Origin of the sequence: Dermacoccus sp. GAS27A (genome assembly GCF_044909235.1) — a bacterium.
Taxonomy (GTDB): Bacteria; Actinomycetota; Actinomycetes; order Actinomycetales; family Dermatophilaceae; genus Dermacoccus; species Dermacoccus nishinomiyaensis.
In genome coordinates this window covers 1-114,204 of record NZ_JBIYDW010000010.1, presented here as the reverse complement: position 1 = coordinate 114,204, position 114,204 = coordinate 1, and the positions used below count along the sequence as shown (strand labels likewise).

Here is a 114,204-nt window from a genome sequence, read left to right as displayed (position 1 = left end):
TGACGCGACGCGCGTCGCCCCACGCTCGAATGCGCCGGCTCAGCCGGCATGGGCCCCGTCGAGTCAGGGTGGGCAGCAGAACGCCCCGTCGCAGGCATACCCGAGTGCGCCGGGGGTCGGCTATGCCGGGCCGCAGGGCGGTGGCCAGCCTGGGTACGGCCAGGGCGGGTACGACCAGGGCGGATACGGGCAATACCCCGGGGGCCAGAACCCGGCGGGTCCGTCGTACGGCCAGGGCGGTTACCCGGCCGCTCCGCAGAGCGGTTATCCGTCGGCGCCGCAGGGCGGCTACCCGTCGTCCCCGCAGGGCGGCTACCCGTCCGCGCCCCAGGGCGGCTACCCCTCGTCCCCGCCCCAGGGCGGCTACCCGTCCGCGCCCCAGGGCGGCTACCCGTCGTCTCCGCAAGGCGGTTACCCGTCGAACAACCCGCAGGGCGGTTACCCGTCGAACAACCCGCAGGGCGGCTATCCGTCGAACAACCCGCAGGGCGGCTATCCGTCGAACAACCCGCAGGGCGGCTATCCGTCGAACAACCCGCAGGGCGGCTATGCGTCGTCACCGCAGGGCGGTTACCCGTCCTCGCAGAGTGCGGCGGTGTCGAACCAGCAGCACTACACGTCGGCGCCGTACGGTCAGTCGTTCGCACCGGGCGTCGGGCAGACGGGCGCGGCGACGGCGACCGGCGTCGGCGCGTCGCACGCAACGTCGACCGCCTCGCCTGTCGCGAAGTTCGGGCCGTTCGTGCCCGCGCTGCTCGGGCTGATCGCGCCGTTCGTGGCGTGGGTGACGTTCAAGGCCGGCAGCGAGTCGGTGGCACTCAACGGCATCGGCGGCAACAGCAACACCGCGAACTCCGCGCTCGGTGGGTCGAAGAACACGGCGGGCATCTTCGTCGCGATCCTCGCCCTCGGCCTCGTCGCCGCCGGGGTGCTCGCCTTGCTGGGCAAGCTCAACGCCAAGGTGGCGGGCCTCGTGACCGCGGCGATCGGACTCGTCATCCTCATCCTCGGCATCGTCCAGTTCCCGTCCGCGTCGAGCGCCGTGAGTTCGAATGGTGCGGCCGCCGGATACACCGCGACGATCGGTGCCGGCGTCTGGTTGACGCTGCTCTCCGGCCTCATCGCGATCGCCGTCGGCGTCGTCGCGTTTCTGCAATCGCGCAAGGCGGACGCGACGAACCCGTCGGCGCACAACACGTCGAACGTGCAGAACAACGGGCAGGGCCCGCAGCAGCCGTGGGGTCAGCAGACCTACTGACACGCTCAACGGCACGCACCTGACGAGGCCGGCTCGCCCAAGACGGGGTGGGCCGGCCTCGTCGACGCGGTGGTGACGCTGCGTCGACTCCCTGTCGGACGCGGCTGGACCCCGGCCGTGTACGTCCCGCGACGGATGGTCGCCGCGAGGAGGGCCGTTGCGCCTAGGGTGGGTACGTGACTGTCTCTGACACCTGCGCGCCGCCCCCGTCGACCGGTTCGGCGGTTTCGTCGCAGCCGGATGGCAAGGAGTGGCCGCCGCTCATGGTGTGCCTCGACATCGATGGCACCCTGCTGCAGTACGACGGCACGATGCACGACGTCACGCGCGACGCCGTGCGCGCCTGTGTCGAGGCGGGGCATCAGGTCGTGCTGTCGACAGGGCGTGCGGTGATCGCGACGAAGCCGATCATCGACATGCTCGGCCTCTCGTCCGGCTACGCGGTGTGCTCTAACGGCGCGATCACGCTGCGTCTCGACAGCTCACTACCCGACGGGTTCGAGACGATCGAACGCGTCACGTTCGACCCGACGCCGGCGCTGCAGATGCTGCGCGGACAGTGGGAGGACGCCGTCATCGCCGTCGAATCGGGTGACGTGTTCAAGGTGACGGCGCCGTTCCCCGACGGTGAACTCGACGGCGAACAGGTCGTCGTGCCGTGGGAGGAGCTGATGACGGAGCCCGTCACGCGCGTGACGTTCCGCTCGCCGACCGGCACGAGCGAGGACTTCCTCGACCTCGCCGAACGCGTCGGCCTGCACCAGGTCAACTACGCCGTCGGGTTCACGGCCTGGATGGACATCAACCCCGAGGGCGTGACGAAGGCGTCCGCGCTCGAGCAGGTGCGGCGCAAACTGTGCGTGGAACCAGCGAACACGGTGGCCGTCGGCGACCAGCGCAACGACGTCGAGATGCTCGAATGGGCCGCGCGCGGCGTCGCCATGGGCCAGGCGCCCGACGAGGTGAAGGCCGCCGCCGACGAGGTCACCGCTCCCATCGACGACGACGGCGCCGCCCTCGTCCTGCGCTCGCTCATCTGACCCCCTTCTGCGATTGACGTCCACATTCGCGATTCCCGTACCCATCTGCGCACGGCGTCCACCTTCGCGTGAGGCGCGTCGATTTGGGATGATGGGGCGTGCCTGATCTTCACCTGACGTCCGCGACGAACCCGCGCCTCAAGGGCCTCGTCGGCCTGCGCAAGCGCCGCACGCGCGAGACCGAGGGCCTGACGCTCGTCGAGGGGTACGACGAACTGGGTCTGGCGCTCGACGTCGGCGTCCGCCCACAGACGCTCTACGTCTGTGACGAGTTGATGCTCGACGCGGCGCGGCAGCACGACGTCATCGACGCGGCGCGCACTGCGGGCGCGGAGATCGTCACCGTCGCGCGTCAGGCTTTCGAACGCGTCGCGTATCGCGAGGGGCCGGACGGGTTCCTCGCCGTCGTGCCGAGCGTCAACGCCCATCCGCGCATGCTCGACCTGCCCGCCAACCCGCTGCTGCTCGTCGCCGAGGGCGTCGAGAAGCCCGGAAACCTGGGCGCGATGCTGCGCACGGCTGACGCGGTGGGCGTCGACGGTGTCATCGCGGCCGACCCTGTCACCGACTGGGGCAACCCCAACGTCGTCCGCGGCTCGAAGGGCACCGTCTTCAGCGTGCCGGTTGCGGCGGCACCCACGTCAGAGACGCTGGAATGGTTGCGCGACAACGACATCCCCCTCATCGCGACGACACCCGACACCGACGTCATGCACACCGACATCGACCTGTCCGGGCCCGTCGCCGTCGCTGTCGGCACCGAGAAGTACGGCCTCACCGACGAGATGCTGGGCGCCGCGACGTCCCGCGTCCGCATCCCGATGGTCGGGCAGGTCAACTCGCTCAACGTCGCGACGAGCGCCGCCATCGTGCTCTACGAAGCCATGCGACAGCGCGGCGTGCGGGGCTGACGAGCGGCCACCCGACGCACTCAGGTGACCCGGCGCCGCGAGCGAGGTGCCCCCCGCCACCCGTCCGCACCGGGGCGCCAGCCGGTGACGCGGCCCCGCGTCGCCGAGACGTGACCCTGATTACAAGCTGTGTTGGGTGACGTGGCACAGTGTCTCCATGCGGATTGACCACGTGATGTATGCGGCCGAGAATGACGGCCTGCAGGCCACAGCCGAGCGCCTCTCGCAGCAGCTCGGCATTGAAGTGCGTGACGGCGGCGTGCACCCGCGCTTCGGGACGCGCAACATGATCCTGCCGCTGAGGCAGGGGCGTTTCGTCGAGGTCGTCGAAGCGCTGGAGCACCCGAGCGTCGACAAGATGCCGTTCGGTCAGGCCGTCAAGGCTCGCTCCGCCAACGGCGGCGGTTGGGTCGGCTGGGTCGTCGAACTCGACGACATGAGCGGCCCCGTCGCCAAGCTCGGCCGCCCCACCACGGAAGGTCGCCGTCACCGCCCCGACGGTGCGGAGATCACGTGGCAGCAGATCGGCGTCAGCGACCTCGTCGTCGACCCGCAGCTGCCGTACTTCATCCACTGGGACGACCCCGCACAGCACCCGTCGAAGGACGGCGCCACGGACGTCGCGCTCAAGGGCATAATGCTCGCCGGCGCGCCCGAGCGAGTGCGCGAATGGCTCGGCCTGACGGGCGAACCCGGCGTCGACCGCGAGGACTGGGAGCCCGACATCGACTTCCGGTTCGTCGCGCCGCACGGCACCCCGTCGGTGCTGTCGGTGACGTTCGCGACCGCCAAGGGCGACGTCACGATCTGATGATCTGAGGGGCGGCGTCCCGTCCTGACGTCGAGGGCCGAAACTCTGCAGTCCAGAGTTTCGGCCCTCAACGCATCTGGTGGGGTCTGAAACTCCGCATTGCGAGATTTCGGCTCTGAGGGCGGCTCCGGGGGCCTCGCTCAGCCGGGCGCCGAGTCGCCGATGGAGACGAGGCTGCGAGTGCTTCTCGTGCTCGCCGGGCTGCCAACGCCCGAGGTTCAGGTGACCGTGTCGGCAGATGGTCGCACGTTCCGCTTCGACCCCGCCTACCCCAAGAGCGCATCGCCATCGAGTACGACGGTGCGCACCACTTCGACTCCGAGGCGCAGAAGCAAGCGGCTGTCCGACGCAACGACCCGCTGCGGCGCGAGGGTTGGACGATCGTCAGCGTCGTGTCCCGAGGCATCCTGCGCGACCCGGCCGGGACGATCGACCAGATCGCATGGCTGCTCACCGACCGGGGTCGACGTGTGCGGCGGAGCGCGGAATGGACGGTGCACTTCCCGCAGCGGGAGATCGCCGGGGGCTACCGGGCGGGATGAGTCCGGCGCCGGCTGAGAGCTGTGATTCGGCGATGCGGGATTTCAGCCCCCAACAGCCGCGTTGAGAGCTGAGACCCCACCATGCAGGATGTCAGCTCTCAGCGAGGCAGCCGCGGGCTTCAGCAGATCGCCAAGGGCGCACGAGCGTTCATCGCAGGCCAGTGCACGTCAGGCGTCGAAATGATCCGCTGGGCGTCAGACCTCGAGGAAGTCGACCAGCTGCGGAGCGATACCGACGTACGTCGCGGGCGTCATCTCGACGAAGCGTGCTTCGACGTCGGCGGGCAGGCCGAGGCCGCGCACGAACTCGCGCAGGTCGTCGCCGGTGATGCGGCGTCCGCGCGTCAGTTCCTTGAGGCGCTCGTAGGGCTGCTCCATCCCGGGCACGCCCTGGGCGCCGAGCGCGCGCATCGCCGTCTGGATCGGCTCGCCGAGCACCTCCCAGTTGGCTTCGAGGTCCTTGGCCATGGCGCCCGGCACGGGGTCGAGACCGCCGAGGCCCCGCGCGACGTTGTCCATGGCCAGCACCGAGTGCCCGAATGCGGTGCCGATGTTGCGCTGCATCGAGGAATCCGTGAGGTCGCGCTGCAGACGCGACGTGACGAGGGTCGAGCCGAGGACGTCGAGCAGCGCCGAGCTGACCTCGAGGTTCGCCTCCGCGTTCTCGAAGCGGATCGGGTTCACCTTGTGCGGCATCGTCGACGATCCGACGGTGCCCTGGCCGCGCACCTGCGCGAAGTAGCCCATCGAGATGTAGGTCCACACGTCGGTGCACAGGTTGTGCAGGATGCGGTTGAAGCGCGCCATGTCGGCGTACAGCTCGGCCTGCCAGTCGTGGCTCTCGATCTGCGTCGTGAGCGGGTTCCACGTGAGGCCCAGGCCCTCGACGAAGCTCTGGCTCAGCGCCGGCCAGTCGGCGCTCGGCACGGCGGCGGTGTGCGCGCCGAACGTGCCGGTGGCGCCGTTGAGCTTGCCGAGGAACTCCTGGGCCTCGATGCGGCGCAGCTGCCGGCCGAGGCGGTGCGCGAGCACGGCGAATTCCTTGCCCATGGTCGTCGGCGTCGCCGGCTGGCCGTGCGTGTGCGCGAGCAGCGGCACGTCCCGCATGTCGCGGGCCATCGTCGCGACCTGCTCGGCCAGCGTCGTCGCCTTCGGCAGCCACACCTGCCGCGTCGCACGCTGCACCATGAGGGCGTAGCTGAGGTTGTTGATGTCCTCGCTCGTGCAGCAGAAGTGGATGAGTTCCGAGAGCTGCTCGGCGTCGTCGTGGCCCGCGTCGGCCACGATCTGCGTGAGGCGGCGCTTGAGGTAGTACTCGACTGCCTTGACGTCGTGCACCGTCTCGCGCTCGATCTCGGCGAGTTCGGCGATGTCGTCACCGTCGAACTCCTCGACGACGTCGCGCAGCGCCTCCTTCTCGCCGTCGTCCAGCGCGCGCACGCCGTCGAGGATGCCGGCGTCGGTGAGGTGGATGAGCCACTCGACCTCGACGTGGACGCGCATCCGGTTGAGCGCGGCCTCCGACAGGTGGTCGACGAGCGGGGCGACGGCGCCGCGGTAGCGGCCGTCGAGGGCTCCGAGGGCGATGGCGGGCTGGGTGTCGGCGAGGCTGTGCATGCACCCATTGTTCCAAACGACGAGCCCCGGACGCGTGTCGCATCCGAGGCTCGTCCTCACGGTGGAGTCAGCGCTTTCGGGCCCGCAGCGGGAGCCACACCGCCAGGCCCATGAGCGCCATCGCCAGCGGGACATGGACGGCGGCCATGACGTCCTTGCCCTCGTCCACGATGAGCCCCCCGAGATAGGCCTCGAGGATCAACAGCACCGTCAACGCCAGCGCACCGAAGGTCAGGTCGGTGCGTTCACGCAGCTTCAGGAAGGCCCACACCGTGGCGAGGAGCGCGAACCCGATGGCGGCCTTCCCGCACCACGAATGGACCTCGAGCCAGGGCGTCTTCTCAGGGTCGGTGTCGGGCGTCGACATGAACAATCCGGCCCACAGGCCCTGCAGCAGCACGGCGAGCGACGCGACGCCGACGAGTGCTGCGAACGTACGAGTGGGTGCCGTCGCGGCTGAGGAATTCGCGGGCGTGGAGCTCGTCATGATGGTCCTTCGCGTGGAATGAAGCAGTGTCCCCACAGCTAACCGCTTCCACTTAGGAGAAGGCTCTCGTCCGGAACCGGCAGACCTGACAAGTACCCGGGATTTTCCTGGGTCAGGACCGGCTCACCTCACCTGCTCGTCACTCGGCGTCTCGATCGTTCTCGGCTTCGTTCTCCGCCTCGGTGTCGAAGGCGATGACGTTGAACGTCTCACCCTCGGGCCCGCGAATCGTCGCCTCCGGCCCGAACGGGGTGTCGAAGCTCATGAGCACCTCGCCGTCGAGCTCTTCGACGATGGCGACGGTGGAGTCGCGGTCGGCGACGACGAAGTGCGTCAACCAGTTCGCGGGCACGTCGTCGGGCAGCTGCGTCGCGAGGTGCATGCCCGCGACGACCTCGCCGTCGCTCGCGCGCTTGATCGTGACGTAGTCGGTGCCCATCTCCTCGTAGGAGAAGCCGAAAACCTTGCCGTAGAACGACTTCGCGCCCTCGAGGTCGCGCGTCATGAGGTCGTTCCAGCCCACGGAACCAGGCTCGTTGAAGATGCCGAACCCGGGGTGCTCGCCGCCCTGCCAGACACCGAACGCGGCCCCCTCGGGATCCAGGAAGAACGCCATACGTCCCGTGTTCGGCACGTCCATCGGCTCGACGAGCGTGCGGCCGCCGGCGTCGCGGATGGCGCCAGCGGTCGCGTCGACGTCGTCGCTCGCGAAGAACGTGGACCACACGCTCGGAACGTCGGGCTGCATGCGCGGCGCCAGCCCGGCAGCAGCGTGGTGATGCTTGAGCGCGACGGCATAGCCGCCCATGTCGTCACCGCCCTCGCGGATCTCCCAGCCGAACAGCTTGGCGTAGAAATCCTTCGCTCGGTGCATGTGGTCGAAGCTGCAGTCGACCCAGTTGGGCGTGCCGGCGGGCCAGTTCGTGGTGCGGGTTGGCATGACGACTCCTTCGGTCGCGGTGAGGCCGTCCGGCCTCGCTCGGTGACGTTCCCAGCCAATCACGTGACGCTGACCACCGCGCGGTTCCGGGCCGGCCGGGAATCGCATCTTGTCCGCGGTGCTTCGGCGCCTCGCGCATGAGGCGCCGACAGGCCTCGCCTACGCCGGCCCCGAGATGCCTCAGGATTCGGTGGACGGGCTCGACACCATCGCTCAGCACACCGCCGGTTGACGCCGCGAGGCTGGCACCCACCGTTCGGTGTGCGCCGAGCCTGGAGAACTGCGTTCGAGACGGGCGCGACCGGTAGCACCTGTGACACCCGTCGATCAGCCCGGACCGCCGATCGTCGAGTCACTGCGACCAGGTCGCTCAGACGAGCCGATGCGCCCCCGCGCTCGCAAGCGCGACGAAGGGCTCCGGCTCGGGGAAGCCGCCGTCGTGCGCCGCGCGTCGAGCGGCCGCGACGGCATCATCGACGCCTTCGACGTCGACGAGCGCGATGACGCACCCGCCGAAACCCCCGCCCGTCATGCGTGCGCCGTACGCGCCACCGGCGACGAGTGCGGCGGCGAGCGTGTCGACGGCCGGGACGGTGATCTCGAAATCGTCGCGCATGCTGACGTGTGACGCCGTGAGCAGCGCCCCGACGTCAGGCGCTTTGTCCCGCGTCACGCCACCGGTCAGGAGAGCGTCGACGGCGAGGACCCGCGCGGAGTCGGTGATGACGTGGCGCGCGCGGCGGCGCGGCACGTCGGGCAGCCCGGCGAGACGCGCATCGACGGCGTCGACGTCGCGTCCGTCGATCTCGGCGCACAGTCGCCCGCGGGCGATGCCCAGGGCGTCGGCGGCCTCCTCACACGCGCGGCGGCGCTCGCCGTACGCACCGTCGACGAGCTCGTGCGGCGCGTGCGAGTTGACGACGAGCAGCGCGAGGCCCGCGTCGGCGAGGTCGAACGGCACCTGCATCGTCTCGTTCGTCAGCGTGTCGAGTCGCAGCGCGTTCCCCGGTTCGCAGAGCACGGACGCGAGCTGATCCATCGTTCCGGTCGGTGCTCCCGCGATCTCGTTCTCGGCGAGGCGCCCGAGCCTGGCGATGCCCGACCCGTCGAGCCCCCAGCCGGCGAGGTCGTTCCACGCCGACGCCGTCGCACAACTCAAGGACGCCGACGACGACAACCCGGCGCCGCGCGGTACGTCGGCCGCGAACGCGATGTCGAGCCCCGGCACGTCGAGGCCGTCGCGACGGGCGGCCCATCCCACGCCGGCGGCGTAGGACGCCCATCCGAGGCCCGCCTCCCGCGACACCTCGCCGAGACGCACCTCGACACGCTTGCCTTCAGAGGCGAGGCGCACGAGATCGTCGTCGCGCCGACGTGCGACGGCAACCGTACCCGTCGGCAGGGCGATGGGTAGGACGTAACCACCGTTGTAATCGGTGTGCTCACCGATGATGTTGACGCGGCCCGGCGCCCACCACGCACCGTCGGGTTCGCCTGCGTCCGAGCCGAACTCGCGATCGAACAGGGAGCTCGCGTCGTCGAGCAGGCGACGCTGCGTCGAGGTCGGCGTCGTCATGACGACTCACCCACTTCGCGGCCTGAGCCGCCGTCGAACGCGTCTGCCACCTCACGCAGGCGCTGTGCGACAGCTTCGGGGGAGACGTCGTTGCTAAACGTACCCTGCCCCGACTCGGTGCCGGCGAGGTACTTCAGCTTGTCGGCGCTGCGACGAATAGAGAACAGCTCGACGTGCAGCCACGCGAGCTCGCGGTCCGGGTGATCGGCCTTGGCCGGCGCCTGCTGCCACGCCGAGATGTACGGCAGCGGCGCGTCGTAGAGGGCATCGAAGCGGGTGAGGACGTCGCGGTACAGCGCCGCGAGCCCGTCGCGCTGGGCGTCGTCGAGGGCCGCAAGGTCGGCCACCTGCGTCCGCGGATACAGGTGCACCTCGACGGGCCAGCGCGCCGCGAACGGCACGAACGCCACCCAGGTGTCGTTCTCGGCGACGATGCGGGCGCCGTCGGCGAGTTCGCGGGCGATGACGTCGCCGAACAGGTTGCGCCCCGTCGCGTCATGGTGGGCGCGGGCGCGCGCCAACTCCGTCGCCGCGCGTGGCGGCACGAACCCGAACGCGTAGATCTGCCCGTGCGGGTGTGGCAGCGTCACCCCGATCTCGACGCCGCGGTTCTCGAACGGATAGACGTACTCGACGCTGTCGCGCGCGGACAGTTCGCGCGTGCGGTCGGCCCACGCGTCGACGACGAGGCGCGCCTGCTCGAGGCCGAGATCCTTGAACGACGCGTCGTGTCGTTCGCTGAAGCACACCACCTCGCACGCGCCGTGCGCGGGAGCCGAGGCGAACAGCGGGTCGTCCTCGGTCGGGACGTCGACGACCGCGTCCGACAGTGCCGGGAAGCGGTTGTCGAACACGACGACCTCGTACGAGTCGGACGGCACCTCGCTCGCGTATCCGTCGCGACTGGGGCACAGGGGGCACTCGTCGGCGGGCGGCATGAACGTGCGGTTCTGCCGGTGCGCGGCGAGCACGATCCGTTCGCCGGTCAGGGGATCGCGACGGATCTGCGACATCGGGGTCGTCGTCGGCAGGTCGCGGGTGTCGGGGCTCGGCTCACGGCCCGCGGTGCGGTCGTACCAGCGGATCGTGCGGCCGTCAGCGAGACGGCCGTCGGTTCGGAACATCACAGATGCACCCATTCTGTTGCGTGCGTGCGGAATTCGGCAGGCTCCAGGCTAGCCGCGCCGGTCGGGATGCGGCCGAGGGGCTGGGCGCCGGCCGCGGTGGGCAGGTCGTCGATGTTGGTGCGCTCGGCGAGATCGGGCTCGCTCGGGTAGCTGCCGACGACGTACCCGATGAGGTCGAGCTCGCGGCGAGCGAGGGCCTCGGCGGTCAGCGCCGTGACGTTGAGGGTGCCCAGGCGCGAGGCGACGACGAGGACGAAACCGGCGCGAGCGCCGGCGTCGCGCAACGCGATTCCAAGGTCGGCCAGGGTGTTGCCCTCGCCGTCGAGGTGCACGAGCAGCCCCCCGGCACCTTCGACGATGACGGTGTCGACGTCGTCCCTCTCGGCGATCTCGAGGACGCGACGAGCGTGCTCGGCGACCGTCGGCAGCGTCACCTGGGCCAGCCGAGCTGCGGAATCGGGGGCGAGCGGGTCGGGCAGCCGGACGAACTCGTGCGTCGTGAGCGAGCCCGTGGCCGCGTCGTCGCCACCCAGATCACCGACAAGACGCGCCACCTCGTCGACGTCGCCGGCCTCGCCCGGCGCGAGACCCGTCTGCGTGGGTTTGACGACGGCCACGTGCATGCCCTGAGCGATGAGAGCCGCGGCGATGGCGGCCGTCGTCACCGTCTTGCCGACCTCGGTGTCGGTGCCGGTGACGAGCAGGATGGGCGCGGTCATGCGATCTCCTCGAGAGGTGGGGAAGCGGGCGGGCCGGCAGCAGGTCGCGGCGACTCCGAGCTGCCGGCTCGTTCGTGCGACGTCTCGCGAAGCACGCCGTGCATGATGCGTTCGACGTCTGCGAGGTCGTCGTCAGTGATACCGGCGTTGGCCGTCAGGCGTAGGCGCGAGATGCCGTCGGGTGTGCTCGGTGGGCGGAAGCAGCCGATGCGCAGGCCCTCTCGTCGGGCAGCGTCGACGGCGGACACGGCACTGCGCGGTGACGGCATGGGAACGCTGAGGACGGCGCCCGCAGGCGCCTCGACGCCGACGATGTCGGCCAGTCGTGCTGCGACCTCTCGGGTGCGTGCGGCGAGTTCGGGTCGCGCGACGAGCTGGCGCAGAGCACCCAGCGCGGCTCCGGCTGACGCGGGAGCCAGGCCGGTGTCGAAGATGAACGGGCGTGCCGTGTTGACGAGATGCTCGCGCAGCGCGGCCGAGCCGAGGACCGCGCCGCCCTGGGCGGCGAGGGATTTCGACAACGTCACAGTCGTGATGATGCGCTCGCGGCCCGGGCGATCGAGCAGACCGAGCGCCCGCACAAGGCCTTCGCCCCGCTCGCCGATGACTCCGAGGCCGTGTGCCTCGTCGACGACCAGGAGCGCATCGTGCTCGATCGCGAGGTCGAGCAGTTCGCGCAGCGGGGCAGCATCCCCGAGCACCGAGAAGATCGACTCGACGACGATGACGGCGCGCGGCTCGGTGCGTTCGACGAGCTCGTCGCGGACCGCGGCCACGTCGAGGTGCGGAGTGACGGCGACGCGCGCCTTCGCGAGCCTCATCCCGTCGATGAGGCTCGCGTGGTTGTGCGCGTCGCTGATGATGACCGTGTCAGCCGTGCCGAGGGCCGTCATGAGGGAGAGATTGGCGTGGTAGCCCGTGGAGAACACGAGTGCGGCCTCATGCCCCAGGTGCGCGGCGAGTTCGCGTTCGAGTGTGACGTGCGAGGCATGCGTGCCCGTCACGAGGCGGCTCGCACCGGCGCCCGCACCGTCGTCCTGGAGCGCGGCGACGGCTGCGGCGATGACGTCAGGGTGTCGCCGCAGCGCGAGGTAGTCGTTGCCGGCGAGGTCGATGCGGACGCCGTCGAGCTGGTCGTCGACGGCCGTGCGGGTGAGGCCCAGCTCTTCGCGGCGCTGTGCGGCGTCGCGCAGGAAGACGGCGTATTGATCGACCTGACCGCCGCGGACGGTCGCATCCGCTGGGGCTGAGGCGCCCGCGTCAAGGCCCCCGCGTGGCACGGCTGCGCCGTCCGTCGAGGCTTCGGGCTCCATTCCGTCAGGCCTGCTCATCGCGACTCCTCGCTAGCTCGGCAGCCGGCGTCGACGCTCGCCCGCACTGCGGCCGTGACGCCGCGCATGATCGTCGCGAGATCATCGTCGGTGCACACGTACGGCGGCATCGTGTAGATGAGCCCACGGAACGGGCGGATCCAGACGCCTTCGGCCAGTGCCGCCTCAGTAGCGCGCGTCATGTCGACGTCGCCCTCCAACTCGACGACGCCGACCGCACCGATGACGCGGACGTCCTTCACACCCGCGATGCTGCGCAGCGGGCCGAGCCCGGCCTCGAGGGCGCCCTCGAACTGTGCTGCGCGCGTGAGGCGTTCGGCGTCGAGCAGGTCGAGGCTCGCAAGTGCGACGGCGCACGCGAGGGGGTTACCCATGAATGTCGGGCCGTGCATGACAGCGCCCGTGCGATCGCTGATGCGCTGGGCCACCTCGTCGCTGCACAGTGTTGCGGCGAGGGTCAGGTACCCACCGGTCAACGCCTTGCCGACGCACATGATGTCGGGTGTGACGCCGACGCGTTCGGCCGCCCAGAGGGTGCCGGTGCGTCCGAAACCGGTGGCGATCTCGTCGAAGATGACGAGCGCCCCGTGCTCACGGGCGAGTTCGGCGAGGAATCGCACGCACTCCGGGTCGTGGATCCGCATGCCGCCGGCGCCCTGCAGCAGGGGTTCGAGGATGACGGCGGCGATGTCGTCGGCGTGCTCGGCGAACAAGCGCGCGGTCTCGTCCTTCCACGCGGCCATCTCGCCCGCGTCAGCGTCGAGACCGGACGACGGGTCCGCGGGCGCGGGCGGCAGCGGAGCGAAGATCTGCTCGGGCAGTGTGCCGCGCCAGAGCGTGTGCATACCGCCGTCGGGGTCGCAGACGCTCATCGGGTGCAACGTGTCGCCGTGGTAGCCGCCGCGGACGGTGAGGATGCGACGCCGTGGCCGGTCGTCGGCGGCGAAGCACTGCAGCGCCATCTTCATTGCCACCTCGACGCTGACGGAGCCCGAATCGGCGAGGAACACTCGGTTCAACGCCGCACGTTCCGGCTGTGGGTGCGGCGCCATCGCGACGAGGCGCTCGGCGAGTCGGATCGCGGGTTCGTGCGTCAAACCGCCGAACATGACGTGCGACATGCGCTGTAGCTGCCCCGTGGCAGCCGCATCGAGCTCCGGCACGCCGTAGCCGTGCACGGCGCACCACCACGAGCTCATCGCGTCGATGACGTCGCGGCGCGTTCCGTCGGCCTCGACGAGACGCAGCCGCACGCCGGAGGCGGACTCGACGACGTGGGGCGGTACTCCTGCCGTGGCACTCGCGTAGGGGTGCCACACGTGGGCGGCGTCGAGGGTGAGCAGCGCGTCGACGTCCGTGGTCATGGCCGCATCCTCTCATCCCACGCCCGGTTACCCGCGAGTCCGGAAGGCGGCCTCGAGCACGGGCGGCGTGATGCGTCTCACCCTAGGATCGAGCGCCGACAACCGCGTCCTTCCGCGGTTGTCGGCCGTTCTCGCTACTGTGAGGCCATGATCACGGATCTCGCGGTGACCGCCATGATCGGCGCCTGCGTCCTCGCCGCCATCGCAGCAATGACGGCGTGGCTCGCACGCTCGATCACGTCGGGCACGCTGCCCTTCGGCGGTAGGCTCGCGCTGCGCCCGCGCGGCGTTGCACGCACCCCTGAGGCGTTGCTCGACGCCAACCGCGCCGCCGCGCCCTTCATGATGCGTTACGCGCTCATCGTGGGGGTGCTCGCCGTTCTCGTCATCCTGGTCGCGCCGTTCAGCGACATCGCCGCCGTGATCGTGCACCTCGTCGCCATCGTCATGGTGTGCCTCGGCGCATGGGTGTGCTGGGCGAAGGCGCGACGAGCCGCCGCGTCTTCGTCCGTCGTGGATCCCACCGTCGGGACGAAGGATGCCGCGCGGCCCGAGTAGCGCAGATCAGATGCCGTAGCGAAGAAGGAAACTGCTGAGATCCTTGCCCGCGGCCTTCTGCGCCTCGGCCTTGAACTGGGTGCGGGTGATGCTCGAGTGGGCGTGGCCCGTGGCCAACGTGCGCAGGAATGCCGTGAAGCGCGGTGCGCGCGCCTGCTCGATCGAGCCGTCCATCTCACGGCGCAGCTCCCGCATGAGGCCACCCGCGTACTGATACGTCAGCTTCTCCACCTTCATGTGGGTCGGCACGCGCCAGGTCGTGGGCGGCGTCAGCAGGGGAGCCCACATCGCGGCGGAGGTGCCTGACGTGGCACGCAACATCTGCACATAGTCCCATTCCAGGAGCTGCGCCAGGCCCTCCTGGATCAACACGACGTCCGCCCAACTCGCCGCGGTCACGCTGTTGCCGAACCACATGTGCGCATTCTCGTGGGCGACGAACGCGGCTGTGTTGCAGGACGCGTCGTAGGTCGGCCCGCCGACGGTCTCCTGAGCGCCCACACCAATGTCTTTGACCAAGACCCCGCCCGCGTGCGAGAAGGGGAAGCTGCCGTAGCGCGCCGCGAAGTACGACAAGGCCCGCGGGGTGTGATCGAGCAGGGTCGACTTCGTGAGCCCCGGCTGTGCCGCCACGCCGTAGGGAACGTCACGCCCGCCGATCGACCACGTACCCGAGGTGACGCTGAACGGCCCGACGGCGAGGCCGAGTTGGTAGGTGGCGCTGGGTTCGGCGACAGCGAAGCGAATGTTCGTCATCGCGGTGCGGCCCGAGGTGTAGAACGTCTGTGAGGTCGGCCTCGCCAGCATGACCCGGTTGGCCCGCTGGGTCGAGATGCTGACGCCGTAGGTCGATTTCACGTCGAGCCGGTCGTTGCACGGGAACCAGTGCGTGGCGGCGATCGGCTCGCCGGCGACGACGAAGTACGCCCCGGCGCTCAACAGCGAGGCGGTGCGGTTCGCGTCGGCGGAGACGTTGTAGCCGACCTTGAGCGTGAATCGCGCTCCCGCCGGCAGCGAGAAGCCGCTGACGGTGAATCGGCGATGCCCGCCCTGGTCGCCGTACGTCGTGGCGACGCTGGACGTCCTGGAGAATCGCACGGCCTTGCCGTTGATCGACACGACGTTCGGTGTGTGCTGGAAGTCGACGAAGAGGTTCGTCATAGATCGCGCAGCGACGCACGTCATCGTCGTCGAACCGAAGAGCCGCGGCGAGCTGCCGGTGAGGATCGTGTCACCGATCTGGTAGTGCAGCACGCGGTAGCGGCTGTCGCCGAAGCGCGGGTACGAGGGGTCTGTGGTGTCGGCCAGTGCTGACGTCGTCGAAGTGGCGACACAGCCCAGGGCCGCGGCGCCCGCACCGCCCAGGAGGGCATTCCGGCGGCTGACGTGTGAACAGGTGAATTCGGGCATCGTTCCCCCTCGCGACATCGGCCTCGACCCCTGTCGGTGCCTGAACCCTCAGGATACGTTCAGATGTGACTCGGGTCACCCCCGGCGTCGCTCACGACGTAGCGTCTGCCGGCCGCGCGCGGTCAGACGCCGGCGCCGCCACTGATCGCGCCGTGACGGGAGCACTCGGCCGACCATCCAGTCGGGAAGATCTGCACCTTCATGCGCCGCGCGCACTGCGCGCAGAAGCGCGGCGGCTCTTCCGAGGCGAGCCACCGAGCGCACGTCGCGTGGTCGGCCGCCTCGGGCGCCAACCCGCACCGCGTGCAGAACGCGGGCTCATCACCCGAGTTGCCCGCCGCCGCGACCTGCGAACCCCGCCCACGCACAGCCGGGCCCCCCACGACCGCACCCTGGTCGCGGCCCGGCAGCGTCGCGTCACTCATCGTCGTCATCTCTCGTGCAGGGCGCGTCAGAGTGTCGCGTTGAGGGCCTTGATCGGCATGTTGAGCTCGCCGAGCAACGACAGGTCTTCCTCCGGGTCGCGCCCGAGCGTCGTCAGGTAGTTGCCGACGATGACGGCGTTGATGCCGCCCATGAGCCCGTCACGCGTGCCGAGGTCACCGAGCGTCAGCTCGCGGCCGCCCGCGTAGCGCAGGATCGTGCGCGGCAGTGCGAGACGGAACGCGGCGATCGTGCGCAGCGCGTCGTTCGACTCCATCGGCTCGATGTCGCCGAACGGCGTGCCGGGGCGCGGGTTGAGGAAGTTGAGCGGCACCTCGTGCGGCTCGAGCTCGGCGAGCTGCGACGCGAGTTCTGCGCGCTGCTCGAGCGTCTCACCCATGCCGACGAGACCACCGCAGCACAGTTCCATGCCGCTGGCCTTGACCATCGTGCACGTCTCCCAGCGCTCCTCGTACGTGTGCGTCGTGACGACGTCGGGGAAGTACGACTTCGCGGCCTCGAGGTTGTGGTTGTAGCGGTGCACACCCATGTCGCGCAGGTCGTCGACCTGCTCCTGCGTCAACATGCCGAGAGACGCGGCGACCTGGATGTCGACCTCGTCGTGGATCGCCTTGACGCCCTCGCGCATCTGCTCCATGAGCTTCGCGTCCGGCCCGCGCACGGCGGCGACGATGCAGAACTCCGACGCGCCCGTCTCGCGCGTCTGCTTCGCGGCGCGCACGAGCTGCGGAATGTTGAGCCACACCGAACGCACCGGCGACGTGAACTGCCCCGACTGCGAGCAGAAGTGGCAGTCCTCGGGGCAGCCGCCCGTCTTGAGGGAGACGATGCCCTCGACCTCGACCTCGTCACCGTTGTACTTCAGGCGCACCTCATGGGCGAGCTGCAGCAGCTCCTCGAGGCGATCGTCACCTGTGCGCAGCACCTCGACGAGGTCGTCGTAGCCGAGCGGCTTGCCCTCCTCGAGCACGATGCGGCGAGCGCGCGCCAGTACGTCCTCGTCGGACGTGGGAGCCTGCGTGAGCGGTGCGTCGGTGATAGTCATGCGGCCTAGGTTAACGACCATTAACCGAGAATTGGGGGCCGGTCCCGAACCGGCGAGTAGGTGTTGAATGCCTTGCCCCGTCAGGAGCAGGGCGCGCGGGCCCGCCGCGCCTCCCGCATCCCGGGCGGCCGTGGGCATACCCACCCGAGCGGGTGGGGTTTCACCACGCGACGAAGCGCCGCCTCGACGTTTCGGCCCACGCCCTCGCCGACGAGATCCGCAGCGACGGCAAGGGGCTCGACGTCCTCGTCAACAACGCCGGCGTCATGACGCCCCCGGAGCGCATGCTGACGAAGGACGGCCACGAACTGCAGTGGGGCAGCAACTTCCTCGGCCCGTTCGTCCTGACGACCCTGCTCCTGCCGACGCTGCTGGAGGGGCGCGCCGCGTGTCACGACGATGTCGAGCATCGCCGCGCAGGCGGCGTCGATCAACTTCGCCGACGTCGAGTGGGAGAAGAAGTACTCCTCGTGGCGCGCGTACGGCCAGTCGAAGCTCGCCGACCTGCTCATGGGCCTGCATCTCGCCCGCGTGTCGCAGGAGCGCGGCTGGAGGCTCCTTTCCACCATCGCGCACCCCGGCTACACGAAGACCAACCTGCAGAGCGCCGGCGCCGCCGCGCTCGGTTCCGGACGCACGACGATGATGATGCGCATCATGGACCTCGACGTGCTGCCGAGCATGGACGCCGTCCAGGGCGCCGGCCCCGAACTCATGGCCACCACCGACCCGGCGGCCCGGAACGGCGCGTTCTACGGCCCGAAGCGCCGCACCGGCATGACCGGAGAGGCCGCCGAGGTGCCGGTGTACCGCAGCGCCAAGGGCCCGACCCTCGCCGCATCCGTGTGGGCGCTCGCGGCTGCGACGACGGGCGTCGACCTGCCGCGCGCCTGAACCGCTGGCGGGCGAAACCCCTGACGGACGCAGCGCCCAACGGACCAGGCACCTCACGGACGAAAGCTCCTGACACGACGAAGCGGGCTTTGAGACCAGATGGTCGCGGAGCCCGCTTCGTCGGTCAGCGCTCAGCCGGCCGGGTGTCTGACGCTCAGCTCGTACGCGGGCGGTCCTCGTCGTCGCGGGCGAGGTGCTTCGGCGTCGAGTGGCTCTCACCGGCGAAAAGTTCCTCGACGATGCTCGCAGGCGTTGCGCCGTGCAGACCGGGCGTCGTGGCCGCGTGCTCCGAGGCGTCCGCGTCCGTCGCCGTGCCCGCCGTCTCCGTCCCCGCAGCGTCGGACAAGGCGGCCGAGCCGGCAGCCGCACCGGCGACCCCATCGGTCGTGCCGGCGGCTGCGCGCTCCGCAGCGTGCTCGGGCGAGCCGGGGCGCGCACCGTGCTGGTTGAGGCTCTCACCTTCGACGTCGACGTTGGGCATGATCTTGTCGAGCCACTTCGGGATCCACCAGGCGTGCTTGCCCAGCATGAGCATGACGGCCGGGATGAGGATCATGCGCACGAGGAACGCGTCGAGGAAGACGGCCGTCGCGAGCGACACACCGATCGTCTTGATGAGCGCGTTGTCCTGCGAGGCGAACGCGGCGAACACCGAGATCATGATGAGCGCGGCGGCGACGACGACGCGGCCCGAGTGGCGGAAACCGTCGATGACGGCGTCGCGTGCGTCCATGCCGTGGGCGTACGCCTCACGCATGCGCGTGGTGAGGAAGACCTGGTAGTCCATCGCGAGGCCGAACACGATGCCGATGAGCAGCGTCGGCATGAAGCTCATGATGGGCTGCGGGTCGAACCAGCCGAACGTGCCGTCCTGGACGAGCTTCACCGTCACGCCGAGCGTCGCGAGGATCGAGGCGAGGAAGCCCAGCGTCGCGAGGAGCGGCACGACGATCGAACGGAACACGAGCACGAGCAGGACGAACGCGAGCCCGACGACGATGGCGAGGTACGGCGCGAGCGCGTCGTTGAGCTTCTCCGACACGTCTGCGGCGATCGCCGTCTGGCCGGTGATGCCGACCTTGACGTTGCTCGACTTCTCGATGTCGGCCTGACCGTCGCGCAGGCGCGTCAGCAGGTCGTCGGTCTTCTTGTCGGCGGGGCCCGTCTTCGGCGTGATCATGACGACGGCGCCGTCACCCTTCTTCGCCATCTGGACGATCTGCGCGTTGGCGACGTCGTCCTCCTTCGACGCCCACTGCACGACCTTGCCGTACGCCTGCATCTGCTTGCCGGCGAGTTCCTTCTGCGCCGCGGCGTCCGTGCCGGAGACCTTGATGTCACGTCCGTCGAGTACGGCGATCATCGGGGCGTTCTTGCCCGGGCCGAAGCCCTCGGCGAGCAGGTCGGCGCTCTGACGCGCCTCGGTGTTCTTCTCCGCCGTGGCGTCGGAGGGCAGGCCGAGGTGCAGGTTGCTCACGGGTGCCGCGAGCACGCCCAGAAGGGCGACGACGCCGAGCGCGACGGCCCACGGAGCCTTGCGGATGCCGCGACCGAGTCGGACCGAACCGTTGACGAAGTCGTGGTCGGAGTCGTCGGCGGTCGTGTCCTTGCGCACCCGCCCACCGAACGCCTTGCCCTTGAGCATGCCCATGAGAGCGGGCAGCAGCGTCAGGCTGACCATGACGGCGACGAAGACGGTGCCCGCGGCGCCGAGACCCATCGCCGTCAGCATGCCGATGCCGAGCACCGAGAATGCGGACAGCGCGATGAGGACGGTGAGACCGGCGAACACGACGGCCGAGCCGGCCGTCCCGAGGGCACGACCCATCGCGTGGGCACGCTCGTCGTTCTTCGTCCGGTCGACGTGCCGCAGCTCGCTGCGGTAACGCGACAGGATGAACAGCGCGTAGTCGATGCCGACGGCGAGACCGATCATCGACGCGAGCGCCGTCGTCGTCTCCGGCAGGTCGAAGAAGTACGTCGCACCCGTGATGCCGAGCGTGCCCAGCAGCAGCCCGATGACGGCGTTGAGGATCGGCATGCCCGCCGCGACGAACGAACCGAACGTGATGACGAGGACGACGAGCGCAACGGCGATGCCGATGAGCTCCGAGGTGCCGCCGGGCTGCATCATCTCCTGCATGCCCTGACCGCCGGCGACGATCGTCAGACCGTTCTTCGCCTCGGCCGCGGCGTCCGAACGGATCTGCTTCTGCGTGTCCTGCTTGATGTCCATGACGTTCTCGACATCGAAGTTCCACGAGATCGTGCCGATGCGCCCGTCCTTCGACAGCGGCGACAGGGCCTGGGCGTTCGCCTCGGCCTGCTCCTTCGTCATGCCCTGCTTCATCGACTGCGCGACGAGCTGCTTGCTCTGCATCTGCGCGGCGACGACGGGGTTCGCGATGGTCTGCGCCTCAGCGCCCTTCGGCATCTGCGGTGCGCTCTGCAGCTTCTTGACGAGCGCGTCGATCTGGCCCTTGTACGGCTGCTCGGAGAGCGTGTGACCCGCCGGCGCCTTCAGGACGATCTGGCCGTTGACCTGCTTGTCGGCAGCCTTGGCGTCGGGGAAGAGCTCCTTCTGCATCTCGGCCGCCTTGAGCGACGGGATGCCGGGGATGGTGAACTCGCTGGACATCGGCTTGCTCTTGGCGGCGGCGAAACCACCGACCGCGAGGATCGCGATGAGCCAGCCGACGAGGAAGAACGGCCACTTCTTGTAAGCCGTCCGCCCGAGGCGGTAGAGGATGTTTGCCACGAAGATCTCCTTGCGAGTGGCGGGTGGACGAAGGATGCGCGACGCAGTGCGTCGAGACGGTGGTGATGAGACGGTGGTGCGAGACGGGTGGTGAACGTGGGCCGATCGGGCGGGCTCGCGGACAAGGGCTGATGGGGGTCTGAGAGGGCGGGCGTCGCTGCCTCAGTGCTCTTCGTGCACCTCGACGGCGGCTGCGAGCACCTCGTGGAATCGGGTCGTGAAGTCGATCGGCGGAGCATCCTGGCCGCCCGCGAAATCCTCCAGCGTCAGCTTGAGCATGCTCAGCATCGTCGTGGCGAGGACGCGGGCCCGCAGATCTGACGGCTCCCACCCCTCCCGCTGGGCGATGGCGTCACGCAGCATGGCGGCGACGACCTCGAAGCGGTGGGCGACGAGTTGCATCACCTTCGCGTCGGACATGATCGCCCGATTGACGAGGGCGCGGTGTCCGGGGCTCGTGGCGTCCAGGTCGTCGGCGGAGGCGATGACGGTGTCGATGGCGTGGACGAGATCGTCGACGAGTCGGCCGTGGGGCTGCTTCTCGAGGAACAGTTCGAGCGCCCCGGGGCGCGGGTTGTTCTCGTCGAACGGGCCGAGAACGGCCGAGGCCTTGTCCGGGACGTGATTGAACAGGGTGCGGCGGCTGACGCCGACGCGTTCGGCCAATTCGTCCATCGTGAAACCGTCATAACCCCGTTCGATGACGAGGGTCGCGGCAGCCTCCTGGATCTCGACGAGACGCCGCATCGCGCGCGCCGTGCGAGACGCGGGCTGGGTGCAGGCTGTGATGTGCACGGGCCCCCTTCGACTGTTGGACTGAAATCTTCAGCAGTGCAATGTTGCACTTTCGTCGCGCTAGGTGCAACTACGGCGGGGGTGACCTGCCTCACGGCGGGTGCTGCTCGCTGCGATGGCGCGACGGGGCGTGGCAGCGGACGTCAGGGCAGGGAGCCTGGGGCGGACATCGGTCGTCACGGTGAAGGGGCTGCAGCGGCGGCCGCGTCCGGCGTCATCGAACGACTCGGCGCGGTGCATGGGCGAACGCGCCGCCGGTGGCTAGGCTCGGTCGAGAACAGCGCCGTTCGACGGCGCACGTCACGACGAAGGGGATTGGCCATGATCACCGCTCGCGAGGTGCACGACGCCGAGTTTCGCCGCGCCGCGGCCGGCACGCCGGGATACGACGAGGTGGCTGTGGACGACTTCCTCGACCGTGTCATCGCGACGCTGACGGCGCTCGAGCAGGGCCACGGCAGCGTCACCGACGCCGTGACGTCCCACGAGGTCGTGGAGGCGGAGTTTCCCGAGCGAGCCGCCGACGTCAACGGCGGCTACGACATGGACGACGTCGACGACCTGCTCGACCGCGTCGCTCAGCGCCTGTTCGCCGCCGAGACCTCCGGTTCGAACGGCGGCGAGACGCTCCACGCCGACGATGAGTGGGAGCCCGCGAGTGGGTTGAGCGACGACGATCTCGTCGACCCCCGGCGCGACGACGGTGGTGTCCGTGACGCCGCGGCGCTCGCCGTCGCGTCAGGCGCGCCGCGCGGCGCGGTTCAGAGTGACACCAGGGCCGACGACGAGTGGCAGAGCGCCGCGGTGACCGACGGCGTTCGTTCTGGCGCCGACAATCAGCGTGGTGGCGCGGAGCCCACCCCCGAGCGTGGCTACGACCAGGTCGACGACTCGCTTGGGGGCTCGTTCGGCGAGCCCGGGGTGCGCGTGCCGCAGGTTCGCCCCGACGGCACGTGGGACGAGGAGCCGACCGACGAGACCCGTCACGAGAGGCTCGGCGAGCCCGGGGTGCGCGTGCCGCGGGTGCGTCCCGATGGATCGTGGGATGACGCCGACGAGCACGCTGACCACGAGGCGCCTGCGCTCGCGACTGGCGACGCCAAGTCTGAGGGCGACCCGGCGAGGGGATTCCTCGGTGCGCATGATGACGCGGGCGCTCAGGACGATCACCGCACCCAGCGTGTGGTCGATGCAGAAGATGTCGCGGGCGACTCAGAGCGGCGCGGCCCCAGTGGCGAGCACGTCGTCGAGGCAGGTGCGGGCGGCCGCGTCGTCGATGACGCCGTCGAGGGTGACGGGCACGCCGTCGATGACGAAAGGACCGTCCAGCAGGGCATCAACCCCGTCGGTGGGGAGCCGCTCGACGAAGCTGGCGACGCGCGCGACGAGGCCCGACGCGAGGCGTCGCAGGCGTCGGCGCAGGTGCACCCTGTTGGTGGCGGACTCGCCGCTACCGGCGACGAGCTGATCGACGACGAGGGCGCTGACGACGATTCTGGCCGCGACGCGGTCGCGTCGGCCGACGAGGGCGACGACAGGAGCGACGAGGCGTCGCGAGGCGTGACGATCGAACACATCGAGCGATCGGCCGAGTCGGGCGATCAGCGCGCGGCGACCATCCGTCCTTCGATGGGCCAGTCGTGGACGGGCGGCGCTGCCGGCGACGCGTCCACCGAGTCGGCCGCGGACGCGAACGACGTCGATGAGCAGGGCGCAGAGGCCCAGAGCGCAGGTGAGGTGCCCGTCGTACACGAGCCTGTCAGCGAAGAATCGATCATCTCCTACCCTGCGACGGATCATCGGGTTCCGTTGCCTCGCGGCGATGTTCGCCGTGCGATGTCCGACGCTGACCGCCAGGCGGAGGGGCACTACCACCCCGAGTTCAGCGCCTACGCCACGCCCGAGGTCTTCGCCGAGCCCGCCGGCTCCGAGATCCCGCCGGTCGAGCCGGCGGCGCCCCGCAGCGACGTGGTTGCCGAGCACCAGAGCGAACCGCGTCACCTCGATGAGACCCGCGTCGGCTCGGCCGCCGACCCCGCAGCCGCGGATTCCGTCCTCGATCACGCTGGCATGGACGGGGGTGCGTTCGACCGCACGCCGTCCGACGCTACTCCCGCTTCGACGCAGACCGGTGCCACGACCGAGTCGTCGCCGTGGGACGAGCCGATCGTGTCGCGTGACCCGGCCGTCGCGTCTCATCCCTCCGACGTAGCCGCGGACGACCCGTTTGCCGACGAGGCGCCGGTCGCCGCGTTCGACCCGCACGCTGGAAACGATTTCGATCCCTTCGCCCAGCCGAGCGGTCCGACCGCGATGACGCCGCGCCTGCCGTCGCCCGAGGCGGATGGCACGTCGCGTGCTCAGGTGGACGACGCCGGCGCACGCCACGACGAGACCCCCACGTCGCATGATGCGGTGCCCGGCTCGCGTCGCGAAGCGTCGGCGCACGTGGGTGAGGCGTTCGAGTCGCGTGACGAGACCTCCGCGTCCGACGCCCACACTGCTGCGCCCGATGACGAGTCGTCAGTAACAGGTAACGCAGCCGCCGGGGGAGACGACGAGGCGCCCGCGCCAGCATTTGCGGCGCTTCGCAGAGTCGCACCCGCCAAGGAGGAGGTCGCTCGCGTGCGTGAGCCCCACGACGATCGCGACGCGATGGGCGCCCCGGCGCCCGTCGCCGCCGAACTCGCCCGCCGCGCGGCCGAGCGCGAACGCCTCGCGGCTGCAGGCCACGCTGCAGAGGGAGAGTCTGCCGAGACGGCCCGGACGGTGGGTGACTCGTCAGACGCGTCCTCCAGCGTCCCCGCGCCCCAGGTGGACGGATCGGGCAGTGACGCAGCGGCCAGTTCGTCGCCGCAACGTGCCTCCGACGACACGCGGGCCGCGAACGGCGGTCAGGCCCCGTCGAGTGATGATGAAGACGACGCCTGGAGTGTCGGACGTCCGGAGCCCATCGACGCAGCCGAGCCGATCGACGCCGTGAAGCAGCCAGAGACGATCGAGGCGCCCAAGCCGTTGCCGGCGCGGGACGACACGTCCCGCAAGGGCATTCTGCGTCGCATCTTCAGGGGCTGATTCAAGGGCTGGGCGAGGCCACTGACGCGCCGCCCCCGGCGCGTCCATCCTGGTGGGCAACGTGTGACGGGCTGAGGAACCGATGGGCGTTCCCTGACTCGCTGGGCGTTGCCCATCGGCGCGTCGCCACCCTGAGACCACGGTGCTCGGCGCACCGACGACCCCGCGCCGGCGGTGCGTTCTTGCCCCAGGGGCAGCGATGCTCGCCGTCCTGGTCCATCGACGCATCGAACGCCGACCGGCCCGAGGTGATCAGGCTCGCGCGAACTCCAACTCGACGACGCGGTCGAGCGCGTCGAAGGCGACGGGGTGGTGGCTCACCATGACAACGGTGCGCCCGCCACTGGCTTCGAGCAGGTCGCGGATGACGGCGTCGGCGGTCGGGCCGTCGAGGTGAGCGACGGGTTCGTCGAGCGCGATCACGGGGCGTTCGCTCAGCAGCGCACGCGCAATGCCGAGGCGGGCGCGTTCGCCGCCGGAGAGGGAGCGCTCGGTGGCCGTGCCAGCCGTCGCGGCGCCGTCACGACCGGCGCCGACGAGGTACTCGCCGAGATGGGTGTCGAGGCCCTCGGTGAGCTCGTCGAGCCACCCACCGAGGCCGGCGCGACGCAGTGCCGCGCGCACCTCGTCGTCACTCGCACCCGGCTGCGCGAGAAGCAGATTGGCGCCAAGCGTCCCGGCGAACAGGTGCGGGTCGTCGTCGACGAACGCGATGCGCGAGCGCACGGCGTCGGCGTCGAGATCACGCACGTCGACGCCGTCCCAGCGGCAGGTGCCGCCGCTGGGGTCGAGGTGACGGGCGAGGACGGCGAGCAGCGTCGACTTGCCGCACCCGTTCGGGCCGGTGATGGCGAGATGCTCGCCCGGCGCGATCGTCAGCGTGTGCGGGCCGGTGTCGGTGCGCGCGCCCGTCCACGACGCGGTGACGTCGTCGAGTTCGATCGTCGGCGCGCCGTCGGCGACGCCGTGCGTGCCGCGGGCGGCGACGGCGGGGTCCTGCGTCAGCAGCGCCTGCAGACGATCCCGGGCCGCGGCCGAGCGCGCGAACGAACCGACCGCGTCCGGGATGAGCCCGACGACGTCGCCGAGCGCCAGCGGCGTCAGCAGCAGCAGCGCGGCGAACGGCCCGTCGATGGCGCCCGACCTGACCTCGCCGTCGAGCGTCCACGCCATGAGCAGGGTGGCGGCGCCCGTCGCGAGGAGCGTGAGCGCAACACCTGCGGCACGGCCGCGTGCCTGCGCCGTCGCGGCCTTCTCGACGTTCTTCTGCGCGTGCGCGAGCCACGCCATCGGCGCGTCCGTCGCGCCGATCGCCGCGAGTTCGGTGGCGCCGGAGCTCACGAGGTGCGCGACGCGATCGACCTGGCCGCGCGCCTTGAGGGACGCCGCCTGCCCGTGCCGCTCGAGGGCGAGATCCAGCCACCCGACGAGCGCCGCGACGACGATGAACCCGAGCATGACGAACCCGGCCGGCGGATGGATGAGGAACGTCGCGACGAGCGCCACCGCGGCAGCACCGACCGTCGTGATGAGGGGGACGATGACGCGCACCTGGATGTCGACCTCGTCGTCGAGATCGCGCACGACACCGGAGAGCAGATCGGCGCGTCGGCGAGTGCCCAACCGCGCGGGCGTGAGCGGCAGCAGCTGACGGTAGGCCGCCGTGCGCCGCTCGGTGAGGTCGGCCAGCGCCGCGTTGTGCGAGACGAGCCGCTCGACGTACCGGAAGACGGGGCGTCCGATGCCGAACGTGCGCACCGCGACGATCGCCGTCAGCAGCGTGAGGACGATGGGGCGCTGGCTCGCGCGCACGATGAGCCAGCCGGATGTCGCCGTCAGCGCCACGCCGCAGGCGAACGCGAGAGCGCCGATGAGGCCCGCGATGATGACGCCGCGCACCGGCACGAGCAGCGGGCGGCGCTGATCCGGGCGCGATCCGCGCTCGCGCGCGAAGCCGCCTCGCGCGTCGTCGGCGGGTGCCACATCGTCGGGTGTCACATCGGCATGTGTCACGCCCTGGCGTGACGCACTGTTCGAATCGGCTCGTGAGGCAACGCTGCTCATGCCGTCACCTCCTGGTCGTAACGCTGGGGTGAGCGGGCAGAGACGCGCCACTGATGGTCGGCTGCGGCGGCAAGGGCGTCGTCGTGGGTGACGACGACGACCGGCTTGCGCTTGCTCAGCGCGACGATGGCCGAGCGGATGTCGGCGGCGCTCGCCGGGTCGAGGTGGGCGGTCGGTTCGTCGAGCAGGACCATGGCCGCGTCGGAGAGCCAGGCGCGCGTCAGCACGAGACGCGCGCGTTGCCCGGCGGACAAGCCGAAGCCGTTGTCGCCGAGCGATGTTCGCACCCCGTCGGGCATCGACAGGACGACGTCGTCGAACCCCGTGGCCGCCATCGCGGTGCGCATCTCGTCGACGCTCGCGTCGTTGCCGAGCTCGAGGTTGGCACGCACCGACATCGGCGCGATGAACGCACGTTGGCTGACGAGGTGCGTGCTGGGCACCTCGAGGCGCCCCGAATCGGGCCTGCGCGCGCCGGCGAGGATCTCGAGCAGCGTCGACTTGCCGGAGCCGCTCGGTCCGGTGAGGGCCGTGAGGCCGTCGCGGACGACTCCCGTCGTGTGCGTGATCGCGGGCGCGCTCTGGCCCGGGTAGGTGTAGGTGACGCCGCTCATCATGGCGCGCGCGAGGCCGCTCGACGTCTCGGGTGCGGGGGCGTGCCAGGGGCGTTCACGCTCGTCGGCGAGCAGCGAGTCGATGGCCTCGACGCCGTCGGCCGCCGCGTGGAACTCCTGTCCGACGCGACGGATCGGCCAGTAGGCCTCCGGGGCGATGAGGATCGCCATGAGGCCGGTCAGCAGGGAGACGTGGCCGTTCGCGAGGCGCAGGCCGACGGCGACAGCGACCATAGCGACGGAGATCGTCGCGAGCAGGTCGAGGGCTGCGGAGGAGAGGAATGCGATGCGGAGCGTCCGCATCGTCGCGCTGCGGTGGCGATCACCGACCTTGCGCACCTGCTCGACCTGATGGTTGCCGCGCCCGTACGCGACGAGCGTCGGCAACCCGGCAACGACGTCGGCGAAGTGACCGGCGAGCATCGTCGTCTCGACCCAGCGTTCCGCCGTGGCGCGCTGCGTGTACTTGCCGATGAGCGCGGCGAACAGCGGCAGCAACGGCAGGGTGACGATGACGATGAGCGCGCTGCGCCAGTCGACCCACAGCATCGCGACGACGGCGAGCACCGGCACGACGCCCGCGGTGACGAGCGCCGGCAGATAGCGCGCGACGTACGGCTCGACGGCGGCGGCACCCTTCGTCGCCATCGTCAGCATCGCGCTCGGTGCGGGGCGTTCGTCCGCCGTCTGCGTCATCCAGCGGCGCATCGCGGCTTCGCGCAGTGCGCCGGAGACGCGTGCACCCGCGTGGGCTGCCGCGAGTTCGGTTGCGCCGGAGAGCATTCCGCGGGCTGCGAACAGCGCCAGCACCCACAGGCCCGGCGTCAGCAGCGCGTGCCCCTCGACGACGGCGACGACGAGGTGCGCCACCGCCACGGCCTGTGCGATCGCCACGATGCCGCCGAGGCCGCCCAGCAGGGCCAGCACGGCGACCGGGAGGCGGGTGGCGGGCGCGGCGCGCAGCAGGTGGGGGTCGAACGGACGCATGGCCCCATTCTCGCAGCCGACGGTGACAGCCCTCGCAACGGGCGAAACGGGATTTATGAGAGAGCCCTCGGGGAACCTTGTGACCCAACTCACTGCGGCGTGTCCGTGCTGGGTAGGGTGAGCGCGGGAGGGCTTCTCATGGCTGCCGGCACCTGTCGGCGTGCGGTTCGGGAGGCTCGCGCACTCTGCGCCTGCGTCGATCGATCCCGGGCGGCGCGCGCGGACGAAACCAGGACCAGCAGATTCTCAGGAGAACCCATGAGCCGCTCGATTCGTGTCACCAAGGCCGTCGCCGTCGCGTCGTTGTTCGGCGCCGCGACGATCGTGGCGCCCGCCGCCAACGCCGCCCAGGAACCGTCGATGACGATCACTCTCGGTGCGACCGTCACGGGCAAGACGGTCGACGTCGCCTACAAGGACAGCGGCGTCCAGTACTACGCCAACGACGGCCGGAAGGCGATGAGCCGCTACGGCGCGATGGCGTTCTTCGTCGACTACGGCGACGACAGCGACCCCGACGGCTACGACGGTCGCCCCGGCCTCACCTGCGAGACGACCGGCCCGACCTCGCCGTTCCGTGACTCGGTCTCCTCGGGCTACTCGCACACCTACCGCAAGGCGGGCACGTACACGATCACGGCCACCGGCTACTACTGCGGTGAGGGCGGCCTGCAGACGGTCGAGAAGACGACGACGGTCAACATCGCCAAGCCGGCGCCCGCGCCGAAGGTGAGAGCCGCCGCGCACATCGAGTACACGGTGGACGGCCTGACCGCGACCCTCGTGCCCTCCGTCACCGGCACGCAGCACGAGATGAAGTACGGCCGCAACAAGCACGCCAAGTACGGTGTGCCGCTCGTGTACACGATGTCGTTCCCGGAAGGTGCCGAGGTCTCCGGCGGCGCCACGAAGGGTGGCATCAAGCGTGCCACCTGCACGAAGCACGGCTCGGTCGAGTTCGACCCGGTGATGCTGAGCGGCGATCCTGTCGTTGTCACCTTCCCGAAGCCGGGCACCTACGAGGTGACGCTGAGCGCCGATGTCTGCACGAGCCAGCGCATCGTGTCGAAGACTGTGACGATCGTCGTCCCGCCGACGGACCCGACGCCGACGGACCCGACCCCGGAGCCCACGACGCCGACGCCGAAGCCGACCGAGCCGACCCCCACCCCGACGACGCCGGTCCCGACCACGCCTGCTCCGACCACCCCGGTTCCGACGACGCCGGTCCCGACCACCCCGGCTCCGACGACGCCGGTCCCGACCACCCCGGCTCCGACGACGCCGGCTCCGACGACGCCGGCTCCGACCACCCCGGTTCCGACGACGCCGACGACCAACACGACCGTCCCGACGACGACGACGTCGACGACGGCTGCGACCACGCCCGGCACGGGCCCCAAGGTCGAGACCGACCGCATGGGTGACGACACCAACGCCCTTTCGCTCGGCGTCGCGGGTCTCGTCGGTGCGGGTGCGCTCGGCGGCATCGTCGTCGCTCGCCGTCGCCTTCAGCAGTGACGCCGCGGTCCTGAACCGCTGACCACGCCCCACCCTGGCCCTCGCCCGGTGGGGGTGTGGTGCGTCCGGCTGGCCTTCGAATCGGCGCGGATCCCAGGTGCCACGCGGGCTGGACACGACGCGGAGCGCAGGGCCGACGGGGTGTGCGCTCGGACGCCGACGTGCGGCGGGTGCGCTCATCGCCTACTGTCGCGAGCGAATCCCTCCCCCTGAGTTCCCACTGAATCGAAGGCGTCTCGTGGCCATTGACCTCGTCTGGATCGTGCTCGGCTTCGCGCTGCTGCTCGCGGTCTTCCTCCCGACCGCCGTCGAGCGCTTCCCGTTGTCGACGCCGATGGTGCTGCTCGGCGTCGGGGCGCTCGTCGGCCTCGCGCCGATGCCGAAGGGGTTCACGTTCTCGCCGCAGGAGCACGAGGCGTTCGTCCTGCATGCCTCCGAGGCGACGGTGCTCGTCGCGCTCATGGGTGTCGGTCTCGCGCTCGATCGGCCGATGCGCGTTCGCAGCCTGACGTCGTGGCGCGCGTGGGCGCCGACGTGGCGTCTGCTCGCCATCGCGATGCCGCTCGGCATCGTGGGCGTCTCACTGCTCGGCTGGACGCTCGGTCTGGCCGCGCCGACGGCGTTGCTGCTCGCCGCGGCGCTCGCCCCGACGGACCCGGTGCTTGCCTCCGACGTCCAGGTCGATGGGCCGCAGACCGAGGCCACGCAGGAGATGACGCAGGACACCGAGATCGACGAGTCGGACGAGGTGCGGTTCGCGCTGACGTCGGAGGCCGGTCTCAACGACGGTCTCGCGTTCCCGTTCGTCTACGCCGCGATCCTGTGGGCGAGCGAGGGCTCGCCGTCGCACTGGGGGTGGAAGTGGCTCGGTTGGGAACTCGTCGGCAAGGTCGCGCTCGGCGTGGCCGTCGGCCTCGTCGTCGGGTGGGTGCTCGGCAAGCTGTTCTTCCGGCTGCCGGCGAAGAAGTATCGCCTCGCCGACGCCGGTGAGCCGCTCGCCGCGCTCGCGGCGATCATGTGCTCGTACGGGCTGACGGAGCTCGCCGGCGGGTACGGGTTCCTCGCCGTGTTCGTCACGGCGATGGCGATGCGTCAGGCCGAGCGCGGCCACCGTTACTACGCGGACATGCACGCGTTCATCGAACGTCTCGAGCAGATCCTCACCCTCGTCATGCTCCTGCTGCTCGGCGCGGCGGCGACGAACGGTGTTCTCGCGCACGCTGATTGGCGCAGTGCCGTCATCGTCGCGGCCCTCATCCTCGTCATCAGGCCCGGCGGGGCGTGGCTGTCGCTGCTCGGGCGGCGCGACGACACGGCGAAGGCCGTCGGCCTGACGACGGGGGAGCGCTGGATCACGTCGTTCTACGGCGTGCGCGGCATCGGCTCGATCTTCTACATCGCGTACGCGACGGGGCACGCCGACTTCGCGGGCAGCGACTGGCTGTGGTCGACGATCGCCCTCGCCATCATCGTCAGCGTCGTCGTGCACGGCTCCACCGTCACGCCCGCGATGAACTGGCTCGAACGTCACCGCACGAACCACCGTCGGGCGCTCGCGGACGCTTGATCCACCTGCGCCCCGAGGGCGCCTGCGCTGCACCCCGGCGCCGGGCTGGCAGGGCCGCACACGCGGGCGCGTTTCTTCACCCCTCGAGGTGAAAAACTGCGTGCAGGAATGCTTCTGGGGGCCGGTGGTGTTGTGATCGATGAGAGAGCTCATCGATCTGAAGGAGAGACCTCATGGCCTACCGCACCGAGAACCCCGCCACCGGCGTCGTCGAGAAGGAGTACAACTCCGCGACGGATGCTGACGTCACCCGCGCCATCGAGCGCGCCGACGCCGCGTTCGGCACGTGGCGCACGACGGACGCGTCCGAGCGCGCCTCCGTCCTCGCCAAGGTCGCCGACATCTACGACGAGCGCGCCGACGAGCTCGCCCGCGTCATCGGCGCCGAGATGGGCAAGCCGCTCGCGCAGGCGCAGGGTGAGGTCGCGCTCGCGTCGTCGATCTTCCGCTGGTACTCCGAGCACGGTGAGGAGCTGCTCGTCGAGGAGCAGCTGAACATCGGCGACGACGCGAAGTCGCTCGTCGTCACCGACCCGATCGGTGTTCTCATGGGCGTCATGCCCTGGAACTTCCCGCACTACCAGGTCGCGCGGTTCGTCGCGCCGAACCTCATGCTCGGCAACACGATCCTGCTCAAGCACGCCTCGATCTGCGCGCGCACGGCCGAACTGATCGAGGAGATCCTCCACGCCGCGGGTGTGCCGCGGGATGCCTACATCAACCTGTTCGTCAGCAACGAGCAGATCACGTCGATCATCGAGGACCCGCGCGTGCGCGGCGTCTCGCTGACCGGTAGCGAGGGCGCCGGCAAGGCCGTCGCCGAGACCGCGTCGCAGAACCTCAAGAAGAGCGTCCTCGAACTCGGTGGCTCGGACGCGCTCATCGTCCTCGACGACGTCGACGTCGCCGAGACGGCGAAGGCCGTCGCCACCGCGCGCATGAGCAACGCCGGGCAAGCCTGCAACTCCCCGAAGCGCATCTTCGTTCCGTCGACGATGTTCGACGACTTCGTCAACGGCGTTGTCGCCACCGTCGAGGGCATGAAGGTCGGCAACCCGGACGACGAGGGCACGGACATGGGCCCGCTTTCGTCGGTCGAGGCTCGCGACGACGCGATCGCCCAGGTCGAGCGCGCCGTCGAGCAGGGTGCGACCCTGCGCACGGGTGGCACGGCGCTCGAGCAGGACGGCGCCTGGATGGCCCCCGCCGTGCTCACCGGTGTCACGCGTGAGATGGACGCCTTCAAGGAGGAGATCTTCGGCCCCGTCGCCGTCGTCTACTCCTACGACTCGATCGACGAAGCCGTCGAGCTCGCCAACGACTCCTCCTTCGGCCTGTCCGGCTCCGTCTGGGGCAAGGACACCGACAAGGCGGAGCAGATCGCCCGACGCCTCGAGGTCGGCATGGCCTATGTCAACGAGCACGGCACGACGAAGGCCGGCCTGCCATTCGGTGGTGTGCGCCGCTCCGGTTACGGGCGTGAGCTCGGACGCTGGGGCTTCGGCGAATTCGCCAACACGAAGCTCGTCCGCGTCGCCAAGTGATCGATGCGTCGTGACCCGCGACGCGAGGAGGAAATAACCATGACTCGTTTCACCCGACTGATCGAGTCCGTCCGGTCACTCGCCGAGCCGGCCCCGCCTGCGACCCGTGGGCAGGAGGTGGCCCGTCTCGGCCTCGGAGCCTTCATGTCGTTCGCCGGTGTCTCGCACCTGACGTTCGCCCGCAAGGACTTCCAGGCGCAGGTGCCGGACTGGTTCCCGATGGACAAGGACGTCGTCGTCCTCGCCTCCGGTGTCGTCGAGGTCGCGTTCGGTGCGGCGATGCTCACCCTGCCGCAGCGTCGCGCTGCGGTGGGGGTGGCGCTCGCCGCCTTCTACGCCGCGATCTTCCCCGGCAACATCAGCCAGTACGCGGAGCGGCACGACGCCTTCGGTCTCGACACCGACACCAAGCGCCTCGTCCGCCTGTTCGGCCAGCCCGCCCTCATCGCTGCTGCGCTGTCGGCGGCCGGCTTCCCCCGACGAGGCTCGCGTCGCTGATCTCAGCGTTTCGCACCCAAGCGAAGGAGACCCCAATGTCGGACACCACGCAGCTCACGTAGACCGAGAAGGCCAACCTCGACCTCGCACACGGTACACATGCACCCTGTTCCGCGTCGAAGACGGCAAGCTCGTCGAATTCGTCAAGGAGTGGAACAAGCTGCCGATGTGGCAGCAGCTCGGCTGGCCGATCGAGAGTGCCTCAGCTACCACGAGTGACGACTCGCCCCGATGCGAACGCCGCTCACTGAATCACCAAGGAGATTGACATGTCCAACGTTCTCTTCGTCGTCACCGGCGCCCGCTCCTGGACCCTGGCCGACGGCTCGAGCGTCCCGACGGGTTACTGGGCGGAAGAACTTCTCACCCCCTACCGTCTGATCACCGGGGCAGGTCACTCGGTCACGTTCGCCACGCCCGGCGGTGTGACGCCGGTGGCCGATGAGGTCAGCCTCGCCCCCGACGCGAACGGCGGCGCTGACGTGCGTCCTGACCTCGACGCGATCGACGGCCTGCAGCACCCCATGAAGCTCGAGGACGTCGTGCTCGGCGACTATGACGCGGTGTTCTACCCGGGTGGGCACGGCCCGATGGAAGACCTTGCGCAGGACGCCACGTCCGGCAAGCTCATCGCGGACGCGCTCGAGGGCAGCAAGCCTGTCGCGATCGTGTGCCACGGCCCGGCAGCGCTGCTTCCGGCGCGGACGTCGGCGGGCGAGCCCGTCGTCGCCGGACGCAAGATCACCGGCTTCTCCAATGAGGAGGAGAAGGCCGCCGGCAAGGCTGACAAGGCCAAGTGGTTGCTGGAGGACCGGCTGCGCGAACTCGGCGCCGACGTCTCGACCGGCCCCGCCTGGCAGCCGTTCACCGTCGTCGACGGTGACCTGCTGACGGGTCAGAACCCGGCATCGTCCGAGGCGCTCGCCAAGAAGCTGCTCGAGCGCCTGAGCTGAGCCTGCCTGCGCCACGCGCGAACATGCTGAAGGCGCCTGGATCCCCATGGGGTCCAGGCGCCTTCGGTGTTCACGGGCGGCCGGCGAACGGGGGCCGATTGGGCTCGGCTCTCACGTGGCGTGGCGCCTCGTCGTGCGAGATGATCGGGCTCAGTCCGATGCCCCGCGCATCATGGGGATGCTCGCGACGAGGACGACCAGCGAGGTGAGCGCGCAGAAGAGAGCCAGGCTCGCGCTGATGGACAGGCGTGTCGTGAGCAACCCCGCCAGCACGACGGGGATCGTGATGCCGATGTAGGCGGCCAGGAAGACACCAGCCACGCTTCCCCCGGTGTGTCCGGCCTCGCTGACCGCGGAACCGACGGCGACAGCACTTTGGAAGAGCAGGCCGATCCCGGCCCCCGCCATGACCGCGCCGCCTGCGTACAGGACGAAGGGGTGGGTGAGTGCGGACGCCGCGACGCACCCGAGGCCGGCGACGGTGAACAGGACGCCGCACACGATCTTCGTTCGCGGGTTGGGGATCGGAAGGGCGACCTGGGCCAGGGCAGATGCCCCCATGGCGAGGAAGACGACCACGCCGCACACGAGCGGAGACGAGCGATGTGCGACGTGCGCCAGGAACGTCCCCGTCATCGACGTCAGGATGCCCAGTGCAGCGAAGGCCGCGCCGGCCACGACCTGCGCTGAGCGAAAACGAGCTTCATGACCTGGTCGGACGACGGCGCGCTGCGGTCGATACCTCGGGCGCTCGTTCGCCGGTGTTGCCGGGTTGGTCTCGGGGATTAACGCGAGCGCGAGGCCCACCCCGGCGAGCAGGACGAAGAAGACCACGTAGGGCGTCCTCAAGGGGGCCGGGGCCCACTGCACGAGGACTCCACCGACGAGGGGGCCGAGGGCCAGCCCGCCAGTGTTCACGCTCGACGCCACCGTCGAGGCGAAACTGCTCGGCTCGTGCGGGCGATGAACGCGCCGCAATTCACCGAGCATCGCTGTTGCTGCCGGAGTCAGTATGCCGATCCCCACACCACACAGCAGCCGGGCGACCAACAGCGCCGGCACGGATGGCGAACCGATGAAGATCGCCGCGCTCACCAGAGAGACTGCGGTGGCGATCGCGATCATGCGGCGTCGCCCGAACTGGTCACTCAGGTGGCCCGCGAGGTAGAGGCTTGCCATGACGCCCAGCCCGTAGGCCGCGAAGATGGCGGTGATCATCACGGTGGGGAAGTGATCGTGGCGTTGGTAGAGCGGATAGATCGGCGTCGGGACGGTCGAGTAGGCCATGAGCATGGGAAACGCCGCCGCAAGCAGCCAGAAACCGCGTCCGTGGAGTGCGGCATCGGCGTCATGCAGGACGGGTGTCGTGGTCATGGAGGACATGATGGGGGTGAGTCGGCCCCGACACCAATTGGCCCCTGATAGATCGCTGTCCCGAGGAATGGGCCGAGCGTCACGATCCGGCGCCAGAGGGCGTGCGAAGCGCGCGGGTACCCGACACGCGTCGCAGCCCGTCAAACGTTTGAACCCGCAGGAAGCTGAAGCTGCCAGGGTTCATGGAGCGAGAAGATCGTCCCCAGGGGTATGGTCACCTTGACTTGCTGTGAGACGCTTCACGATGTACTGCACATCATCCCGACACTGGCACCCGATCCGAGGACACCATGACAGACATCACCCGTCGCAGTATCACCTCCGGTGCGGCGTGGAGCTTGCCCGCCATCACCGTGGCCGCGGCAGCACCGTCCAGCGCGGGCTCTCCCCCTCCGCCCAGCATCAGGCGCGCCTTCTCCGTCACACGTTCGTCGAACGTGCTCACCGTGCAGAGCAACAACGACAGCACGAGCTACTATCAGGTCCTCAACGTGACGTCGAACACCAAGCTGACGAATGTCAGGGCCTCGGTGCTCGTCAACGTGTCGGGCCTGCAGTTCACCGGGTCGACAGGCTGGTCGCAGGTGACTCAGGATAAGCAGACGTACGTCGACAACGGCATCACGTATTACCGCTACTTCGCCACCCTCACGGCGCCCGTGCCCGCGCCTGTCAATGGAACCGTCACGATTCCCAGTTTTAGGTGGACGAGCGCTACGTCGTCCGCGCTCACGAGGTCGGTCTACGTCAATGGCCGTGGCACCATCGCGATCGACGGCACGGACGTGATCCAGATCGGGGCCTACCGCGTCGTGTGACCCATCCGCGACGTCACCCGCAATGGCAGGCGCCACCATTCCTCTGGAATGGTGGCGCCTGCTGTTGCACCTTCGCTCACAGCGAAGTCATGAGGCGATCGTGGGCCAGGACGTGAGTCGTCAGTGGACCTTGATCGGGTCGGGGCGGCTCGGGTCGACCGCCTTGGGGATGTGACGCGTCGTGATGCGCTTGCGGAACACCCAGTACGTCCAGCTCTGGTAGATGAGGACGATCGGGGTGAAGATCAGCGCGACCCACGTCATGATGACGAGCGTGTGGTGCGAGCTCGCCGCGTTCGTCGTCGTCAGCGACCACGCCGGGTTCGTCGAGCTCGGCATGACGTTCGGGAACAGCATGAGGAAGTACGTCAGAACGAACAGGGCGATCGCGACGAACGTGCACAGGAACGCCAGGCCCTCCTTGCCGCGCATGTTGAAGAACAGCCCGGTGAGGAAGATGACGGCGAGTGCGACGGTCGTGATCCACGACCACACCGAGCCGCCTTCGATGCCCAGCCACAGCAGCAGGACGACGGCGGCGACGGCGGCCGCGAGGCCGATCTTCGTGCCGAGCGCGCGAGCGTCGTGACGGATGGCGCCGTCGGTCTTGAGCGCGACGAAGAAGCAGCCGTGCGTCATGAACACGAGCATCGTCGTGACGCCGCCGAGCAGCGACACCGGGTTGAGCATGGTGAGCAGGTTGCCCGTGTACTCCATGTCCTGGTTGATCGGCAGGCCGTGGACGATGTTCGTCAGCGCGACGCCCCAGAGGATCGCCGGCAGGAACGAACCGAACACGATGGCGGCGTCCCAGCCGCGGCGCCAGCCGTCCGAGTCACGCTTGTGGCGGTACTCGAAGCCCATGTTGCGCACGATGAGTGCGACGAGGATGAGCAGCAGCGGCAGGTAGGCGCCCGAGAACAGCGTCGCGTACCAGTTCGGGAACGCGGCGAAGGTCGCGCCACCAGCAGTGAGCACCCACACCTCGTTGCCGTCCCAGACCGGGCCGATCGTATTGAGCATGACGCGGCGGCGTCGCTCGTTCTCGCCGATGTGGTCGGTGACCGGGTCGGTGACGCCCGTCGCCTCCGCCTTGCCCTTGCCGAGCACGGGAAGCAGCATGCCAACACCGAAGTCGAAGCCCTCGAGGACGAAGTAACCCGTCCAGAGCACGCCGATGATGATGAACCAGAAAGTGGTGAGTTCCATCGTTCAACCTCGCCTATCAGTACGCGAACGCGAGTTCGTCATCGTCGGAACCGGCGGAGCCGTGGCCATCGTCGTGACCACCGGGCAGATCCTCACCGTCGGAGGCGACGGGCTCGGCGCCCTTCTTCATGTAGTCCATGAACAGCTTCACCTCGACGACGGCGAGTGCGCCGTACAGCAGCGTGAAGACGATCATCGACGTCAGCACCTCACCCGAGGTGACGCTCGGGCTGACGCCCTGCTTCGTCGTCATGAGGCCGTTGACGATCCACGGCTGGCGGCCGATCTCGGTGAAGATCCAGCCGATGCTCATCGCCGCGACCGGCGACAGCGCGCCGACGAGGGCGGCCGGGCCCATCCAGCGGTTCGTCGCGTTGCGGCCCTTGCGGGTCAGCCACAGCACCCAGCAGGCGATGAGCATGGAGATCGCGCCCCAACCCATCATCCAGCGGAAGCTCCAGTACGACCACATGATGTTAGGCGCGTACGTGTCCGCCGCCGTCAGCTCGTTGCCGCTGTACTTGGCCTTCTGGGATTCCTCGAGGTTGTTGATGCCCTCGACCTTGCCGTGGAAGTCACCCGTCGCGAGGAACGACAGCAGGTTGGGCACGGTGACCGCGAACTTCTCCTGCTTGCCGTCACGCGTACCGACGGTGAAGATCGAGAACGGCGCGTCCTTCTCCTGCGTCTCGTACAACGCCTCCGCGGCAGCCATCTTCATCGGCTGCACCTCGGTCATGACCTTGCCCTGCAGGTCGCCGGTGATGACGACGAACAGGCTCGAGACGAGCAGGACGATCGCGCCGACGCGCGAGCCCTTGCGGTACATCGTGAGGTCGTCGGAGGTCGACGCCAACTTCGTCGCGCCCGTCGAACCGTCGGAACGGCCTTCGAGAGCCTCACCCTTGATGGCTTCGGCAGCAAGAGTGCGCTTGCGCAGATTCCACAGCATGACGCCCATGACGACGGCGCCACCGACCATGTACGAGCTCGCGATGACGTGCGGGAACGTGACGAGCTGGACCTTGTTCGTCAGGACGGCGACGAAGTCGGTGAGCTCCGCGCGGTGAGTCGTCGGGTTGTACTTGTAACCGACGGGGTTCTGCATGAACGAGTTCGCGGCGAGGATGAAGTACGCCGACAGCACCGTGCCGATGTGGACGATCCAGATCGTCGCGGCGTGCAGCTTCTTGGGCAGTCGGCCCCAGCCGAAGATCCACAGACCGAGGAACGTCGACTCGAGGAAGAACGCGAGCAGCGCCTCGATCGCGAGCGGCGCGCCGAAGATGTCGCCGACGAAACGCGAGTAGTCGCTCCAGTTCATGCCGAACTGGAACTCCTGCACGATGCCGGTGACGAGACCGAGCGCGAAGTTGATCGTGAACAGCTTGCCGAGGAACTTCGCGACCCTCAGATGCTGCGTGTTACCCGTGCGCAACCATGCGGTGTGGTAACCGGCGACGACGGCAGACAAGCCGATCGTGATCGGCACGAACAGGAAGTGGTAGACCGTCGTGATGGCGAACTGCCATCTCGCCAGCTCCAAGGCATCCATGAGTGACCCCTCGACGAGATGAATGTGAAGACTTTCACAACCACGCTACGGGGTGAGTTCCGCAATCCGTGGGGACCATGGTCCTGACGTAGGCGTGTCGTGCCTCACGCGGCGCCCGAACCGGCCGCCTGCCACGCGTCAGGTCGTGGCCTCGCCGGACGGTGACGGGTCCGGCGCCATCTCCCCACCGTCGAGAGCGCCGACGGGGCGCGGCACCGCGATCTTCTCGTTCCAGCGTGAGAACATCGCCGTGCCCAGGTCGTCCGTGCCCGCGGCCTCGTCGACGACCTTGAGGAGGTCGTGCGTGTCGTCGGTGGTCACCCAGGCGCGAGTGTCTCCGTCAGCGCTGACGATCTTGTACGCCGGCCTGCCGTCGAGCGTCTCGGGCGTCAGGGTGCCGTCGCCGAGGTGACCCCACTTGGCGTCGGTGGTGTCGCCCATGGCCTCGATGTACGACTTGGCGCTGAGGTCGGACAGGTCCTTCTGGCCGAACGCGCTGTCGGGCACCTTGATCCACCGGTTCGCCGGTGGGCTCGAGCCCTGGAGGGACGGGTCGTCCTTGTCGACGGAATCCCAGTACGTGCGATCGCCCTTGAGGTAGACGTCATGGGAGATGCGACGCATCGTCACGTGGCCCACCTCGTCACCCTCGTAGGACATCTCCGACGGCTCGCCGTCAGCTCGCCGAGGAAGGTGGCCCTGGGGCCGGAGCCGTCCGCGCTGTCCGTTCCCGTCAACGACAGGGAGGTGTAACCGCGCACCGACTGCTGGGTGCGCCACCAGACATCCTTCGCGCTCGGCTGTTCCGCCGGGGCGGAGGCGCTCGTCGATGCGGCGCCTGGTGCCGTCGAGCTCCCCGACGGGCCCTTCACCGGACCCGCCGCGGGCTGCCCCGCGTCATGCCCCATCGTGCAGCCGCTCAGCACCACCGCCGTCACGGCGATGGTGCTGAGCGTGCGGGACGCGGGCAACGCGGTCGTCCTGTCAGGGAGGCGGAGCAACAGCTCAACTGCCCATCGCGTCCGTGATGGACGTGGCACCGCTCGGTGCCTTGATGCCGTAATCCTTGTCGTGCGACAGGAACGTCACCGTCCTCATCGACTCATCGGACTTCGTCGACGAGCCCGACGTGGAGGCGACGGAGGCGCTGTCGAAGCCCTCGGTCTTGAGGATGTCGCGGCGATCCTCCTGCGACACCCACGCGGTGACCTTCTTGTCCTCGCTCTGGATCTTCCAGGCATCCTTTCCGTCGGCCTTGTCCTCCGACACGGTGGCCTTGTCGGAGAGCAGCTTCTTGTTCGGCTCCGAGGAGTCGTTCTTGATGTTGTCGATGAGTTCCTTGAACCCGGTGTTGGACGAACCGTCCGCCGGCATCTCGAGCCACTTGTCGGCGATCTTGTCCGTGTTGGATGCCGCGGGCGAACCCGAACTCGTCTGCGTGAAGAAGGCCTTGTTGGCCTTCATGTAGTTCTTGGAGTCAACTGTGATGAGGTCCATCGTGCCGTCGCCGATCTTGCCGCTCATCTCGAGCTTGCCGCCGTTGACGTCGCCCTTGGCCGTCATCGTGGCCGGCTTGCCGTCCGAGGTGCCTTCGCCCTTGAGCTCGAGGCTCTTGTAGGCGCCGGCGGTGTCCTGGGCCTTGTTCCAGGCGGCCTTGGCCTTCGGAGCCTCCTTGCTCGAGCAGCCGGTGACACCGGCTGCCGTGCCGGCCGCGAGGACGAGGGCGATGGCGGACGTGCGGAGCTTCGTCATGGTTTTCCTCCCAGAGACGTTGGATGTGCCCCCAGTGTTGCAGGTGGCCTTCACCGTTCAGACGTGTCGGGCACCGGCATCGTGACCTTCGTCGCCGAGGGAGTCGAGCGGTGGGTGCCCCGGCATGATCGTGTGCGTCGTTCGGGCCGCGCGCTGCCTGCGTGCGGAAAGGAATTTGCGCGCGCCACTAATCTTGACGTCATGGACGCCATCTCCGCACTGACCGGTCATCTGAGCAACGCGATCGCCTCGGCCCTCGGTGACGAGTGGCGCGACGCCGACCCCGTCATCCGTCCTGCGAACAAGAAGCAGACGAGCGCCGACGTGCAGGTCAACGCGGCGATGGCACTCGCGAAGAAGGTCGGCAAGAACCCGCGCGAGGTGGCGTCTGCGATCGTCGAGGCGCTGCGCGCGGACGACGAGGCCATGGCACTCGTCGACGACGTCGAGATCGCGGGTCCGGGCTTCCTCAACATCACGTTGTCGACGGATTGGGTCGCGGCGCAGGCGTCGTCGATCCTTGCTGACGGCTCGCTCGGCGTCGCGCCGGCAGCGAAGACCGAGATCATCCCGATCGACTACTCCTCGCCGAACGTCGCGAAGGAGATGCACGTCGGGCACCTGCGCACCACCGTCGTCGGGGATTCGCTGGCGCGTGTGCTCGAGCGGCTCGGGCACACCGTCATCCGGCAGAACCACGTCGGCGACTGGGGTACGCCCTTCGGGATGCTCATCGAGCACCTTCTCGAGGTGGGCGAGGATTCACCGGAGGCGGCGCTGCTCGAGAGCGACCCGAACGCGTTCTACCAGGCGGCGCGCACCAAGTTCGACACGGCCGAGAAGGCCGAGCCCGCCGGTTCGAAGGGTGACTTCAACACGCGGGCCCGCAAGCGCGTGACGTTGCTGCAGGGCGGTGACCCCGAGACGCTCGCGCACTGGAACAAGCTGATGGAGCGCTCGAAGGCGTACTTCAACAAGGTCTACGGGTTGCTCGGCGTGACGTTGACCGACGCCGACCTCGCGGGTGAGTCGACGTACAACGACGAGCTCGCGGGCATCTGCGACGACCTCGAGTCGCGTGGCATCGCCGTCGTCTCCGACGGGGCGCTGTGCATCTTCCAGGACGAGTTCACCGGGCGCGACGATGCGCCGGTGCCGCTCATCATCCGCAAGTCTGACGGCGGGTACGGCTACGCGACGACCGACCTCGCGACGGTACGTCACCGCTCGTTCGACCTGCAGGGCGATCGGATGGTGTACGTCGTCGGCGCGCCGCAGAACTTGCACTTCCGCATGACGTGGGCCGCCGCCGACAAGGCCGGCTACATCCGCCCCGAGTCGACGCCGATCCACGTGCAGATCGGGTCGGTGCTCGGCAAGGACGGCAAGATGTTCAAGACGCGCTCGGGCGACTCGGTGCTGCTCATGGACCTGCTCGGCGAGGCCGTCGACCGCGCCGCGGGCGTCGTCAGCGAGTCGAAGGCGGACATGAGCGACGAGGAGCGCGCCGTCGTCGCGCGTCAGGTCGGCATCGGCGCGGTGAAGTACGCCGACCTGTCGGTCTCGCACGACTCGGAGTACATCTTCGACTTCGACCGCATGCTGGCGTTGACGGGCAACACCGGCCCCTACCTCCAGTACGCGGCGACGCGCATTCGCTCGATCCTCGCGCGTGCCGCCGAGGCGGGGTACTCGCCGGCGGCGGAGATCACGCTGGGCGAGGACGCCGAACGCGCCCTCGCGTTGAAACTGCTCGACTACGGCGCCGTCGTGGCTGCCGTCGGCGAGTCGTTGGAGCCGCATCGCCTCGCCGGTTACCTGTTCGAACTGGCGACGACGTTCACGGCGTTCTACGAGAAGTGCCCGGTGCTCAAGGCTGATGACGACGACGTCCGTGCGTCGCGTCTGGCGTTGTGCGAACTGACGCTGGGCGTCCTCGTCGACGGATTGTCGCTGCTGGGCATCGAGACGCCCGAGAAGATGTGACGCTCGGGGCCCTCCCGAACCTGCCCCATCGGCGATTTACCTCCACATTCGCTCGATCCTGCAGGAACGTCAGGGATGTTCCGGGCGGGGCTCGAACCAACGGAACGTCAGGTTGATGCGGGGTTCGGTCACTCGCGTGCGTTTCGGAACGGCGTGCTGCCAGGCGCTCTGCGAGTCGTCGCGCATGACGACGAGGCTCCCGTGCGTGAGTGCGAGCGTCTCCTTCACGGTGTGATCGTCCTTGCGGCGCATGACGAAGTCGCGCGTGGCGCCGAGCGAGACACTTGCGATGGTGGGCGCAGGGCCCAACTCGGCTTCGTCATCGCTGTGCCAGGAGATGGAGTCCTGGCCGTCGCGGTAGAGGTTGAGCAGCACCGAGTTGTAGGGCGCTCCGGTGTCGGCGGCCAGACGCTCCCGCAGCGCGGCGAGCTTGGGCGTCCACGCGTTCGGCGGCTGTGTCGAGCCGGAGAAGGTGTACGGCGCATCGGCGTACCAGGCGATGAGGCGTGGCATCGCGATCATGCGGCCGTACATGGTGAGCGACGACGTCCGCCAGGGTGTCGCGCCGACGAGGTGCGACATGAGGTGGTCCGCCTCCTCCGTCGACAGATACGTCGCGCGCAGCTCGATCGGTGCCTTGCCCATGCCGCCCCTTCCCTGGCAGGTGCCCGCCCCCATGATGCGGCACGACGCACGAGTGGGGCATCCCCGACGTCGCCCTTCCTCACTCGAGCGATCCCACGCATGGGTGGGGCATCACGCGGCGCGTAACCTCACCTCGGCGCGACAGCGGTGAAGACCGCGACGACGAAGCCGTCGTCATGCGCGGGGGAGTGCATCTCCCACGTCGAGAAGCGCGCGTCGAGGCGCCAGCCGACGGCGTCGGCGTCGTCGAAGAACTGCTCGAACGTGTAGCCGCGGCCCGCGCCGAAGCCGACGGCGAGGCGCCCGCCGTCACGCACGCACTGACGCATCGCGGCCAGGCCGTCGCGGCGTGCGTCGTCGGGCATGAACGGCATGACGTTGCCCGCGCAGACGATCGCGTCCAACGGCGTGACGTCGAGATCGTCGAGGGACAGCCGTGCGAGGTCGACCACCTCGAAACGCAGCGACGGGTGGTCCTCGCGTGCGGCGGCGATGAGGACGGGGTCGAGGTCGACGCCGACGACGTCATGCCCGAGGGCACTCAACGCGGCGGGCACACGTCCCGGCCCGCAACCCGCGTCGAGAATGCGTGAGCCGGGCGTGACGAGCGCGTTGACGAGCCGCGCCTCGCCACCGAGGTCGTCGCCGCGCGCCGCCATGGCGCGGATGCGGTCGACGTACCACTGCGAACGCGTCGGATCCTCGCTCACCCACTCCGCCCAGCTCGGGTTCTCGCGTCGCGACTCGCGCGTCGGCTCGGTCACGCCAGTCTCCTCGTCGTGGGTCGCACGTCTGCTTCCATCATCGGGGCCGGGGGCACAGGACGGGGCGTGGTTCGGCGCCTCGCCGAAGCCTGAACATGCGGGGCACGGACTCGAGAGACCGTGCCATGTGGTTTCCGAACGACGTCGGCTCAGCCCCCGAAGCCGTTCGGGTTGGCCGACTGCCAGCGCCACGTGTCAGTGCACATGTCGTCGATGGTCTTCTGGGCCTTCCAACCGAGTTCTTCGCGAGCACGCGTGGGGTCGGCGAACGTCGTCGGCAGGTCGCCCGCACGTCGCGGCCCGATCTCGTAGGGCAGTTCGCGGCCGCACGCCCGCTCGAACGCGTGCAGCAACTCGAACACGCTCGTGCCCTCACCCGTGCCGAGGTTGAACGCGCGCGCCGAATCGTCCATGGCGTCAAGATGATCCAGCGCCGCGACGTGCCCCGCTGCGAGATCGACGACGTGGATGTAGTCGCGCTCGCCGGTGCCGTCCTTCGTGTCGTAGTCGTCGCCGAAGACCCCGAGCTTCTCGCGGCGCCCGACGGCGACCTGCGCGATGTACGGCATGAGGTTGTTCGGGATGCCGCTCGGATCCTCACCGATCAGCCCCGACGAGTGCGCGCCGATCGGGTTGAAATAACGCAGAAGCGCGGCCTTGAAGCGGGGCGACGCAGCGGCGACGTCGGTGACGATCTGCTCGATCATCGCCTTCGTCCAGCCGTACGGGTTCGTCGCGCGCAGCGGCTCGTACGTCTCGCTGTACGGCAGCGGCGCGTCGGGCCCGTACACCGTCGCCGACGACGAGAACACGAACTTCTCGACGCCGTGCGCCGTCATCGCCGACAGCAGCGAGAACGTCGAGTCGAGATTGTTCGCGTAGTACATGAGCGGCTTCTCGACGCTCTCGCCGACGGCCTTGTACCCCGCGAAGTGGATGACGGCGTCCGGCTTCACCGAGGCGACGAGGGCACTCGTCGCGGCAGCGTCCGTCAGGTCGATCTCGTGCAAGTCGATCGAGCGGCCGGCGATCTCCTCCAGGCGCGGCAGCACGGCCGGGCTCGAGTTCGAGAAGTTGTCGGCGATGACGGGTTCGTGCCCCGCCTCGATCAGGGCAAGGACGGTGTGGGATCCGATGTAGCCGGCACCACCGGCAACGAGTACGCGCATGACCTCAGCCTAGGCGCCCCACCCGCCGAGAACGATGAGACGCGGCTGTGCGCCGGCCCAGGGCATCTCGGGCATCAAGGACGCCGCGGCCGCAGCCGACATCCGCAGCGCCCCGCGGCGAGGGCTCACCGATACGTGATGAGCGAACGATCCCCGCCGAGATGAGCGTGGTCGTTGAGGCTCACTGCGGTGAGCGCCGACCCGGCAAGCACCGTCGTCACGCCCGTGTTGACGGTCACCTCGTTGAGGCGCCGCCACACCGTCGCCGCACCGTCAGGCAACGCCGCGGGCAGCGTCGATGCCGGTGACGGCGCCGTCAGCAGCCCCGCGGCGACCCACGCGATCGGCCCGCCGGAGCTGACGACGACGGCGCTGCGCCCCGACTCGAGGCGTGAGGTCACGCGCCCGAGCGCGAGCGCGACGCGGTCGCGGAACTGCGAGAACGTCTCGGGATAGTCGTCGTCGAAGTCGCCACTCGCCCAACGCGATGCGGCCGCGACGAACATCTCCTGAAACGCCTTGCGCGGGTGACGGTGACGCGCGAGGTCGGCGCGCATGACGGCGTGGTTGCGGTACGCGGGCTTGTACGCCTCGATGATCGCGTCGTGGTCGTACTCGTTCCACCCCGCATCCGTGCTGACGTCCGACTCCCACCCGGCGGCTTCCCACAGCCGCGACCCGGTGAGTTGCTGACGCCGCATCGTGCCCGTGACGAGGACGTCGGGCGTCACGCCGCGCGCCGCCAACCCCTCGCCGGCGAGGCGTGCCTGACGTTCGCCGAGCTCCGACAGCTGGTCGTATGCCGCGCGCGAGGGCCCGGCCTGCCCGTGCCGCACGAGGTGGATGACGCTCACGACAGCCGTCCCGCGCGTCGCATGAGGCGCCGGCAGCGCCATTCGAGGTAGATCACCATGCCGCGAAACTGCTTGAACGCGGGGTTGCTCGTCTGGCCGTTCGCATACCGGTAGTAGATCTGCTGGGCGATGACGGCGAGTCGGAACAGGCCGAAGATCTCGTAGAACAGCTGATCCTTGGGGCTGATCGCACGCCCCGACGCGTGCGCGTAGTACTGCCACACCTCGTCGCGCGTGAGCATGCCGGGCGCGTGCGTGGGCTGACGGCGTGAGCCGCGCATGATGCGGTCGTCGTCGGCCTGCACCCAGTAGGCGAGGGCGCCGCCGAGATCCATGAGCGGGTCGCCGAGCGTTGCCATCTCCCAGTCGAGGACACCGATGACGCGCGTCGGGTCGTCGTGCGCGAGGACGAGGTTGTCGAAGCGGAAATCGTTGTGGATCAGGCAGTTACCGACGTCGTGTGGCTGGTGCTCGTCGAGCCAGGCCATCACCTTCTCGAACGATCCGGTGCCATGACGCACACCGTGCGTACGTGCCTTGCGGTAGCGCGCCGACCATCCGTCGACCTGCCGCTTGACGTACCCCTCGCCCTTGCCGAAGCGCTCCAGCTCGGTGCCGGCGACGTCGATCGAGTGCAACGCGACGAGCTGGTCGATCGCGGCGGTGCACAGCGCCCGCACCTCGGCCTCGCCGAGACCCAGCTCAGCGGGAATGTTCTTGCGCAGGATGATGCCGTCGAGGCGCTCCATGACGTAGAAGTCGCTGCCGATGACGCCGGCGTCGTCGCAGAACGCGATCATCGGCGCGACGGCGGGGAACACGGGCGCCAGCGCGCGTTGGATGTCGTGCTCACGGCGCATGTCGTGCGCGCCCTTCGCCTTCGTGCCCGCCGGCGGACGACGCAGGATGAGGTCACGGGTCGGGTAACGCAGCAGATACGTCAGATTGCTCGCGCCGCCGGTGAACTGCTTGACCTCCGGCGCCGCGTCGAGTCCGCTCGTGTCTGCGTCGGGGTGCGCGTGCTCACGCAGCCATGCGGCGACGCGTTCGACGTCGAACGCATCCTCGCCGCGCACGTCGGAGGCGTTCGTCGCGACGTCGTCGACGGGCGCCGCCGTGGGGGCGGTGGGGGCCGCGGGAGCGCCAGGAGTGTCCGGGGCCGGGCTCACTTGGCCTCACCCTTCGCGGCGGCCAGGTAGGGCTTGAGCTCGGCGCGCGCGACCATGCCGAGGTGCACCTCGTCGGGGCCGTCGGCGAGACGCAGCGAACGCGCCGTCGCATAAGCGGACGTCAGGGGGAAGTCGTCGCTCATGCCACCGCCGCCGTGCATCTGGATGGCGAAGTCGATGACGTCGCAGGCGATCTGCGGCACGACGGCCTTGATGGCGCTGACGTCGACGCGCGCGCCTTCGGTGCCGTAGGCGTCCAGCTTCGCTGCCGCGTTCTGCACGAGCAGACGCGCCATGTCGATGTCGATGCGGGCCTTCGCGATGCGCTCGCGGTTGCCGCCGAGCTGCACGAGGGGCTTGCCGAACGCGACGCGCTCGGTGCCACGACGGCAGGCGCGCTCGAGCGCCATCTCGGCGAGCCCGATGAGGCGCATGCAGTGATGGATGCGGCCCGGGCCGAGGCGTCCCTGCGCGATGGCGAACGCCTGACCCGGCCCCGACAGCACGTTGGACGCCGGCACGCGGACGTTCTCGAGCGACACCTCGCAGTGCCCGAGCGGCTCGTCGAGCTGACCCATGACGGGCAGCGCACGCTCGATCGTCACACCGGGCGCGTCGGCCGGCACGAGAACCATCGAGTGCTGGGCGTGACGCGGTGCGTCCGGGTCGGTCAGACCCATGAAGACGAACACCTTGCAGTCGGGGTGCGCTGCACCGGAACTCCACCACTTGCGGCCGTTGATGACGATCTCGTCCCCGTCGACCTCGGCGCGCGCCGCCATGTTCGTCGCGTCCGAACTCGCGACCGCGGGCTCCGTCATGAGGAACGCCGAACGAATCTTTCCCTCGAGCAGCGGCACGAGCCACTCCTCCTGCTGCTCGCGCGTGCCGTACTTGAGCAACACCTCCATGTTGCCGGTGTCGGGGGCGTTGCAGTTGAAGATGAGCGGCGCGAGCGCCGTGCGGCCCGTCTTCTCCGCGATGGCGGCGTAATCGACGTTGGAGAAACCCTTGCCGCCACGCGTGCCGAAGCGTGCGGCCCACTCGTCGCCGTGCTCGCCGGCGGGCAGGAACAGGTTCCACAGCCCCGCTTCGCGCGCCTGCGCCTTGAGCTCGTCGATCTTCGGGTGCACGACGAAGGAGTTCTCGCCGCGAGCGCGCATCGAGGCGTAGTCGCGCGTGATCTCGGCCTCGGCGGGCTCGATCCTCTCGCGCACGAAGGTATCGACGTCTGCGGCGATCTCGGCCGCGCGGGGCGAAACGGTGAGGTCCATGTCTTGACCGTAACCCCTTTGTTGAGCAATGCTCAATAGAGTGAGCGAGAAAGATTCCAGACCCCGTCAGCGCCTGACACAGGACGAGCGCCGCCGTCAGCTGCTCGGCATCGGGCTGAAGATGCTCACCGAGCGACCCATCCAGGACGTCGCGCTCGACGCCGTCGCCGAGGAGGCCGGCATCTCGCGCGGGTTGCTCTTCCATTATTTCCCGTCGAAGACCGCGTACTACGAGGCTGTCGTCGCAGCCGCGGGTCGCCGCATCCTGCGCAACGTCACCCCGCCCGACGACGTGACGGGCCGCGCGGCGCTCGCCGCGATGGTCGAGGCGTTCGTCGCTCAGATCGAACGCCGACACGAGCTCTATCGCGCCCTCGTCGAGGGCAGCCTCGCCGACGTCGGGGGAGCCGAGGCCGCTGTCACGCTGCGGGAGCGCCTCACCGACATCGTCCTCTCTTCGCTTGCCACAGAACCCGATTCGACGACGCCGCACCCCGCCGTCGTCCACGCCTGGCTCGCGTACGTCGAGGATCTCGCCGTCCAGGGCACACGCCCCGCCGTGCGCGAGCAGTTCGACGCCGGCGCCACCGTCCGTCATGCGCTGGCGGCGCTCGACGCGTTGAGCGGCGTGGCGATCACGCCGTCGCACTTCTCCCCCCAGGACGACGGCGCGCCCCGCCACGACTGCGGGCCTGACGTGCCCCAGCCCGTCACCCCTCACGATCACACCTCCCAGACCCCCACCAAGGAGTAGCCATGCGCGCAGTTCAGGTCGTCACCCTCGACGGGCCCGGCGCCGTCCGTATCAACGACGTCGACGCCCCCACGCCGAAGCCGCACGAGGTGCTCATCGACGTGCGCGCCGCCGGGTTGTGCTACCCCGACGCGTTGCTGACCCGTGGGCTGTACCAGATGAAGCCCGAGCCGCCGTTCACGCTCGGGGCCGAGGTGGCGGGCGTCGTCGCCCAGGCGCCCGAGGGGTCGGGGTTCAGCGTGGGCGACCGTGTCGTCGCCTTCCCCGGCTTCGGGGGGATGGCCGAGCAGGTGTGCGTCGCAGCGCCGTTCGTCTTCCACCTGCCGGACGACGTCGGCTTCGAGACGGGTGCGGCCCTGCCCATGAACTACCTCACCGTGCAGTTCGCCCTCGACCGACGTGGGCGCCTGGCCGAGGGGGAGACGGTGCTCGTGCACGGTGCGGCCGGCGGCATCGGCATCGCCGCGATCCAGCACGCCAAGGCGCGTGGTGCGCGCGTGATCGCCGTCGCCTCGAGCGACGACAAGCGCGCGATCGCCACCCAGGCCGGCGCGGACGACGTCATCGCGCCCGACGGGTTCAAGGACGCCGTCATGGAGCTGACGGACGGCCGCGGCGTCGACATCGTCGTCGACCCGGTCGGCGGCGACCGCTTCACCGACTCGCTGCGCAGCCTCGCCGTCGAAGGCCGCTTGCTCGTCATCGGGTTCACCGGCGGCGCGATTCCCGAGGTGAAGGTCAACCGGCTGCTGCTCAACAACGTCGACGTCGTCGGCGTCGGGTGGGGCGCGTTCTGGATGCCGCGCCCCGAGACGGTGCCCGTGCAGTGGAAGGCGATCGAGCCGCTCGTCGCCTCCGGTCAACTCTCACCGGTACTCGGCGAGGTACGCCCCCTCGAGCGTGCCGGCGAGGCCATCGCCGAGATGGAGGAGCGCCGCGCGACGGGCAAGCTCGTCCTCACGCTGTGACGGTTCGGGTGCCGCCCGGTGCCGAGCCGGGCGCACTCGCCTCGTTCTGCTCGGGATCCGCTCTGCAGGCCCGGCGCACGAGCAGGCCGGTGGCGCCGATGAGGGCGCCGACGACGAACACCCTCACGGCGAGCAGGCCCAGCATCCCGGCCAGGACGGCGTTGATGACACCGGAACCTGCGTGGGTCGTGACGTACTCGCTCGTCGGCAAATGGCCTCCCCCTCAGCAGCCGCGTCGCCTGCGCCGATCGCGCTTAGGGTGCGACTCACGCTCTTGGCTCAGCCAAGCACGGATCGTCGACGGGCGGGGTTTGCGAGGACGTGAAAAGGTGGGGGCATGTCGTGGAGTTCCGAGCAGATCGCCTGCGTCGAAGGAGCGCGTTTCGCGCCGAGCACCATCGGGTACGAACGTGAGGACGTCGAGCGCCTGCGCCGTCGCGCCGTCATCGCGATGAGAGCCGGCAAGCCGCTGCCCGACCTCGATGCGATGGTACTGCGGCGCACCGCGCGCGGCGGGCTGAACCTCGGGCAGGTCGACGGTCTGCGCACCGTGCTGTCGGTGTGGCGACGCACCACGCCGATCGAGGATCCGCAGGACGTGGCACGTCGCGCTCAGGAAGCCGAACTGGCGGCCTTCGCGGGTGCGCGTGACGGCGCGCCGCGCTGGAGTTCGCAGCAGATGGATCGCGTGCGCGACAAGCACTTCACGTTGCTGCGGCGCACGGCGACGAGCTACGACGAGAGCGACGTCGACGACTACCTCGACTCCGTCGTCGTCGCGATGCGTCGCGGCGTCGAGCTGCCCGACCCGGCGCAGGCGCGTTTCGCGTCGTCGGGCTTGCGGCGCGGCTACGACCCGAAGGAAGTCGACGACTTCCTCGACGAGATCGCCCACCTGCGACCGGAGGGATGACGAGCGATGAACGATCCCGACAAGCCCGCCCACGACAGCCGGGCCCCTGAGAACCAGGCTCCCGAGAACCGCGCCCTCGAGAACTCAGGCGATGAGAAGTCGGCCCCCGTGACGAGCTCGCCGGTCGACGACGCCGCGCAGAGCGGCACACCTGCAGGGGTCGACGAGTTGCGTCGTGCGACGCGCGCCGAGGTCGACGCCGAGGGCCTGCCCGACGAGAACACTGTCTCGAAGGCGGCGGTCTACCTCAACCGCAAGCTGCCGCGCACGCGCACCATCACCCAGGGGCTCGTGCGTGACGCCGAGGGTCGGGTCATGCTGTGTCAGTTGTCGTACAAGAAGTTCTGGGATCTGCCCGGCGGTGTCGTCGACCCGCACGAGTCACCGGCGCACGCCCTCGTGCGGGAGATCGCGGAGGAACTCGGCGCGACGGCGACGATCACAGGTCTGCGTGTCGTGTCGTGGCTGCCGCCGTGGCGCGGCTGGGACGACGCGATGCTCTACCTGTTCGACGTCGAACTCGACCGTCCGGCAGGCGAATTCGCGCTGCAGCGCAAGGAGATCGCAGGCATCCACTTCATCGGCCTCGACGAACTCGACGACCACGTCGCGGCCTACACCGCCAAGGTGATCCGGCGCGCCGTCACGGCGATCGAGAACGGCGAGAGCGGTGTCTACCTCGAGAACGGTGACGAGCCGGGCTGGGCCTGAGCCTCAGACGCGGTAGTCGCTGCGCTCGTCGTCCGGGTCGATGATGAGCCCGAGGATCCATGACACGACCGACACGATGGCGGCTCCGACGACAGCGGTCGGCCAGAAGCGGTCGATGTGGAACGCGACGCCGAGCTGACCCGCGAGCCACGACGTCAGCATGAGCATCGCCGCGTTGATGACGAAGATGAACAACCCGAGCGTCAGGACGAGGAACGGCAGCCCGAGCAGCTTCGCGAGCGGCCGCACGAGCGCGTTCACGACGCCGAAGAGTGCGCCGACGACGAGTGCCGTGACCAGCTTCGTCGAGTTCGTCGTGAACCCGTCCGCGAGCGTCATGCCCTCGAGCAGGGCGGCGGCCACCCAGATGGCGGCCGCGTTGATGGCGACCTTGACGAGTGTGCGCATGAACCCACTCTGCCCCGCAGGGCTGAATGTTTCCTCGATCTGAGCGGCGCGCTCGCTGACGGCCGGCCTCAGGTCTGCGGTTGGGTGAACGCCCACTGGATCATCTCGCCCAGGTGGGGGACGTACGTGTTGTAGTTGTGCCCGCCGTGCGCGATCCACATCGCCGACACGTGCGGATCGGCCTTGGCCAGGTCGGCCATGCGCTTCGAGGTGGTCCAGGTCGCCTTGTCCTCACGGCTCGCGACGAGGAGCATGCGCGTCGTGGGCATCTGGTAGAGGCGGTAGAGGTAGGACGGGGAGTTGAGGTCGCGCTCACTCTTCGAGCGGTAGAGGTCGCCCGTCGTTCCGTCCGTCATCGATTCGAAGTACCCACCCATCGAGACTGCCGAGCCCCATGGTGAACCGGAACGGGTGTAGAGCGCCTTTGCCGCGCAGTACCCGCCGGTGCTCCAGCCCAGCGCCGACCACTGCTTCGACTCCTTGGCGACTCGCAGGTGCGAACGGATGGCGTTGGGCACCGTCCGCGTCAGGAACGTCAGTTCCTGGGGGCCGTGCGTGATGTTGGTGCACTCGGTGTCGCGTCCCTGCACCGTCTGGTAGGGCGCGAACACGGCGACGAACGGGGCGGTCGTCCCCTTCTCGACGAGAGCGCTCGCCGTCTGACCGAAGTTGAGGTTCTCGACGGTGGAGCCGACCGTGTTGGCGTAGCCAGGCAGCACGACGAGGACGGGGTAGCGCTTGTTGGCGTTCGCCTTGTCGTGGTAGCCCGGCGGCAACCACGCGACGCTCTGCGCGGTGCCACCGCCCGGCGTGGTGATGGGGAACGACTCGAAGCTGCCGCTGCCGGCGGAGCTGGCGTCGACACCACCGGCGGCGATGGCGGCCGCGCCGTTGTCCGTCTTGCCGAGCGCGTCGTCCCAGCTCGAGTAGAAACCGTACTGACGGTTGACGTACAACCCGAGGGAGGCGACGGCGAGCACCTGGGCGACGACGATCGCCACCCAACTGCCGACGGCGCGCTGCCACGTCGCCTTCGTGCGCTGGCGCACCAGGACGAGCGCCAGTGGCACGATGACGGCACCGATCACCACGAGGGTGAGCAGCGTCGGGCTGGTGATGGACAAGGTGGCCTCCCCTGATCTGATTCTCGGCGTCATTAAAGGTGCTCATGCTGGGGGAACGATGAAGAACATCTGGAAACCTCGCGCGGCCTAGGCTGAGAGCATGAGCGAATCGCTGGAGACCCCCGTCCGTCTGCGCACCACCCTCGATTCCGTGCCGGGTTACAAGCCGGGCAGGCCGGCGGCCACGGCCGCGGAGGATTCGGAGCGCGGCGTCACGAGCGTGTTCAAGATCTCCAGCAACGAGAACCCGTACCCGCCGCTGCCGTCCGTGCTCGACATCGTGCGCGAGGCCGCGACGACGATGAACCGTTACCCGGACATGGCGTCGTCGGAGTTGACGCACGCCCTGGCGCAGCGGGTGGGTGTGAGCGCCGACGAGGTGAGCTTCGGCACGGGCTCGGTGGGCGTCCTCGCCTCCCTCATCCAGATCACGTGCGAGCCGGGCGACGAGGTCGTCTACGCGTGGCGCTCGTTCGAGGCGTACCCGATCGTCGTCGCGCTCGCGGGGGCGCGCTCGGTGCAGGTGCCGCTCGACGCCGACGCGCGGCACGACCTCGATGCGATGGCGGCTGCCGTCACCGATCGCACGCGGCTGCTCATCGTCTGCACACCCAACAATCCGACAGGCCCGAGCGTGCGTGCTGACGAGTTGCGCGCGTTCCTGCGGTCGCTGCCGGAGGATCTGCTCGTCGTGCTCGACGAGGCTTACCTCGAGTTCGTCGTCGCGGACGATGCGCCGGACGCGCTCTCCATCTACCGCGAGTTTCCCAACGTCGTCGTCCTGCGGACCTTCTCCAAGGCCTACGGCCTCGCGGGGCTGCGCGTCGGTTACGCGTTGGCGCGCCCGCGCATCACGACGGCGCTGCGCAAGGCGGCCACCCCGTTCGGCGTGAGTGACATGGCGCAGAAGGCCGCCATCGCCAGCATCGCAGCGTTCGACGAACTGCAGGAGCGCGTCGTCGCCCTCGTCGCTGAGCGCCGACGCGTCGTCGACGCCCTGGGCGAGGCGGGCGTCGACATCCCCGACACGCAGGCCAACTTCGTGTGGCTGCCGCTCCGCGAGCGGGCACTCGAGTTCGCTGCCTTCGCGGACGAGAACGGTCTCGTCGTGCGCCCGTTCGACGGTGACGGCGTGCGCTGCACGATCGCCGAGGTCGAGGCCAACGGCCGTCTCATCGACGTCGTGACGCGCTTCTACGCGGGGTGAGTCGTCTCTTCGGGCTAGATTCGAGTGGTGCCGATCACATCGTGAGACGGGGTTTCGCGCCTCGATACCACTGTGAACTCGGACGACGAAACCGTCATTCGGATGCGAATTACTCGTCGGTAGCCAGGTAGCGTCTCCTAGGTGGCGTGACCTGCGTCACAAGCCCTGTGGTGGCGTCCCGCACTCCGTGACGTCACCCCCGAACGCCTCACGCCCCGCACTCAGGGCGACGTCGCGCAAGGAGGAAACGATGACGATTCCCGACGCTTCGCGCACCAATCACGCAGCGCACCTCGATGGGGTGACGCACGTGGCCGGTCATGCCCTCGACGGCAAGCCGGACATCACCGACGGCGGCCCCGACATGGTGCAGCTCATCGCACCCGACGGCACCCGCTCGCCGATGACGAGCGTCAACGAGCCGTACATGGAAGCGCTCAAGGCCATCACGGCCGAAGAGGTGCGCGCGATGTACCGCGACATGGTGCTCGTGCGCCGATTCGACATCGAGGGCTACAGCCTGCAGCGCCAGGGCGAGCTCGGCCTGTGGCCGCAGCTGCTCGGCCAGGAGGCCGCCCAGGTCGCCGCCGGCCACGCGCTGCGCGAGCAGGACTACGGCTTCCCCGGCTACCGCGAGCACGGCGTCGCGTTCTGCCGCGGCATCCAGCCGAGCCAGGTCTTCGCGCTCTACCGCGGCGTCACGCACGGCGGTCACGACCCGCGCAAGCACAACTTCAACACCTCGACGATCGTCATCGGCAACCAGATGCTCAACGCCGTCGGCTATGCCATGGGCCTGCGCCTCGACGGTGTCGTCGGCACGGGGGACGTGAACGTCGACGCGGCCGTCATGGCATTCACCGGCGACGGCGGCACGAGCCAGGGCGACTTCAACGAGGCGATGGTCTACGCGGCCGTCAACCACTCGCCGATGGTCTTCTTCATCCAGAACAACGGCTGGGCGATCAGCGAGCCGAACACGCGTCAGTTCATCATCCCGCCCTACAAGCGCGCTGACGGCTTCGGCTTCCCCGGCGTGCGCACCGACGGCAACGACGTCCTCGCGACGTACGCCGTCACCCGTCGCAGCCTCGACAACGCGCGCAGCGGGCTCGGCCCGACGCTCGTCGAGGCGTTCACCTACCGCATGGGCGCGCACACGACGTCCGACGACCCGTCGCGCTACCGCGACTCGGCGCACGTCGAGGCGTGGAAGGCGAAGGACCCGATCGCGCGCCTGCGTTCGCTGCTCGAGCGCGAGAACCACGCCGACGCGGCGTTCTTCGACGACGTCGACGCCGAGGCGAAGGAGCTCGCCGCCGAGTGGCGCCGCTCGTGCCTCGAGATGCCCGACCCGGAGATGACGGCGATGTTCGACCACGCCTACACGGTCATGGACGACCAGCTCACCGCTCAGCGCGACGAGTTCGCGGCCTATCTCGCCTCCTTCGAGGACGATGCAGCATGAGCGGCGCTTCCACGAGCACGGCCCCCGGCGCCGAGAAGGCCGCGAAACCGAAGAAGGCCCCCAAGCTCTCACTCGCCAAGGCGCTCAACGCGGCGATGCACGACGCGATGGCGGCCGACGACAAGGTCGTCGTCATCGGTGAGGACGTCGGCGAGCTCGGCGGCGTCTTCCGCCTGACCGACGGGTTGAAGAAGGAGTTCGGCGAGCGCGTCATCGACCCGCCGCTGGCCGAATCCGGCATCGTCGGTTCGGCCGTCGGCCTCGCGATGCGCGGGTACCGCCCGATCGTCGAGATCCAGTTCGACGGGTTCGTGTACCCGGCGTTCGACCAGATCGTCAGCCAGGTCTCCAAGGTGCACAACCGCACCGAGGGCGCCGTCAAGCTGCCCATGGTCATCCGCATCCCGTTCGGCGGCGGCATCGGCGCCGTCGAGCACCACAGCGAGTCGAACGAGGCGTACTTCGCGCACACCGCCGGCCTGCGCGTCGTCGTGTGCTCGCGCCCCGTCGACGCGTACTGGATGATGCGTCAGGCGATCGACTGCGACGACCCGGTCATCTTCTTCGAGCCCAAGCGCCGCTACCACGAGCCCAGCCCCGACCAGCTCGACCTCGCAGCCGGCCCCGCTCGCGGCCTCTTCGAGGCCGAGGTGCTGCGCGAGGGCACCGACCTGACGCTGCTCGCGTACGGCCCGATGGTGCGCACGTGCCTCGACGTCGCCGCGGCCGCCGAGGCGGAGGGTCGCTCGCTCGAGGTCATCGACCTGCGCACGCTGTCGCCGATCGACGAGGAGACGATCTGCGAGTCCGTGCGCAAGACGGGCCGCGCCGTCATCGTGCACGAGGCCGCACGCTCGTACGGGGTGGGCGCCGAGCTGGCCGCGCTCCTGCAGGAGCGCTGCTTCTATTCGCTCGAAGCGCCCGTGCAACGCGTCACCGGCTATGACATCCCCTACCCGCCGAGCCGCCACGAGCGCGAATACCTGCCCGGGCTCGACCGCATCCTCGACGCCGTCGACGCGTCCTTCAGCTTCTAGGAGTACCGCCGAACATGGCCATTCAAGAGTTCACCCTGCCCGACCCCGGTGAAGGGCTCGTCGAGGCCGAGATCGTGACGTGGCACGTCACCGCAGGCGACACCGTCGACGTCAACCAGGTCGTCCTCGAGATCGAGACGGCGAAGTCGCTCGTCGAACTGCCCATCCCGTGGGCCGGGACGGTCGCATCGATCCTCGTGCCCGAGGGCGAGACGGTCGAGGTCGGCACGCCGATCGTCACGATCGACGTCGGCGGCGATATAGCCCCTGCGGACGATGGCGCTGCCGGTGCCGCCGATGACGCTTCCGGAGCTGCCGACGGTGGCGAGGTCGCGGCCGAGATGCAGACGGCGGCCGACGTCGCGCCCGCCGAGACCGGCGAGTCGGATGACGAGCCGCAGCAGAAGACGCTCGTCGGCTACGGCCCGACGCCGTCGAGCTCGACGCGCCGCGCTCGTCGCGGCCGTGGAGCCGGTGGCGGCGCGTCGGGTGGCGGCACGCTCGCCGCCCCCGCGACGCGCGGGTTCGCGAAGCAGCAGGGCGTCGACATCGATACTGTCGAACCCTCGCGAGAGGACGGCGTCGTCACTCGGGACGACGTGAAGAAGGCCGGGGGTTCAAACGCGCCCGCGGCGATGTCGACGCCGACCGTCGCGTCGAGCGCCCCACCAGCGCCGAGTGCGGACACCGTCGCGAAGGCTGCGGCCAGTGCCCCGTCGGTGCGCCCCGACAAGCCGACGGCTGCCGCTCCGGCCCCGGCCGGTCTGAGCGACGAGCGCATCCCGATCAAGGGCGTGCGCAAGGTGACGGCGCAGGCCATGGTGAGCAGCGCGTTCACGGCGCCGCACGTCACGGAGTTCCTCACCGTCGACATGACGCGCACGATGGAGTTCGTCCGCGAACTGCAGGGCATGCGCGAGCTCAAGGACATCAAGGTGACGCCGCTGCTCGTCGTCGCGAAGGCGTGCCTCATCGCGATGCAGCGTGAGCCGATGATGAACGCACTGTGGGACGACGCGAACGGCGAGATCGTCATGCGTTCCGAGGTGAACCTCGGCATCGCCGCGGCCACCGACCGTGGGCTGCTCGTGCCGAACGTCAAGGACGCCGGCCGCTTCGGCCTCGGCGACCTGGGGCGTGAGATCGCGAAGCTCGTCGAGATCGCACGTCACGGCAAGCCGAGCCCGGCCATCCTCAACGGCGGCACGTTCACGATCTCGAACATCGGTGTCTTCGGCGTCGATTCGGGCACGCCGATCATCAAGCCCGGTGAGAGCGGCATCCTCGCCATCGGCACGGTGCGTCCGATGCCGTGGGTCGTCGAGAACGAGCGCGGCGAGCAGGAGATGGTGATCCGCCAGATCGCGCAGCTGTCCTTGAGCTTCGACCACCGCATCATCGACGGCGACGTCGGTTCGCGGTACCTGTCGACCGTCGGCCAGATTCTCGAGAACCCTGCGAAGGCGATGCTCTGGGGCTGATTTCGCTCCCTCGTTCGGCCGGCTGAGTCACGTCGTGCCACCTGCGTCAGTCTGACTGACTCGTGGGGCACGAAGTGACTCAGCTGCGCCCTGAGCTTCCTCGGTGCGTGAGCCGTGGAGGGCGTGCAGATCGGCCGCGAGGCGCGCGTAGGCGTGACGCTTGGCCCACTCGGCCTTCTTGCGCTCCGAGCGTCTGCGGTTGCGATCCGCGGTGACGCCGCAGAACGCGGCCGCGACGATGGGTACCCACACCTTCGGGTGCTCGAGCAACCATGCGAGCCAGCCCGGTGGGGTCCACGACGGCAGCCTGGGCCACGGGATCGACGGCAGGTCGACCGAGGGCCACGAGACGCTCGGCCATGGGATCTCGGGCCAGTCGATGTCCGGCACGAGTGATGCCATCCACGCGAGCAATCGCGCGACGAGGGGACCGAGGACGAGCACGCTGACCGCCCATCCACTCTTGCGGAGCCCGCCGAGGATCGGGTACAGCACCCGCTTGAGCGGCGACGAATCCGTCGCGGCGTACCGATGTGCCGCCATCGAACCCACCGGCGCCTCGAAGGCGGTGACCCCGCCGTCGTCGCGCAGCTGGACGTCCATGACGTACCCGCGCACCGGGTTGACGCTCACCTCGACGCGCGGCTTCTCCGTCGCCTGGGTGTGCTCGGTGAAGTGCCCGTCGGGTGTGGAACGCATGAGGCGGATCTTGAAGTTGCCGATGCTGCGGCGGCGGGCGCACACCACCCCGTCACGCATGAGCACGAGCCCTGGGCGCGCCCACTCATCGTCGAGGCCGAGATGGGTGCGCAGCTTCTTCTTTCGCCCCGGCGAGAGGGGCAGACGCTCGCCTGCCGGCGGCGGGTGCTGCCGCGGGCGCGACTGGCACCGGCCGGCGTGACGACCGGCGCACCCGTCGAAGATCCTTTGACCCCGTGCCCCTCGTCGCCCACCGGCGACGCGCCCGTGCCGTCATCGTCGCGGCCGGGATCCGGTGCGCCGGGTGTGAATCCCGGGTCGACGGTACGGAGTTCGTCAGCCGACCCGGCGTAGGCCTCCAACGTTCCGCATACGGGGTGATCGAGCTGCCAGTGCTCCATGCCTGTCCCTCCCTCGGCCCGGCGTGCGGCGCCGACGATGAACCGCCCATTCAAACATCGGGTGCGCCGAAGACGAGTGATGCCCACCCCGACCAGGTCGGGGTGGGCATCACTCAGCGTGCGTCGCGAGCAGCCGTCACTCGTCGTGGGAGGCGTGACGAGCGACCGAGTGATCGACCTGCTCGCCATGCTTGCGCGCCTCGACGCGCGCGATGGCAGCGGCGACGGCGTCGCTCACGTCATCGTGCGTCTCGTCGGCGGGCGTCGAACCTGCGTCCACGCCACCGTCGGCTACGGTGTCGGCGCGACGTGCCGCGCCACCGTCAGCGGCGAGCTCGGCGTTCGACTTGTCCTGCGCCGCGGCCGCGGCCATCGCCGATTGCTTGCGCAACTCGATCTTCGGCAGGAACAGCAGGGTGATGAAACCGAGCAGTGCGATGCCTGAGGCGAGCAGGAACACGTGGTCCATCGACTGCGCGAAGCCTGCCTCGAACGGGTGAGCAACAGCCTTCGGCAGGCGAGCGATGACGGAGGAGTCCTCGCTCACGTTGTTCAGGGCGCCGCCGCCGGACTTCGGGTTCGCCAGGCTCTGCAGGATGCCGTAGGCGTGCTCGTCCTTCATGAGCTCCTTGTCGGCGAGACCGCTCTTGAGGGCCTGCTGGAACGCGGGCGTCTTCGCCTCGTCGGTGAGGTTCGTCTTGATGTTGCCGCCCACCGTCGAGAACAGCATCGACAAGAAGATGGCGACGCCGACGGTTCCACCGATCTGACGGAAGAACGTGGCGGACGAGGTGGCCATGCCGATCTCGCGGGGGCTGACGGCGTTCTGCACGATGAGCGTCAGCGCCTGCATGCAGTTGCCGAGGCCGATGCCGACGATGGCCATGAACACCATGACCTGCCACAGCGGCGTGTCGGCGCTGATCGTGTGCAGCAGGAACATGCCGACGGTGACGATGGCGGTGCCGATGATCGGGAACTCGCGCACGCGACCCGTACGAGCCGTCAACTGGCCGGCTGTGATGGAGGCCGTCATCATGCCGGCGACGAGCGGCAGCATCATGAGGCCCGACTTCATCGGGGAGGCGTTGTGCACGATCTGCATGTAGAGCGGCAGCATCATCATGGCGCCGAACATCGCCATGCCGATGATGACGGAGGCGACGACGGTGACCGTCACGGCACGGTGGCGGAAGATGCGCAGCGGGATGAGGGCCTCGTCCTTCATCTTCGCCTCGGCGAGGACGAAAGCGATGAGGCCGAGGATGCCGATGGCGAAGCAGGCGATCGACTTGCCCGAACCCCAGCCCCACGTGCGTCCCTGCTCGGCGACGGTCAGCAGCGGCACGAGGCCGATCGTGAGCGCGACGGCGCCCCAGTAGTCGATGCGGTGGTCCTGACGCGTGTGCTCGAGGTGCAGGGTGCGGGCGACGACGAGGAAGGCGACGATGCCGATCGGCACGTTGATGAGGAAGACCCAGCGCCAGCCGGTGAGACCGAGGATGTGGCCCTGCTCGGCGAAGAAGCCACCGATGACGGGGCCGAGGACGGAGCTCGTCGCGAAGACGGCGAGGAAGTAACCCTGGTACTTGGCGCGTTCGCGCGGCGGCAGGATGTCACCGATGATCGCGAGGGCCAGCGACATGAGGCCACCGGCGCCGATGCCCTGGATGGCGCGGAACGCGGCGAGCATGTACATGCTGTTCGCGAATGAACATGCGAGCGAGCCGATGACGAAGATGACGATCGCGAACAGGTAGAACCCGCGGCGGCCGAAGATGTCGGAGAGCTTGCCGTACAGCGGGGTCGCGATGGTCGAGGTGATGAGGTAGGCCGTCGTCACCCAGGCCTGCGCGGAGAGGCCGTGCAGGTCGTCACCGATGGTGCGGATGGCGGTGGAGACGATCGTCTGGTCGAGTGCGGCCAGGAACATGCCCATCATGAGACCCGCGAGGATCGTCATGATCTGGCCGTGCGAGAGCCCTGCCGAGCTCGATTGCTGCGAGGGTGGCGCAGCGGTCTGTGCAGACAAGAGGGTGCCTTTCGACGTTCAGGCTGGGGGACGGAGGTGAGTGGGTTGCCCGGCGCGGGGCGTGCAGCCGCCCTGGTAGGCATCGAGCGATGCGGTGAACTTGAGCAGCAGGTGCTGGAACTCGCGGGCTTCCGCGGTGCTCCAATCGGTGAGCAGGTTCTGCATCCACGCGGCGCGATCCTCGCGCAGTGTGCTGACGAGTTCGCGCGCGTCGGGCGTCAGGGTGACGAGTTGCGCGCGACCGTCCTGCGGATCACAGATCTTGGTGACGAGGCCGCCGTCGGTGAGTGCGCTCACCTGGCGACTGACCGTCGAGACGTCGGAGTGGACGATGTCGGCGAGGGCCGAGACGCGCAGCGGCTCCGCCTCGAGGGCGTAGAGCAGGGGCAGCGCGCCGTGGTCGGCGTGCGGGTGGGGTCGTGGCAACTTGCGCTTGTGCGCGCTCATCGCCTTCGCGGCCCCGACGAAGGATGTCGCGATGTCGCGTGCGACGGGGAGGTCGACGGTCACTTCGGTTCCTTGAGGGGAGGGAGTGCCCAAGAATGCTTGGGCTGCACAACTATATGTTTGGTTGTGCCATGCAAGCAAATTTATTGGGGTGGGGTCGATCGGATGGATGGATGGGTCGCCGGGCCGCGCGGGCCCTGTCGGGCATGACGACGCCGGACGTGCGGGGATCGGGTGGCCCGAGGGGTTGTCACCGGGCCCACGTAGGCTGGGCGCATGAGTTCGAGCGCCACGAAACCCACCCCGTCTGCCCCCACAGGGCCGCTCGGTGGCGGGCGTCTGCTCGCGGCTGCGATGGCGCTCGCGGTCGCCGTCGCAGCCGGCGCCGTCGTGTTCACCGGAGCGAGCAAGGCGCAGCAGCTGCTCGACGCCGGCGCGATCGTGCGCTGGGGCATCGCTCTGTTCAAGCCCGCGGCGGACGTCGCGATGGCGGCGACCATCGGCTTCACCGGGCTCGGTGCGTTTCTCGTCGCCGAGGGCCACAAGACGATGCGGGTCGCGCGCATCGGGCGCTGGGCCTCGATCGGCGCAGCCCTGTGGTTCGGCGCGACCCTCGTCGTCAGCTACCTCAGCTACGGCGACCTGGCCGGCATCCCCGTCGGTTCGCGCGGGTACACGGGTCAGTGGTGGAGCAACACGTGGCAGCTGGAGATCCTGCGCAACCCGATGCTGACGGCGATCGCGGCGCTCGTCATCGCGGTGGTCTGCTGGTGGCACTCCTCGCGTACGAGCCTGGCATGGATGACGGCACTCGGTCTGCTCGCGCTGTGGCCGATCGCGTTGAGCGGCCACGCCGCCGGTTCGAGCGATCACGAGACGGCCGTCGACTCGCTCATCATGCACCTCGTCCCCGTGACGCTCTGGGTGGGCGGCATCATCGCCCTCGGCGTCATGTGGGGCCGCCTCGGCAAGGCCGCGGCAGCGTCGGTGCGGCGCTACTCGAGCGTCGCGACGTGGTGCGTCGGCTTCGTCGCTTTCTCCGGCGTGCTCGCCTCGACGCTGCGCGTACCCGACCTCAGCCAGTACGTGACGACGCGCTACGGCCTCGTCATCGTCGCGAAGGCACTGTGCCTCGTCGTGCTCGGCGCGCTCGGGCTCATGCAGCGACGCCGTGTCGTCGCCGTCCTCGAACGTGACGCGAGCGACCGGCCCAGCAAGGCGCTGTTCGCCCGGCTCGCCCTCGTCGAGGCGCTCGTCATGGGCGCGACGATGGGCCTCGCTGCGGCGCTAGCGCGCTCCGCGCCGCCGTCAGGGCAGGTCGTCGAGAGCGCCGACCCGGTCGTCGCGCTCACCGGATACCCGGCGCCGCCCGCTCTGACGCCCGCGAACTTCTTCTCGCAGTGGCGCATCGAGTGGCTGATGACGACGTTCGCCGTCATCGCCATCGTCCAGTACGTGCGCTGGGCTGTGCGCCTGCACCGCCGCGGCGACCACTGGCCGATCCACCGCACGATCCTGTGGGTGCTCGCTTGGCTCGTGTTCATCGTGACGATCGACAGCGGCGCCGGGGTCTACGGACGCGTCATGATGAGCGTCCACATGGCCGGACACATGGTCATCTCGATGACGGTGCCGATCCTGCTCGTCATGGCCGCGCCCGTCACCCTCATGCTGCGGGCATGGCCCAAGCGCTCCGACGGCACACGCGGACCGCGCGAGGTGCTGCTGTCGGTCGTGCACAGCCGTTACCTCAACGTCGTCGCCAACCCTGCTGTCAGCTCGGCCCTGTTCTTCGTCAGCCTCATCGTCTTCTACTACACGCCGTTCTTCGAGCTGGCGCTGCGCACGCACACCGGGCACATCCTCATGAACATCCACTTCCTCGTCAGTGGCTACCTGTTCGCGTGGGCCCTGATCGGCATCGACCCCGGCCCCAAGAAGTGGCCGGCGCCGCTGCGGCTGCTCGTGCTGCTCATCACGATCACGTTCCACGCATTCTTCGGTGTCGCGATGATGACGGGTAGCACGTTGCTCGCGCCCTCGTTCTTCACCGCCCTGCACTACGTCTCGGATCCGCTGCGCGACCAGCAGGCCGCCGGAACGATCACGTGGGGCTCCGGTGAGGGCCCGACATTCTTGCTCGCCATGGTCGTCGCCGCGCAGTGGTACCGATCCGACCGCATCGAGGGTCAGCGCGCGGAGCGTCGTGCCGAACGCGACGGTGACGCTGAGCTCAAGGCCTACAACGCCTACCTCGCCTCGCGGGGTGGTCAGGGTGGTCAGGCTGCGTCCCCCGGTCAGGCGGAGGGTGAAGAACCGGCCCGTCAGATGTCGTCGAGCACGACGGAAGCAGCGGCGTCGACTACGGTCGAGGGTGAGCACGACGAACGTCCCGAGCAGCCCTCTGGGCGCGCCGAATCCGGCCGCGTCACCGTCGGGGGCATCGACAAGGAGTAGCCATGCGCGTCGCCGTCATCCAGCTTGCCTACACCGATTCGGAGCCGATGGGGGCGCGCATCGAACGCGTCGCGTCGCTCGTCGAGTCGCAGAAAGGCGCCGACCTCGTCGTGCTGCCGGAGCTGTGGAGCGCCGGAGGTTTCGACTACCCGGCGTGGAACGAGAAGGCGCAGAGCGTCGAAGGGCCCGTCGCGCGGGCGTTGTCAGAGGCCGCGGCGAACGTCGGCGCATTCGTTCACGCCGGCTCGATCATCGAGAAGCCCGGCGAGAAGGGCCCCGAGGGGCGCGGGCTGTGGAACACCTCGCTGATGTTCGACCGTGACGGCGACCTCGTCGGCACCTACCGCAAGATCCACCGATTTGGCTTCGGCAACGGCGAACCCAAACTGCTAGAAGCCGGCGAGGAGGTCATCGTCCTCGACCTGGCGCTGGGTGACAGGGCCGGTGGCGCCAGGGCCGGTGGCGCCATGGCCGCCGAAGTCGCAGTCGACGACGGCGACGGCGCCGTCTGCGACCCGGCGAACCCGGAGGCCTGCGTCGAGGCGTCACAGAGCGAATGGGCGATGGGCGCCGAACTGGCCGGGGTCAACCTCGACGGCGACATGAGCACCTCCAGCGAGGTGGACGATGCCCCCGCCGCGAGTGTCGCCGACGATGCGAGGGAGGGCGCGTCTGCGCCCGACGGCCACGTCAAGGTTGGTCTGTCGACGTGCTACGACCTGCGTTTTCCCGAGTTGTACCGCAAGCAGGTCGACGCGGGCGCCGAGGTGTTCGTCATCCCTGCCGCTTGGCCGGCTGCGCGCGTCGCGGCGTGGCGCACGCTGCTGCAGGCCCGCGCCATCGAGAACCAGGTGTTCGTCATCGCCTGCAATACCGCCGGCACGCACGCCGGTACGGAGATGGGCGGCAACTCAGCCATCATCTCGCCGACCGGAGAGGTGCTCGCCGAAGCCGGGCGCGGCGAACGCACCATCACCCTCGACATCGACCTCGACGACGTCGCCGCCACCCGCGAGGCCTTCCCCGTCCTGAGCGACCGTCGCCTCTGACCGCGGCCCGGATGTTGTGTCATGAACGCGCGCCATACCGCGCGTTCATGACCCAAGGTCGGGTTGTCCACAGGGCCTCAGCGCGCGCCACCCCGATTCGGGCACCCTCGAGGGTGACTTCAGCGCAAGCGACCCACGTTGACGCCTGCGAACTGGCGTCGAAATGTTCGGGGTGGTGTCGCGGGGGCAACTACGTCAACTGGGCAGCACGCGTCATCAGATCCGGACGCACGTGGTCGCGGGGCGATTCCGCGTGCACGGGACACAGGCGGTGCACGTGCTCGCAGCCGGGTGGTGAGACGAACGATCACCCATCGTGGCCGCCGTGCTCAACGCCGGCAATTCCGCCTGGGCTGACGGCGAGAGGCAGTGATGCTGGCAGGCCTGCGCGGTTGGCGTCATGGGCGCGCAGTGATCGTGCGGCGGCGACCGTCCTCAGCATGGTGGCGCAACGACGAATGGCGCGGCCCGAGGCGATGATGCACGCCCTGCGGCTGCTGCCCAAGCTCAAGCGTCAGGTGTTGGGCGGCGACGTGCTCGGCGACGTGAGTCAGCCTTGGCCGGTGCAGCCGCTGATCTTGCGTCGTGAACGCGCGGTATTGCATGCGTTCGTGACGCAAGATCGGGCGCGTAGGGTAGCGGTCATGAAACTTCGGGCGCCGGAACTGACGGGGCGGGGCTGGCTCAACACCGGCGGCGCCGACATCACGCTGACGAGCCTGCGCGGCAAGGTCGTCGTCCTCGACTTCTGGACGTTCTGCTGCATCAACTGTCTCCACGTGCTCGATGAATTGCGCCCGCTCGAGGAGAAATACGGCGACCAGCTCGTCCTCATCGGCGTGCACTCGCCGAAGTTCGAGCACGAGGCCGATCGCGATGCCCTCGAAGCCGCCGTCGAGCGGTACGCGGTGCACCACCCCGTCCTCGACGACCCCGACCTCACGACGTGGCAGGCGTACGCGGCGCGCGCGTGGCCGACGCTTGTCGTCCTCGACCCGGAGGGCTACATCGTCGCGTCGATGTCCGGTGAAGGACACGCGCACGGATTGAGCGTGCTCATCGACGACCTCATCGCCGAGCACACGACCAAGGGGACGCTGCGTCGCGGTGACGGTCCGTACGTCGCGCCGCCTGCCCCCGAGACGTTGCTGCGTTTCCCGGGAAAGGTCATCACCGCGCCGGCTCGCCCGGTGCAGGCGCAGCCCACGGGCCGCCAGAGCGCGGACGACGCCGCCTCTTCCGCGGGTGCCGGGGGGCACCTGACGAGCGGGGGTTTCTTCGTCAGCGACACCGCGCACCACCAGGTCGTGCACCTCGCCGAGGACGGCGAGACGGAGCTCGCGCGCTACGGCGGCCCGGGGGTGTTCAACGAACCACAGGGGCTGTTGCTCCTTCCCGAAGAGGCTCGCGCACGCACCGGCGACGACCTGCTCGTCGCGGACAGCGTCAACCACGAGATCAAGGCGATTCGGTTGAGTGACGGGCGGATTCGCACCGTCGCGGGCACAGGCGAGCAGCTGCGCGAACGTGACGGCGGCGGCCCGGCGCTGCGTCAGGCGCTGTCGACGCCGTGGGATCTCGCGTGGTGGCACGACCGCGTCATCATCGCGATGGCGGGCACGCACCAGCTGTGGGCGCTGCATCTGGGCGAGAGCGCCGAGCTCAACACCGTCGCCGTGCTCGCAGGCACGAGCAACGAGGGGATCCGCGACGGCGCCGCCCACGACGCCTGGTTCGCGCAGCCCAGCGGTCTCGCGACGAGCGCGGACGGCTCACACGTCTGGGTCGCCGACTCCGAGACGAGTGCCTTGCGCAGCCTCAGCGTGAGCGACGAGGGTTTCGAGGTGACGACCCACGTCGGGCAAGGGTTGTTCGACTTCGGCCACGTCGACGGCGCGGCTGACGCGGCGCTGCTGCAGCATCCCCTCGGTGTGACGGAACTACCCGACGGATCCGTCGCCGTCGCCGACACGTACAACGGCGCGATTCGGCGCTTCGACCCGTCGAGCGGCGAGGTGACGACGCTCGCCACGGGCCTGGCCGAACCGAGCGACGTCATCGTCGTCCCGGGGGAGGTGGACGCTGATGCACACCTGCTCGTCGTCGAGTCGAACGCCCATCGTCTGACGCCGGTGGCGCTGACCGCCGAAGCGCAACGCATCGAGGGCGATGCGCAGCAGACGCAGCGCCCGCCGAGCGAGATCGCCTCGGGCGCAGTGGAACTCGTCGTCACGTTCACGCCGCCGGCGGGGCAGAAACTCGACCACCGTTACGGCGACCCGACGATGCTGCAGGTGAGCAGCTCTCCCGAGGCGTTCCTACGCGACGGAGCGGGCAAGCAGCAGGGGCTCACGCGCACGCTGACGATCGACGAGAGCGTCGGCTCGGCCATCCTGCACGTCAGCGTCCGCGCAGCCGCCTGCGACGGCGACCCCGACACCGGCGAGGTGCCCGAGCACGCCGCCTGCCATCTTTACCAACAGGATTGGGGCATCCCCCTCGTCATCACCGGCGACGGCCCCCGCACGCTGACGCTCGACCTGCGCGGTGTCTGACGATCACGTCTGCTCTTGCCGGCCCCCGGGAGCTGCAACTCGGCGATGCGGGGCCGCCGCTCTCAGGCAGTGCGCCCGCACGGGCGGTGTTCAGCACGTCGAGGAATCGATGCTCCGCCGACGTGACGTCAGCACCCCTTCGAAGCGTGCCCCGGCGTCAGACGAGCGGAGCGTAGAAGTACGTCTGGCGGTAGGCGATGCGATCGTCGGCGCCGAAGCGGAAGAAGTCGGCGAACTCGAGGTGCGCGTCGCTGCCGTCCTTGAGCACCCCGTTGAACTCGCCGCGCACGAACGCCTCGTCGCCGTCGATGAGCAGTGACGTGACGCTGTGGCGCCCCGATTCGATGACGCGATCGCCCGAGTAGAACGCCCGCAGCGCCTCGCGGCCGGCCATGGGTTCGTATCCGGGGCGGCAGTAGGTGGCGTCGTCGGTGAAGATGTCGAGCACGCCCTCGACGTCGCCGGCGTCGACGACCTCGTAGTAGCGGCGGATGTGAGCGTCGCCGGATTCGCGCTGCATTCGGGTGTCCTCTCGTCACGTGGTTGTGGCGGCCGAGCATCGTCCGTCGCCACCGCCATGCGGTCGGCCCGAGCCGACCGCATGCCGTGTATCGCTGTCTGACCTCAACCTAGTGCGCGAGTCTCACCGCGGCTAGGCTGCCGCGATGACAGAAGCATCGCTGCCCAATGCGTCGGTGGCACCCGCGACGGGGACGTCGGTCGCCGCACGCCTCGACCGGCTGCCGATCACACGCAAGCATCTGCTCGCCACGGGCGTCATCGGCCTCGGGTTGTTCTTCGACGCGTACGAGAATTTTCTCGCCTCGACGATCGCCGCGGTGCTGAAGGAAGACTTCGCGCTGAAGGGCGACGTGCTCAAGTGGGTGCTCGCGTCGGCGTTCATCGGGCAGTTCATCGGGGCGCTGTTCATGGGGCGCCTCGCCGACCGCATCGGGCGGCGCAAGGCGTTCATGGTCAACCTCGCGCTCTACTCGGCGTTCTCGCTCGCGGGCGCGTTCAGCCCGAACGCGGCGTGGCTCGTCATCACGCGGTTCTTCGCGGGCATCGGCATCGGCGGCGAGTACGCGCTCGGCGACTCCTACCTGTCCGACATCCTGCCGAAGAACAAGCGCGGGCAGTTCATCTCGTGGGCGTACACGATCAGCTTCCTCGGGGTGCCGACGGTCGGCTTCCTCGCGCGCTGGCTCGTGCCGATGACGCCGTTCGGCATCGACGGGTGGCGCTGGCTGTTCGTCTTCGGCGCGATCGGCTCGATCGTCGTGTGGGCCGTGCGTACCGGGTTGCCCGAGTCGCCACGCTGGCTCGAGGCGCAGGGCCGTCACGACGAGGCCGACGCGATCACCCGCGAGTTCGAGGACGCCGCGCGCGCCGAGGGCCACACCCTCGCCGAGCCGGACGCGTCGCTCACGCCCGTCGGGTCCCGTCAGGTCTCGATGGCGTCGCTGTTCAAGGCGCCGTACACGAAGCGCACGATCATGTTGTGGCTGCTGTCGGCCCTCGAGGTGTTCGGCTACTACGGCTTCGGGACAGTGGCGCCGCTCGTCCTCGTCGCGAAGGGCTACAGCGTCACGAGCTCGCTGCTGTTCGTCGCGCTCAGCTACCTCGGCTACCCGCTCGGGTCGCTGCTGGCCGTGCCGATCGTCGAGCGCATCGAGCGCAAGTACCTCGTCATGGCGACGGCGACGCTCATGGCGATCTTCGGCCTGTGGTTCGGATTCGCGTCGTCGACGGCTCAGATCATCGCCGCCGGCTTCCTGTACTCGTGCGCGTCGAACCTGTTCTCGAACGCGTACCACGTGTATCTCGCCGATTCGTACCCGACGGCGATCCGTGGCACGGCTGCCGGCGCGGCGTACTCGTTGAGCAAGCTCGTCACGGCGTTCCTGCCGTTCATCCTGCTGCCGGTGCTCGAAGACCACGGCAGTACACCGGTGTTCGTCATCGTTGCCGTCGCGATGGGCTTGCTCGTCGTGACGGTGGGGGCGCTCGGTCACCGCAGCACGGGGCGTAGCGCGGACGCGGTGTGACGGATGCCCGAGGCGCCGCGGAACCACCACCGAGGCACCACCTGGATCCGTCGCCCGAACCCGACGACAATGGGTCCATGACTCGCACGCTGCACGTCCTCAACGGCCCGAACCTCAACCTGCTCGGTGAACGCGAACCGTCGATCTACGGTGCCGACACGCTCGCTGACGTCGAGACGCTCGCCGCGCGGGTCGGTGACGAGCTGGGGTTCGGCGTCGAGTGCTTCCAGAGCAACCACGAGGGGGCGCTCGTCGACGAGATCCAGCGCATCCGTCACGACAGCGCGGGCATCGTCATCAACGCGGGGGCGTACACGCACACGAGTGTCGCCATCCGGGATGCTCTCGCGAGTGTCGAGGCGCCGTTCGTCGAGGTGCACATCTCGAACGTCCATGCGCGCGAGGCGTTTCGGCACCACTCGTACTTGAGCGACAAGGCGGTGGCCGTCATCGTCGGGTGTGGTGTCCAGGGCTACGAATTCGCGCTGCGTCGCCTGGCTGCGCTCGCCGCGACCCCCTGACCCATCTGCGATTCCTGTCCACATCTGCGATTTTCTCCACATTCGTCGGACGTGGTGTTCGGTACGGACGCACGGCTGACTCGGGCGGACGCGTCGCCCGACGCACAGGACCAAGGTCGCGGACGGGTTGTCACCGCTCTCGCCTAGGGTGGAAACCATGACGCGCAGTGTCTTCGTCACCTCAGCCGAAGGTGAAACCGGCAAGTCCACCGTGGCCTACGGGCTGCTCGACCTCCTTTCCCGCCAGGCCGGGCGCATCGCGATCTTCCGGCCCGTCGCCACCAGCTCCCGCGACAAGGTCGTCGACCTGCTGCTGTCGCACCCGGCCGTCGACCAGGCCTACGACGACGCGCTCGGCGTCACCTACGACCAGATGCACGATGACGAGTCGGGCTCGCTCGCAACGATCCTGGCCCGTTTTGACGAGGTGTCCGCCGACGCCGATCTCGTCATGGTGCTCGGCAGCGACTTCGCGGACGTCTCGACCGGCCGCGAAGCCGAGATCAACGCCGTGGTCGCCGCGAACCTCGGCGCGCCCGTCGTCCTCGTCGTCCACGGGCGCGAGCGCACCCCCGAGCAGATCGCGCAGGTCGCCGTCATGGGTTGCGAGCAGTTGCGCGCGAGGCACGCAACGCCCGTCGCGATCGTCGTCAACCGCGCCACGAGCGGGGACGTCACCGGCATCCGCCTCGCACTGACGAAGGACGCCGAGACGGCGTCCGTGCCCGTCGCCGGCGTCATTCCCGAGGTTCCGTTGCTCGTCGCACCCACCGTCGCGGCGCTCGCAGAAGCCGCCGGCGCCGAGCTGTGGCGCGGCAATCCTGAGTGGCTGCAGCGCGAGTCGCGCGGGTTCGTCGTCGCTGCGATGTCACTGCCGAACGTGCTGACGCGCCTCGTCGAGGACGTCACCGTCATCGCCCCCGGCGACCGCTACGACATCCTGCCCGGGCTCGTCCTCGCGCATCAGTCCGGCACGTTCCCCGGGCTCGCCGCCATCGTCCTGACGGGCGGTTATCGCCCGCCGGAGAGCGTGCAGCAGCTGCTCGACGGCACGAAGCTCGACGTGCCGATCCTCGTGACAGATTCGGGCACCTTCGAGACGACGGCAGCCCTGGCGCGCACGCGCAGCGCCCTCAGCTCCGGCAGTGTCGTGAAGAAGCAGACGGCGCTGCGTGCGTTCGGCGAAGCCATCGACGCCGACGGCCTTCTCGCCGCCATCGACATCGACGAGGCGGCCGCCGTCACGCCACTGATGTTCGGCCACCGTCTGCTCGATCGCGCGCGCAGCGCCCGCAAGCACATCGTCCTGCCCGAGGGTGACGATCTGCGCATCCTCAAGGCCGCCGACGAGGTGCTGCGCGGCGGCATCGCGCAACTGACGATCCTCGGTGACGAGACGCAGATCAAGGCGCTCGCGAGCAGCAACGGCCTCGACATCTCGTCCGCCTCGATCGTCTCCCCGCACGACGAGGAGCTCGTCGAGAAGTTCGCCGCCGAGTACGCCGAGATCCGCAAGAAGAAGGGCGTGAGGATCGAGCAGGCCCGGGAGACGGTGCAGGACGTGTCGTACTTCGGCACGATGATGGTCCACCTCGGGCTCGCCGACGGCATGGTGAGCGGCGCCGCGCACACGACGGCGCACACGATCAAGCCGAGCTTCGAGATCATCAAGACAGCGCCCGACGCGGACATCGTCAGCTCCGTGTTCCTCATGGCGCTCGCTGATCAGGTGCTCGTCTACGGTGACTGCGCCGTCAACCCCGACCCGAACGCCGAGCAACTCGCCGACATCGCGATCAGTTCGGCGAAGACGGCGTCGGCGTTCGGCATCGAGCCGCGCGTCGCGATGCTGTCGTACTCGACGGGCACCTCCGGCAGCGGCGCCGACGTCGAGAAGGTGCGGGCCGCAACCGAACTCGTGCGCGAGCGCGCGCCGGAACTCGCCGTCGACGGGCCGATCCAGTACGACGCGGCCGTCGAACCGAGCGTCGCGAAGTCGAAGATGCCCGACTCGCCCGTCGCAGGGCGCGCGACGGTGTTGATCTTCCCCGACCTCAACACCGGCAACAACACGTACAAGGCCGTGCAGCGCTCGGCGGGTGCCGTCGCCATGGGCCCGGTGCTGCAGGGGCTCAACAAGCCCGTCAACGACCTCTCGCGCGGCGCGCTCGTCGAGGACATCGTCAACACCATCGCCATCACGGCCGTGCAGGCGCAGGAGGAGAAGGCATGAACGACGTGGCGCAGGCGCCGAGCAGCGAGCGGGACGGCGGGGCCGGCAACGTCCTCGTCATCAACGCGGGGTCGAGTTCGCTCAAGTACCAGATCGTCGACCCGGGGACGGGGGAGTTCGTCGTCAAGGGCCTCGCCGAGCGCGTCGGCGACTCGGGTGGCACGATCACGCACGAGTACCGCAGCGAGAAGACGACGCACGACGTCGACATGGCCGACCACGGCGTCGCCCTCGAGGAGATGACGAAGGTCATGGCCGAGACGGGGTTGCCGATCGAGGACGCGGACGTCGTCGTCGTGGGTCACCGCGTCGTGCACGGCGGGCGCAACTTCACGGGCCCCGAGATGATCACCGACTACGTGCTCGACGAGATCAAACGCCTCGGAACCCTTGCGCCGCTGCACAATCCGGCGCATGCGCTCGGCATCGAGGCGGCTCGGCGCATCTTTCCCGACCTGCCGCAGGTCGCCGTGTTCGACACCGGGTTCTTCTCGACGTTGCCCGCCTCCGCGTACACCTACGCGATCGACGCGAAGCTCGCGAAGGAGCACGCCATCCGTCGCTACGGCTTCCACGGCACGTCGCACGAGTACGTCTCGGCGCGGGTCGCACAATTTCTCGAACGTCCCGTCGAGGGGTTCAAGCAGATCATCTGCCACCTCGGCAACGGCGCGTCGATCTCGGCGATCGACGGGGGCCGCGCCGTCGACACGTCGATGGGCATGACGCCGCTCGAGGGCCTCGTCATGGGCACGCGTGGTGGCGACATGGACCCGGCCGTCGTCCTGCACCTCAACCGTGTCGCGGGGCTCGGCGTCGACGAGATCGACACGCTGCTCAACAAGAAGTCGGGCATCCTCGGGCTGACGGGGTCAGGCGACTTCCGCGACCTCATGCGGCGCGTCGACGACGGTGACGAGACGGCGCAGCTCGCATTCGACGTCTACGTGCACCGGCTCGTCAAGTACATCGGCGCGTACGCGGCGGCGCTCGAGGGCGTCGACGTCATCACGTTCACCGCCGGCGTCGGCGAGAACAACGCCGCCATCCGCGAGGCCGTGTGCCGCCGTCTCGGGTGGCTCGGCGTGACGTTCGACGCAGCCGCCAACAGCGCCGACGATCATGACGCGCGCATCATCTCCGCGGCAGGATCGCCTGTGACCGTGTGCGTCGTCCCGACGAACGAAGAGCTTGCCATCGCGCGTCACGCGGTGGCGGCGATCGACGCCTGACGCGCGCCCCCACTCGTTGCAGTTGCGCACCGAGTGGGTCGCGGTGCGCCCGCGATCTCCCCACATCGTGCGTCTACGCGTCATGTGGGGCGTCGCGGAATCGCTGCGGCCCGGCTCCCTTCGCGAGGGAGCCGGGCCGCAGCGATTCTGGTCGAGACCGGTGAGGTCAGATCAGAAAGCGCTCTCCGGGACGTCCATGAGCGAGCCGTCCTCGGCGATGGTGATGGCCTTCTCCGACGCCATGCGCGGCAGCACGGTGCGCGCGAAGAACTGCGCCGCGGCAACCTTGCCGGTGTAGAAGTCGGTGTCCTTGCCGGCGTCGCCCGCCTCGAGGCGGGCCTGCGCGACGATGGCGGCCCGCAGCAGCAGCCAGCCGATGACGACGTCGCCCGCAGCGAGCAGCAGACGCGTCGACGTCAGGCCGATCTTGTACGCCTCGGCCGGCTTCTCGAGCGAACCCATCGCGGCGCCGAACATGAACTCACCCATGTCCTTGAGGTCCGTCGCGGCCTGCGCGAGCAGACCCGCCTCACGCTTGAGGGCCTCGGGAGCCTGGCCGATCGTCGTCTCGATCTCCTTCTGCAGCATGCCGAGGGCGACACCCTGATCCTTGACGATCTTGCGGAAGAAGAAGTCGAGGCCCTGGATGGCCGTCGTGCCTTCGTAGAGCGTGTCGATCTTTGCGTCACGCACGTACTGCTCGAGCGGGTACTCCTTGAGGAAGCCCGACCCGCCGTACGTCTGCAGCGACTCGGTGCCGAGCAGCACCCACGCGCGCTCCGAACCGACGCCCTTGACGATGGGCAGCAGCAGGTCGTTGAGGCGCGCCGCCATCTCGGCGGGGCTGCCCTCCTCGAGCTCGGCGGCCGGGTTGCCCTTCGTCGCCTGGTCGACGACGTCCTGCTGGCACGCGGTGTACATGACGAGCGAACGCAGACCCTCGGCGTAGGCCTTCTGCAGCATGAGGCTGCGGCGCACGTCCGGGTGGTGCGTGATCGTGACGCGCGGCGCGTCCTTCTGCGGCGTCGTCATGTCGGCACCCTGGACGCGCTCCTTGGCGTACTCGAGCGCGTTGAGGTAGCCGGTCGACAGCGTCGCAATGGCCTTCGTGCCGACGAACATGCGGGCGTTCTCGATGACCTTGAACATCTGTGCGATGCCGTCGTGGACGTCGCCGAGCAGCGTGCCGACGGCGGGGGCACCGTCACCGAACGTCACCTCGCACGTCGTGGAGACCTTGAGGCCCATCTTGTCCTCGACGTTCGTCACGTATGCGCCGTTGCGCTCGCCGAGCTCACCCGTCTCGAGGTCGACGTGGAACTTCGGAACGATGAACAGCGACAGGCCCTTCGTGCCGGGGCCGGCGCCCTCAGGGCGGGCGAGGACGAAGTGGACGACGTTGTCGACCATGTCCGACTCGGCCGAGGTGATGAAGCGCTTGACGCCCGTGATGTTCCACGTGCCGTCGTCGTTCTGCGTGGCCTTCGTGCGGCCGGCGCCGACGTCAGAACCGGCGTCGGGCTCGGTCAGCACCATCGTGCAGTGCCAGCCACCGTCGACGATGTGCTTGGCGAGCTTCTTCTGCTCGTCGTTGCCCATGAAGTACAGCAGCGACGCGAACGCGTAGCTCGCGGAGAACATGTGGACGGCCGGGTTGGCGCCGCAGACGAGTTCGGCGAGCGACCAGCGCACGGACGGCGGCACCTTCATGCCGTCGAGCTCGACGGGGGCGTCGAGCATGCCCCAGCCGGCGTCGATGTACGACTTGTACGACTGCTTGAACGACTCCGGCATCGTGACCGACTTGGTCTCCGGGTCGTAGACCGGGGGGTTGCGGTCGGAGTCGATGAGGCTCGCCGCGAGGTCACCCTCGGCGAGCTTCGCGACCTGGCCGATGATGTCCTTCGCGACGTCGACGTCGACGTCCTCGTAGATGCCGGTGCCCAGCACGTCCTGACGGTTGAAGACCTCGAAGAGGTTGAACTCAAGGTCGCGAACGTTGCTCTTGTAGTGAGACAAGATGTCCTCCGAGATCGGTAGGGGTGCAGCGCGATGATCCAGGCGCTACTCGCCGGTAAGTCTACTCATGAGTACGTGAGGTTGTACTGAGTGCTCGGTTTGCCTCGCCGGTGGGGAGCCCGGACGATGGAGACATGACCCCTCGAAGCCCTGACGCACGTGGTGCTGCAGCGAACGCTGACGTGCCCGCGGGCGCGATCCCGAGCGAAACACGCCGCGACGCAGCGCTCGCGCGACTGCGGGCGCGCGGAGAACGCGTCACGCCTGGACGACGAGCCGTCCTCGACGTGTTGAGCCGCGAACCGGGTCACATCGACGCCGACGCCGTCGCGGCGCTCGTCGACGAGGTCGAACCGGGTATCCACCGCGCGACGATCTACCGCTCGCTGCAGGCTCTCGTCGACGCTGACATCGTCACGCACACCCACGTTCCGGGCGGCGCGACGATCTACCACCTGGCGGCCGACGTGGCGCGTGAGGGGGCGAAGGCCGATGTTGGTGCATCGGATGGGGACTCGGGGGAGGGCGCTGCCGCCGGGCACGAGGTCACCGGGCACGTGGCCGAGCCTCACGCCCACGCGCACCTGCAGTGCGACACGTGCGGGCGCTTCGTCGACGTCGACGTGGCCGAGTTCGCGCCACTCGCCGCAAGAATCAAGGAGCTGACGGGGTTCACGCTCGACGCCGAGCACGGGGCGCTGCTGGGGCGGTGTGCGCAGTGCTCGAAGGAGCCACAGCCGACCTCGCGTCCCGGCGAGGCCGAGCAAGAATGACGAAAGGGGCCGGATCCCATCGTATCCGGCCCCTTTCACATGCTTGGAGCGAGTGACGAGAATCGAACTCGCGTATTCAGCTTGGGAAGCTGATGTTCTACCATTGAACTACACTCGCGAGCCCCGCCACGGCGGGGTTCTTGCCTGTCCGGCGCCCGTCCTGGTAACGTCCGGCGCGTCGATCAAGCGCCTCGTACTCTAGCGCGTCCGCGCCGTACGTGCATGTCATGACGGACGGTGTGTCGGTCTCTCGCCACCGACGGCGCCGATGAGTGAGAGCGGGGCCGCGGCAGACGCGCGTCGATTACCGTAGCCGTGTGCTGCTTTCGGACCGTGACATCAAGAGCCAGATCGATTCCGGCCGGGTCGTGCTCGACCCGTACGAACCGTCGATGATCCAGCCGTCGAGCATCGACGTGCGCCTCGACAAGTTCTTCCGGTTGTTCGACAACCACAAGTACCCCTTCATCGACCCCGCCGCCGAGCAGCCGGAACTGACGCGCCTCGTCGAGGTCGACGCGTCCGAGCCGTTCATCCTGCACCCCGGCGAGTTCGTCCTCGGCTCGACGTACGAGCAGATGACGCTGCCCGATGACGTCGCCGCTCGTGTCGAGGGCAAGTCGTCCCTCGGTCGCCTCGGATTGCTGACGCACGCGACGGCGGGCTTCGTCGACCCCGGTTTCTCAGGCCACGTGACGCTCGAGTTGAGCAACGTCGCGACGCTGCCCATCAAGCTGTGGCCGGGCATGAAGATCGGCCAGCTGTGCTTCTTCCAGCTGACGTCCCCCGCCGAACACCCTTACGGCAGCTCCGAATACGGCTCCCACTACCAGGGCCAGCGCGGCCCCACCGCGAGCCGCAGTTTCTCCTCCTTCCACCGCACCGACGTCTGACGATGGCCGACCAGAGCGACGACGACGTCACGTCGCTGCCGGCGCGCGCGGCCGTCGAGCTCAGCCGTCGTCTCGGCTCCGAGCTCGAGGTCGAGGTCGCCCCGGGGCAAGCAGATTCTCCGCGCGTACCGGACGGTGAAGCCACCCCCGTCGACGAGACCTCCCTCGGCGACAAAGTGGTCGGCCTCGCCGCCGACGCCGCCGATGCGCTGCTGCGCGACGACGAACTCGGTGACGAGGCGCTCGACGGTGTCACCGTCGATGACGACGCCGACGCCGTGAGGGCACCGCAGCGTGCCGCAACGACTCGTCGCGAGTCCGAAGTGAGGGAGTCCACCAACCCGCCGATGCCCATGCCGCACGTGCATCGTCCTGAGGGTGAGGACGACGGGGACGGGCAGGATGACGGCAGGGCGGACGACGACGGCGGGCGAGCCGATGCCGGGGGTGCCGCTCCTGACTCACCCGCGCAAGACGGTTCGGGTGTCGTCGACGCCCCCGTGAGCGTCGAGGCGCCACCGCGTCCGGCGACGACGAAGCGCGGTGGTGCGGCCGTCGTCGCGAGTCCGTTGCTGACGATGCCGCGCGTGCGTCACCCCGAGGCGATCGTGCTGTTCGTCCACGGAGGCGACGTCGAAGGTCACCTGCGGATGCGTCGCGGTGACCCCGCCTACCTGCGCATCGTGCCGTTCGCGCGCGACGTCGAGCGTCGTAGCCGCGGCCGAATCGGGGGTGCGACGCTGCGCCTCGCCGTCCGTGGGTGGAACGAGCCGGAGAAGCCGGCCGTCGAGGACACACGGTGGGCTCTCGGCGAGCTGCGCGATCGCTACCCGGGCGTGCGGCTCGCCATCGCCGGTCACTCGATGGGCGGGCGGGTTGCGCTCGACATCGCGAGCAGCGAGGACGTCGCCGCCGTCGTGGCGCTCGCGCCGTGGGCGGCGGAAGCGTACGAGCCCGCGACGTTCCGCACCATCCCGCTGCTCGGCATCCACGGCCGACGCGACACCGTGACCAACCCCGTCGCGACGAAGAAGCTCATCGACGACGTCGCGGCCCTCGGGGGCGACGCCCGCTTCGTCTCGATGCCGGGCTGGCACGCGATGCTGTGGGGCGCGCCGCGCTGGCACCGTGAGACGTCGCGGTTTCTCATCGACCACTTGCTCGACGGTGCCGCCCCGGGTGACGGCGACCGCGCCATCCCCGCAACCGGTGTGGAGAACGTCGAGACGTAGAGCGCCGGTGACGAAACCGTCAGCCCGGCCTCCAGGCCCTGACGGCGCACCGGCAGCGGCCCCGCGACTGTGGACGAAAATCGCCGATGGGGACAGTAATCGCGGAGGGGCGCGGTCATGGGGAGGTCACCCGGTACTGCCCGGCGGGGCCGACGCCGAAGTTCGGCGTCGGTGACGGCTTGTGCGTCGTCTCCGACGTGCACGTCAGCGTCGGCGTGACGGCGTTCTGCGTTGCTTCGACGCCGGGCTCGCGCGAGGCGTCGTACCGGTAGGTGCGAGCCTCGCCCTCGAAGAACGGCGCCGCGCTGGTCTCGAAGTCGACGGCGGCGCTCGGCGGGCCGGGGCGTCCGCGTTCCTGACCCATGACGGCCTCGTAGTTCCACCGGTACTTCTCGTGCGAGTGCGGCTCGATGATGCTCGTCGAACCCTTCGCGGTCACCGCCGACGTCGGGTCGTCGATGACGAGTCGGACGCGGCCAGGGTCGCCGTCACCGGTGGCCCGCCCGTCGATGCGATGGATGAAATCAGCCGAGTTCTCGATGTTGAGCGTACGCACCCCCGCGGGGAGCTTGGCGGCCCCGACCGGCGAACCGTACGTCGTGACGTGGGTGACGTTGAGACCGTCGGAGCGACGGCGCGCGAGGTTCGTCATCACCATGCCGCCCTGCGAGTGACCCACGAGCATGACCGGCTCGCCCTTGCCGAGCACGCCCTCACGCTGCATCGCATCGCGCAAGGCATCCCGGACGGCGACTTCGCCACCGCTGACGAGACCCGCCGCGGCGGCAACGTTGCCGGAGCCGTCGAGTGGCGTGCGGGCGTTCCAGGAGAACGTCGCGGTGCCGGGGATCATCGCGATCCAGCGGCCCTGGCCAGTGGCCGGGTCGACGACGCGCTGCACCTGGATGTGGGCGGAGTCGTTGCCGTTCTCGTACAGATCGTCGATGCGTCCCATGCTCTGGCCGACGCTGCGCACTGCGGGTGCGGGCCGGGGCGCATCGGGCCCGCTGACGATCGAGGTGGTGACGGGGTTCGGAGTGCCCAGCGCACGCACGAGGCCGATGTTGATGCCGGCGACATTCTCCTCGTACGAACCCGGCAGTCTCGCGTCGATGATGGCGACGACGTCACCGACGATCATCGCGGTCGTATCGGGCGAGGGCGCGTTGCCGGTCCACTGGCGCATCGAGATCTTCGCCAGAGTCACCGTCAGCGAGTACGTCGCGATGGCTGTTTTCATGTGGGCGACGGCGCAGGCTTCGGCGAGCTCGTAGGCGTCGAGCGAGGCGCTCACGAGAGTGCTGAGCAACTGCGCGCGCAGCGCCGTGGCCGTCAGGGTGGCCGCCAGATCGAGTGACGCCGTGGCGCATGTCGTGGCCGTGCCAGGGGAGAGGGCATCCCCGGTGAACGGTAGGCCCCAGCCGATCGACAGGCTCGTGGTGGAAGCGCTGCTCGCGTCACCGTGCGCCGTCGTCAGCGCGGCGGCGAGGGTGCGCAGATCAGCGAGGTTGGCGTCGACGGCGCTCGGGCCGGCGCTCCTCTTCGCGATGACGGTGCCTGTCACCGACGAGCTGGGCGGGTCGACTCTCATGCGGCGTGCTCCCATCCGGCGTCGGGACGCATCTCATCCTGGGCGTCGCCGGCCGCGAGGCAGCCGCTCGGCGCGCCCGATTGCGCATGGAGGCCGACGAGTGCCGCCACGACCTCGGCGCGAACGTCGAACCAGTCGCGTGTTGCGTCGTCGAACCCGACGTCGCACCACTCGCCGCCTCGGCGCGCTGCGATGAGGCAAGGTGTCGCGACCTCGTCCAGACAGCCGATGACGACGAGGTCGGCGTCGGCGTCGGGCGGGGCGTCGACGACGAGCTGTAGCACGGCGCTGACGACGTCCTCGGCGGCGTGGACGCTCGCGCCCCGGGTGCTCGCGAGGCGGAACAACCCGTCAGCGTAGGTGACCTCGAGCAACGACGTGTGTTGCCCGGCACGGGCTCGCACGAGCAGGAACGGCTGCGTCATCGTCATCCCCGCCAGTCGCCGTAGTGGGAGTAGTCGTACGGACCCTCGCTCTCGTCGCGGTGCAGGGCCTTGCCCACCTTCGACAGGCCATCGCGCGCGAGATCGATCGGCGCCATGACGACGTTGGTCACGCTGGCCTGATGCGATTCGACCGATGCGGCGTGCCGGCCGATGTCGGTCGCGAACGACGCCGCGTCGTCACCGCAGGCGTCGAGGTCGCGGGCGAAGGAGGTGAGGACGCTGCGGCAGTGGTCGGCCGCACCGGACGTCCACTGCGTCGTCGTGATGGTCGTGCGCAGATCCGTGGCGGACTGTGCGAGGTCGCTCGAGAGCAGGTCGGCTCGCCGCTGCTGCGCCCGGATGTCGTCTCCGAGAGTGCTCATGACGGCGACGCTAGGTCCCCGCGTCGCCCCCGCGCAGCTCGGGCGCCGCGACCCTGTGGATCAGCCCTCCCGAGAGCGTCGAAACGGCCCGTGGCCGTCACTGCCTGTGGATGACGAGGCCGCGCCGCCGGTCCGCCTCGTCATCCAGATGCACCCGGGTGCATCTGGACGCACGAGGCGGGGGCGTGAGTAGCGGAACCCTGGCAGGCGAACTCGGATGGACGAACCCCGCTCAACGAACCTCGCTCAACAAACCCCGCCCGAGGCGCCCCATGAAACGACGAACGGGGCGCCCGTCCCGCTGATCTCTCAGCGGAACGAAGCGCCCCGGGTGTCAACCCTGGTGCCCGTGACGGGCGGGTGCGGCGGCTCAGACGGTCTGCGTCGCGCCCTCGTCGACGGTCTTCGTGTCCTCACCGCGACGCACCGCGGCGAGCAGCATGTTGGCGACGTCGACGACCTCGACCTCTTCGCGCGCGTTGCCGTCGCTCTGCTCGGCCGTGAGGCCGTCCGTCATCATGACGCGGCAGAACGGGCAGCCGATGGCGATGCGGTCGGCGCCGGTGGCGACGGCCTCCTTCGTGCGGTTGAGGTTGATGCGCTCGCCGAGCTTCTCCTCCATCCACATGCGGGCGCCGCCGGCGCCGCAGCAGAAGGACTTCTCGCCGGAGCGTTCCATCTCCTTGTACTCGACGCCGGGCAGCGACGCGATGAGTTCGCGCGGCGGCGCGTAAACCTGGTTGTGACGGCCGAGGTAGCACGGGTCGTGGTACGTGACCGACTTGCCCGTCGACGCAGCGCCCGATTTGTCCTTCGGCTGCTGCGCGAACTCCTCCGGCGCCGCGACGGGCGTCAGCTTCTTCTCGCGCACGAGACGGTTGAGCAGCTGCGTGTGGTGGACGACCTCGTACTCGCCACCGATCTGCGGGTACTCGTTCTTGATCGTGTTGAAGCAGTGCGCACACGTGACGACGATCTTCTTCGCCTTCGCCTCGTTCAGCGTCGCGACGTTCTGGCCGGCGAGCATCTGGAAGAGGATCTCGTTTCCGGCGCGGCGTGCCGGGTCGCCGGTGCAGCTCTCGCCGTCACCGAGGACGGCGAAGTCGACGCCCGCTGTGTGCAGCAGCTCGGCGACGGCGCGCGTCGTCTTCTTCGCACGGTCCTCGTAGGCGCCGGCGCAGCCGACCCAGAACAGCCACTCGACCTCGTCGGCGGATTCGACGTCGGAGCCGATGACCTTGACGTCGAACGGCAGGCCCTTGGCCCACTCGAGGCGAGCCCGCGCCGACATGCCCCACGGGTTCGACTTGTTCTCGAGGTTCTTGAACAGGCCCGCGAGTTCGGTCGGGAACGCGGACTCGATGAGCGTCTGGTAGCGACGCATGTCGACGATGTGGTCGACGTGCTCGATGTCGACGGGGCACTGCTCGACACAGGCGCCACACGTCGTGCACGACCACAGGACGTCCTCGTCGATGATGGCACCGGCCGCGTCACTGTTCGCGGTGGTGCCGGCCGGGTTGTACGCCGTCAGCGGGTTCGCGATGTCGTAGCCGGTCGAGCCGATGAGCGGCGTGCGCAGCAGATCGACGCCGGAGTGGTCGGCGACCGTCGGCAGGCCCTTCTCGTCGACGGGCCCGGACGCGGCCGCAGCGGCCTGCAGGAACGGCGCCTTCGCGGCGGAGTGGTCGCGCAGCGTCATCATGAGCAGCTTGGGCGACAGCGGCTTCTCGGTGTTCCACGCGGGGCACTGGCTCTGGCAACGACCGCACTCGGTGCAGGTGGAGAAGTCGAGCAGGCCCTTCCACGTGAAGTCCTCGACCTTACCGACACCCAGGACGGTGTCCTCGTCGAGCTCGAGCTCCTCGACGTCCTTGAGCGTCTCGCCGTCGACCATCATCGGCTTCGCGGCGCCGAGGGCCGTGCGGCCGTCCGCGTTGCGCTTGAACCAGATGTTCGGGAACGCGAGGAAGCGGTGCCAGGCAACACCCATGGTCGTGTTGAGCGAGATCGTGATCATCCACGCCATCGAGATGAGGATCTTGATCGCGGCGATGACGACGATGAGCTGCTCGAGGCCGTCCTTGCCGATCGACTCGAACGGCTTGCCGAGGAAGAACGTCATCGGGAAGTGCAGGACGCTCGCGTGGTGGCTGCCGTCGACGCGGCCCAGCGCGTACTCGAGCGCGCGCAGGCTGACGATGCACAGACCGACGCCGAAGATCGTGAACTCGACGTAGTAGGCCTGCCAGAACGACGAACCGAAGAAGCGCGACTTGCGGCCGTCCTTGCCGGCCGAACGGCCCGGGTGGTTCTTGCGGCGGTTCCAGATGAGCCAGCAGATGCCGAGGAAGCCCGTCCACGCCATGAACTCGGTCAGCCACTCCCAGGGAGCGAACGTTCCGATGATCGGCAGCGTGAAGTCGGGGTTGAAGATCTGGCCGTAGGCGGTGACCAGGGTGAAGAACAGGATGCCGAAGCTGATCATCGTGAACCAGTGCGCGACGGCGACGATCGGCAGGCGGGACATGCGCGTGTGTCCGAGGAACTCGCGCAGCAACGTGACGGTTCGCGCACCGGGGTTGTCCGTGCGCTTTTCGGGTGCGCCGACCTTGAACCGCGCCACCATCTGTGCCACGGCGCGCACGAGCAGCGAGACGCCGATGACGGTGATGACGACGCAGATCACTGCGGCGACGATCTGGAGGGCTGACATGGGCCCCAGTCTAGACGGGGCTACCGGCCGGTAACCCGGGGGCGGGGCGATGTCGTGTCCATTTCGAATTAGTCAACGAGCACGTGTGCTATTGCCTGGCCCGTGGGCATAAACGTAGATAACGCAGAGTTGGTAAAGTCATAAGCAGTCATCGCACCGCGTCTGCTCGCCTCCTTGGGGCGAGAGTGGACGCGCCGCCACCGTCGAAAGGCCCCCCTCATGCCCATCCTCGCCAACGTCACCGAGGCCATCGGCAACACGCCGCTCGTGCGCATCAACCGCATCATCGACGCCCCCGACGTCACCGTCGCGGCGAAGCTCGAGTTCAGCAACCCCGCCGCCTCCGTCAAGGACCGCATCGGCAAGGCGATCGTCGAGGCAGCGGAGGCCTCCGGCGAGCTGAAGCCGGCCGGGACGATCGTCGAGGCGACGTCGGGCAACACCGGCATCGCGCTCGCCATGGTCGGCGCCGCCAAGGGCTACGACGTCGTGCTGACGATGCCCGAGTCGATGTCGAAGGAGCGTCGCGCGCTGCTCAAGGGCTTCGGCGCCGAACTCGTCCTCACCCCCGCCGCCGAGGGCATGAAGGGCGCCGTGACGAAGGCCGAGGAGATCGCCGCCGAGCGTGACGGCGCCGTCCTCGCCCGCCAGTTCGCGAACACGGCCAACCCCGAGGTGCACCGCAAGACCACCGCCGAGGAGATCTGGCGCGACACCGACGGCGCCGTCGACATCGTCATCGCCGGCATCGGCACCGGCGGCACGATCACCGGCATCGGCGAGGTGCTCAAGGAGCGCAAGCCCGACGTGAAGATGATCGCCGTCGAGCCCGCTGAGTCGCCGATCCTCAACGGCGGTCAGGCCGGGCCGCACAAGATCCAGGGCATCGGCGCCAACTTCGTGCCCGACATCCTCAACACCGACATCTACGACGAGGTCATCGACATCGACGCCGAGACCTCCGTCGAATGGGCGCGCAAGGCCGCGACGCAGGAGGGGCTGCTCGTCGGCCTGTCGTCCGGCGCCGCACTCGCCGCAGCCTCGCAGGTGGCAGCGCGCCCCGAGAACAAGGGCAAGACGATCGTCGTCATCATCCCCAGCTTCGGTGAGCGCTACCTGTCGACGATCCTGTTCGAGGGCATCGTCGACTGACATCCGTCTCATCGGCCGGGCGCGTGGTGCTGCACCGCGCGCCCCGGCGTTCGGGCACCCCGGGCGGGTGCGCCGATGATGAGCAGAGCTGTTGGGCGAGAGTCGAGTTCGAGGAGATGACGGTGGCGAAGAACCCGTTGACGCGTGCAAGGGCTGCGCTGGAGACGATGAACGAGGACGTCGACGCGGCCCTCGCACGCGACCCCGCCGGGGGTTCGCGGTTGGAGATGGCGCTCGCCTCGCCTGGTCTGCACGCTGTGTGGAGCCACCGGGTCACGCATGCGATGTGGCAGCGCGGCGGCCGCTGGAAGCTGCCGGCGCGTCTCGGATCGCAGGTGACGCGGGCCGTCACCGGCGTCGAGATCCATCCCGGTGCGACGATCGGTCGGCGTTTCTTCATCGATCACGGCATGGGCGTCGTCATCGGGGAGACGAGCGAGATCGGCGACGACTGCATGCTCTACAACGGCGTCAACCTGGGCGGGCGGACGCTCGCGAAGGTCAAGCGTCACCCGACGCTCGGGGACGGCGTGACGGTGGGTGCGGGCGCTCGTATCCTCGGCCCGATCGTCGTGGGCGATGGCGCTCAGGTCGGCGCGAACGCCGTCGTCGTCAAGGATGTGCCCGCGACGGGCGTCGCCGTCGGTGTGCCCGCGAAGGTGCGGGTGCCCGCCGTCGAGCACGACCCGTTCAGCGACCCTGCCGTCTACATCTGATCGTGTGCACTGCCCCGCGCTGACCTCGATGTTGCCCGGGTTTCTGGGGATCAATTGCCCGAAAGCCGGGCAACATTGTCGGGTGACTGGCGCGCGGCCAGGCATGACGAAGGGGGCCGCTTCACCGATGTGGTGAAACGGCCCCCTTCGTCAGATCAGGCAGTTCAGCCCTTGGCGGCAGCCTTGAGCTTGGAACCGGCCGTCACCTTCGCGGCGTAGCCGGCCGGGATCTCGATCTCGGCGCCCGTCTGCGGGTTGCGGCCCGTGCGGGCGGCGCGCTCGACACGCTCGATCGTGAGCAGGCCGGGGAGCTGGATCTTGTCACCGCGGCCGACGGCCTCGATGATGACGTCGTTGAGGCCGGCGAGGACGGCGGTGGCGTCCTTGACGCTGACGCCGGTGCGCTGGGCGATGGTGCTGGCGAGGTCACTGCGGTTCATGAATCAATCCTGTTCTATCCGACTGGTCGTGGCCGAGACAGCCACCCGAAGGGCTGTGTTAGGCCGCGCTGTCTGCGAATCTACGCGAAATCCCGCGAGATGTCGCGCCTGACGCGGGGTTCTTCGCACGTCGTGCGCCTCGAGCGTCAGGGCGAGTCGAGTGGGTTGGGGTCAGGGGAGCTTCTCGCCGCCGGGGCCGAAGCCGCTCGTGTCGGCGTGAAGGTCGCCCTTGGAGTCGCGGTGGATCGTCTCGGGCAGGTCGCTGTCGTCCTTCGCAGCGTGCTTGCCGCCGGACGTCTTCGACGAGACGGCGTCCTTCGCGTCGGCGGCCTTGGAGGTCGTCGCGTCCTTGGCGTCCGACGCCTTGCTCGCGACGCCATGCGCTGCGTCCTTGCTGACGTCAGCGGCCTTCTGGCCGACAGCCGCGGCGACGACGGGCGCCTTGGCCTTGACGGTCTCCGTCGCGGCGGTGACCTTGTCCTGCACGGCAGGGTTGCTCCAGGCCTTGTCGGCCTGCTTCTTGATCTGCTCGTAGCGCTTCTCCCCAGCGCGCGTACCGAGGACGTAGCCGACGACGCCGCCGGCGAGGAAGGAGATCTTGCCCATGATGTGGCTCCATTTCATGTGAACGGACAACTTGCCGTCGAGCCTACCCAATCTGCGTTGGCGCGCCAGTGCCTTACGATGGTTTCTCGTTGCCCGGTTGCCGTGCGACGCCTGGGTTCGGCCCTGCTGGGAGCATCGATGACGATGCGCTCGACGGGTCGTTGCCCGTGGTGTTCGCGGTTGGTGCAGCGACGAGGAGGGCTCGCATAGTGGCCGAGTGCACCGGTCTTGAAAACCGGAGTTGGGAAACCAACCGTGGGTTCAAATCCCACGCCCTCCGCAGGTGAGTAGGACCCCCGCCGGACCAGCGACGAAGTCGCCCGGCGGGGGTCCTACTCATCTGCGGCATGACATGCTGGGGATTTGGGAGGGGCGACGCGCGAGTGAGCGATAGCGAGCCTGCGCGGCGCGACGGTTCCCACGCCCTCCCTCCTAACGGTGCAGAGCGACCCGACTGCGATTTTCGTGCACATCGATCGGCCGACTGTTGCTCCTGCACACCGTGGGTGCTTGGGTGGCATGAGGGCCCCATTCGTCGGGGCTGACGGTCGACACCAGGGAGCGCTGAAATGCTCGACGACACCCAGGACACAGGCGCCCGCACCAACACCACGCATCACGCCGGCGCCGGCGCCTACCCGTCCGGCATCCAGGGCGACGGTGTCCACGACAACACCCACCCGCCATACCCGCGCGACGGCGCTCTTGGAACCACTACCCGCGACGCCGGTGCCCGCACGTCAGGCGCCGACGCCGACGTCAGGGCCGCCGGTGGACTCGACCCTGCAGGTGCGATCGTCGCCCAGGCGAACGAGGCGCCCACCGCAGAACGCCCCGTCGAGGGCGTCGTTCAGGTTCTCTCACCCCGCCAGGTTCCGCTCGGCGGGCTGCGTGCCCTCGAGGTGCGACGCACCCTGCCGCACCGCGACCGCTCGTTCGTCGGGGCGTGGTGCTTCGTCGACCACTACGGCCCGGAACGCGGCGTCGGCATGGACGTGCCGCCGCACCCCCACACCGGTCTGCAGACGGTCTCGTGGTTGTTCGAGGGCGCCATCGAACACCATGATTCTGGTGGCGCGCACGCCGTCGTCCGCCCCGGCGAGGTCAACCTCATGACGAGCGGCCACGGCATCGTCCACTCCGAGGTCTCGACGCCCGGCACCGAGACGCTGCACGGCGTCCAGCTCTGGGTGGCACTGCCCGACGTGACCCGCGACGGCGACCGCGCGTTCGAACATCACGCGCCCGAGTGCGTGCCGCTACCGAGCGGTCAGGGTTCGGCGCTCGTCTTCATCGGCGAACTGCGCGGCGTCGCCGATTCGCCGATCGTCACGCACACGCCGCTGCTCGGCGCCGAATTGCGCCTCGACGCGGGCGCGCGTGTCACCCTCGATGTCGACGAGGGGTTCGAGCACGGCATCCTCGTCGACACCGGCACGGTCACCCTCGACGGCGCGCGCCTCGAACGCGGCGACCTCGGCTGCGTCGACGAAGGCCGCGCGACGCTGACGCTCGACGTCGGTGATGAGCCCGCGCGCGTCATCCTGCTCGGCGGCACGCCGTTCGAGGAGGAGATCGTGATGTGGTGGAACTTCATCGGCCGCAGCCACGACGAGATCGTCCTCGCGCGCGACGAATACGAGGCGGGTGCAGAGCGTTTCGGCTCGGTCGAGGGATATGTCGGCGACGTCGAGCGCATCCCCGCGCCGACCATGCCCCCGGTTCGCCTGCGCCCGCGTAACCGTCGCGGGCGCGGCGGAGGGTGACGATGGCTCGCGAACGCGACACACGTCGCATCGCGACGAACCCGCCGACCATATGCCCAGCCCCGCAACGAGGACCGCCCGTCGCATGACTCGCTCAGCCCGACCCCATCGAAGGAGAACGCCGTGTCCGACCTGACGTTGACGAAGAACACCGACGCCAACCGCTACGAGGCGTGGGACGGTGACGCCCTCGCCGGATTCGCCGAATATCAGCTCACCGATCAGCTCATCGTGCTCACGCACACCGAGGTGGATCCGAGCTACGAGGGCAAGGGCGTCGGCTCACAGGTCGCGAGGTTCGCGCTCGACGACGTGCGCGCCGACGGCACTCACGACGTGTTGCCACTGTGCCCGTTCATCAAGGGCTGGATCGGGCGTCACCGCGAATACGTCGACCTCGTCCACGGCGCACCCGAGACCACGGCGAAGGACGAACGCATGCCCGCCGAGCCCAACGGTCCTGACGGCGTGCCCCGCGCCGACAGTCCGGACGCGGCCACCGATCCTCACCGCCCGTCCGAGTCTGACGGCCCTGACGGCGTGCGCCGCGTCGACGTCATCGTCGTCGGTGGCGGGCCGACGGGCGAGAACGTCGCTCAGTACGCCCATGACGGTGGGCTGAGCGTCCTGCTGATAGAGGGCGAACTGCTCGGCGGTGAGTGCTCCTATTACGCGTGCATGCCGAGCAAGGCGCTGCTGCGCCCGCTCGACGTCAGGGCGACCAGCGAGCACCTGCCCGGCCTGCGGCCCGCCGAACTCGACGTCGCGGCGCTCCTCGCACGCCGCGACGCGTGGGTCTCGCACTACGACGACACCTCCCAGCTCGACTGGGCGACGGGCGCAGGCCTCGACGTCATGCGCGGCCACGCACGTCTCGTCGGCGAGAAGACGGTGAGCGTGAGCTCGGACGGCGGCGCGAGCACCGTCGTCGAAGCGGGCGTCGCCCTCGTGCTGGCGACGGGTTCGGTGCCCGTCGTCCCGCCGATGTTCGCCGACCTGCACGCCTGGGGGTCGCGTGACGCGACGGGCGTCGTCGAGGTGCCTGACCGGCTCGTCATCGTCGGCGGCGGGGTCGTCGCCTGCGAGGCCGCGACGTGGATGAGCGCCCTCGGCAGCAGCGTCACGATGCTCGTGCGCGGTGATGCGCTGCTCACGGACCAGGAACCATTCGCCGGCGCGGCCGTCCTCGACGCGCTGCGTACGGCCGGCGTCGACGTCCGCCTCGCCACCCGAATCACCGACGCCAGCCGCGCCGGCGCCGCCGACACCGGCCTCGGTCGCGTGCACGGCGGGCCGGTGACGCTCGCCGTCGAACGTGATGAATCGGGCAGCGAGCGGATCGTCGCCGACGAACTCCTGCTCGCCACCGGCCGTCGCCCTCGCCTCGACGACGTCGGTCTCGACGCGGTCGGCGTCAACGCGGACGACGTGCGCGCCGGGCGCCTGCCGACCTGGCTGCACGCCATCGGTGACGCCGGCGGCGGTGCGCCGCTGACACACATGGGCAAGTACGAGGCGCGCGTGCTCGGCGCCCGACTCGCCGGCGCGCACGAGACGCCGCCGCCGCGTGACGTTCCCGTCCCTCAGGTCGTGTTCACGGACCCGCAGGTCGCGGCGGTCGGCTCGAGCGAGGCTCAGGCGCGCGAAGCAGGGCATGACGTCGTCACCGTCGCGGTGCCGTTCGCGAGCGCGGCGGGCACGGCCCTGCTGCGTGACGACGGTGTGGGGAGCGCCAAGATCGTCGTCGACCGTGCCACCGGGTGCCTGCTCGGCGCGACGTTCGTCGGCCACGAGGCGGCCGAACTCATCCACGCGGCGACGGTCGCCATCGTCGGCCAGGTGCCGATCGGCGTCCTTCGGCACGCGGTGCCGAGCTACCCGACGTCGTCGGAGCTCTGGCTGCGCCTGCTCGAGGAGCTGCCGACGAACCTGCGCTGACGCGTGACGGCGGGGGGCTCGGGGGCATGACGGACGACTTGTCGAGCGCGCACAAAGGGACGGTTGCGTCGTACATCACAGGGCAAGAGCTACGCGTTGACGGGCGGCACGGCGTCGCGGGCTCCGGTACAGCTGGCACGCCGAACGGCGGCTGCAGTGGTCCTGCCAGTTCAACAGCCCAGGTCTGCAACACGTACATCGGCATCTCACTCACGAACTCCTCCGGCACGAGCAGCGCCAACCCGGCCTCCGTGTCGCTCAGTTACCTCGTGACTGTCGACGGCTACCGCACGACAACCGTGACGCTCAACGTCGCGTCCTTCATCAAGGACGGCACCAAATGGGCGGGGTCGGGCGTCACGTTCTGCTGACCATCGGAGCGCCGTGTCGGCTCAAAACGCCTCCCCACCCAAGGATGGTGTGTCACGAACGCGCGCTATTTCGCGCTTTCGTGACACAACATGGGCCGTCTCGATGCTCATTCTGCTCGGAGCGCCTGAGCCCCGACGGGGCCTGAACGGCCGCCGGCTCTCCAGTTTCGTCAAGGAGACCGGTGCGACGTCAGCGCCTCAGCGCACCCGGTAGTCGATGGGTTTGCAGACGCCGGCGTTCGATTTCTCGGCCGAGCATGCCGTCAGCCCGACGAACAGGTCAGCTTCGGCGCGGATGGCGAAGACGTCACCCGCCTGCGTCGGCGGCGGGTCGATGTGCAGTTCACCGTCGGGGCTCGTCCACACGTCCATGAAGATGTTGAGCGTCGTGCCGATGTGGTCGGGCGCGACGCCGACGGGTTCGAGCGCGCCGCACAGGTTCGCGAAGCAACTCGGGTGCGGGGCGCCGTCGAACTCGGGGTAGAGGATGTCGAACGTCTGCTGGCTGCACGGCGTCACCGTCATGTCGTGGATGCCCACCGAGTCCGCGACGATCGTCGCCATGACGCTGCTGCGGTTGCTCCACAACCGGTGCCCAGTCGATGGGTACAACGTGTTGTTGTAGTCGACGGTGCGCCCCGCCGAGAAGCACTCGGCGATGTCGTCCTGCATGACGGCGTAGAAGTCGCTCACCTGCTCGCCACACGGGTCGACGACCTCGAGCACCTGACCGGCCGCCAGCGGCACGAGCACCCCCGTCTGCGGGGCGATGCGCGACCAACCGTCGGCGGGAGCTTCGGGGCCGCCCGCGTACGGCGGCCGCGGCGTCGGCGGGTGGGGGGAGCGCGGGCGTCGCGGGTCAGTCATCAGGATTCTCCTTCGAAGGGTGCGCGGTGAACGGGGCACGCCAGTCGTCCTCCACGTGCCGCCCAGAGTACTGACGCGCCTCCGACGAGCGTCCATGATCGGTGACGACCGGGTTGATCGAACCCTGCAACGCAGCATCGCGACGGCGGATCGCGTCGCGCATCCGGTCGAAGCCGCCGTCAGCTCGCAGCTGCTCGAACTGATCGTGCAGGTTGAACACGACCGTCGTCAGCGGAGCACGGCGCGCGATGCGCGAGGCCTGCGGATGCAACCCGACGAGGAAGAACGGCACGCCGCCGAGGCTGAAACTGAAGTGCGGTGACGTCGTGTCGGGCGACACGCGCTCGGCCCACGGCGCGTCGTCACGATCGTGCAATCGCTGCAGCATGCCCCACAGAAGGTTCTCGAACTCCCGCTCGTCGCCCGCCCGCGGGCGACGGAAGACGGCGATGAAAGAGCCGAACTCGCGCGGGCCACGCTCGATCGCGGCGAAGTCGGCCAGTTCAGCGCTGAGCGTTGAGAGACACGCGTCATCGGTCATGTCGTCGAAGACGCGGACGAGCGCGCCGTCGCGTTTCAGCGCCGAACGCGCTCCGAGGCACGGAAACCGAGGGTGCTCGATCATCGCGCCGATGACGTCGCGGATGGCTGCCTCGTCCGCGCCCTCGAGGCCCGCGTCGGCTTGTTCGGCGAGCCAGTCGGCGAGGTCAGGGGCCTGCGACTCGTCGTCATCGGTTGGGTGCGTCGACGAGCCGGATGATGAGGTGGGGGCCGCGGCTGGCGGCCAGTGATCGTCAGACACATGACCACCGTAGCCGCGCGCCAGACCCCACAACACGGCTTGAGGGCGCGTCTGCACGTCCATCGCGCGGTAGGCGCCTCTGATGTGCGACTTGATGCTGTTGACGCTCAGGTGCAGGCGCTCGGCGATCTGCGCGTTCGGCATGCCCGAGCAGATGAGATCGACGATCTGCGCCTGACGTGCGGTCAGCCCGTCGGAGGGGACGGTCGGCCGCGCGTCCGTGGGGGAGGGTCGAAGCACCGCGGGGCGGACGATTCGGCCCGCGACCACGTCATCGACCCCGGCGCGCAGATCGGCGGCGCTCGCCGACCGTCCGACGACTCCCGACGCGCCGCGCGCGAGGAGCCGGCTGATGGCGGCCTCGTCGGTGTGCAGCGACGACACGAGCAGCTTCGTCGTCGGGTTCGCGGCGTGCAGCGCGCGCAGTTGATCCCAGGCGTTGCGGTTGGGTTCGTTCCACTCGAGCACGGCGACGTCGGCATCGAGCGCGAAATCCTCGGCTCGCAGGCCCGGGCCACGCACGAGCACGAGGCGTGTCGCGACGCCGAACGCGTCGAGAGCCGCCATCGCGCCGCATCCGAACAGCTCGCTACGTGCGACGACGGCGACGGTGAGGCGGGGCACAGCTCTCCTTCGAGCGATCCGACGATCAAGGGTCGTGAGGTGTCGGTGGTGATGAGAAGTGTTGTCGCTCACCGTGTTTCGCGCCACACCCGCAAGGAGGTGAAGCGTCGGCTGCCTGATGGATCGCCGTTGCGCGGCGCCATGCTGGAAAGTGGTGAGCGCGTCAGGGCCGGCCGTCGACGTGCAGTCCGCGCGCGACGCCCCACAGCACCGCCTCGCTGCGGGAGGCGACGCCCATGGTGCGGTAGGCGGAGCGGATGTAGCTCTTGAGCGTGTTGAGGGAGACGTTGAGTTCGTGCGCGATCGTGCCGTTGGGCAGGCCGCGGCAGATGAGCGTGACGGCCTGCGCCTCTCGCTCGGTGAGCCCCTCGGCGCGCCCAGGCCACCAGTCGTCACCCAGCTCGACGGGGAACGCGGGGTCGACGACGCGCTCGCCGCGGGCGACGCGTTCGAGTGCGGTGACGAGCTCGTCGGCCGTCGCGTGCTTCGTCAGCACGCCCGCGACGCCGAAGTCGGTGAGCGCACCGACGTGCGCCTGCGGAGGGTCGTTGGTGTAGACGACGAGGCGCGCGACGGCGGCTGTGTCGCGCAGGCGCGCCAGCGTCGCCCACCCCGGCTCGGGGGCGGCGAAGCAGTCGAAGAGCGCGACGTCGGTGGGTTCGGTGGGCACGCCGCGGCTGCACGTCGCCTCGACGCGTGCGGCGTAGGGCGCGAGCAGTGCCTGAAAACCGGCCATGACGAGGGCGTCGTCGTCGACGAGGGTGACGCGCAATGCGCGGGGTGCGGGCGCGCACCTCGACTCCTCACCCGTCGCCAGACGGAGGTGTGCGGCTCCATCGGTGCTCGGATGGGACGACATGGGGATACCTTGCCAACATGTTGCGACACAAGGAAATCAACCATGACGAACTTCCGACATCCACCGTGTTGCGTCGGGCTGGTCGCGCGCACGGTGACCTCCTAGGCTGACGGTGACACCCGTTCTCGCAGACCTGCAGGAGGTCGATCATGGAATCGCGCGACAAGTTCGTCACCAGCTACGTCGCTCATCACTGGGCCGCATCGAAGGGCGGGCTCGACCTGTTCGAGCGCGCGTCGCGCTCGCAGAGTTCGGCGCGCACGCGGAAGGTGCTCGCGACGCTGACGCGGGAGATCGCCGAGGACCGCGCGCGCCTGCGCGTCATCGCCGACGCGCTCGGGGCGGGTGAGGCGCGGCTCGCGCAGCTCGCGCTGAGCGTCGGCGAGACCGTCAGCCGCGTGAAACTCAACGGCCGTTTCGTGCGCCGCTCGCCGCTGAGCGACGTGCTCGAACTCGAGGCGCTGCTGGCGGCCGTTCGTGGCAAGCGGGCCGGCTGGGAGGGCATGCGCGTGCTCGCGATCAACGATGCGCGCATCGACGTCGCCGAACTCGACGACCTCATCGTGCGCGCCGACAGCCAGATCGAACGCCTCGTCGCCGCCCATGCCGAAGCGGCCGCGACGCTGCGCTGAGCTGACATCCGCTGCGCTCCGCTGGCGAGCCGTCGGACGAGTCACCCCGCTGGATCGCGCGGGCGCCTCGCCCTGCCTGATCGCCCTGACGCGGCCTGACCCCAGCTGCCCAGGTTGGTCGGTGGTGTCGGCCATGTGTGGCGTCCCTCCCGAGGCGCTTTCATGGGCGCCACCTGCTGGCCAGTAAAAACAGGGGTCATTCAAGTATGGCGCGCACCACAGGGCATGCCGCCGCTACATTCGAGGTGAAGTTCATCAGCACCCTGCTGTGCAACGTCATCGACGGCGAGGTACACGGGGAGGGCCGACTGGACGTCGTCAACCCCAGCACCGGCCAGGTCGTCGCGACGTCGCCGATCAGCGGCGCCAGGGACGTCAACGCCGCGTTCGACGCGCCGGGAAGGCCGCGAAGACGTTACGGGCAGGTCAAGGTCACCGAGGTGGCGCGCAAGGCCGTCGCCGCGTTCATCGCGACCGTCGTAGCCGGCCCCAGAACGCACAGCCGTGCCAACGTCGGCATCGACGAGCCCCGCACCGACGGCGACAGGCCGGCCTGGTACTGCGCGGCCCCAGGTGTTGTGATTCCAAGCTCCGGGGGAGCGGGCGGCCGCTGCGTCACCTTCGACGATGGGATGGCGGGTGACTCACGGGTCGGCGCGCGTAGTTGCGTGCCTACCCGTGAGTTACCCGCTCTCCCGTCGTATGGCCGGGGGTAGGGCCGACGCGCTCAACCCATCGCGACGATGCGTTTGGCTTCCTCGACGGCGCCGTCGAACGCGAGCTCGGGGCGGGTGCGCAGCAGGTCGGTCGCGCGAGCATGTTCGGTGACGGCCGCGTCTTGGCTCCGGATTACCGACCTGACCGCTGGGACGGCGGCGTCGCCGAGACCGAGCAATGCGACGCTCAACGCCATCTGCGTGCCGGCGTCACCACGGCCGAACTCCTTGACCAATTCGTCAGCGAGAGAGCCATGTTGACTCTGCGGGGCCAGTGCGGCGGCCGCGCGCCAAGCGGTGCGGGCGAGATCGTCGTCGGCGTCGTGCAGGAACTCGGACGTGATCCAGGGCCATGCGCGCTCGTCGCCGACCTTCGACAGCACGTGCAACGCCTGCGTGCGCGCCTGGATGTTCTTCGACGCCAGCTCGCGCTGAACGCGCGGCAGGACGTCGTCAGCCGGCAGGCGCGTCAGCGCCCAGGCGAGGGTTTCGCGGACGAAGAAGTCGGGCTCGACGCCGCAGCGACGCACGAGCGTCTCCAGCAGGTCGGGATGCGGATGTGTGCCCGCCGCCATCGCGGCCTGCAACCGCACCGACTGATCCTGCACGTCGAGGGCGCGGGCGATGTTCGCGGCGTACTGCTCGGGCGTCATGCTCACTGCAGCGCCCGTCGCGCCCGCACTATTCCGCGCACCATTCCAGGCGGCGCCGCCTGGACGTAGAACGCACGATGGCGGGTAACTCACAGGTCGGCGCCTAACCGCGCGCCTACCCGTGAGTTACCCGCCATCCTGTGGTGGCCGGGCGGCCTGGTGGCCCAGCGTCTCGGTGGACGCCGACCCGATCCCAGACCGTCAGTGCGTCAGGGCTTGAGGACGACCTTCTGGCAGCCGTCCTGCTTCTTCTGGAACACGTCGTACATCGTCGCCGCCTCGTCGAGCCCGACGCGGTGCGTCGCGAGCTGCTCGACGCCGAACGGGTCGGCGTCGACGAGCACGTCGCGCAGCTCGTCGGTCCACTGCTTGACGTGGCACTGGCCCATGCGCATCGCGATGCCCTTGTCGAACATCTGCATCATCGGCATCGGGTCGAGCGCGCCGCCGTAGACACCGGAGACGGAGACGGTGCCGCCGCGGCGGACGCTGTCGATCGCGGCGTGCAGCGCGGCGAGACGGTCGACGCCGGCGCTCTTCGCAAGCGGCTCGGAGATCGCTGACGGCAGCTTGCTGACCGCTGTGATGCCCACGCCGGCAACGGGATTGCCGTGCGCCTCCATGCCGACGGCCTCGACGACGCCGTCGGCACCGCGCCCGTCCGTCAGGTCGCGCACGGCGTCTCCGACGGCGCTGACCTGCGAACCGTCGAGGTCGTCGAGGTTGATGGTGCGCGCGCCGCGGGCCTTCATGCGCTCGAGGCGCTCGGGGATGCGGTCGACCACGATGACGTCCTCGATGCCCAGGTACTGCGCGCTCGCGACGGCGAGCTGGCCGACCGGCCCGGCACCCATGACGGCGAGGGTGTCGCCGGGGCGCACGTCGGCCCACTTCACGCCCTGCCACGCCGTCGGCAGGATGTCGGACAGGTAGAGGTAGCGCTCGTCGTCGCCGGCGTCGGGCACCTTGATCGGCCCGAAGTCGGCGTGCGGAACGCGCACGTACTCGGCCTGGCCGCCCGGCACCGCGCCGTAGAGGTTCGTGTAGCCGAAGAGGCTCGCTCCGGTGCCCTGGTCGACGTTCTGCGTCGTCTCGCACTGCGCGAACAAGCCTCGGCTGCACATCCAGCAGTGCCCGCAGGAGATGTTGAACGGGACGACGACGCGGTCGCCGGGCTTGATGGAGGTGACGCCCGAACCGACCTCCTCGACGATGCCCATGAACTCGTGGCCCAGCACGTCGCCCTTGTTGAGGAACGGCGCGAGGACGGTGTAGAGGTGCAGGTCGGAACCGCAGATCGCGGTCGAGGTGACGCGCACGATCGCGTCGGTGGGCTCCTGGATGCTCGGGTCGGCGACCTGCTCGACCGAGACCTTGCCCTGGCCCTGCCAGGTGAGTGCTCGCATCAGTTTCTCCTGGAGAGGATCACCGCGACGTGCGGCGATCGGGTGGTGGGGATGGGGTGGTGGGGAGCGTGGTGCCGGGAGCCGCCGCGCGTCGGTTCGGCTCCCGGGTTCATCACAGCTCGGTCGTGGCGCTCTGGCCCTTCGGACGCTCGCCGCTGACGCGCGCCTTGACGATGCTCGCGAGCGCGGAGGCCTTGCCGCCGGGCTGGCCCCAGAACTGCGCGGACTCGCTGACGACGCGCACGAGGCCCAGGTCCGGGTCGTCCTTACCGCCGTCGTACCAGGCGGCGACGTCGTCGCTCCACAGCTCGTCGATCTTGGCGCGGTCGTCGACGAACTCGACGCGGCCCGCGACGGACAGCCACGAGCCGAGGTGCGCGAACGACAGGTTGACGCGCGGGTTGCTCTGCAGCGCCTGCGCCTGCTCGGTGCCGAGGCCGACGAAGAACCACACGTCGGCGTCGTCCGTCACCTCCTGCGGCGTCATCGGGTGGCTGTGCAGGGCCCCGTCGACTGCGATCGAGGTGAGCATGACGAAGCGCTCACCACGCATGATCTCGACGACCTGCTCCTGCGAGATGTCGGACTTCGGGGTTCCAGCAGACATGGTGCGTGCCTTTCGTCGGGGGTCTCGGATGGTCGGGTGGTTGGGTTCAAATCTTCGGGTGGCGCGACCCGGGGCCTCTCAACCCTCGGGTTCGAGGTTGCTGCGCGACGCGCGATCACCGAGCGTCGTGAGGAGCTTGACGAATCGTCCGGCCTTCGGTGCGAGCTTCGATCCGGGGACAGGCGTCGTCGCACCGGGAACGGGCCCGGGCAGCGCACGCCCCACGAGGCCCATGACGCGCGTCGTCACACCCGGCATGACGCCGTGGACGCGCGCGCCCAGCTTCGCGGCGGGCGTGAGGATGACGTACGGCTTGCCGGCGAGGACGCCGTCGACCATGCGTCGCGCGGCCTTCGTCGCGTCCATGCTGACGAACGGCAGCGACGCGGCGGGCGCAAACCACGCGTATTCGGCCTGCGCGTTGCCGTAGAACTGTGCGGCCGTGTGCGAGCCGGTGCGCATCAACCCCGGGGCGATGACGGTGGCGCTCACGCCCGTGCCGGCGAGCGACGCGGCGAGGCCCTCGGTGTAGCCGACGGCCGCGAACTTCGCCGTCGAGTACGCGAGCAGGTGCGGTGCGCTCAGCAGGCCGCCGATGGAGGTGACGACGCCGAAGCGCCCGCGCCCGCGTTCGCGCATGCCGGGGACGACGGCGTCGGAGAGGTTGATCGGCCCCCACGCCATGATGTTCATCGCGCCTTCGATGTGCTCGTGCGTCGTGTTCTCGGCCGGGCCGACCTCTATGACACCGGCGACGTGGATTGCGACGTCGATCGGGCCGTGCTCGCCCTCGACCTGGGCGACGGCTCGAGCCACCCCGTCGCGATCACTCACGTCCATGACGATCGTCGAGACGGCACTGCGCGCGTGGCCGTGGGAGACAAGCGTGTCGGCGGCCTTCGCCAGGGCGTCGGCGGAGCGAGATGCGAGGACGACGCGGTGCCCGGCGTCGGCGAGGGCGGTGGCGACGAGAAAACCCAGCCCGCGCGAGGCTCCCGCGACGAGTGCCAAGGGCTTCTCTGACGAAGCCGATACATTCTGGTTCGGCGAACTGACCGGGTGATCCGACTGGCTGCGCGACGTCTCCATGAGTTTCACCCTAGAGTCGATCCCTAATTTTTCCAATGGGTTTCGCCTCTCACACCGAGTCGTCACCCACACGGGTGCCCGGCGGCTCATGTCCCGTCAGCGCCCTGGGCCTCGCTGCGATCCTTGTCCACATCTGCGATTTTCGTCCACATCCGTAGGGGCGTGGTGAGAAGGGGTGCGGTGGCCATACTCTCCGACATAGGGTCGAGAGGCCATGATCGAACGACCACCAGCATGAGGAGAGCCATGAGCGACAACGAGCGCACCACGAGCCCCGACACGCGCGGCACCGGGGACGAGCTGCACCAGGGGGTGAGCGGTGGCAACGCCATGACGACGTCGCAGGGTATTCCGGTGACCGACGACCAGAACCAGCTGCGTGCGGGCGACCGCGGCCCGTCGCTGCTGCAGGATGCCGCGTTCCGCGACAAGATCATGCACTTCGACCACGAGCGCATCCCGGAGCGTGTTGTCCACGCCCGCGGCTACGGCGCGCACGGCGTGTTCGAGAGCTACGACGACCACAGCGGCCTCACGGCCGCCTACCTGTTCGGCAAGAAGGGCCGTCAGACGGAGACGTTCGTTCGTTTCTCGACGGTCGCCGGCAACATGGGCTCCGCCGACCTCGCGCGCGACGTCCGTGGCTTCGCGACGAAGTTCTACACCGAGGAGGGCAACTGGGACCTCGTCGGCAACAACATCCCCGTCTTCTTCATCCAGGACGCGATCAAGTTTCCCGACCTCGTGCACTCGGTCAAGGAGGAGCAGGACCGCGGTTGGCCGCAGGCAGCGAGCGCGCACGACACGTTCTGGGACTTCATCTCCCTCATGCCCGAGTCGACGCACATGGCCCTGTGGGCGATGAGTGACCGCGCGATCCCGCGCAGCTTCCGCTTCATGGAGGGCTTCGGCATCCACACCTTCCGCTTCGTGACGGCCGACGGCAAGAGCTCGTTCGTCAAGTTCCACTGGAAGCCCGTGCAGGGCATGCAGTCGGTGGTCTGGAACGAGGCCGTCAAGATCAACGGCGCCGACGCCGACTTCCACCGTCGTGACCTGTGGAACGCGATCCAGAGCGGCGACTTCCCCGAGTACGAGCTCGGTGTCCAGGTGTTCGACGACGCGTTCGCCGACAGCTTCGACTTCGACGTGCTCGACTCGACGAAGATCATCCCCGAGGAGATCGTCCCGATCCGCCCGCTCGGCAAGATGACGCTCAACCGCGTCGTCGACAACGTCTTCTCCGAGACGGAGCAGGTCGCGTTCATGACGCAGAACGTCGTGCCCGGCATCGACTTCACGAACGACCCGCTGCTGCAGGGCCGCAACTTCAGCTACCTCGACACGCAGCTGTCGCGCCTCGGCTCGACCAACCACACGCAGCTGCCCGTCAACGCGCCGAAGTGCCCCGTCGCGCACTTCCAGCGTGACGGTCACATGCAGTTCGCGCACCAGAGGGGCCGCGCCAACTACGAGCCGAACGGCTTCTCGGGTGACGACCGTGGCCCGCGCGCGCTGACGACGTTCCAGCCGGACACGTACCCGACGAAGGTCGAGGGTGAGGCGCGCCGTCTGCGTGCGGAGTCGTTCGCCGACCACTACAGCCAGGCCAATCAGTTCTGGAAGAGCCAGACGGAGGTCGAGCAGAAGCACATCGTCGACGCGTTCGCGTTCGAGCTCGGCAAGTGCGAGATCCCCGAGATCCGCACGCGCATGCTCGGCAACCTGCGCAACGTCGACGAGTCGCTCGCGCAGCGCGTCGCCGACGAGCTCGCGATGGAGCTGCCGGAGGCCTCGCCCGCGAAGGTGGCGCCGCGTCACGACCTGCCCGTCTCCGACGCGCTGAGCATCGTGAAGAACGGACCCGACAGCTTCGCCGGCCGCAAGATCGGCGTCGTCGTCAGCGACGGAACCGACGCCGACCTGCTCGCCGCGGTGCGTTCGGCCGCCGAGGCCGAGGGCACGGTCGTCGAGATCGTCGCGAAGGCCGTCGGTGGCGTCACGCTGTCGAACGGTGAGAAGCTCGCCGCCGATCACGCCATCGCCGGTGCGCCGTCGGTGCTGTTCGACGCCGTCGCGCTGCTGCCGTCGGCTGACGGTGCGGCGGCGCTCGGCAAGGTCGCCGAGGCTCGTGACTTCGTGACGGACGCCGTCGCGCACAACAAGTTCCTGGCCCTCGGCCCGGACGCGTCGGGTCTCATCGAAGCCGCGGGTGTGGCGTCGAAGAAGGACGACGGGTTTGTCGACGTCAGCGACGCGGCCGGCGCGAAGGGCTTCGTCGAGACGTGCCGTGCGCTGCGCTTCTGGAAGCGGGAGCTCTCCGCTTGAGCGAACCCTCTCGTGCGCTGTGCCGCCCCGATATCCCTGCTGGGGACGTCGGGGCGGCGCTTGCCGCTGCCGGTGAATTCGCTTCCGCCGCAGCGGCGTTGGGCCGCGACAGCGCGGTGTATCTCGACACGCTGCGATCGCTCGGCGCCTTTGACCTGACGACGGCCCGCGTCATCGAACCGCACCTCGACGCGCTTGCGATCCTCGCCGAGGCGGGGGTTGCGCCGGGCGACGTGCTGCCCGGCGGTGGGGACGGCGCCTGGGGTGTGTTCGCGGCGCGGGCGCCGGGCCTCGCCGCGCGTCGCGAAGGTGACGGCTGGGTGCTCGACGGGGTGAAGCCGTGGTGCTCGCTCGGTGAGCAGTTGCCGCATGCGCTCGTGACGGCCGGTACGCCTGAAGGGCAGCGGTTGTTCGCCGTCGACCTCACGGATGCGCGGGTGCGCGGCGCCGAGGAGCCTTGGGTGTCGCGTGGGCTCGTCGCGATCCGTTCGACGTCGCTGACGTTCGACGCGATGCCCGCGACGCCCGTCGGGGAGCCAGGTTTCTACCTCGGCCGTGACGGTTTCGCGTGGGGTGGCATCGGTGTCGCCGCCGTCTGGGTGGGCGGCGTGGACGGCCTCGTCACAGCGGTTCGTGCGGCTGCGGGGCGGCGTGAACCCGATCAGATCGCGCTCATGCATCTGGGCCGGCTCGAGGTCATCACGTATCTGCTCGACGCGGTACTCGCCGACGCAGCCCGCGCGATCGACGGTGGAAACGCCTGCGGTGCAGCGGGTCTCGCGTTGTCGTCGCGCGTGCGAGCAGTCGTCGCCGATGCGGCGGAGCAGGCGCTGACGATCTGTGGCCACGCGCTCGGCCCCGGCCCGTTGACGAGCGACGAGACCCACGCGCGGCGCGTTGCCGACCTCGGCGTCTACGTGCGCCAGCACCACGCCGAACGCGACCTCGCCGCCATCGGCGCTGCCACGCTGGAGCGTCACTGATGCGCGGGATGCCCGCCGCGCCGGCCTCGTGGTCGTCGCGGGAGCCCGGCACGAGCGAACGCACGTGGTTGCGAGGGACGCCATGGGCGTCGCTTGGCCACCTCGACGTCGAAGCCCTCGCTGCCCGGTACAGCCGCGTCGTCGTCGTCGCGGCTCACCCCGACGACGAGACCCTCGCCGTCGGCGCATTCTTGGCGATGCTCGCGAACGCGGGGTTGCCCGTAGACGTCGCCCTCGTCACCGACGGCGAGGGATCGCACTCTGCGGCAACGGGATTGACATTCGAGGTCGTCCGCGAAGTCCGTCGTCGCGAGTTCGACGACGCTCTCGGTGTGCTGCTCGGCGGTGCGCTCGGGCGGGTTGAGCGCCTTGCGCTACCTGACGGCCGCGTCGCTGACCACCGTGCCGAACTGGCCGCTGCGCTGGAGCGCGTCGTGCGGGTAACTGCGGCGGAGGCATCCACGGTGTCGGACCAGTCGCCCTCGAGAGCGGTCGGCCGCGATGACGCAGCCACCGATGGGACCTCGACGGTGACGCCGTCGATGACGCCGGTGCGTGGGTCGGGAACTGAGCGGGTGCTCGTCGTCGCCCCGGCGGAGGCCGATGCGCACATCGACCACGACACGTGCGGAGCCGTGGCGCGGGACGTCGCGGCGCAGCTCGGGGCGGCGTGCGTCAGCTATCCGTTGTGGTGGTGGCACTGGGGCGACCCATCGTCGGTTGCCGAAACAGTCTGGGAGAGAAGCGTTCTCGCTGTCCCCGACGTCGCCTCGCTCCAGCGCAAACGCGCAGCCATCGCGGCGTACTCGTCACAGATCGGGACGTTCGCGCGCCCCGCAGCCGAGCCTGCGATGCTCGACGCCGGCGTCCTCGCCCACTTCGAACGTCTCGTCGAGACACTCTTCGACCCGGGCGGCGCGCTGCCCCGCGTCGCCTCGTCCGATGATGGACGCACGCCGGCGGCATCCTTCGACGCGATGTTCGAGGGCAGCGACGACCCGTGGGGTGTCGAGACGCGCTGGTACGAGCGGCGTCGCCGTGCCCTCATCGAGGCGATGCTGCCTGAAGAGCATCTCGGGCGCGTGCTCGATCTCGGATGCTCCACGGGCGTCCTGACGCAGGTGCTCGCCGAGCGCGCCGACGGCGTGGTCGCGGTCGACGGGAGCGCCCAGGCGCTGGCGCGCGCTCGTCGACGTGACGTCGACGGCGTCGACTGGCGCCACGCCGAACTGCCTTCTGTGCTCGATGAACTCGCCGACGAAGGGCAGCGGTTCGACACCGTCGTGCTGAGCGAGATCGGCTACTTCCTCGACGGCGCGACGCTGCTGGCGACCCTCGCCGGCATCGACGCACTGCTGCGCGATGACGGTGTCGTCGTCGTGGCGAACTGGCTGCACCCGACGCGTGACATCCCCCTCGACGGGCGTCTCGTCGATGAGCAGGTGCGCCTCGAGTGGCCGACGCTCGCGCGTTACGAAGACGACGACGTCGCCATCGTGGTCGCTCGCCCGAGCAACGGCGATGCCCCGACCGCCGCAACGGCCCCCGTGTCGCGCGACACCCGCGCCGTCCTGCGAATCCCGTCCACATCGGCGAATCCTGTCTACACCGGCGATTTTCGTCCACATTCGTCGACTGACGGCGAGCGCGGCATTGGCGCCGTCAGCGGCGAAAGTGCCAGAGATGACGTCGAAGGAGAGGCCTCATGACAGTGCCTGCCGTCGAGGCGACGCCTCGCAACCTGCACTACGGCGAGTTCTACGGTCTCACCGACCCCGTGCCGACGGCCGATCCTGACGGCCGCCCGGTGCTCGCCGTCCACGGCAACTGCCAGGCGGAGTCGCTGCGCGTACTTCTCGACGGTCGGTACGGCGATCGCATCCGCACGATCCGCCTCGTCCCGGCGCACGAACTGGTCGCCGATGACGTGCCGCACCTGCATCGCACCCTCGCGCAGGCCCAGTACCTCGTCACACAACCCGTCGCCCCCGGGTATCGCGGCCTGCCCGTCGGCACGGAAGAACTGCTCACGGCGGCGCCGCACGTCAGGTCGACGATCGTGCCCGTCATGCGGTGGGCGGGGCTGCACCCGGCGCAGGTCATCGTCCGCACGCCCGCGGGCGAGCCGCCGATCGTGCCGTATCACGATCTGCGCGTCATCGCGGCGTGCCGCCGAGCGGGTGACCACGCGGCTCGTGTGACGAGCGCCGACCTGCCGCAGCTCGACGAGCGCGCCGTCGGTGCCCTGCGCGACGCATCCCTCGCCGAGCTGACGCGGCGCATCGAGGCGCACGGCGCCGTCGACATTCGTGATGCCCTCACGCGCCCTGGACGGCGCAGCGTCCACGTCATCAACCACCCGACGAACGACGTCCTCGTCGAGGTCGCCGACCGCATCGCGGCCGCCCTCGACCTCGGCGCACCCCGCGAGTACGACCCTGGCCGGTCGCTGCTCGGCGCCCTCGTCGCGCCGATGGACGAGCGCGCCGCCGCGTTCGCGCAGGTGCCGATGAGCGATGACGACGTCGCCCGCGTGTGGCAGGTGCGCGGTCAGGCGGTGGGCGAGGACGAGCTCGTCGCCGCCCACGCCACGTGGTACGCCGAGCACCCGCAGGCACTCGCGGACGCGGTGCGTCGACATGCGACGTTGCTCGAGATCGTGGACGGTGACGTGTGAGCGCCGCACCGAGCGGCGATGCGTTCGAATATCCGACAGACGTCAAGATGACGAGAAGCGCCGTCGCACATGACAATACGAGGATGACGACGACGCGCCCGGCGAGCACTGCCGCTGAGGACCCCCGCAGCGCGCACGTTGCATCGGGTGATGCGGCTGCAACCGTCGACCACCTCCTGCTCGGCCCGCCCGAGCACGGGGTGACGCGCCACGGGGCGGCTCTCGCCGGTGCGCGCCGCACGTCGATGCTCGACGTGGGGACCGGCGCGCATGACCTCGCGGCGTACCTCGCGCGCGATGCGGGGCCCGTGCATGTTCACCTCACCGACGCGCTGCTCGGCGCCGACCACCGGGCGATCGAAGCCGGGGTGCGCGCGATCGAGGGCGCCGCGCGGCCCGTGCACGTCACGCTTCACGACATTCCGCAGCCCGCCGAGGGGCAGGCGCGCTACGAACGTCGCGCTGCGCTGTATGCGCGCATCGTCGCGGCCGCCGCGTCTGTTCAGGTGTGCAGCGAGGCCGAACGCGCGATGCTGGGTGACGTCGTCGCGGCGCCTGCCGGTGACGCTGACAGCGCCGCTCGGGGTTTCGGCGACGCCGATGTCGCTGGCGTCGGTGTCGTCACGTTGCCGGTCGATGCACGACCGAGTGCAACCGCGGCGGGCGACGCGGTGCTCGCCCTGGGCGATGACGCGCCCGTCGGCGTCCTCGGGTTCGTCCACCCGGGCAAGGATCCGCAGTTGGCACTCGATGTTGCCGCGGCGCTGGGTCGCGACCTCGTCATGCTCGGCGCGGTCGTCGAGGGGCACGAGGGCTTCGTCGACGACTTGCGCCGCGACGCGAACGCGCGGGGAATCGAACTGCGCGTTCTCGGGCACCTGAGCGAGGACGAGATGGACGCCGCGATCGCGACGATCGCCGTGCCGCTCGCGGCCTACCGTCACATCTCTGCGTCGGGTTCGATCGGCCGATGGATCGGCGCCGGTCGCCGGCCAATCACGCTGGCGACGCCGTGGGTCACCGAACTGTCGACGGCGGCACCCGGTTCGGTGACGGTCGTCGAACCTTCTACTGATGCAGGCGAATCGGGCGATCGTGATGGTGTGATCGATGTTCTCGTCGATGCCGCCCGGGCGGCGCTGAGCGACCCGATGGTGACCGTGACGAACCCGTCGCATCCCGGCTTGCTCACGACGCCGGACGCCGCGCGTCGCCAGAGCGAACTGCTCGCCGCGCACCTGCCGCCCCTGCGTGGTGTCGGGTGAGCGGGAACGCTCGCGCGGGCGAGCAAGGGGCTGACCTGAGCGTGGGTGACGGGCGCGACGTCGACGTCGTCGTCACGCATTTCGAAGACCCGCAGCGTCTGCGATGGGTTCTGGATTCCCTAGCGGCGCAGGATGATTCGTCGCTGCGCCTCCACATCGTCGTCGCGGATGACGGTTCGGCCACCCCGCCGAGCGTGCCCGACGGCGTCACGCTCCTGCGACAGGCGAACGAGGGCTTCCGCGCCGCGGCGGTGCGCAATCTCGGCGCGCGCGCCGGGTCCTCACCGGTCGTCCTCTTCCTCGACGGCGACACCGTGCCGACGCCCGGCTACTGTGCCGCGATGGTCGACGCCTTGCGAGAGGCGTCGCGCGAGGCGCCTGGCGCCGGCGCCCTCGTCGTCGGAGCCCGTCGGCATGCCGATCTCAGTGCCGTCGCCGCGCGGGGTGACGGCGTCGTGTCCTGGTGTGCGGCAACCGATCCCGAGGCGCCGGTCGACGGTGACGTCCTCGCCGCACCCCAGTGGCTGCGCCACGGCTACGCGCGCACGAACGACCTGCGTGACGCCGGCGACGGCGACTGGCGGCTCGTCATCAGCGCCGTCATGGGCATGACTCGCGTCGCGTTCGAACGACTCGACGGGTTCGACGAGAGCCTCGTCGGGTACGGCGGCGAAGACTGGGATCTCGCCTATCGCGCCTGGAACACCGGCGTCGCCCTGCGTCATGCGCCGGCCGCGGTGGCCTGGCACGACGGCCCCGACGCGGGGGAGCGAGCCGATCTCGCGCAGCTCAAGGAGGGCGAGCAGCTCGCGCTCGCTGCCCGCATTCCACAGCCAGACGTGCGGGGGCGCCACGGCATCTGGCGCGCCCCGCGTGTCGTCGTGTTCTGGCGGCCGACGCGAACGGTGGCACCGAGCGGCGAGTACGCCGCCCTCGAGTCGTGGCTCGCGCTCGCGGACGTCGGGATCTGGTGCGGTGAACGCCGCCCCGACGTGCTCGCCGATGACCCTCGCGTGTGCGCCGGCGAACCGTCAGACGAGGTTCTGCAGCGCGCTGAGTTCATCGTCGACGTCATGCAGCCGTGCGTTCTGCGCGATGCCGAGGGTCTGCTCGCAGCGTGCGACGGCGCGCCATGGGTGAGCGCCGGCGTGACGGCGGCGCGCACCCGTCATCGGACGAATGTGGACGAAAATCGCAGAAGTGACAGGGCCGCTGGGCCGGTCGAATCGCACGCGGACGCGTCACCGATCGTCGAAACCGTTCCCGCAGACGGGCCCCTCGACCTCGAGGCCTGGGGCCGACGGAGGTGGTCATGAGCGAGCGCACCTATCCGTGCGTGACACGTGCGCTCACTCGCAGCCGTGACGGTTCGCCTCGCCCTGCTCTCGCCGGCGCCACTGTCATCGTGCCTGCGCGTGACGAAGAGCAGGCGCTTCCGCACTGCCTCACGGCGCTCGAACGAGCGCTCGTCGAGGTTGCTCATCTCGCGCCGGCGATGACGTTGCGTGCGTGCATCGTCCTCGACACGTGCACCGACGACAGCGAGGCCATCGTGCGTGCCTTCGCGGGCGCGGCGGCGCACCGCGGGCAGTTCAGCGTGGAGCCGCTCGTCGTCACGGCGGGGAGCGTCGGGCGAGCGCGTGCCGCGGGAGTGCGCTGCGCGCTCGAATGGGCGGAGCGTGACGGCATCGATGCCGACGCGCTGTGGCTCGCGTCGACCGACGCCGACACGCACGTCCCGCCGCACTGGCTGAGCGCCCACATCGCGACGGCCAACGCCGGCGCCGACGCGTACGTCGGCACCGTCGAACCGGACGCGGCTCTCACCGGCGCGCGGCGCGCAGAGTGGATGGAACGACACCATCTGCGGGAGGGGCATCCTCATGTGCACGGCGCGAATCTCGGCGTGCGCGCCTCTGCTTACCTGCGGGTCGGCGGGTTCGCGCCGCTGTCGCTGCACGAGGACGTAGACCTCGTCGAGCGGCTGCGCGCCGAGGACGAGCGCCTCGTGCGGGCGGCCGATGACGCGCGCGTCGTCACGTCGAGCCGTCTCGACGGGCGAGCTGTCGGCGGGTTCGCGACGTATCTGGCCAACCTGCGAGGAGGAGTCGCATGACGTCGCTGCGCATCGCCGTGCTCGCCACGAACCGCAACCCGTTGAGCGAGCCGTTCGCCGGCGGCCAGGAATCGCTGACGGCGGCGCTCGTCGCCGGGTTCCGTCGGCGCGGCCACCGCGTCGTGCTGTTCGCGGCCGAGGGGACGCCGGCCGATGTGGCAGACGAGGTCGTGGTGTACCCGGCGCTGCCGCGGTTCTCGGCGGTTGCCGCGCTCGACCCGCAGCTGCCGGAGAAGCCGTTTCTCGACGACCATCACGCGTTCACGTTCGCGGCTGCCGAACTGGCGCGCCGGGATCGTGCCGGTGAGCTCGACGTCGTCGCCAACCACAGCCTGCACCACCTGCCGATGTCGCTGTCGCGCGCCTACGACGCGCCGGTCGTCACGACGTTGCACACGCCGCCGTTTCCGTGGATGGAGCTCGGCGCGGCCCTCGCCTCGCCGGCGTCGCGGTTCGTCGCGGTGTCGAAAGCCCTCGCGGCGCAATGGTCGACGCTGACGCGGCAGGTCGTGGCGAACGGTGTCGACGAGTCGCGTTTCGTCCTCGGGCCGGGCGCTGACGACGGCCGTCTCGCCTGGGTCGGTCGGATCACGCCGGAGAAGGCGCCGCATCTCGCGATCGATGCGGCGCGGGTGGCCGGGCGACGGCTGGCTCTCGTCGGGCCGGTCAGCGATGCGGCGTACTTCGAGGCGGAGATCGCGCCGCGGCTCGGGGGTGACGTCGAGCATCTCGGCGCGGTGCGGCCAGAGGAGGTCGCGAAGGTCGTCGGGCGGAGCGACGCGTTGTTCGCCACACCGGCATGGGAAGAGCCGTTCGGCCTCGTCGCCGTCGAGGGCGCGATGTGCGGGACGCCCGTCATCGCCCTCGCACGAGGTGGTCTCGTCGAGGTGGTGCGACCGGACATGGGTGTCCTCGTCGACGCGTCGACGAATCCGGTCGTGGATTCGTCTGAGCTCCCGGCAGGAGCCGTGATGGCGGCGCCCGACGACGTGCTCGTCGCCCGACTGGCCTCTGCCGTCACCGAAGTCGACGCTCTCGATCGCGCGGCGGTGCGCGAGAGCGCCGTCCGCCATTTCTCTCTCGATGCCTGCATCGACGGGCATCTCGCGGTGCTGACGGAGGCGGCTGACGCGGCGCGCCGTTCGCAGCCTGCGTCGGGCGCGCGATCCGTCGAACGTCACACACCGCTGGACCCGCTCCCGAGCGACGCCGACGCGCGGCGGCTCGTCATCCGTGAGGACATGAAGCCTCCAGCCGGGGTTCGTCCGGGCGTGAGCGCGCCGAACGGCACGGGCAGCGACGTTGCGGACCGTCCGTTGCTCCCGGGGGGCCTTTCGGGCGACAGCGTCTCAGGCGGCGCCCAACCGGACGCGACAGGGGCGATGTCGTGATGCGCATCGGTTACTACGTGCACCATCACGGGCGGGGGCACGCGACGCGGGCGGGCGTCATCGGCGCCGAACTGACGCGGCGCGGGTACGTCATCACCTATCTCGGCAGCGGCGCACTGCCCGACGGGGATCAGGTCGCGCTCGCGTCGGATGCCGATGAAGCGGATGCACCGTTCGTCGACCCCGATGCGGGTGGGCGTCTGCACTGGGCCCCGCTCGGCGGTGGCTACGCCGAGCGTTCGGCGCAGATCGCGGCGTGGGTGACCCAGGGGCGCCCGGACGTCGTCGTCGTCGACGTCTCTGTCGAGGTGACCGCTCTCGTGCGCCTGCTCGGCGTCCCCGTCGTCGTCGTGGGTCAGCCCGGGCGACGCGACGACGCACCGCATGCGCTGACGTTCGACCTGGCGGCGGTTGTGATGGCGCCCTGGCCGGCGCGGCTCGACGTCGCGCCGCACCTCGAACGCCATCGCGACAAGACGGTCGAAGTCGGTGGCCTGTCGCGCTTCGCGGGTCATGCTGCGGGGCCGAACGCTGCGGGCGGTGGTTCGTATGCATGTCCCTCCCCGAACTCCTCGGAAAGTGTTGCGTCAGGCCCGCGGGCGGCCGGTTCCCGCGATGCCGGCGGCTGCGGCGTCGCGGCGGACGTCTCGCAGAGCACTGCACCGGGCGCCGGATCCGGCGGTGCAGCAGTAGACGCTGCGGGAGGCCCTTCGCTGGGCGCACGGCGAGGGGCCTCGTCAGATGCCTTGGCGGGCAGCGATTCTGACGGTGCTGCGGTGAACGTTCCGGAGGGCCTTTCGGTGGGGATGCCGAAAGGGGCCTTCTCGGACGCGACATCGCGGGTCGCGCAAGAGATACCAAGGTTGCGTGGTGTGCTCCTCGTCGGCGGCGAGGGCTGGGACGACGCTGATCTTCCGGGCGCCGTCGAACGCGCTGTGCCGCAGGTCCATTGGCGGACGCCCGACGCCGACCACCCCGTCGAGGTTCTGCTCGCGACGGCTGACGTCGTCGTCACCCACGCGGGGCAGAACGCTCTTGCGGACGTCGCTGCCTTCGGTGTTCCTGCCGTCGTCGTGCCGCAGGAGCGTCCGTTCGACGAGCAGGCCGACATGGCTCGTGCTCTTGACGACGCCGGCATCGCGCGCGGGCTGACTCTGGGTGCGACCGCTGACGAGGTCGCTGCCGGCATCCGTGAAGTCCTCGCCGGGGACGACGAGCGATCGACCGGACGTGCGTGGGCGCGCTGGTGCGTCGACGGCGCTGTTGACCGCGCGGCTGACGTCATCGAGGCCGCTGCGCGCGGGGGCGTCGCTGACCTAGCCGCTGGAACTGACGCCGACGATCTGGGAGGCGCTGTGCGTGGGAGCAGGCACGGCATCGACGATGTTGCGCGCGCAGGTGTGGCAGAGCGAGGCGTCCGCGAAGCCGGGGGCGCTGCGCGTGGAGTCGTCGAGGGCGGCTCCGGCTGGCCAGCCGCTACCGGCGCCGAAACGCCCGCACTCGGAGATGGGACGATGCCGTGATGACCGACATGGGGTCGGGCCGGACGCTGCCCGTCGCCGTCGTCACTCCGGTGCGGGGGCGTCTGGAGCACCTCGTCAATCAGCGACGGTTCCTCGACGAGGTGGCGCCCGACGTGCGACACGTCATCGTCGCCGTCGACATGCCTGATCTGGGTGACGACCTGCGCGCGGCGGGCGTCATGGGTGAGAGCGTCAGCATCGTGCCCCTCGACGATCACCCGCTGGGCATGCCGACCGCGCGGGCCCGCAACGTCGGCGCGACGGCGGCACTCGATGATGGCGCGGAACTCATCGTCTTCCTCGATGTCGACTGCGTCCCCCTGCCCGGTTTCGTCGATGCGTCGCGTGACGCGCAGCGTCAGCTCGATGCTCGCGGCGAGCGTGCCGTGCTCAACGGCATCGTCACGTATCTGGGGGAGGACGATCGTCTCGACGGTGAATTCCCGGCGGCTGCAAGACGTTTCGTCGCTCCGCATGCTGCGCGCCCCGCGCCGTCGTCGGGTGCGGTCGAGGTCGACGACGACCATCGTCTCCTGTGGTCGCTCGCGTTTGCGCTCGATGCCGACGCCTGGCGCGCGTGCGGCGGTTTCGACGAGCGGTACGTCGGGTACGGCGCGGAGGACACCGACTTCGGCATGCGGGCCCGTGACGCGGGCCTGCGGATGGCGTGGGTCGGCGGCGCGCACGCGTTGCATCAGTGGCATCCGAGCGCGAACCCGCCGCGCCATCACGTCGTCGACATCGTGCGCAACGCGAACCTCTACCGCGAGCGGTGGGGCACCTGGCCGATGGAGGGCTGGTTGCAGGCGTTCGCCGACGAAGGCCTCGTCGAGTGGACCCCTACGTCGTTGTCCCTGGCGTCGCCGCATTGAGCCTTGCGGTGTGCCCGAATGTGGACAGGATTCGCAGGCCTGTCCGAGAATCGCGAATGTGGACGAAAATCGCAGTTGTACACGGCGCGCCGGGGCCATCCTGCGATCTACGTCCCCATCTGCGAATCCCGTCCACATTCGTACCGCGGGGTGACGCATCGCCACCGAGACGAAGAGCGCGGACGGGCCGACTACGCGCCGTCGCCGCCGCCGCTCCGCGGGGAGGCCTCAGCCTGGGCGCTTTCATCGACGCGGATGCGGCTGTACATGAACATGTCCTTGCGCGAATCGCCCACCTGCTGCCAGGAACGCAGCAGTCCTTCGCGTTCGAAACCACAGGCCTCGGCGCAACGCCATGACGCCTCATTCCACGGCTCGACGTAGAGCTCGAGGCGGGCCACGTCTTCGAGCGTCTCGGCCCAACCGCTCAGGATGGCGAGTGCGCGCTTCGCGTAGCCGCGTCCCCGGAACGCCGGCGCCAGCCAGTACCCCGTCGAGGCACGCCCCTGGTGGATGGAGCTGAGCCACAGGCCGATGTTGCCGATGCACTGATCGTGCTGGTCGGTGATGGCGAAGGAGTACCCGGCGCCGGTCCGTAGTCGCTCGTGCTGACGCGCTATGTAACTCAGCGCGTCGTCATGGGAACCGCTCGCGGGGACGGTCGTGATGAGGGGAATCAGCGGGTCGCGGGCAACGCTGCGAACCAGATCCACGTCATCGTTCACGAAAGCGCGAAGGGTGACACGTCCGTCCCCCAGGTTCGGCAGTTCGGCGGGGAGCATGGTCTCACTCTCTCCCCATCGGCGATCAGCGGCAACTGGATGACATGCCGAAGGCTCAGGATGCGCGGTCAGGGGGTGAGTCTCGCGATACGGTCGGGAAGTTGCCTCGCGGTCTTCGTCCGTGCTGCACATTGAAGCGCCCTGAGTTTGTTGGAGACTCCTGACCTTGGAAACGAGGATGGGGTTATGCCGAAGGAACTGGCGAATGGGAAGCCGACGACGCGTCG

The 114,204-nt window shown here is 69.3% G+C and carries 99 protein-coding genes and 2 tRNA genes (1 of these 101 only partly in view); 51 read left to right on the top strand and 50 right to left on the bottom strand.

All coding sequences use genetic code 11. The features are described from left to right. The 5 genes from ABH936_RS11580 to ABH936_RS11560 all read left to right on the top strand — a co-directional run. Positions 1-1,258, top strand: the 3' portion of a protein-coding gene (locus ABH936_RS11580; protein WP_404603317.1) for a hypothetical protein. It extends 200 nt beyond the left edge of the window; only the last 1,258 of its 1,458 coding nucleotides appear in the window; the start codon falls outside the window, past its left edge; its stop codon occupies positions 1,256-1,258. A 176-nt stretch (positions 1,259-1,434) separates the two neighbouring features. Then, positions 1,435-2,298: an HAD family hydrolase gene (locus ABH936_RS11575; protein WP_006947074.1), complete on the top strand. Its 864-nt coding sequence runs from the start codon at positions 1,435-1,437 to the stop codon at positions 2,296-2,298. 98 nt (positions 2,299-2,396) lie between these two features. Beyond that, positions 2,397-3,209, top strand: coding sequence for a TrmH family RNA methyltransferase (locus ABH936_RS11570; RefSeq protein WP_404603316.1), 813 nt, complete (start codon positions 2,397-2,399; stop codon positions 3,207-3,209). A gap of 157 nt (positions 3,210-3,366) precedes the next feature. Continuing rightward, positions 3,367-4,020 (top strand): VOC family protein, encoded by a 654-nt coding sequence (locus ABH936_RS11565; RefSeq protein ID WP_404603315.1) that lies wholly within the window; start codon positions 3,367-3,369, stop codon positions 4,018-4,020. 392 nt (positions 4,021-4,412) lie between these two features. Next, a complete protein-coding gene (locus tag ABH936_RS11560; RefSeq protein ID WP_404603314.1) occupies positions 4,413-4,562 on the top strand; it encodes a hypothetical protein in 150 nt (49 codons plus the stop codon). Positions 4,563-4,757: 195 nt separating this feature from the next. Here the strand turns inward: ABH936_RS11560 and purB are convergent, their stop codons facing one another. The 8 genes from purB to ABH936_RS11520 all read right to left on the bottom strand — a co-directional run bounded on the left by purB (position 4,758) and on the right by ABH936_RS11520 (position 13,723). Beyond that, entirely contained in the window at positions 4,758-6,179 is a 1,422-nt protein-coding gene (gene purB / locus ABH936_RS11555; RefSeq protein ID WP_404603313.1) for an adenylosuccinate lyase, read from the bottom strand. Between the two features lie 67 nt (positions 6,180-6,246). Next, positions 6,247-6,666, bottom strand: coding sequence for a hypothetical protein (locus tag ABH936_RS11550; protein WP_038566585.1), 420 nt, complete (start codon positions 6,664-6,666; stop codon positions 6,247-6,249). Positions 6,667-6,805: 139 nt separating this feature from the next. Next, complete coding sequence (locus ABH936_RS11545) at positions 6,806-7,606, bottom strand: VOC family protein (RefSeq protein ID WP_404603312.1); 801 nt, start codon at positions 7,604-7,606, stop codon at positions 6,806-6,808. Between the two features lie 370 nt (positions 7,607-7,976). Next, entirely contained in the window at positions 7,977-9,182 is a 1,206-nt protein-coding gene (gene galK, locus ABH936_RS11540; RefSeq protein ID WP_115296658.1) for a galactokinase, read from the bottom strand. Further along, positions 9,179-10,306 carry a galactose-1-phosphate uridylyltransferase gene (gene galT / locus ABH936_RS11535; RefSeq protein WP_404603328.1) on the bottom strand — a complete coding sequence of 376 codons (1,128 nt, stop codon included), beginning with the start codon at positions 10,304-10,306 and terminating at the stop codon, positions 9,179-9,181. The genes galK and galT overlap by 4 nt, the downstream gene beginning before the upstream one ends. Continuing rightward, positions 10,306-11,028 (bottom strand): dethiobiotin synthase, encoded by a 723-nt coding sequence (bioD, locus tag ABH936_RS11530; protein WP_038566593.1) that lies wholly within the window; start codon positions 11,026-11,028, stop codon positions 10,306-10,308. The genes galT and bioD overlap by 1 nt, the downstream gene beginning before the upstream one ends. Further along, positions 11,025-12,359 carry an 8-amino-7-oxononanoate synthase gene (locus ABH936_RS11525; protein ID WP_242686768.1) on the bottom strand — a complete coding sequence of 445 codons (1,335 nt, stop codon included), beginning with the start codon at positions 12,357-12,359 and terminating at the stop codon, positions 11,025-11,027. The genes bioD and ABH936_RS11525 overlap by 4 nt, the downstream gene beginning before the upstream one ends. Further along, on the bottom strand, positions 12,356-13,723 hold the full coding sequence (locus tag ABH936_RS11520; RefSeq protein WP_165583732.1) for an adenosylmethionine--8-amino-7-oxononanoate transaminase: 1,368 nt from the start codon (positions 13,721-13,723) through the stop codon (positions 12,356-12,358). The genes ABH936_RS11525 and ABH936_RS11520 overlap by 4 nt, the downstream gene beginning before the upstream one ends. Positions 13,724-13,870: 147 nt before the next feature. On the opposite strand from ABH936_RS11520, the gene ABH936_RS11515 reads away from it, so the two are divergent. Next, entirely contained in the window at positions 13,871-14,281 is a 411-nt protein-coding gene (locus tag ABH936_RS11515) for a hypothetical protein (RefSeq protein ID WP_165583733.1), read from the top strand. A gap of 6 nt (positions 14,282-14,287) precedes the next feature. Here ABH936_RS11515 and ABH936_RS11510 read toward each other — a convergent pair whose 3' ends face one another. The 3 genes from ABH936_RS11510 to bioB all read right to left on the bottom strand — a co-directional run bounded on the left by ABH936_RS11510 (position 14,288) and on the right by bioB (position 17,180). Next, positions 14,288-15,691, bottom strand: coding sequence for a M1 family metallopeptidase (locus ABH936_RS11510; protein WP_165583734.1), 1,404 nt, complete (start codon positions 15,689-15,691; stop codon positions 14,288-14,290). 122 nt (positions 15,692-15,813) lie between these two features. After that, positions 15,814-16,116 (bottom strand): hypothetical protein, encoded by a 303-nt coding sequence (locus ABH936_RS11505; protein ID WP_404603311.1) that lies wholly within the window; start codon positions 16,114-16,116, stop codon positions 15,814-15,816. A 26-nt stretch (positions 16,117-16,142) separates the two neighbouring features. Continuing rightward, the gene (gene bioB / locus ABH936_RS11500; protein WP_165583735.1) at positions 16,143-17,180 is read right to left on the bottom strand and encodes a biotin synthase BioB; all 1,038 of its coding nucleotides are present in this window, start codon (positions 17,178-17,180) and stop codon (positions 16,143-16,145) included. 399 nt (positions 17,181-17,579) lie between these two features. Here bioB and ABH936_RS11495 point away from each other — a divergent pair, with 399 nt between their 5' ends. Next, positions 17,580-18,074, top strand: coding sequence for a hypothetical protein (locus ABH936_RS11495; RefSeq protein ID WP_404603310.1), 495 nt, complete (start codon positions 17,580-17,582; stop codon positions 18,072-18,074). Between the two features lie 154 nt (positions 18,075-18,228). Here the strand turns inward: ABH936_RS11495 and ABH936_RS11490 are convergent, their stop codons facing one another. Continuing rightward, complete coding sequence (locus tag ABH936_RS11490) at positions 18,229-20,832, bottom strand: MMPL family transporter (protein WP_074045922.1); 2,604 nt, start codon at positions 20,830-20,832, stop codon at positions 18,229-18,231. A 162-nt stretch (positions 20,833-20,994) separates the two neighbouring features. Then, positions 20,995-21,627: a TetR/AcrR family transcriptional regulator gene (locus ABH936_RS11485; protein WP_404603309.1), complete on the bottom strand. Its 633-nt coding sequence runs from the start codon at positions 21,625-21,627 to the stop codon at positions 20,995-20,997. Between the two features lie 321 nt (positions 21,628-21,948). On the opposite strand from ABH936_RS11485, the gene ABH936_RS11480 reads away from it, so the two are divergent. Next, entirely contained in the window at positions 21,949-24,702 is a 2,754-nt protein-coding gene (locus ABH936_RS11480) for a DivIVA domain-containing protein (protein WP_404603308.1), read from the top strand. Positions 24,703-24,954: 252 nt separating this feature from the next. Here the strand turns inward: ABH936_RS11480 and cydC are convergent, their stop codons facing one another. Together cydC and cydD are read right to left on the bottom strand one after the other, a co-directional pair. Then, complete coding sequence (gene cydC, locus ABH936_RS11475) at positions 24,955-26,766, bottom strand: thiol reductant ABC exporter subunit CydC (protein WP_081873551.1); 1,812 nt, start codon at positions 26,764-26,766, stop codon at positions 24,955-24,957. After that, positions 26,763-28,367 carry a thiol reductant ABC exporter subunit CydD gene (cydD, locus tag ABH936_RS11470; protein WP_038566614.1) on the bottom strand — a complete coding sequence of 535 codons (1,605 nt, stop codon included), beginning with the start codon at positions 28,365-28,367 and terminating at the stop codon, positions 26,763-26,765. Before cydD ends, cydC begins: the two co-directional genes overlap by 4 nt. Before the next feature lie 258 nt (positions 28,368-28,625). On the opposite strand from cydD, the gene ABH936_RS11465 reads away from it, so the two are divergent. The 5 genes from ABH936_RS11465 to ABH936_RS11445 all read left to right on the top strand — a co-directional run bounded on the left by ABH936_RS11465 (position 28,626) and on the right by ABH936_RS11445 (position 34,450). Next, positions 28,626-29,888, top strand: a complete 1,263-nt coding sequence (locus tag ABH936_RS11465; RefSeq protein WP_038566616.1) for a hypothetical protein — start codon at positions 28,626-28,628, stop codon at positions 29,886-29,888. Between the two features lie 238 nt (positions 29,889-30,126). Next, a complete protein-coding gene (locus tag ABH936_RS11460; protein ID WP_074039667.1) occupies positions 30,127-31,455 on the top strand; it encodes a sodium:proton antiporter in 1,329 nt (442 codons plus the stop codon). Between the two features lie 173 nt (positions 31,456-31,628). Beyond that, positions 31,629-32,999 (top strand): NAD-dependent succinate-semialdehyde dehydrogenase, encoded by a 1,371-nt coding sequence (locus ABH936_RS11455; RefSeq protein ID WP_074039669.1) that lies wholly within the window; start codon positions 31,629-31,631, stop codon positions 32,997-32,999. 39 nt (positions 33,000-33,038) lie between these two features. Continuing rightward, positions 33,039-33,497 (top strand): hypothetical protein, encoded by a 459-nt coding sequence (locus ABH936_RS11450; RefSeq protein WP_006947037.1) that lies wholly within the window; start codon positions 33,039-33,041, stop codon positions 33,495-33,497. 269 nt (positions 33,498-33,766) lie between these two features. Further along, positions 33,767-34,450 (top strand): type 1 glutamine amidotransferase domain-containing protein, encoded by a 684-nt coding sequence (locus ABH936_RS11445; RefSeq protein WP_047310650.1) that lies wholly within the window; start codon positions 33,767-33,769, stop codon positions 34,448-34,450. Positions 34,451-34,600: 150 nt separating this feature from the next. Here ABH936_RS11445 and ABH936_RS11440 read toward each other — a convergent pair whose 3' ends face one another. Further along, positions 34,601-35,824 carry an MFS transporter gene (locus ABH936_RS11440; RefSeq protein ID WP_404603306.1) on the bottom strand — a complete coding sequence of 408 codons (1,224 nt, stop codon included), beginning with the start codon at positions 35,822-35,824 and terminating at the stop codon, positions 34,601-34,603. A gap of 290 nt (positions 35,825-36,114) precedes the next feature. On the opposite strand from ABH936_RS11440, the gene ABH936_RS11435 reads away from it, so the two are divergent. Further along, positions 36,115-36,642: a hypothetical protein gene (locus ABH936_RS11435; RefSeq protein ID WP_404603305.1), complete on the top strand. Its 528-nt coding sequence runs from the start codon at positions 36,115-36,117 to the stop codon at positions 36,640-36,642. Positions 36,643-36,762: 120 nt separating this feature from the next. Here ABH936_RS11435 and cydB read toward each other — a convergent pair whose 3' ends face one another. The 4 genes from cydB to ABH936_RS11415 form a co-directional block, all read right to left on the bottom strand. Continuing rightward, positions 36,763-37,851, bottom strand: a complete 1,089-nt coding sequence (gene cydB / locus ABH936_RS11430; protein WP_006947079.1) for a cytochrome d ubiquinol oxidase subunit II — start codon at positions 37,849-37,851, stop codon at positions 36,763-36,765. Positions 37,852-37,867: 16 nt separating this feature from the next. Next, positions 37,868-39,406: a cytochrome ubiquinol oxidase subunit I gene (locus ABH936_RS11425; RefSeq protein WP_281711761.1), complete on the bottom strand. Its 1,539-nt coding sequence runs from the start codon at positions 39,404-39,406 to the stop codon at positions 37,868-37,870. 138 nt (positions 39,407-39,544) lie between these two features. After that, the gene (locus tag ABH936_RS11420) at positions 39,545-40,066 is read right to left on the bottom strand and encodes a hypothetical protein (RefSeq protein WP_404603303.1); all 522 of its coding nucleotides are present in this window, start codon (positions 40,064-40,066) and stop codon (positions 39,545-39,547) included. 345 nt (positions 40,067-40,411) lie between these two features. Continuing rightward, complete coding sequence (locus ABH936_RS11415) at positions 40,412-41,158, bottom strand: hypothetical protein (RefSeq protein ID WP_404603301.1); 747 nt, start codon at positions 41,156-41,158, stop codon at positions 40,412-40,414. Positions 41,159-41,359: 201 nt separating this feature from the next. On the opposite strand from ABH936_RS11415, the gene argS reads away from it, so the two are divergent. Beyond that, positions 41,360-43,144, top strand: a complete 1,785-nt coding sequence (gene argS, locus ABH936_RS11410) for an arginine--tRNA ligase (protein WP_404603299.1) — start codon at positions 41,360-41,362, stop codon at positions 43,142-43,144. Between the two features lie 69 nt (positions 43,145-43,213). On the opposite strand, the gene ABH936_RS11405 is transcribed toward argS, so the two are convergent. The 6 genes from ABH936_RS11405 to ABH936_RS11380 form a co-directional block, all read right to left on the bottom strand. Continuing rightward, complete coding sequence (locus tag ABH936_RS11405; RefSeq protein WP_404603298.1) at positions 43,214-43,789, bottom strand: alpha-ketoglutarate-dependent dioxygenase AlkB family protein; 576 nt, start codon at positions 43,787-43,789, stop codon at positions 43,214-43,216. A 128-nt stretch (positions 43,790-43,917) separates the two neighbouring features. Then, positions 43,918-44,553: a class I SAM-dependent methyltransferase gene (locus tag ABH936_RS11400; RefSeq protein ID WP_404603297.1), complete on the bottom strand. Its 636-nt coding sequence runs from the start codon at positions 44,551-44,553 to the stop codon at positions 43,918-43,920. 149 nt (positions 44,554-44,702) lie between these two features. Then, the gene (gene galE / locus ABH936_RS11395) at positions 44,703-45,722 is read right to left on the bottom strand and encodes a UDP-glucose 4-epimerase GalE (protein WP_404603296.1); all 1,020 of its coding nucleotides are present in this window, start codon (positions 45,720-45,722) and stop codon (positions 44,703-44,705) included. A gap of 125 nt (positions 45,723-45,847) precedes the next feature. After that, positions 45,848-46,576, bottom strand: a complete 729-nt coding sequence (locus ABH936_RS11390) for a histidine phosphatase family protein (RefSeq protein ID WP_038570111.1) — start codon at positions 46,574-46,576, stop codon at positions 45,848-45,850. Next, a complete protein-coding gene (locus tag ABH936_RS11385) occupies positions 46,573-47,745 on the bottom strand; it encodes a phosphotransferase family protein (RefSeq protein WP_165583756.1) in 1,173 nt (390 codons plus the stop codon). The genes ABH936_RS11390 and ABH936_RS11385 overlap by 4 nt, the downstream gene beginning before the upstream one ends. Further along, positions 47,742-49,019 carry an acyl-CoA dehydrogenase family protein gene (locus tag ABH936_RS11380; protein ID WP_115296641.1) on the bottom strand — a complete coding sequence of 426 codons (1,278 nt, stop codon included), beginning with the start codon at positions 49,017-49,019 and terminating at the stop codon, positions 47,742-47,744. The genes ABH936_RS11385 and ABH936_RS11380 overlap by 4 nt, the downstream gene beginning before the upstream one ends. A gap of 40 nt (positions 49,020-49,059) precedes the next feature. Between ABH936_RS11380 and ABH936_RS11375 the strand changes: the two genes are divergently transcribed. Together ABH936_RS11375 and ABH936_RS11370 are read left to right on the top strand one after the other, a co-directional pair. Then, entirely contained in the window at positions 49,060-49,773 is a 714-nt protein-coding gene (locus ABH936_RS11375) for a TetR/AcrR family transcriptional regulator (RefSeq protein ID WP_404603295.1), read from the top strand. 2 nt (positions 49,774-49,775) lie between these two features. Then, complete coding sequence (locus ABH936_RS11370) at positions 49,776-50,741, top strand: NADPH:quinone oxidoreductase family protein (protein ID WP_404603294.1); 966 nt, start codon at positions 49,776-49,778, stop codon at positions 50,739-50,741. On the opposite strand, the gene ABH936_RS11365 is transcribed toward ABH936_RS11370, so the two are convergent. Continuing rightward, positions 50,731-50,952: a hypothetical protein gene (locus ABH936_RS11365; RefSeq protein WP_404603293.1), complete on the bottom strand. Its 222-nt coding sequence runs from the start codon at positions 50,950-50,952 to the stop codon at positions 50,731-50,733. The two genes, ABH936_RS11370 and ABH936_RS11365, sit on opposite strands and share 11 nt — an antisense overlap. A 126-nt stretch (positions 50,953-51,078) precedes the next feature. Here ABH936_RS11365 and ABH936_RS11360 point away from each other — a divergent pair, with 126 nt between their 5' ends. Continuing rightward, positions 51,079-51,654, top strand: coding sequence for a DivIVA domain-containing protein (locus ABH936_RS11360; RefSeq protein ID WP_144693651.1), 576 nt, complete (start codon positions 51,079-51,081; stop codon positions 51,652-51,654). Here the strand turns inward: ABH936_RS11360 and ABH936_RS11355 are convergent. Further along, the gene (locus ABH936_RS11355; RefSeq protein WP_404603292.1) at positions 51,591-51,803 is read right to left on the bottom strand and encodes a pentapeptide repeat-containing protein; all 213 of its coding nucleotides are present in this window, start codon (positions 51,801-51,803) and stop codon (positions 51,591-51,593) included. The two genes, ABH936_RS11360 and ABH936_RS11355, sit on opposite strands and share 64 nt — an antisense overlap. Here ABH936_RS11355 and ABH936_RS11350 point away from each other — a divergent pair. Beyond that, on the top strand, positions 51,763-52,365 hold the full coding sequence (locus tag ABH936_RS11350; protein WP_404603291.1) for an NUDIX domain-containing protein: 603 nt from the start codon (positions 51,763-51,765) through the stop codon (positions 52,363-52,365). The two genes, ABH936_RS11355 and ABH936_RS11350, sit on opposite strands and share 41 nt — an antisense overlap. Positions 52,366-52,368: 3 nt before the next feature. On the opposite strand, the gene ABH936_RS11345 is transcribed toward ABH936_RS11350, so the two are convergent. Continuing rightward, on the bottom strand, positions 52,369-52,773 hold the full coding sequence (locus ABH936_RS11345) for a phage holin family protein (RefSeq protein ID WP_208065383.1): 405 nt from the start codon (positions 52,771-52,773) through the stop codon (positions 52,369-52,371). Positions 52,774-52,841: 68 nt separating this feature from the next. After that, positions 52,842-53,897: an alpha/beta hydrolase gene (locus ABH936_RS11340; protein ID WP_404603290.1), complete on the bottom strand. Its 1,056-nt coding sequence runs from the start codon at positions 53,895-53,897 to the stop codon at positions 52,842-52,844. A gap of 100 nt (positions 53,898-53,997) precedes the next feature. On the opposite strand from ABH936_RS11340, the gene hisC reads away from it, so the two are divergent. From hisC to ABH936_RS11320, 4 genes are all read left to right on the top strand, one after another. Continuing rightward, positions 53,998-55,104 carry a histidinol-phosphate transaminase gene (gene hisC / locus ABH936_RS11335; protein WP_404603289.1) on the top strand — a complete coding sequence of 369 codons (1,107 nt, stop codon included), beginning with the start codon at positions 53,998-54,000 and terminating at the stop codon, positions 55,102-55,104. A 250-nt stretch (positions 55,105-55,354) separates the two neighbouring features. After that, positions 55,355-56,572, top strand: coding sequence for a thiamine pyrophosphate-dependent dehydrogenase E1 component subunit alpha (locus ABH936_RS11330; protein WP_275439148.1), 1,218 nt, complete (start codon positions 55,355-55,357; stop codon positions 56,570-56,572). Continuing rightward, on the top strand, positions 56,569-57,609 hold the full coding sequence (locus ABH936_RS11325) for an alpha-ketoacid dehydrogenase subunit beta (protein WP_006946950.1): 1,041 nt from the start codon (positions 56,569-56,571) through the stop codon (positions 57,607-57,609). The genes ABH936_RS11330 and ABH936_RS11325 overlap by 4 nt, the downstream gene beginning before the upstream one ends. Positions 57,610-57,623: 14 nt before the next feature. After that, the gene (locus ABH936_RS11320; protein WP_404603287.1) at positions 57,624-59,090 is read left to right on the top strand and encodes a dihydrolipoamide acetyltransferase family protein; all 1,467 of its coding nucleotides are present in this window, start codon (positions 57,624-57,626) and stop codon (positions 59,088-59,090) included. A 27-nt stretch (positions 59,091-59,117) separates the two neighbouring features. On the opposite strand, the gene ABH936_RS11315 is transcribed toward ABH936_RS11320, so the two are convergent. The 3 genes from ABH936_RS11315 to ABH936_RS11305 form a co-directional block, all read right to left on the bottom strand. Then, positions 59,118-59,849, bottom strand: a complete 732-nt coding sequence (locus ABH936_RS11315; RefSeq protein WP_404603286.1) for a hypothetical protein — start codon at positions 59,847-59,849, stop codon at positions 59,118-59,120. A 477-nt stretch (positions 59,850-60,326) separates the two neighbouring features. Then, entirely contained in the window at positions 60,327-62,222 is a 1,896-nt protein-coding gene (locus ABH936_RS11310) for an MDR family MFS transporter (protein ID WP_404603285.1), read from the bottom strand. Between the two features lie 18 nt (positions 62,223-62,240). Beyond that, a complete protein-coding gene (locus ABH936_RS11305) occupies positions 62,241-62,732 on the bottom strand; it encodes a MarR family winged helix-turn-helix transcriptional regulator (RefSeq protein ID WP_074046281.1) in 492 nt (163 codons plus the stop codon). A 213-nt stretch (positions 62,733-62,945) separates the two neighbouring features. Between ABH936_RS11305 and ABH936_RS11300 the strand changes: the two genes are divergently transcribed. The 3 genes from ABH936_RS11300 (at position 62,946) to ABH936_RS11290 (ending at position 68,730) form a co-directional block, all read left to right on the top strand. Then, positions 62,946-65,126, top strand: coding sequence for a cytochrome c oxidase assembly protein (locus tag ABH936_RS11300; protein WP_404603284.1), 2,181 nt, complete (start codon positions 62,946-62,948; stop codon positions 65,124-65,126). 2 nt (positions 65,127-65,128) lie between these two features. Then, positions 65,129-66,175 (top strand): nitrilase-related carbon-nitrogen hydrolase, encoded by a 1,047-nt coding sequence (locus ABH936_RS11295; protein WP_404603283.1) that lies wholly within the window; start codon positions 65,129-65,131, stop codon positions 66,173-66,175. A gap of 644 nt (positions 66,176-66,819) precedes the next feature. Next, positions 66,820-68,730 (top strand): NHL domain-containing thioredoxin family protein, encoded by a 1,911-nt coding sequence (locus tag ABH936_RS11290; protein ID WP_404603282.1) that lies wholly within the window; start codon positions 66,820-66,822, stop codon positions 68,728-68,730. A 157-nt stretch (positions 68,731-68,887) separates the two neighbouring features. Here ABH936_RS11290 and ABH936_RS11285 read toward each other — a convergent pair whose 3' ends face one another. Continuing rightward, positions 68,888-69,250, bottom strand: a complete 363-nt coding sequence (locus tag ABH936_RS11285) for a nuclear transport factor 2 family protein (RefSeq protein ID WP_404603281.1) — start codon at positions 69,248-69,250, stop codon at positions 68,888-68,890. A gap of 145 nt (positions 69,251-69,395) precedes the next feature. Here ABH936_RS11285 and ABH936_RS11280 point away from each other — a divergent pair, with 145 nt between their 5' ends. The 4 genes from ABH936_RS11280 to ABH936_RS11265 all read left to right on the top strand — a co-directional run bounded on the left by ABH936_RS11280 (position 69,396) and on the right by ABH936_RS11265 (position 74,764). Continuing rightward, the gene (locus tag ABH936_RS11280) at positions 69,396-70,778 is read left to right on the top strand and encodes an MFS transporter (RefSeq protein WP_404603280.1); all 1,383 of its coding nucleotides are present in this window, start codon (positions 69,396-69,398) and stop codon (positions 70,776-70,778) included. A 77-nt stretch (positions 70,779-70,855) separates the two neighbouring features. Then, the gene (gene aroQ, locus ABH936_RS11275) at positions 70,856-71,299 is read left to right on the top strand and encodes a type II 3-dehydroquinate dehydratase (RefSeq protein WP_208065370.1); all 444 of its coding nucleotides are present in this window, start codon (positions 70,856-70,858) and stop codon (positions 71,297-71,299) included. A 157-nt stretch (positions 71,300-71,456) separates the two neighbouring features. Next, positions 71,457-73,532, top strand: a complete 2,076-nt coding sequence (gene pta / locus ABH936_RS11270; RefSeq protein ID WP_404603278.1) for a phosphate acetyltransferase — start codon at positions 71,457-71,459, stop codon at positions 73,530-73,532. Next, on the top strand, positions 73,529-74,764 hold the full coding sequence (locus ABH936_RS11265; RefSeq protein ID WP_404603277.1) for an acetate/propionate family kinase: 1,236 nt from the start codon (positions 73,529-73,531) through the stop codon (positions 74,762-74,764). Before pta ends, ABH936_RS11265 begins: the two co-directional genes overlap by 4 nt. Positions 74,765-74,935: 171 nt before the next feature. On the opposite strand, the gene ABH936_RS11260 is transcribed toward ABH936_RS11265, so the two are convergent. Beyond that, positions 74,936-76,783: an acyl-CoA dehydrogenase gene (locus ABH936_RS11260; RefSeq protein ID WP_404603276.1), complete on the bottom strand. Its 1,848-nt coding sequence runs from the start codon at positions 76,781-76,783 to the stop codon at positions 74,936-74,938. Positions 76,784-76,917: 134 nt separating this feature from the next. Between ABH936_RS11260 and ABH936_RS11255 the strand changes: the two genes are divergently transcribed. Further along, complete coding sequence (locus tag ABH936_RS11255; protein ID WP_081873554.1) at positions 76,918-77,556, top strand: Fur family transcriptional regulator; 639 nt, start codon at positions 76,918-76,920, stop codon at positions 77,554-77,556. 44 nt (positions 77,557-77,600) lie between these two features. Here the strand turns inward: ABH936_RS11255 and ABH936_RS11250 are convergent. After that, positions 77,601-77,674 (bottom strand) — tRNA-Gly (locus ABH936_RS11250). Between the two features lie 199 nt (positions 77,675-77,873). Between ABH936_RS11250 and dcd the strand changes: the two genes are divergently transcribed. Beyond that, complete coding sequence (gene dcd, locus ABH936_RS11245; RefSeq protein ID WP_404603275.1) at positions 77,874-78,449, top strand: dCTP deaminase; 576 nt, start codon at positions 77,874-77,876, stop codon at positions 78,447-78,449. A 2-nt stretch (positions 78,450-78,451) separates the two neighbouring features. Beyond that, positions 78,452-79,681: a dienelactone hydrolase family protein gene (locus tag ABH936_RS11240; protein WP_404603274.1), complete on the top strand. Its 1,230-nt coding sequence runs from the start codon at positions 78,452-78,454 to the stop codon at positions 79,679-79,681. Positions 79,682-79,796: 115 nt separating this feature from the next. On the opposite strand, the gene ABH936_RS11235 is transcribed toward ABH936_RS11240, so the two are convergent. From ABH936_RS11235 to ABH936_RS11220, 4 genes are all read right to left on the bottom strand, one after another. Continuing rightward, positions 79,797-81,272 carry a hypothetical protein gene (locus ABH936_RS11235; RefSeq protein WP_288756298.1) on the bottom strand — a complete coding sequence of 492 codons (1,476 nt, stop codon included), beginning with the start codon at positions 81,270-81,272 and terminating at the stop codon, positions 79,797-79,799. Beyond that, positions 81,269-81,703: a hypothetical protein gene (locus ABH936_RS11230; protein WP_165583779.1), complete on the bottom strand. Its 435-nt coding sequence runs from the start codon at positions 81,701-81,703 to the stop codon at positions 81,269-81,271. Before ABH936_RS11230 ends, ABH936_RS11235 begins: the two co-directional genes overlap by 4 nt. Next, entirely contained in the window at positions 81,700-82,080 is a 381-nt protein-coding gene (locus ABH936_RS11225; protein WP_038566703.1) for a hypothetical protein, read from the bottom strand. The genes ABH936_RS11230 and ABH936_RS11225 overlap by 4 nt, the downstream gene beginning before the upstream one ends. Before the next feature lie 370 nt (positions 82,081-82,450). Further along, entirely contained in the window at positions 82,451-84,796 is a 2,346-nt protein-coding gene (locus ABH936_RS11220) for a (Fe-S)-binding protein (protein WP_404603273.1), read from the bottom strand. A 219-nt stretch (positions 84,797-85,015) separates the two neighbouring features. Here ABH936_RS11220 and cysK point away from each other — a divergent pair, with 219 nt between their 5' ends. Both cysK and epsC read left to right on the top strand, forming a co-directional pair. Then, entirely contained in the window at positions 85,016-85,948 is a 933-nt protein-coding gene (cysK, locus tag ABH936_RS11215; protein WP_006946929.1) for a cysteine synthase A, read from the top strand. A 116-nt stretch (positions 85,949-86,064) separates the two neighbouring features. Then, positions 86,065-86,664, top strand: coding sequence for a serine O-acetyltransferase EpsC (epsC, locus tag ABH936_RS11210; RefSeq protein ID WP_050786596.1), 600 nt, complete (start codon positions 86,065-86,067; stop codon positions 86,662-86,664). Between the two features lie 164 nt (positions 86,665-86,828). Here the strand turns inward: epsC and ABH936_RS11205 are convergent, their stop codons facing one another. Both ABH936_RS11205 and ABH936_RS11200 read right to left on the bottom strand, forming a co-directional pair. Then, positions 86,829-87,104 carry an HU family DNA-binding protein gene (locus tag ABH936_RS11205; protein WP_006947090.1) on the bottom strand — a complete coding sequence of 92 codons (276 nt, stop codon included), beginning with the start codon at positions 87,102-87,104 and terminating at the stop codon, positions 86,829-86,831. Positions 87,105-87,275: 171 nt separating this feature from the next. Continuing rightward, positions 87,276-87,710, bottom strand: a complete 435-nt coding sequence (locus ABH936_RS11200) for a hypothetical protein (RefSeq protein ID WP_006946922.1) — start codon at positions 87,708-87,710, stop codon at positions 87,276-87,278. A 195-nt stretch (positions 87,711-87,905) separates the two neighbouring features. On the opposite strand from ABH936_RS11200, the gene ABH936_RS11195 reads away from it, so the two are divergent. The 4 genes from ABH936_RS11195 (at position 87,906) to ABH936_RS11180 (ending at position 91,785) form a co-directional block, all read left to right on the top strand. Beyond that, a tRNA-Ser gene (locus ABH936_RS11195) sits at positions 87,906-87,990 on the top strand. A gap of 289 nt (positions 87,991-88,279) precedes the next feature. After that, positions 88,280-89,476: a pirin family protein gene (locus ABH936_RS11190; RefSeq protein ID WP_062256526.1), complete on the top strand. Its 1,197-nt coding sequence runs from the start codon at positions 88,280-88,282 to the stop codon at positions 89,474-89,476. A 123-nt stretch (positions 89,477-89,599) separates the two neighbouring features. After that, the gene (locus tag ABH936_RS11185) at positions 89,600-91,414 is read left to right on the top strand and encodes a GNAT family N-acetyltransferase (RefSeq protein WP_081873555.1); all 1,815 of its coding nucleotides are present in this window, start codon (positions 89,600-89,602) and stop codon (positions 91,412-91,414) included. 26 nt (positions 91,415-91,440) lie between these two features. Next, entirely contained in the window at positions 91,441-91,785 is a 345-nt protein-coding gene (locus ABH936_RS11180) for a hypothetical protein (RefSeq protein WP_038566711.1), read from the top strand. Between the two features lie 198 nt (positions 91,786-91,983). On the opposite strand, the gene ABH936_RS11175 is transcribed toward ABH936_RS11180, so the two are convergent. The 3 genes from ABH936_RS11175 to ABH936_RS11165 form a co-directional block, all read right to left on the bottom strand. Next, positions 91,984-92,652, bottom strand: a complete 669-nt coding sequence (locus tag ABH936_RS11175) for a DUF1989 domain-containing protein (protein WP_006946721.1) — start codon at positions 92,650-92,652, stop codon at positions 91,984-91,986. Continuing rightward, positions 92,645-94,078: a guanitoxin biosynthesis heme-dependent pre-guanitoxin N-hydroxylase GntA gene (gntA, locus tag ABH936_RS11170; RefSeq protein WP_081873556.1), complete on the bottom strand. Its 1,434-nt coding sequence runs from the start codon at positions 94,076-94,078 to the stop codon at positions 92,645-92,647. The genes ABH936_RS11175 and gntA overlap by 8 nt, the downstream gene beginning before the upstream one ends. 163 nt (positions 94,079-94,241) lie before the next feature. Further along, positions 94,242-94,937: a response regulator transcription factor gene (locus ABH936_RS11165; RefSeq protein ID WP_081873557.1), complete on the bottom strand. Its 696-nt coding sequence runs from the start codon at positions 94,935-94,937 to the stop codon at positions 94,242-94,244. 149 nt (positions 94,938-95,086) lie between these two features. Between ABH936_RS11165 and ABH936_RS11160 the strand changes: the two genes are divergently transcribed. Together ABH936_RS11160 and ABH936_RS11155 are read left to right on the top strand one after the other, a co-directional pair. Beyond that, positions 95,087-95,569 (top strand): hypothetical protein, encoded by a 483-nt coding sequence (locus ABH936_RS11160; protein WP_051805544.1) that lies wholly within the window; start codon positions 95,087-95,089, stop codon positions 95,567-95,569. Between the two features lie 206 nt (positions 95,570-95,775). After that, entirely contained in the window at positions 95,776-96,285 is a 510-nt protein-coding gene (locus tag ABH936_RS11155) for a hypothetical protein (RefSeq protein WP_404603272.1), read from the top strand. Positions 96,286-96,296: 11 nt separating this feature from the next. Here the strand turns inward: ABH936_RS11155 and ABH936_RS11150 are convergent, their stop codons facing one another. The 4 genes from ABH936_RS11150 to ABH936_RS11135 form a co-directional block, all read right to left on the bottom strand. Further along, on the bottom strand, positions 96,297-96,938 hold the full coding sequence (locus ABH936_RS11150) for a HEAT repeat domain-containing protein (protein ID WP_404603327.1): 642 nt from the start codon (positions 96,936-96,938) through the stop codon (positions 96,297-96,299). Between the two features lie 209 nt (positions 96,939-97,147). Further along, positions 97,148-98,344, bottom strand: a complete 1,197-nt coding sequence (locus tag ABH936_RS11145; protein ID WP_038566724.1) for a zinc-dependent alcohol dehydrogenase — start codon at positions 98,342-98,344, stop codon at positions 97,148-97,150. Between the two features lie 112 nt (positions 98,345-98,456). Further along, positions 98,457-98,951, bottom strand: a complete 495-nt coding sequence (locus tag ABH936_RS11140; protein WP_038566727.1) for a pyridoxamine 5'-phosphate oxidase family protein — start codon at positions 98,949-98,951, stop codon at positions 98,457-98,459. Positions 98,952-99,029: 78 nt separating this feature from the next. After that, positions 99,030-100,040, bottom strand: a complete 1,011-nt coding sequence (locus tag ABH936_RS11135; protein WP_281712459.1) for an SDR family oxidoreductase — start codon at positions 100,038-100,040, stop codon at positions 99,030-99,032. 246 nt (positions 100,041-100,286) lie between these two features. On the opposite strand from ABH936_RS11135, the gene ABH936_RS11130 reads away from it, so the two are divergent. From ABH936_RS11130 to ABH936_RS11085, 10 genes are all read left to right on the top strand, one after another. Continuing rightward, on the top strand, positions 100,287-102,368 hold the full coding sequence (locus ABH936_RS11130) for a catalase (protein WP_038566729.1): 2,082 nt from the start codon (positions 100,287-100,289) through the stop codon (positions 102,366-102,368). Next, complete coding sequence (locus ABH936_RS11125) at positions 102,365-103,351, top strand: acyl-CoA dehydrogenase family protein (RefSeq protein WP_235181990.1); 987 nt, start codon at positions 102,365-102,367, stop codon at positions 103,349-103,351. Before ABH936_RS11130 ends, ABH936_RS11125 begins: the two co-directional genes overlap by 4 nt. Next, positions 103,351-105,060 carry a PIG-L family deacetylase gene (locus ABH936_RS11120; RefSeq protein ID WP_051805552.1) on the top strand — a complete coding sequence of 570 codons (1,710 nt, stop codon included), beginning with the start codon at positions 103,351-103,353 and terminating at the stop codon, positions 105,058-105,060. The genes ABH936_RS11125 and ABH936_RS11120 overlap by 1 nt, the downstream gene beginning before the upstream one ends. After that, complete coding sequence (locus ABH936_RS11115) at positions 105,057-106,028, top strand: WcbI family polysaccharide biosynthesis putative acetyltransferase (RefSeq protein ID WP_150112705.1); 972 nt, start codon at positions 105,057-105,059, stop codon at positions 106,026-106,028. The genes ABH936_RS11120 and ABH936_RS11115 overlap by 4 nt, the downstream gene beginning before the upstream one ends. An 83-nt stretch (positions 106,029-106,111) precedes the next feature. Further along, on the top strand, positions 106,112-107,293 hold the full coding sequence (locus ABH936_RS11110) for a glycosyltransferase family 4 protein (protein ID WP_150112706.1): 1,182 nt from the start codon (positions 106,112-106,114) through the stop codon (positions 107,291-107,293). After that, on the top strand, positions 107,290-108,609 hold the full coding sequence (locus ABH936_RS11105; protein WP_051805556.1) for a glycosyltransferase family 2 protein: 1,320 nt from the start codon (positions 107,290-107,292) through the stop codon (positions 108,607-108,609). Before ABH936_RS11110 ends, ABH936_RS11105 begins: the two co-directional genes overlap by 4 nt. Further along, complete coding sequence (locus ABH936_RS11100; RefSeq protein ID WP_047311137.1) at positions 108,606-109,409, top strand: glycosyltransferase family 2 protein; 804 nt, start codon at positions 108,606-108,608, stop codon at positions 109,407-109,409. The genes ABH936_RS11105 and ABH936_RS11100 overlap by 4 nt, the downstream gene beginning before the upstream one ends. Beyond that, positions 109,406-110,800: a glycosyltransferase gene (locus ABH936_RS11095; protein ID WP_404603271.1), complete on the top strand. Its 1,395-nt coding sequence runs from the start codon at positions 109,406-109,408 to the stop codon at positions 110,798-110,800. Before ABH936_RS11100 ends, ABH936_RS11095 begins: the two co-directional genes overlap by 4 nt. Further along, positions 110,800-112,323 carry a glycosyltransferase gene (locus ABH936_RS11090; RefSeq protein ID WP_404603326.1) on the top strand — a complete coding sequence of 508 codons (1,524 nt, stop codon included), beginning with the start codon at positions 110,800-110,802 and terminating at the stop codon, positions 112,321-112,323. The genes ABH936_RS11095 and ABH936_RS11090 overlap by 1 nt, the downstream gene beginning before the upstream one ends. Then, on the top strand, positions 112,323-113,195 hold the full coding sequence (locus ABH936_RS11085; protein ID WP_051805565.1) for a glycosyltransferase family 2 protein: 873 nt from the start codon (positions 112,323-112,325) through the stop codon (positions 113,193-113,195). The genes ABH936_RS11090 and ABH936_RS11085 overlap by 1 nt, the downstream gene beginning before the upstream one ends. Before the next feature lie 191 nt (positions 113,196-113,386). Here the strand turns inward: ABH936_RS11085 and ABH936_RS11080 are convergent. After that, positions 113,387-114,204: GNAT family N-acetyltransferase (locus ABH936_RS11080; RefSeq protein ID WP_404603270.1), on the bottom strand; the 818-nt coding region annotated here is incomplete at its 5' end.

What these genes read in the sequence shown, in the direction of transcription:
- ABH936_RS11235 (WP_288756298.1), bottom strand. Translation starts at nt 81,272, where the DNA reads ATGAGAGTCGACCCGCCCAGCTCGTCGGTGACAGGCACCGTCATCGCG.
- ABH936_RS11095 (WP_404603271.1), top strand. Translation starts at nt 109,406, where the DNA reads ATGACGTCGCTGCGCATCGCCGTGCTCGCCACGAACCGCAACCCGTTG.
- ABH936_RS11285 (WP_404603281.1), bottom strand. Translation starts at nt 69,250, where the DNA reads ATGCAGCGCGAATCCGGCGACGCTCACATCCGCCGCTACTACGAGGTC.
- ABH936_RS11290 (WP_404603282.1), top strand. Translation starts at nt 66,820, where the DNA reads ATGAAACTTCGGGCGCCGGAACTGACGGGGCGGGGCTGGCTCAACACC.
- ABH936_RS11510 (WP_165583734.1), bottom strand. Translation starts at nt 15,691, where the DNA reads ATGCCCGAATTCACCTGTTCACACGTCAGCCGCCGGAATGCCCTCCTG.
- ABH936_RS11435 (WP_404603305.1), top strand. Translation starts at nt 36,115, where the DNA reads ATGACAGACATCACCCGTCGCAGTATCACCTCCGGTGCGGCGTGGAGC.
- ABH936_RS11175 (WP_006946721.1), bottom strand. Translation starts at nt 92,652, where the DNA reads ATGACTGACCCGCGACGCCCGCGCTCCCCCCACCCGCCGACGCCGCGG.
- ABH936_RS11330 (WP_275439148.1), top strand. Translation starts at nt 55,355, where the DNA reads ATGACGATTCCCGACGCTTCGCGCACCAATCACGCAGCGCACCTCGAT.
- ABH936_RS11380 (WP_115296641.1), bottom strand. Translation starts at nt 49,019, where the DNA reads ATGGACCTCACCGTTTCGCCCCGCGCGGCCGAGATCGCCGCAGACGTC.
- ABH936_RS11255 (WP_081873554.1), top strand. Translation starts at nt 76,918, where the DNA reads ATGACCCCTCGAAGCCCTGACGCACGTGGTGCTGCAGCGAACGCTGAC.
- ABH936_RS11110 (WP_150112706.1), top strand. Translation starts at nt 106,112, where the DNA reads ATGACGACGACGCGCCCGGCGAGCACTGCCGCTGAGGACCCCCGCAGC.
- purB (WP_404603313.1), bottom strand. Translation starts at nt 6,179, where the DNA reads ATGCACAGCCTCGCCGACACCCAGCCCGCCATCGCCCTCGGAGCCCTC.
- ABH936_RS11145 (WP_038566724.1), bottom strand. Translation starts at nt 98,344, where the DNA reads ATGCGAGCACTCACCTGGCAGGGCCAGGGCAAGGTCTCGGTCGAGCAG.
- galK (WP_115296658.1), bottom strand. Translation starts at nt 9,182, where the DNA reads ATGACGACGCCGACCTCGACGCAGCGTCGCCTGCTCGACGACGCGAGC.
- ABH936_RS11115 (WP_150112705.1), top strand. Translation starts at nt 105,057, where the DNA reads ATGACAGTGCCTGCCGTCGAGGCGACGCCTCGCAACCTGCACTACGGC.
- aroQ (WP_208065370.1), top strand. Translation starts at nt 70,856, where the DNA reads ATGACTCGCACGCTGCACGTCCTCAACGGCCCGAACCTCAACCTGCTC.
- ABH936_RS11450 (WP_006947037.1), top strand. Translation starts at nt 33,039, where the DNA reads ATGACTCGTTTCACCCGACTGATCGAGTCCGTCCGGTCACTCGCCGAG.
- ABH936_RS11495 (WP_404603310.1), top strand. Translation starts at nt 17,580, where the DNA reads ATGTCGAGCATCGCCGCGCAGGCGGCGTCGATCAACTTCGCCGACGTC.
- ABH936_RS11565 (WP_404603315.1), top strand. Translation starts at nt 3,367, where the DNA reads ATGCGGATTGACCACGTGATGTATGCGGCCGAGAATGACGGCCTGCAG.
- ABH936_RS11405 (WP_404603298.1), bottom strand. Translation starts at nt 43,789, where the DNA reads ATGGGCAAGGCACCGATCGAGCTGCGCGCGACGTATCTGTCGACGGAG.
- cydB (WP_006947079.1), bottom strand. Translation starts at nt 37,851, where the DNA reads ATGGAACTCACCACTTTCTGGTTCATCATCATCGGCGTGCTCTGGACG.
- bioD (WP_038566593.1), bottom strand. Translation starts at nt 11,028, where the DNA reads ATGACCGCGCCCATCCTGCTCGTCACCGGCACCGACACCGAGGTCGGC.
- epsC (WP_050786596.1), top strand. Translation starts at nt 86,065, where the DNA reads ATGACGGTGGCGAAGAACCCGTTGACGCGTGCAAGGGCTGCGCTGGAG.
- ABH936_RS11225 (WP_038566703.1), bottom strand. Translation starts at nt 82,080, where the DNA reads ATGAGCACTCTCGGAGACGACATCCGGGCGCAGCAGCGGCGAGCCGAC.
- ABH936_RS11090 (WP_404603326.1), top strand. Translation starts at nt 110,800, where the DNA reads ATGCGCATCGGTTACTACGTGCACCATCACGGGCGGGGGCACGCGACG.
- ABH936_RS11320 (WP_404603287.1), top strand. Translation starts at nt 57,624, where the DNA reads ATGGCCATTCAAGAGTTCACCCTGCCCGACCCCGGTGAAGGGCTCGTC.
- ABH936_RS11130 (WP_038566729.1), top strand. Translation starts at nt 100,287, where the DNA reads ATGAGCGACAACGAGCGCACCACGAGCCCCGACACGCGCGGCACCGGG.
- ABH936_RS11440 (WP_404603306.1), bottom strand. Translation starts at nt 35,824, where the DNA reads ATGACCACGACACCCGTCCTGCATGACGCCGATGCCGCACTCCACGGA.
- ABH936_RS11135 (WP_281712459.1), bottom strand. Translation starts at nt 100,040, where the DNA reads ATGGAGACGTCGCGCAGCCAGTCGGATCACCCGGTCAGTTCGCCGAAC.
- ABH936_RS11165 (WP_081873557.1), bottom strand. Translation starts at nt 94,937, where the DNA reads ATGTCGTCCCATCCGAGCACCGATGGAGCCGCACACCTCCGTCTGGCG.
- ABH936_RS11180 (WP_038566711.1), top strand. Translation starts at nt 91,441, where the DNA reads ATGACGGACGACTTGTCGAGCGCGCACAAAGGGACGGTTGCGTCGTAC.
- ABH936_RS11150 (WP_404603327.1), bottom strand. Translation starts at nt 96,938, where the DNA reads ATGACGCCCGAGCAGTACGCCGCGAACATCGCCCGCGCCCTCGACGTG.
- ABH936_RS11155 (WP_404603272.1), top strand. Translation starts at nt 95,776, where the DNA reads ATGGCGCGCACCACAGGGCATGCCGCCGCTACATTCGAGGTGAAGTTC.
- ABH936_RS11315 (WP_404603286.1), bottom strand. Translation starts at nt 59,849, where the DNA reads ATGCGTGACGGGGTGGTGTGCGCCCGCCGCCGCAGCATCGGCAACTTC.
- ABH936_RS11505 (WP_404603311.1), bottom strand. Translation starts at nt 16,116, where the DNA reads ATGAGTGACGCGACGCTGCCGGGCCGCGACCAGGGTGCGGTCGTGGGG.
- ABH936_RS11190 (WP_062256526.1), top strand. Translation starts at nt 88,280, where the DNA reads ATGCTCGACGACACCCAGGACACAGGCGCCCGCACCAACACCACGCAT.
- ABH936_RS11445 (WP_047310650.1), top strand. Translation starts at nt 33,767, where the DNA reads ATGTCCAACGTTCTCTTCGTCGTCACCGGCGCCCGCTCCTGGACCCTG.
- ABH936_RS11200 (WP_006946922.1), bottom strand. Translation starts at nt 87,710, where the DNA reads ATGGGCAAGATCTCCTTCCTCGCCGGCGGCGTCGTCGGCTACGTCCTC.
- ABH936_RS11515 (WP_165583733.1), top strand. Translation starts at nt 13,871, where the DNA reads ATGATCACGGATCTCGCGGTGACCGCCATGATCGGCGCCTGCGTCCTC.
- ABH936_RS11230 (WP_165583779.1), bottom strand. Translation starts at nt 81,703, where the DNA reads ATGACGATGACGCAGCCGTTCCTGCTCGTGCGAGCCCGTGCCGGGCAA.
- ABH936_RS11300 (WP_404603284.1), top strand. Translation starts at nt 62,946, where the DNA reads ATGAGTTCGAGCGCCACGAAACCCACCCCGTCTGCCCCCACAGGGCCG.
- cysK (WP_006946929.1), top strand. Translation starts at nt 85,016, where the DNA reads ATGCCCATCCTCGCCAACGTCACCGAGGCCATCGGCAACACGCCGCTC.
- ABH936_RS11280 (WP_404603280.1), top strand. Translation starts at nt 69,396, where the DNA reads ATGACAGAAGCATCGCTGCCCAATGCGTCGGTGGCACCCGCGACGGGG.
- ABH936_RS11425 (WP_281711761.1), bottom strand. Translation starts at nt 39,406, where the DNA reads ATGGATGCCTTGGAGCTGGCGAGATGGCAGTTCGCCATCACGACGGTC.
- cydD (WP_038566614.1), bottom strand. Translation starts at nt 28,367, where the DNA reads ATGCGTCCGTTCGACCCCCACCTGCTGCGCGCCGCGCCCGCCACCCGC.
- ABH936_RS11325 (WP_006946950.1), top strand. Translation starts at nt 56,569, where the DNA reads ATGAGCGGCGCTTCCACGAGCACGGCCCCCGGCGCCGAGAAGGCCGCG.
- ABH936_RS11295 (WP_404603283.1), top strand. Translation starts at nt 65,129, where the DNA reads ATGCGCGTCGCCGTCATCCAGCTTGCCTACACCGATTCGGAGCCGATG.
- ABH936_RS11465 (WP_038566616.1), top strand. Translation starts at nt 28,626, where the DNA reads ATGAGCCGCTCGATTCGTGTCACCAAGGCCGTCGCCGTCGCGTCGTTG.
- ABH936_RS11545 (WP_404603312.1), bottom strand. Translation starts at nt 7,606, where the DNA reads ATGCCAACCCGCACCACGAACTGGCCCGCCGGCACGCCCAACTGGGTC.
- hisC (WP_404603289.1), top strand. Translation starts at nt 53,998, where the DNA reads ATGAGCGAATCGCTGGAGACCCCCGTCCGTCTGCGCACCACCCTCGAT.
- ABH936_RS11240 (WP_404603274.1), top strand. Translation starts at nt 78,452, where the DNA reads ATGGCCGACCAGAGCGACGACGACGTCACGTCGCTGCCGGCGCGCGCG.
- ABH936_RS11455 (WP_074039669.1), top strand. Translation starts at nt 31,629, where the DNA reads ATGGCCTACCGCACCGAGAACCCCGCCACCGGCGTCGTCGAGAAGGAG.
- ABH936_RS11205 (WP_006947090.1), bottom strand. Translation starts at nt 87,104, where the DNA reads ATGAACCGCAGTGACCTCGCCAGCACCATCGCCCAGCGCACCGGCGTC.
- ABH936_RS11345 (WP_208065383.1), bottom strand. Translation starts at nt 52,773, where the DNA reads ATGCGCACACTCGTCAAGGTCGCCATCAACGCGGCCGCCATCTGGGTG.
- cydC (WP_081873551.1), bottom strand. Translation starts at nt 26,766, where the DNA reads ATGAGCAGCGTTGCCTCACGAGCCGATTCGAACAGTGCGTCACGCCAG.
- ABH936_RS11360 (WP_144693651.1), top strand. Translation starts at nt 51,079, where the DNA reads ATGTCGTGGAGTTCCGAGCAGATCGCCTGCGTCGAAGGAGCGCGTTTC.
- ABH936_RS11100 (WP_047311137.1), top strand. Translation starts at nt 108,606, where the DNA reads ATGAGCGAGCGCACCTATCCGTGCGTGACACGTGCGCTCACTCGCAGC.
- ABH936_RS11480 (WP_404603308.1), top strand. Translation starts at nt 21,949, where the DNA reads ATGATCACCGCTCGCGAGGTGCACGACGCCGAGTTTCGCCGCGCCGCG.
- argS (WP_404603299.1), top strand. Translation starts at nt 41,360, where the DNA reads ATGGACGCCATCTCCGCACTGACCGGTCATCTGAGCAACGCGATCGCC.
- bioB (WP_165583735.1), bottom strand. Translation starts at nt 17,180, where the DNA reads ATGACTATCACCGACGCACCGCTCACGCAGGCTCCCACGTCCGACGAG.
- galE (WP_404603296.1), bottom strand. Translation starts at nt 45,722, where the DNA reads ATGCGCGTACTCGTTGCCGGTGGTGCCGGCTACATCGGATCCCACACC.
- ABH936_RS11140 (WP_038566727.1), bottom strand. Translation starts at nt 98,951, where the DNA reads ATGTCTGCTGGAACCCCGAAGTCCGACATCTCGCAGGAGCAGGTCGTC.
- ABH936_RS11160 (WP_051805544.1), top strand. Translation starts at nt 95,087, where the DNA reads ATGGAATCGCGCGACAAGTTCGTCACCAGCTACGTCGCTCATCACTGG.
- ABH936_RS11370 (WP_404603294.1), top strand. Translation starts at nt 49,776, where the DNA reads ATGCGCGCAGTTCAGGTCGTCACCCTCGACGGGCCCGGCGCCGTCCGT.
- ABH936_RS11420 (WP_404603303.1), bottom strand. Translation starts at nt 40,066, where the DNA reads ATGTCCTACGAGGGTGACGAGGTGGGCCACGTGACGATGCGTCGCATC.
- ABH936_RS11415 (WP_404603301.1), bottom strand. Translation starts at nt 41,158, where the DNA reads ATGACGAAGCTCCGCACGTCCGCCATCGCCCTCGTCCTCGCGGCCGGC.
- ABH936_RS11525 (WP_242686768.1), bottom strand. Translation starts at nt 12,359, where the DNA reads ATGAGCAGGCCTGACGGAATGGAGCCCGAAGCCTCGACGGACGGCGCA.
- pta (WP_404603278.1), top strand. Translation starts at nt 71,457, where the DNA reads ATGACGCGCAGTGTCTTCGTCACCTCAGCCGAAGGTGAAACCGGCAAG.
- ABH936_RS11220 (WP_404603273.1), bottom strand. Translation starts at nt 84,796, where the DNA reads ATGTCAGCCCTCCAGATCGTCGCCGCAGTGATCTGCGTCGTCATCACC.
- ABH936_RS11265 (WP_404603277.1), top strand. Translation starts at nt 73,529, where the DNA reads ATGAACGACGTGGCGCAGGCGCCGAGCAGCGAGCGGGACGGCGGGGCC.
- ABH936_RS11520 (WP_165583732.1), bottom strand. Translation starts at nt 13,723, where the DNA reads ATGACCACGGACGTCGACGCGCTGCTCACCCTCGACGCCGCCCACGTG.
- galT (WP_404603328.1), bottom strand. Translation starts at nt 10,306, where the DNA reads ATGTTCCGAACCGACGGCCGTCTCGCTGACGGCCGCACGATCCGCTGG.
- ABH936_RS11120 (WP_051805552.1), top strand. Translation starts at nt 103,351, where the DNA reads ATGCGCGGGATGCCCGCCGCGCCGGCCTCGTGGTCGTCGCGGGAGCCC.
- ABH936_RS11550 (WP_038566585.1), bottom strand. Translation starts at nt 6,666, where the DNA reads ATGACGAGCTCCACGCCCGCGAATTCCTCAGCCGCGACGGCACCCACT.
- ABH936_RS11085 (WP_051805565.1), top strand. Translation starts at nt 112,323, where the DNA reads ATGACCGACATGGGGTCGGGCCGGACGCTGCCCGTCGCCGTCGTCACT.